A 115,343-nucleotide genomic window follows, 5' to 3' on the forward strand; every position below is an offset into this window, starting at 1 on the left:
GACCTTGCCCCGCCGCGACACCTGCCGACGCCCCCGTCGGGATGGCGGCAGCCCCTTGTCCTTTCGCCGCCGGCCTTGACGGGTTTTTCACCCCGTGCGGTACGGGTTGCGCATGGGGTGCCGCCGCCGGACGCGCCAGCCCCTTGGGCACCACGGCGTGCGCGGTGTGCGCCCCTGCGGGACGCGCAGACGCCCCCGCCATCGGCGTGGAGGCCGCACGCAGCCCGCCGTTACCGCTTACCGCCGGCGTCTTCCCCGCGCCCTGCTTTGCCGATGCTGCCGTGCCGTTCGTCGCTTTGCGCGTCATGGCAGCGGGCGGCGCCCCGGCGGGGCTCGCGCGCGATGCCTTGTCGAGCACCGGCGCCTTACGCTGCCGGCGGGTCATCACTTCGGCCAGAGGGAGAGGAAAACGCTTCGGCGGTGTCGTCATCGTTGGGCCACCCCTGCGCTGGCCAGCCAATCGTGCACGACGCCAAGTCGTGCGGTATGCGTGAGATCCAGTTGCAAGGGGGTGACCGAGACGTAATCGTGCGCCACGGCGTGGAAATCGGTGCCTTCGCTGCTATCGCGAGCGTCGCCGGCCGGGCCGATCCAGTAAATCGGTTCGCCGCGCGGACTCTCCTGACGGATGACCGGCTGCGATTGATGTCGTTTCCCGAGGCGCGTCGCAAGCGCACCTTTAAGGCGCTCGTACGGCAAATTGGGAATATTGACGTTCAGCAAGAACGGCGCGCCCAGCGGACGCTCCATATAGCGTTCCACCACCTCGCGTGCTACACGGGCCGCACTGTCGAGATGATCCCACCCTTTGTTGACCTGGGAGAACGCGAACGAAGGAATCCCGAAAAGAAATCCCTCGGTGGCGGCGGCCACAGTGCCGGAATAGAGCGTGTCTTCGCCCATGTTCTGGCCGTTATTGATGCCGGAGACCACAATATCGGGGCGCTGATCGAGCAGCCCGGTCAACGCCACGTGGACACAATCGGTCGGTGTGCCGTTGATGAAGGTAAAGTCGTTCGCCGCTTTGAAGACGGAAAGCGGTCGTTGCAGGGTCAGGGAGTTGGACGCACCGCTACAGTTCTGTTCGGGCGCCACCACGGTAATGTCGCCAAGCGGTGCCAACGCCTCGTAGAGCGCGGCCAGACCTGGCGCCTGATACCCATCGTCGTTGCTGAGCAGGATTCGCATGCGGCAATTGTAACCGAGGAAAGGTGCTCGGATATGACGCCATCGCGGCAACTTTGGCGTTCGTCCCTGCCCGATGCGTGATCGCGTTACGCCCCCCGACGAGACGCCCTCGAGACCGCAACGCGAAGGACGGAACGGCGTCGCATCGACGCCGGATTCCGTCACATCCCGTTACATTTTTTCGGTTTCCCCGGCCTGCGGCTGCCAGACGAGCAAACGCCGCTCCACCACACCCACGAGCCCGTCCAGCACCAGCGCGAATGCCGTGAGAATGAGTACCCCGGCGATCACCGCGTTGATGTCGAACGTGCCTTCCGCTTGCAAAATGAGATAACCCACGCCGCGCGACGACCCCAGGTACTCGCCGACCACCGCCCCGACGAACGCCAGACCCACCGAGTTATGCAGACTCGAGAACACCCAGCTCGTCGCGCTGGGCAGATACACACGGCGCAGCAACTGGCGCTGGTTCGCTCCGAGCATGCGTGCGTTGGCCAGCACCACCGGGCTGACTTCCTTCACGCCTTGATACACGTTGAAGAAGACGATGAAGAACACCAGCGTCACCCCGAGCGCGACCTTCGACCAGATGCCGAGTCCGAACCACACGCCGAAGATCGGCGCGAGAATCACGCGCGGCATCGAGTTGGCCGCCTTGATGTAGGGGTCAAGCAGCGCACCGGCACTTGGCGACAGCGCCAGCCACAACCCCACCGCCAGACCGAACACGGTACCGATGGCGAACGCCAGCACCGTTTCGAGCAACGTCACCCCCAGGTGCAGATAAATCTCACCGCTGGCAAACCACTGCCAGATCTGGAGCAGGACCTTTTGCGGCTCGCCGAAAAAGAAAGCCGCCTTGTCGGGGCTGTCGAAGTAAAACGCCGGCAGCAGCGTCGGACTCGTGAGGACGTACCAGACGAGAAAAGCCGCGACCAGCAGCAGCCATTGCCACAACCGCAAGTGCCGCATGAACGAACGATTACGCATAACGAACGAATTCCGGGAATATCAGACGAACGACCGGCCGAGTCGTCAGACCAGCCAATCGAACAGGCCAAAGCCGTCCGGCAAATCGAACCAGTCAATCCAGTCGAGCCAACCCGGCCAGTTCAGCCAGCTCTGCGAGACCATGAGAAAACCAGCGATTTGCCACATGACGATTCAGACCGCCTTTAACTGTTGTGCGTAGCCCTTGAGGACTTCCTCGCGCAGAACGTCCCATATCTGGGCGTGCAACTCGGTGAAGCGGGGGTGATTCCGAATTTCCGCCACATCGCGCGGACGCGGCAGATCGATCCGGAATTCGCCGATCGGGTGCGTACCCGGTCCTGCCGCGAGCACCACCACGCGGTCGGACAAGGCAATGGCCTCGTCCAGATCGTGCGTGATGAAAAGCACGGCACGACGCTTGGCCGCCCACAACTCCAGCAACTCGTTCTCCATCAACTGACGCGTCTGAATGTCGAGCGCCGAAAATGGCTCGTCCATCAAGATAATGTCCGGGTCCAGAATCAACGTCTGCGCCATGGCCACACGCTTGCGCATGCCCCCGGAGAGCTGATGCGGGTAGCGGTCGCCGAAGCCCCCCAACCCGACACGCTTGAGCCACTCGTGCCCGCGCGCCTTCGCCTCTTGCGCCTCGACGCCGCGAAACTCCAGTCCGGCGGTGACATTGTCGATGGCGTTACGCCAGGGCATCAGCGCTTCGGCCTGGAACATATAGCCTGCGCGGGCGTTGATTCCCTTGAGCGGTTCGCCGAACACCTTGATCGAGCCGGACGATGGCGCAAGCAACCCGGCGGCAACGTTGAGCAGCGTCGACTTGCCGCACCCCGTGGGCCCCACGACCGAGACGAATTCGCCCGGGGCGATGTCGAGCGACGTGTCGGCCACGGCGGTATAGCGCTTGGCGCGGTCGTCGCGAGCGACGAACGTACACGTAATATTGTCGAAACTCAGAGCCGGCGCAGTCATCATTTGTACTTGGCGTCGGCCTTCTTGGTGAATTCGTTCGTGAACGTCTTGGACAGATCGATCGGCTTGCCCTTGACCGTCTCGTCGAACGCCTGCAACGTGCGCAACGCCGTTGCCGGCCCGTCCGCCGGAATCAGACCGTCCGGTGAAATGGCCTCCTTCACGCGGCCCCAAGCATCGAGATACAACGCACGATCGCCGAGCAAGAATGCGTCGGGCACCGTCTTGATGAGTTCCGCCTGCCCTGCCGTCTGGAGCCAGCGCAGTGCGCGCACCATCGCGTTGGTGAGTGCCTGTGTCGTGTTCGGATTCTTCTGAATGAACGATTCGTTCGTGTAAAGGCAACCGGCCGGCATGTTGCCGCCGAACACCGACACCGTTTCCTTGAGCGTACGCGTGTCCGAGATCACGCGGATCTCCTTGTCGCGCTCGAGCATGGTGATCACCGGATCAAGATTGACGATGGCGTCGATATTGCCCGAGCGGATCGCGGCCAGCGCGCCCGACGATGCGCCCACGCCGACGAAGGCGACCTCATTGGGCTTGATACCGCCCTTGGCCAGCACGAAGTTGGCCATGATATTGGTCGACGACCCAGGCGCCGTCACACCGATCTTCTTGCCGCGCAGATCGGCAATCGACTTGTAATTCGGCATCGTTTTGTTCGACACGCCAAAGACGATCTGCGGCGCACGCCCCTGCAACACGAAGGCGCGGATGAACTGATGCTTCGCCTGCAACAAAATCGTGTGTTCGTAAGCCCCCGAGACCACATCGGCGCTACCGCCGACGAGCGCTTGCAGGGCCTTCGAACCGCCTGCGAAATCCGAAATCTCGACGTCGAGCCCTTCATCCTTGAAATAGTTCAGACGTTCGGCAATCGTGAGAGGCAGGTAATAGAAGAGGTTCTTCCCGCCGACCGCGATGGCGACCTTGGTCTTCTCCAGCTTGCTTTGCGCGAAGCCAGGACGAATGCCTGCGCCGATCAGGCCGGTGGCGGCCAGTGCCGTGACGAACTGACGTCTTTGCATGGTGTTGTTGTCTCCGTGGTTGCAGCGTTCTTGCTTTACTTGTTCGACGTGCCGTATTGACGAGCCGCGACGGGCGCCGCGCTTCGTGGTGCCGCGCGTAGTCGCGTCTCAGATGACGCCGTTCTCGCGCAATGCCTTGATTTGCCCGGCATCATAACCCAGTTGCCCAAGCACCTCGTCCGTGTGCGCGCCCAGTTCGGGCCCGAGCCACTGGGTCTGTCCCGGGGTTTCCGAGAGCTTCGGCGAGATGTTCGGCAGATCGATCGGAGTGCCGTCCGGGAACGTATGACGCTGGATCATCTGGCGCGCCATGAATTGCGGATCCTTGAACATATCGGCCACGGTGTAGATCCGGCTTGCCGGCACATCCGCGCCTTGCAGGACGGCCAATGCTTCGTCGATGGCGCGTGCCTGTGTCCATTCGCCAATGGCCTCGTCGATCTCCTGCGTGCGAGGCACTCGCCCGTCGTTGTGCGCCAACCCCGGATCCTCGGCCAGGTCGGCGCGACCGATGGCATGCATCAACCGTTTGAAAATCGGATCGCTGTTGCCGCCGACGACGATCATGCCGTCCGCGCACGGGTACGTGTTCGACGGCACGATGCCGGGCAGCGACGCCCCCGTGCGCTCGCGCACCATGCCAGCAACGCTGTACTCCGGCACCACGCTTTCCATCAGATTGAACACCGCCTCATACAACGCGACGTCGACCACCTGCCCTCGCCCGCCGCTCACGTTGCGGTGGTGCAGCGCCATCATCGCACCGATCACGCCGTGCAACGCCGCGATGGAGTCGCCGATGGAAATACCGATACGCGGCGGTGGCAATTCCGGATATCCGGTGATGTGGCGCAGCCCGCCCATCGATTCGGCGATCGCACCAAACCCGGGGCGGTCGCGATAGGGGCCGGTCTGACCGTAGCCGGAAAGGCGCACCATCACCAATCCGGGATTGTCGGCGCAAAGCTGTTCGTAGCCCAGACCGAAACGTTCGAGCAAGCCGGGACGGAAATTCTCGACGACGATGTCGGCCTGCGCGGCGAGCTTGCGCAAGATCTCCTGGCCTTCGGGCGACTTCAGGTTGATCGTGACCGACTTCTTGTTACGCGCCTGCACGGCCCACCAAAGGGACGTACCGCCGGCGTCCGGATGCAGCTTGCGCCACTTGCGCAGCGGATCGCCATGCTGCGGGTCTTCGATCTTGATGACCTCGGCGCCGAACTCACCGAGCATTCGCGCCGCAAACGGGCCGGCGATGAGCGTGCCGAGTTCCAGCACCTTGACGCCGGCCAGCGCCCCGAAGCCCGGCACGCCCGCCGCCGCCGGCGCACGACGCTCGGCATCGGAAAACTGGGAAGGGGATGCGGCAGATGCCGGGGACGCCGAGGCAGAACCCTGCGGCGACGTAGATTCGAACGGCGTGGACGACTTGGACAACGCTTGGACTCCTCAGCCTCGCCGACACGCATCGCGGCCGGCCTTCCAGACGCTACCCGACGGCGGCGTCCGTGCAAATTGATGGCAAATGAAGTTCGTATAGTAATTCGACAGTCCGCGATCGGCCAACCAACTCAGGGCAAATCCGGAATGTTCCGAGCCGGTTTGTCATCCGGTCCGATACCGGCGTACCGAGGTACCGACGTATCGGCGTACCGGCGTGCAACGCGGGCTCACCTCGACGCCTCAGGATCGCGTCGCCCGTCCCCACACGAAACATCCGGGACGGGCCCGGGGCGACCTTGAGACGGGATGCGACCGGCGGGTCATGTCTCGAACAGGTGCCGTGCCCCGCGCTGCGCTGCAATATAGATCGCCTCCCCCCGATTACGCGCGCCGAGTCGCCGATAGAGCGCGGATACGTGCGTCTTGGCCGTACCTTCGGAAATCACGAGCTGCTGGCAGATCGTCTTGATGGAAAGCCCGCGCGAGAGCAGCGCAAGAATTTCGTACTGCCGTTGAGAGATACCGAGCAGCGCCGACTCCGCGAGTTGCGCCGCCTTGTCGCCCCCGAGGGGAAATACCGGCAGACGAGACAGCGGCAGCGCCTCGCCCAGCGCTTCCTGACGCCAGAGCACCAGCAGCGCGCAGAGCGCCTCCTCCGGCACGAACCGCCCCCCCGAGAACGCCAGATCGAAAACGGCGCGAATGCGGGCGACGGAACTCGGCCACGGCAGGCAGGCGGCCACCCCGGCCTGTAACCAGCGAATGATCTCATCGGGAAAACCCGCATCACCGACGACGATCACAGGCACGGGAGGCACACACTCGGCCGCGATCGCGCAAAGCGAATCGACGGCGGGCGTGCGGGCGGCGGACGCTTCGAGCACCAACGCGCGACGCGAGGGCAACTCACGCAGCCAGACCCAGTCCTGCGTCGCCACATTCTCGACTTGCCGCAAGACCGGCGGTGTCGCGTTCGCTTCGGTTTGCAACGCGACTTGCAAGCCGCTCAGCCAGGCGGCAGCCTCACCTACGACCAGCACACGCATGATTTCCCCTGTTTTTCCGGTCGACACCCCCGCGCCGCCGCCCCGTTTTTGTTCTGCGCGCCACGCCTTCGGCTTCTGATGATTTTTACCGGTGAGCCCCGTGTTCGAGGTATGGCGTCACCGGGACGAAAAACCGAAGAAACCCTCCAGTCTTCGCCATGATTCACGCGTAAGGCGTCGCCTTGCTTTCAAGGCAGTTTATGCGCGAAGCCCGCACCACGGCGAGTCCGTCCATCACGGACGCCTGTGCCTGTTGCCGGTGCGCGACAAACCGCAATCTGCGTAAATTATTTACTCAATTTTCGAAAATTCCGCTATCACTTTTTTCCCTTCCCTTTCTCAAATCGCGCAATAGAATATAGAGAATCTCGAAGGACAGTCAGCGCAGGCCGGGGGGCACGCCATGTTCAAGATCACCGTCAGCACGACGCGCAGCGCATTGTTTTGTCTTACCGCCGCGTGCCTCGCGAATGCCGCACACGCCGATGTCGGCAGCGCTGGCGGCATTGGTGGCGCCACTGGTGGCATCAGCGGCGCCGGGGTTCCGACCGCCGTAAGCGATGCATTGCTTGCCAGCACTCACGCCGCCAATTTGCAGCGCAGCATCGTGACCCGTATAGGCGGCACCGGACCTGCCGCCATTGCACCGGTCCACGCCACCGCGATCACCACGGCAAACAATGTTCGTTTGTGGGACGAAGTGATTCCGCCAGCACCGTCCCCCAAGCCGACGCAAGCCTCGCTCGCGCCATCCCAGACGTCTGCGGCATCCGCCCCGTCGCGCACGACGGTCTCGGTCTCGTCGGCGGCGCCCATGCCGCAAGCACCTCAGACCTCATCGACGATGGTCGCGACGAACCTCAGCGGCAACGTCGGCGCCACCCTCACCCGTCTGGCGGGCCACGCCCGCTGATCGACTCCGCCGGCCGCACCGACGGACACGTCCGAACGCGCTGCGCGCGCCGACACCCCGCACTGATTTCCACGCTGACACGCTGACGCGCGTCACCGGCTCGCGGCGACGCGCCCGCGCGTTTGCACGAGCCAACCCCTCGAATCGCCGCGGCGCCGGTCGCTATCGCGCTGGACTCCCGGACGATCGGACGATCGGAACCGGCGCAAAACCCGATCAGAACGTATACGGGAAGCGCACACCGATCACGTAGTTCGGCGCATCCGGCGACATACCGGCGTTGACGTAACCGTTCACGGTCCAGTGCTTGTTGATCGCGTAGTTGATACCGAAGTTGAGCGACGCGGCATTGGTCGTGCTGCCCGCCACCGTCGTCCAGCCTGCGCCCGGCGCTGCCGTCTTCGTGGCCCGTGAAATCGCCGTCGAGTACGAGATCGACAACGCCGTCTTGTCGTTGAGCGCCAACGCCATCCCTGCGCCGACCTGCACGATATCGCCCAGCTTGACCTTTGCCGGGGACGTTGTGCCTTCGATGGTCGAGATGTCGTCGAACGAGCGCGCCACGTTGTACGTATAGGCCACGTTAGCGAACAGCACGATCGGGTCATAGGTCCGCAGGAAAGACAGCCCCGCCGTGATCGCCCAGATGCCGTTACCCGTGGGCAGGCGCGACGGTGTGGTCAGGTTGTTGTTGCTCGGGTCGGGCGTGCCGAGCTTGATGCCGAACGGCGACGTGCCGGTCGGCGCCGTCACCCGCAACGACGCCACGATATCGGGCCAGTTCGCATTTTCCTTGACGAGCTGATAGTAAATCGACGCATTCACGTCGCCGATGTTCGCCGAGTTCTTGCTGATATCGCTGATCGACGATGCGGCGCCGCCGACGCCACCGGAGATGAAGTCCGAGTTGCGATACAGGTACGGCACGTCGAACGACACGCTCAACCGGTCGGTAATCCCGTAACGCGTGTTGACGTCGAACGTCCACACATTGGCTTTGGTCTGGCCGAGGTTCAACTGCCCGAGGAAGATGGCGTCGAGCGCGAGAAAGCCGCTCAACACCAACTGACGCCGGTCGTAGTAGCTGTAGCTGATCCCCGCGTCGATGGTGAGCTTGCGATCGAACAGCGGCGCGTGCTGCGCCTGCACCACGGCCTCTTCGGCCGGTGTGCGTTGCGACTCGGTCTCGCTCTTTTGCATCTGCTGCGTCTCGCCGATCGGCGTGGCCGATGTCGGCCCCGCGACACCGGCGGCGCCACCGCCGGGCGTGCCCGCGGAGCCGGCGGCCGAGCCGTCACCGGGCGAGACTTGCGCGATCTGCGCGGTATCCCATGCGGTCAGACCGCGTCCGCGTTGCGCCATCTCGATGTCCGTGAGGCGCTGTTTGAGAGAAGAAATTTCCCGCTGCTGCCGGTCAACCATGTCCATCAACATCTGGATACGGTTGTCCGGCGATGGGTTCGTATGCTCCTGAGCCTGGGCCGATAGCGTGAAAAGCAGTACCCCCAACGGAATAGCGGCAACGGGAAAAAAGCGGTGAGTGTTCATGATCCCCCCCGGGTAAGAATGCGGACGGGCGTCCGCGCGCAATCCAACAAACACGTAGTGCCGACAACGGTTGTCCTTGCTGCTCGACTGCGGGGTGACGCGTGCGAAGCCCGGACCGGGCGCTGCCGACATCACCTTCTTTTACGCCGCGAGTGCTCTGCGGCGACGCCCCACTTCTTGTTGTTATGACGTCCTGCCGGACGTGGCTGCCGAAGTCGGACCGTTCATGTGCGACGGCCCGACACCGTCACTTCACTGCCCTTGCACTGCCCTTGGCACTGCATTCCCTGCTTTCCCTGCGATCGCTGCTGCCACCGAGGCCACGGCAACCACCGTCGTGACCTCATGTGTCCCTGGCTTCAATGCCGCACGGCCATCATGTTGGCCATGGCGTTTTGCACCCCAAGCTGCCGCAACCCGGCCGACGTGAGTGCGTTCGTCTGCAAGTTCAGTTGCAACGTATTCATGACCTGTTGCGCGTTACCCGCGACCTGAACCACCTGCATGATCTGGTTCATGGCGCCGCCCGCACCGCCGGCGATGCTCTGCCCGAGGTTGCCGTTGGGGGTGTTGAGCGTGAGCTGCATACCTGCCGACGAGATCGCCACGCTGGCGCTCAGATTGCCCAACGTGGTTTTCGAACTGCTGGAGCTGCTACCGCTCACCGGCACCAGTAGCGCGAGCGAGACGCCCGGCCCGTACTGGATGATGGCTTTGTTCATGGCGTTGTTCGCGTCGCCCGCGACCTGCGAGATTTGCGCGACGCCGTTCATCAGGACGCTTGCGCCGCCACTGACCGTTTGCGTCGTCGGCGCGGTGGCGCTCACCACCCCGGGCAGGATCGCTGTCGCACTGCCGGTCTGCACCTGGCCGTTGCTCACGCCGAGCACGCCGGTGGCCAACAGGCTCGCCCCGGTCGGCATCTGCCACTGTGATTGCATAACGAGCTGGAAGCCCGTGATCATGTTCTGTTGTGCATATTTGCCGGTCGCGTGGGAGAGGACTTCATCGCTCACGGGCGTCCAGCTCTCGGGCACCACACTCGACGCAAATGCCGGCATGGCGCTTGCGAACAGTGGGATGGCCAGCATCGGGACATATCGATTCATGATGGTCTGGTCTCAAAACAGATCCGCCCGGATGATGCCGAAGTCCAACATCGGGGTCGGTGACGTCCCGGTCGTCAGCGCGCTGTCGCGCAGCTTGGCTGCCAGGGATTCGTTGCCTTTGAGCAGCGGTGAATCCTCCAGAAACGGCTTGCCGATGACCGCCAGCACCAAGCCGTTCCACTGCTTGGCAAAATCGGCCTGCTCGATAATGCGATTGCCCAGCGCCGGGTCGGACACGAAGACCCGACCGTCCTTCGCGGCCTTCACGACCACGAAGTGCTGATAACCATTGACGTCGATAAGTGCGATGACCGGAATCTTGAGGTCGTAGAGCGCACTGACGTCGACTTTGAAACCTCGCCCCTCGAGCCCAAGCGTCTCCACGAATTTCTTCATGTCGAGCATCGAGAAGCCGTTCTTGATGACCGTTTCCGGATTGGAGAAAGCCATCATTCGCTGGATCATTTCGGTCTCGGGAATGTTGATCCCGTAGCCATATCGCAGCAGCGTCGAGAGCGCTGCGGATCCACAACTGAAGTCGTATTCCTGCTGGACCAGATTCACGTAGTGCATCGACTTGAACGAGCGCATCTTCTTGACCGCCGGTACGCCGGTCGAAGACTCCAGGCTCACTGATGCATACTGCGCGTGCCCGGCCACGCTTGCGCACGCCAGAGCGCAAACCGTAGCGATCCTGACGACGGCACGACGCGTATCGCTCATGGCACACCTCATGAAAAAACCGGTCCGGGAAACCCCGGACCGGTCAGGTACATCACTTGATTGCCGAGATGGCGAGGCTGTTGGCCTGAACGTTGCCGATACCCGCAGCCACGTTCACACCCACGTTGCCGCTGGCCCCGAGCAACGCGTTGTTGCCGAGCGAAGCGTTGGCGACGAAGTCACCCGAGGCGTGCATGCTTGCGATCTGGTCGGTTTGTGCCGTCGAGTTGGCAGCACCGCCCTTGTGCCAGCCCTTCCCGCCTTGCGAGACTGCGGCGGAGAGGTTGTTGGCCTGCACGTTGCCGATACCCGAAGCCACGTTCACACCGACGTTGCCGGTGGCGCCGGCCAGCGCACCGTCACCCACGCTGGCGTTGACCATGAACTTCGAGATGCTGGCCGAGCCGCGCGATGCCTGGTTGGAGAACACCTGAGCCGACGCATACACCGGCTGAGCGTTGAGCGAAGCGATCGCGACGTTGTTGGCCTGAGCGTTGTCGGCACCTGCCGCCACGTTCACACCGACGTTGCCGTTGGCGTTAGACAACGCGCCGTTGCCGAGCGTCGCGCCCATCGTCTGGTATTGCGCCGTGTTGAAGTGATACGTGATCGCACCCTTCGTCCAGACAGTCGACTTCGTGTAGGTGTTGGAGAAGCCCCACAGTGCACCGGCCGCAATCGAATCGCTCTCGACCGAGTAGTTGCCGTGGTTGAGCGTCGCATGGAACGCGGCGTCGAAGCTCTTCTGCGTGTTCAGGAAGCCGGCTGCAAGGAACCCGGCGGCCTGTTGCGACTGTTGCCCGTAGGCATAGCCACCCCATGCCGAAGCCTGACCTGCGCCGAAGTTGCCGAAGAGGTAGCCGCCATACACCGCCAGACCGCCCGGCAGCGGGATCACGCCGCCACCGATGATGCCTCCGCCACCCGCGACGTTCGAGTACTGATACCCGCCGCCGGCGATGAAGCCACCCGAGCCGGAGCTCGATTGCGCCGCCACGTAGCCTGCACCCGCCTGGAACGACTTGCTGGTGTTGAGGTGGCCGTTGGCCGTGGCATTCACCCATGACGTGGATTCGTCATAGTGCGTGGTCGTCTTGCCGGCGAGCAGGTAAGCGCTACCCTGATCCGACACCGTCGTGGTCTTCGAATTGACGCCATACGTCACATGACCGGTGACATAGGAGCCGAGCAGCGGCCCCGTCAGCTTCACGTGATGCACGTCGACCTTCTGGTTGTTCTGCACGACGGCGTTGCCGGTGTTGTCCACCGTGACGCAGCCGCGAATGCCGATCAGACCGAAAATGCCGACCAGGTTCAGAACGTTGGTCTCGTTGCCGATGAACGAGAAGCTGTATTGCTGGTGGTGGGGCGACGCCATGGCGGTACCCGTTGCTACCAGCAGTGCAGCCGCTGCAATTGCTTTCGTTTTCATGACCATCTCCTTGACGAGAGAATTACCCAGTTAAAAAGATGTGCCCGCCGGGGGACGGAGCACAAAAACATTTGCGGTTACATTGCCTATCCCAGCCGACTGGTTCACCTGCAACACTCCACTGGCTCCACGGAAAGCGTCGTTGGAAATCGACGCCGAGCGGAACTGATCGTTGAGGTTGTGATGGCCAGCCGGGCCACCCTTGGAGATCGCAGCGGATAGTGCCGTATCCGATACGCTCGCCACTCCAGACGCATCGCCGGTCACAATGACGGTCGCGTTGCGTTGAAGATTGCCGGCACCGCTCGCCTGGTTGACTTGCGTCAGCCCCGAGGTGCCTGAAAATGCGTTGCCCTGAATTGCGGCGCTCGCAGCGCCTGTCGTCGTCGTGACGAGCGCCTGTTGGTTCGTGCTCGACATGCCAGCCGTCACACTGCCGCCGTTGGCGACGACCGCGCTGTTGGCCTGTGCGTTGTTGACCCCGGCCGCCTGGTTCACCCCCAGCGCACCGGTCACGCCCACGGCCACACCGTTTTCGATGGTGGCGTGCGTGCCGGCGAGTTCGCCGTTCACGAACCACACGTCCTGCGCCAGCGACGTTCCGGCAACTACGGTCAATGCCGCGGCCAGCGCGATAGCACGCGTTGCGTTGCGATGTGCGCTCATTTGGCCGCTCCTGCTGCGCCTAACGTCGTGAGCGGCGCCAGGGCCGAACCGATGACCGACGGGACCAGCGTGCCGATGCTGGCGATACCGCCGCCGCCCGCGCCTGCGCCTAAGCCACCGCCGACACCGTTCGTGGTGTTCAGGCCGTTGCCGCCGCGCGCATTGCCGACGAGCACGCCCATCACCGGGCTGATGCCCGACTGCACGGAACTCGTCACGAGGCCGGCATTGGCGCGCCCGGTGAGTTCGTCGTCCGTCACCTGACTGACCGCCCCCATCGCCGTGTTGAACGGTCCCGTCGGAAAGGCAGGGACGGCAATGCCGATCGGGTTCTGTTCGCGGGGCAGGCCGCGATAAGCGATCTGCGGGCCGATGTTGCGCTCGATCACCAGGTCGCCCGGCGTCGCCGGTTCGGCCTTCGCCTGGCCGGGGATCATGGCCGGGGTCAGCGCCACGAGCATCGTGGCGAGGACCGCGGGCGAGAGAGAGAATTGGGTCATGTCGATCACCGCGTGGTGTAGGTCACACGCGTCACCTGGACGTTGCCCACGCCATTCGACAGTTGTTGCGGGCGCGGCGTCGGGGTGATGCCGCCCGGCAGTTCGTCCCACAACGTCACGCCGTTGGCGAGCGCCATGCCAGGCGACTTGACCATCGCGGCGCCTTGAAGATTGCGACCGCGCTGGCTTCCCAGTTGTTCGTCGTCGATACGGGCGGCGGCAAGCGGCATTCCCGAGGCGCCGAGGGTCTGGCTGTCGCCGTTATCCGCGACGGCAGGGCTTGGCTCGATCTCCGGCGATACGATGGCGACATCGGCGTCGACGCGCTGTGCCGAAGGCAGCGTCAGCGTCGTGAACGACGCCGGCACCATCGAACCGGTGAGCATGGCGACTTGCATGAAGGCGGCACGCGAGATGTCCTGCGCCTGTGCCGGTGCGGCACACAATCCGAGCGTCACGGCGATGGCGGCACTCAGTGCACTTGCGCCGTGTCGTACGCGGGACTGCATTTCGGTGGTGAGAATTCGCATCGCTTTGTCCTCCTTGCCCGGACCAATAAAGCGACTTCCGTGCCACCCGGCTTAAGTGGTTGAAAACATTGACGTTAACTATTCAGCCCGGGAGGCGGGAACAGGCGGGGCATCGAAAACGTTTCAGCATTGATACGTGAGCCCGGTCGGCGCGCGCTTGTCACATCAGCGATGCAATCCGAAAACATTCCGAACTGCGAACGATATCGGCGCGAGTCGCGACGCCAGCCGCAAACGCCCTGTGAGCAAGGCGCTCGCGTGACAGATTGACGGCGTATCGGCGGCGACGGAAGAAAACGATACGTGCGCGTCACATGCCGACGAACGCGTCGCCAGGGCGCGGCGCGCCCCGGATGTTTCATCTTTGATGTGCGTGCGGGACAACCCTCGCCCCCCGTTTCTTCCCGAACCCGTTCGGAACGTTTCGGAACGTTTCGAAACGTTTGGCGACGCTTAGAAAACCGAGGCAACGCAGTGCGTACGAAACGACACGTCGACGTTTGCGGCGAAAAATGCCGGACTCGCCCGTCGTTATTGGCGATGGCAGCAGTCGCGAAATGCGAGGGCAGGCGAAAAACAGATCGGGGGGAATGCCATTGCTTCCGATGGACGACGCAGGCAGCTCGACCCGCAAATATTCAGGATCCCAAAAAGAAACGACCGCCCTGCTCATCGCAGGACGGTCGCCCTCTCTTCGCCAGAAGATATCAGGCCGGCACGCCCGATTCGTCACCGCGCAACCCGTACCGGCACATGAGGCGGTACAGCGTGATGCGCGAGATTCCCAACTCTGCGGCCACGTCCGTCAGACGGTGACAGTGGCGCAGCAACGCTTGCTCGATGGCCGTTCGTTCGGCCTCCGCGCGAATTTCCTCAAGCGTGCGCACCAGCGTCGGCACCCACGGCAGGAGGTCGAGATCCTTGGCCGAGATCATGCGGCTGTCGGCCATCACAATGGCGCGACGCACGCGGTTGATCAACTCGCGCACATTACCCGGCCAGTGATATTCGTACATCGCCTGAACCGCGCACTGTGTGAAGCCACGGATCTTGCGATGGTTATCGCCCTTGAAACGTTGCAGCACGTGATGCGCGAGGATCTCGATGTCCTGACCCCGCGCGCGCAGCGGCGGTTCGTCCACGCGCAACACGCACAGCCGATGGAACAGATCCATGCGGAAACGCCCTTCTTTCACGGCGGTTTCCAGATCGACGTGCGTCGCCGAAATGATGCGCACGTTGACCGGAATCACTTCGTGGCCGCCGAGCCGCTCGATCGCGCCCTGTTGCAGGAAGCGCAACAGGCTCGCCTGACTCTCGATCGGCAGATCGCCGATTTCGTCGAGAAACAACGTGCCGCCGTTGGCTGATTCGACGCGCCCGACCTTGCGGGCGTTCGCGCCCGTAAATGCGCCACGCTCGTAGCCAAATAGTTCGGACTGCATCAGATGTGGCGGAATCGCGCCGCAGTTGATCGCAACGAACGGCCCCTTGGCACGCAACGAGCGCTCGTGAATCGCCACGGCGCTCAGTTCCTTGCCAGTGCCCGACTCGCCCGAGATGAACACCGGCGCGTCGGTGTTGGCCACTTTGCGGATGGTGCGAAACAGTTGCTGCATCGCTTCGCACGTGCCGACCATCTCCTGATCGCCGCCCACTTGCGGCGTGATGATCGGCACTTCCGACAGCGACGCCATGCCCCATGCGTGCCCGATCGAGTGTGCGAGCTGATCGTTCGTGCAGGGGATATTGACGTAGTCGAAACAATAATCGCGAATGAGCCGGCGAATCGACGTCGTGGTGAGTTGTTCCGGATTTGTCGCGGCGACCCAGCCGACCGTTGCCGGCTGCATGCACGACTCGAATGCGCCCATCTCGCGGTCGCTGTAACCGCTCGCCAGGTCAATGAGTGCTGCGCTGGTAATCCCCGGATTGATAATGCGACTGACGTCGCTGGCGCTCTTGGCCGGCACAACTTGCCAGCCTTGCTCTCCCAGGAACGACAGCAAACCGTCGTTGTGCTTTCGGGAGGCGTAAATCAGGGTGCGCCCGGTATCGTTAGCCATACCTTAACTCCCTGCCTAAGCAGTGCCTGCACGCAAGTTATTAGGTCGAAGACCGGGATCTGCGCGACAGGTATACGGCCCCACGCCGCCCGGGAGTTATCTTGTTCCCCGTGTCGTTGGGTCCCCAAGTCGGCAGGTTCAGTCTAGAAGACAGGGATATGCGCAGATATAGCGAATAACAGCTAATCCGATTGGATGAGAGTACGAGTACCTACGCGCAAAGGCCCGTCGCGTCACGGTCGCGTCATGCTCAGAGCGTATGTCTGTCGAGTACGGCGCGGGCGATGGTGCCGGCATCGACATACTCCAGTTCGCCCCCGACCGGCACGCCTCGCGCGAGTCGGCTCACGTGCAAACCACGCGCTTTGAGCGTCTGTCCGATGTAATGCGCAGTGGCTTCGCCTTCGTTGGTGAAATTGGTGGCGAGCACTACTTCCTTGACCACACCGTCGGTTGCGCGACGAATCAGTTGCTCGAAATGGATCTCGCCCGGCCCCACGCCGTCCAGTGGCGAGAGGTGGCCCATGAGCACGAAATACAGCCCCTTGAAGGTCATCGTCTGTTCGAGCATGTTCTGATCGGCGGGCGTCTCCACCACGCACAGCAGGCTCGTGTCGCGCTCGGGATCGAGGCACGTCTCGCAGATTTCGACTTCGGTAAACGTATTGCAGCGCGCGCAATGGCGAATCTGCTCTGAGGCATGCACCAGCGCCTCGCCCAGCCGCACCGCGCCTTTGCGGTCGCGTTGCAGCAGATGATAAGCGATGCGTTGCGCGGACTTCGGTCCGACGCCCGGCAAGGCGCGCAGGGCGTCGACGAGTTCCTGCAAGCTGGAGAGCTGGGGCTGGGGCATGCGTCGTCTTTCTATCGAAGCTGGCGAAAAACGCTCAGAACGGCATCTTGAAGCCCGGGGGCAGCGGCAGACCGGCGGTCAGGCCGCCCATCTTTTCCTGCGCGGTGGCTTCCGCCTTGCGCACGGCATCGTTGAAGGCCGCCGCCACGAGGTCTTCGAGCATGTCCTTGTCGTCGGCCAGCAGGCTCGGATCGATGGTCACGCGACGCACATCGTTCTTGCAGGTCATCACGACCTTCACCAGGCCGGCGCCCGACTGACCCTCGACTTCGATCTGAGCCAGCTGCTCCTGCGCCTTCTTCATGTTTTCCTGCATTTGCTGGGCCTGTTTCATCAGACCTGCGATGTTTCCTTTGAGCATGTTGACTCCTGATTAAATCGTGTGGGTGCTGTGTGGGGTGCTGGCCGCGCAGCGTGTCGACGCATTCGCGATACACGACGCACGCGCCGAACTCATGTTTAGGTGCCGGACTCGAAAACCCGGGACCTTTTACGAAAGCGGACTTGCTTATTGTACCGGGCGAATGCTTCCCGGAAGGATCTGCGCGTCGAATTCGTCGATCAATTCGCGCATGAGCGGATCGTCGGCGATCGCCTGTTCGGCCGCACGCTGACGCGCCGCCGCCGCCTCGGCGGCCAGCGATGCGGCCGTCGTGCCAACCTGCCCTAGCTCGACGTGCAGCTGCACGTCCGCGCCGAAGTGCTCGGCGAGCGTCTGACGCAATTTATCCGCCGTCGCGGCGTCGGCCAGTTGGCGAAGCGACACGCGCAGATGCAGAGCGCGACCGGCGACTTCCGTCAGTTCGCTCTGGAACGCCAGTTGCTGCGCGAGACCGCGCGCCGGCAGCGTGGCGGCCAAGGCGGGCCATTCGCCGGTGAAGACCGGCGCGACGCCGTCGGCCTCGCGATAGACGCAGGCGCGCGGCGGTTCGACCTGCGCGGGAGCGGCAGCAGACGCCGCAGCCCCGGCAGGCTCGGGTTCGGGATCGGCGCCGGCCGGCGCTTCGTCCGACGCGCGCGGCGTACCGCCGCGACTGGGACTGGCGCTGCCCGCGCGACCGGACGTTCCACCGGCCGCGCCTTTGCGCCCCGCGTTGAGGGCGGCGAGCGCCGCCCGCGCAGGCGACATCGGTGCCCCGTCTGCCGGGGTGGCACTGCTGCGTGCAGCCGGTGCGCGACGCGCCTCGGGCTGTGCTGCGGCTGCCGGCGACGGTGATGCAGATGCGCGAGGCGCCGGCTCGGCCATCGGCGCGCGCGTCGCAGCGGTAGCCGCAGGAGCGGCCGGACGTGCGGCTTGCGGCGTGGGCGATTCGGCAAGCGTGCCGCCGGCGAGCAACGGCGTGAACGCCGCCATGCGCAACAGCGCCATCGAGAAGCCGGTGTACTCGTCGGGAGCAAGACCGAGTTCGCCGCGCGCACGCGTGGCGATCTGGTAATAGAGCTGAACGGCCTCCGGCGACAGCGCTTCGGCGAGTCGTCTCACGTCGGCCGCTTCCGGCCAATCGTCCGACACGGCCTGCGGCGCGTACTGCGCCAGCGCGATCTTGTGCAGCAAGCTGCCCAAATCCTGCAAACCCGCCGCAAACGAGAAGCTGCGCTCGGCCATTTCGTCGGCAATCGCGAGCAAATCGGTGCGCGACTCGTCCTTCAGCGCATCGAGAAGACGCACCAGCACACTCTGATCGATCGCGCCGAGCATGCCGCGCACGGCCGTTTCGGTAAGCGGGCCGGCGGCGTAAGCGATGGCCTGATCGGTGAGCGACAGCGCGTCGCGCATACTCCCACCCGCCGCCTTGGCGAGCAGACGCAACGCCTGCGGCTCGTTCTCGATGCCTTCTTCACCGAGAATGTTCGTGAGGTGCGACACGATGTGCCCGGCCGGCATCTGCTTCAGATTGAATTGCAGGCAGCGCGAGAGCACGGTGACCGGGATCTTCTGAGGATCGGTCGTCGCGAGAATGAATTTGACGTGCGCCGGCGGTTCTTCCAGCGTTTTGAGCATCGCATTGAACGCGTGCCCCGTGAGCATATGCACTTCGTCAATCATGTAGACCTTGAAGCGCGCGTCCGCCGGTGCATAGACCGCCTTTTCGAGCAGCGACGTCATTTCGTCGACGCCGCGATTCGAGGCGGCGTCCATTTCGACGTAGTCGACGAAGCGCCCTTCGTCGATGGCTTTACAGGCCTTGCAAACGCCGCAGGGCTCGGCGGTAATCCCCGTCTCGCAATTGAGCGCCTTGGCCAGAATACGCGAAAGCGTGGTCTTGCCGACGCCGCGCGTACCGGTAAACAGATAGGCGTGATGCAAGCGCTGTTGCTCGAGCGCGTGCGTCAACGCACGCACGACATGCTCCTGGCCCACCAGGGTCGAGAAGCCTTTGGGGCGCCATTTGCGCGCGAGTACTTGATAGGTCATGCCAAATTGTAACAGTTCGGCGTTGCGCTTCCGCACCGATGTCGACGCCCGATCGAACGTCGATCAGGCGGGTTTTCCATGCCGGAATCGGCAGGCTATCGGTGCGATAGAGAAAAATGTTGCGCGATTCTACCAAGCCCGCCTGCCCCACGCGAGGCGCGGATCACGTTCTCGCACTCGTCGCGAAACCGCATGCGCGCAAGACGACGAGGGCATCCCGCCCGTCGACAATGGGAATGATCACTTCACGTTTCAAACAATGGAAATATTTGCGCAGAACGCGCGAGGAACATCGGTAGCACAAGGCATTAGGTGACGAGCCTGACCCTCGGCACTGGTAGAAAACGGCTGTGGCTGCTTCGTTCCCGACCTGACCAGATTGGCCGCGCCACCATGCGAGGAGGCCCGTCAGAGAAAGATTCTACCAGAGTCGACGCGTCAACAGAAGCCCAATGCACGAGATTATGCGACTTGACGCGCCGGCGGGCGCTTCGCCGCCGATGAGGCACGCGCGCGCAAGCCTTGGCAATTTCCGCTAAGATGTTCGCAAACTGCATTGGCGAGCCCTATTGAAGCCCGCGATTGCAGCCTCCATATGGAGAATGCACGCCTGGAATTGCCGGGTGACATCTCCAGCGTCGGTGAAAACGAACGGCGCATGACGCCACTTCATCGGACGTTTCCGAATAGTTATACGAGGCAACAATACTCATGAGCGAATCTATCAAGTACATCTCCGACGCCAGCTTCGAAGCGGACGTTCTGCAATCCGACAAGCCGGTGCTGCTCGACTTCTGGGCGGAATGGTGCGGCCCCTGCAAGATGATCGCCCCGATTCTGGACGAAGTATCGAAGGAATACGGCGACAAGGTGCAGATCGCCAAGATCAACGTGGACGAAAACCAGCAAGTGCCGGCCAAGTTCGGTATTCGCGGCATTCCGACCCTGATTCTGTTCAAGAACGGCGCAGTCGCCGCACAGAAGGTCGGCGCCCTGTCGAAATCGCAACTGACTTCGTTCCTCGACGGCAATCTGTAATCGCTCGTCGACGGCCAGTGCCGGGGCCTTTGTCGCCGCAGTGCGACACCCCGGCGCCTGGCAGGCGGCGCAATGCTTGCGCATGACGCTGCTTGCTATATAATCCGCCCAAAAGCACCCCAAAGTTCTTCGAGCGTTCGCTCACTTTTCCCTGATCCTTCACTTGTCGTCCAGTGGACGGCACCTCCGTATGCATTTATCCGAACTAAAGTCCCAGCACGTCTCCGAGCTGCTAGAAATGGCGAACGGTCTCGAAATCGAGAACGCCAACCGCCTACGCAAGCAGGAGCTGATGTTCGCCATTCTGAAGAAGCGCGCAAAGTCCGGCGAAACCATCTTTGGCGACGGTACGCTCGAAGTGCTGCCGGATGGCTTCGGTTTCCTGCGCTCGCCTGAGACGTCGTATCTGGCCAGCACGGACGATATTTACATCAGCCCGTCGCAGATCCGCCGTTTCAACCTGCATACCGGCGACACGATCGAAGGGGAAGTGCGTACGCCGAAGGACGGCGAGCGCTATTTCGCGCTGGTGAAGGTCGACAAAGTCAACGGCCACCCGCCCGAGGCCTCGAAACATAAGATCATGTTCGAGAACCTCACGCCGCTGCACCCGAACAAGCCGCTGCTGCTTGAGCGCGACATTCGCGGCGAAGAGAACGTGACGGGCCGCATCATCGACATGATTGCCCCCATCGGCAAAGGCCAGCGCGGTCTGCTGGTCGCCTCGCCGAAGTCCGGCAAGACGGTGATGCTGCAACACATCGCGCATGCCATCACGGCCAACCATCCGGAAGCCAAACTCTTCGTGCTGCTCATCGACGAGCGTCCGGAAGAAGTGACGGAAATGCAGCGCTCGGTGCGCGGCGAAGTGATCGCATCGACGTTCGACGAACCGGCCACGCGTCACGTCCAGGTCGCGGAAATGGTCATCGAGAAGGCCAAGCGCCTGATCGAAATGAAAGAAGACGTGGTGATTCTGCTCGACTCGATCACGCGTCTGGCCCGCGCCTACAACACCGTGATCCCGGCATCGGGCAAGGTGCTCACCGGCGGTGTGGACGCCAACGCCCTGCAACGCCCGAAGCGCTTCTTCGGCGCGGCGCGTAACGTCGAAGAAGGCGGCTCGCTCACGATCATCGCCACGGCGCTGATCGAAACCGGCAGCCGCATGGACGACGTGATCTACGAAGAGTTCAAGGGCACCGGCAACATGGAAGTGCACCTCGAGCGTCGTCTCGCAGAAAAGCGCGTTTATCCGTCGATCAACCTGAACAAGTCGGGTACGCGTCGCGAAGAATTGCTCATCAAGCCGGAAATCCTTCAGAAGATCTGGGTGCTGCGCAAGCTCATCTACGATATGGACGAGGCCGAAGCCATGGAATTCCTGCTTGGCAAGATCAAGCAGACGAAGAACAACGCCGAGTTCTTCGACCTGATGCGCCGCGGCGGCTGATACCGGCCACCCCGCGCGTCGAGAGAGAAAGCCGCGACAGCCCGTCGCGGCTTTTTCATTGCGCGTCGTCAGACGCCGCCGCCCTGCCCTCGCCATCCTCACCTGCCAGACCGTATCGCGCATCGCCCCGCGACGATGCTGGCTGTCACGATGCCTGTTATATGATGGGATGCTACTGTGCGTGAGCCGCCGGTACGCCGTCCCCCCAAGCTGTTCCCGAAGGAGAAATTGCAATGTCCGAGAAAGACGAATTGATGGCGGAAGCCTTCGCCCACCTGGAAGCCGGCGATCCCGAAACGGCCCTGGAGATCGGCAAACGGCTCGAGTCGATGCAGTACTCGGGCGCCTATGAAGTGCAGGCGATGGCCTATGCCGACATGGACGACATGGAGCAGGCCGTCGCCGTACTCGAAGCCGGTGTAGCGCACGCACCGGGCGTCTGGCTGCTCTGGCAATTGCTTGGCAACTATCGTTCGGATCTGGGGCGCTTCGACGCCGCCATCGAAGCCTACGAAGCCGCCGGCCGTTGTGCGCCGGACGAGGACCTCGTGATCGTCGACTTCAACCACGCCAACGCCCTCGCGCGTCAGGGCGATTTCGCCGCCGCACAAACGCGCCTCGATCGCACGCTGGAAAGCCCGCACCTTGCGCAGGCCGGCCGTGCCTTCATCGAGAACGCCATTGCACTGCGCATGCACCTGTACGTCGCCCAGGGTGAGCCGAAGGCCGCCATCGCCACGTACGAGGCGCTGGCCAAACAGGAACACGACGAGGAAGGCAGCAACGTGTCGATGGCCGACGTGCTCGCCGAACTCTCACACGCGCACAAGCAATCGGGCGACCACGACAAGGCCATGGCGACGGCGCTCGAAGCGGTTCAGCTATACAAGTGGAGCGATGCCGCGCTCTGGGCGCTGCGCGCCGCGCGCGACGAGCAATCGGAAACGGCCCACGCCATGCATCTCATCGTGGAAGGGCAATGGTATGAACCGCTGGAAGACGAGGACCCGGATGGCCCTGCCCCGGAATTCGTGACCACGTACGACGTGGTGGCCGAAGACGAGGCCGAAGCCCTGCGCCTGATCGCCGAATGCGAACCGCCGCAGGTACGCGAATCGCTGCGCATCGCCGAGACGCATCCGATCGACAACGACGAGGCGTCCGCCACGGCGTACAAGGGCGTCTACGCCACCGGCGACTACCACATGTACCAACCGGGCGAAGACGACGCGTTGCCGGAAGACTGAACGCGCCTCGCGGCCGGGCCACGCGTCTCACGCGTCACCGGCCGGAGGCGGTAAGCGCCCAAGGGCGCCGGAACACTTCCGGCGCCCTTGGCGCTTTCAGCAGGCATCGAAGCGATCGCGGGCGTCGCCCGCGATACGCCATCGGCTTATTTGTAGCCGGCGCGATCGAGAATACGTTGCGCTTCCGGCAAGTGCTTCGCGATCGTGCCGATCGACACATCTTCCGCCTTGAACTCGCCGAGCGTCGCGAGCGCCGGGTTGTCGACCTTGGTCGTCGGCACTGCCGGCCATTCGTTGTTGCCATTGGCGAAATACTGCTGCGCCTCGTCGCTCGCGAGATATTCGAGGAACTTGACGGCATTGGCGTGATTCGGTGCGTGCTTGGCAATACCGGCGCCCGCAACGTTCACGTGTGTGCCCTTGCCCGCCTGATCCGGCCAGATGAAGCCGACCTTGGACATCAGTGCCTTGTCTTCGGCCTTCTCCGAACGCGCCATACGCACGTAGTAATACGAGTTCGCCAGCGCCACGCCGCACTCGCCCGTTGCCACGGCCTTGATCTGATCGGTGTCGCCCCCGCGCGGCGCGCGCGCGAAGTTTGCGACCATCCCTTCGGCCCATTTCTGCGTGGCCTGCGCACCTTCACGAGCCACCAGCGCACCGACCAGCGAGAGCATGTACGGATGCGAGCCGGAACGCGTGCAAACCTGCCCCTTGTGCGACGGATCGGCGAGCGACGCGTACGTCTGCACCGTCTTCGGGTCGACCTTGTCCTTGTTGTAGACGATCACGCGAGCACGCGTGGAGAAGCCGTACCAGTCGGTGCCGCCCTTCGTGTTCGCGGCGTGCAGCTTGGCTGGAATGCGCGCATCGAGCGTAGCCGATTGGGTCGGCTGGAACAGACCGGCTTCGTCGGCCTTGGCCAGACGCGCCGCGTCGACCATGAGGATGACGTCCGCCGGGCTCTTCGCCCCTTCGCTCTTGAGTCGCTCCAGCAGCGCGGCGTCGTCGGCTTCGATGCGATTGATCTTGATGCCGGTCTGCTTGGTGAACGTGCCGTAAAGCTGCTCGTCGGTCTGGTAGTGACGTGCCGAGTACAAATTCAGCACACCGTTGTCTGCCTGTGCGGCGAACGCCGCCGCCATCGTGGCACCCAGCACCGTCAGTCGCGCCAGCTTACCGATCGTCTTCGCCTTCATAGGCCGTTCCCCTTCGAGTCATGGTTTCACAGAGAGGAACAGCATAATGAAAAATCCAAATCGACGCAAATGATTCCCATTCGCATTGATTCACATATTCACCATCGAGGGCGGGGAGCGCCGAGACACCGGAGGCCGTGGATGAAGCGGATGACGTTTGAGACGCGGCACGTGGCCGCACGAGTGGGACGCCTCGCAGCATTGAGGCGCGGCCAATGACGGAATCGCATTACCCAGTGCGCTGACCAGGGGCGCCCAGCGTGGGTTGCGGCAGATGAGACGGGGTGTTGCGCGAAAGGTTCCATGTCAGGCGAGTGCACACCGATGACACCCTCGAAAAATGAACTGATCCGTGCCTTCCCGGCTCCAAACGCCGTAAAATTGCGCGTCGACGCGCGTCGGCGTCCGATCCCAGCGATTCGCGGCGCCGCGAGCGTTTGTCCCGCCTTCCCGGAGTTTCCCCTTGTTGTCGTTGATTCAAATCCTGCGTCGCGCCGTCTCTTCGACGACCGCCGACGCACCCGCCGTGTTCGGCGCCCCGCCTGTCGCCCCGCTCGTTACCCCCATGCGCCGCACACTCACGCCTTCGCTCGCATCGCCCCGCACGACGATCGCTGCCCTCGCGATGGCCGCCGTGCTGGCCGGCTGCGCAAGCGCCCCGCCGATGAGTTCGCAGAGCGGCACGCCGACCACCGCCCAACCGCCCGTAGCGCAAACGCCCACCGGCCCCGCCGCGTCGGCCACCCCCGTCACGCCGCCCAGGGTCATTCGCCCGCTCAAAATCGGGCTCGCCCTCGGTGGCGGCGCCGCCCGCGGCTTCGCGCATGTGGGTGTGATCAAGGCGCTCGAAGCACGTGGTATACACGCGGACATTGTGGTGGGCACCAGCGCGGGCAGCGTCGTGGGCGCGATGTACGCCTCGGGTCTGGACGGCTTCCAACTGAACCGCCTGGCGTCGACGATGGACGAGGCGTCCATCAGCGACTGGACGATGCCGTTCCGCTCGCGTGGCATGCTACGCGGCGAGGCGCTCCAGTCGTACGTCAACAAGGTGCTCAAGGACCGCACGATCGAGCAGATGCCGCGCCAGTTGGGCATCGTTGCCACCGATCTGCAAAGCGGGGCGCCGATTCTGTTCCGTCGCGGCAATACCGGGCAGGCCGTGCGCGCGTCGAGCAGCGTGCCGGGCGTGTTCGAGCCCGTGCACATCGGCAATCGCGATTACGTCGATGGCGGCCTTGTCGCCCCGGTGCCCGCCGAATACGCAAGGCAGATGGGTGCAGACTTCGTGATCGCGGTCGACATCTCCGCCAATCCGACGGTGCAAGCCACGCAAGGTCAGTTCGACATCCTCATGCAGACGTTCACGATCATGGGGCAGTCGATCAAGCAGTACGAGTTGGAGAAGAACGCCGACATCGTCATTCGCCCGTCGCTGGCAAAAATGGGGGCGTCGGACTTCCAGGGCCGTAACCGCGCGATTCTGGCGGGCGAGGAAGCCGTGGCCAAAATGTGGCCGGAGATTCAGCGAAAGCTCGCGGAAGCGCAATCGGAAGCGGCACGGGGTGTACCGCAGGCCGCCCGGTAACGTCTCGCAACGGACCGACCGGCCGCACCGCACGGCGCACCGCCCCATGACGAACAGGCCAGCGCGCTGCTGGGCACATCGCCGGTAGCCAGCGCAGCCGCTATCGACGATCACCGGCGGCCATGCTCTCACGGCCTGCGTCGCATCCATAAAAAAATGCCGCCCATGGGGCGGCATTTTTATTGGCACGGAAGCCCGCAAACGTAGCGCGCTTCGGCGACTTACATCGGATGATCGTTCTTGAAGAGTTGCTCGACGCGCGTGAGTTCCGCGCTGGCCTTGAGGGTCTCGACACGGCGCGCGCCGTTGTAGCGCGCCGACCAGTACGACTCGCGCAGGTCTTCCACGCGAATCTTGCCGCCGGTGGCTGGCGCATGCACGAACTTGTCGCCGCCAATATAGATACCGACGTGCGAGAAGCTACGGCGCATGGTGTTGAAGAACACCAGATCGCCCGGCTTCAGATCGGTCTTGGCGATGCGCTCCCCCACCTGGCTCATTTCTTCCGAGCGGCGCGGGAGCATGAAATTGAGCGTGTCCTGGAACACATAGCGCACGAAACCGCTGCAATCCAGACCGCTGTCGGGCGTATTACCGCCGTACTTGTAACGAACGCCGATGTAATTCAGCGCGCCAAGCACGACGTCCGACGCCTTGTCCGTCACATTCGAGAGCAGCTTCTGCGCACGTTGCACGCGCGACTCTTCGACGACCGGCTGGGCGGCGTCGGCGCTCACCGATGCGGTGTTGGCGGTGTTCTGGGAAGCGTTGCCGGCCTGAATGGCCGCGGCGGCGGCGCGCGCGGCGGCGCGCGCGGCGGCGGTCGGGCCGTTGTTGTAGTCGTCAGCCTTCGCCGTCAACGAGGCGGTAACGAGGCCAGCGGCAGTGAACGCGAGAAGGAGAGTCTTGCGGGTGCGCGGAGGTTTCGTCTGCATTGGTCGCCGGGTTGGTTGAGTCGGATGGCCGATGAGTAGCTCGTCAGGTGCAACAGGATGCTGCCGTGTTGAATCCTTCGAGTCACGCCCGGCAGACCCACCGCCGAACTTGATATCTGAACCGACTTCGGAGCATGTCCGTCGCCTGATCGTTAACTCGTTGAATAATCAACTTAATTGGTACGCGATAGTAATGTGAACGTCACATGATGTCAAAAGGTAATAGAAAAAAACAATCAGTACAATCGGAAAATTTTCATTAACAATCAAGCCTTTGCGATTTAGACGAGGTTCCGCGACGTTATGTGACGTTTCACTGGGATGTCACGGACCTACAGCATGGCGGCCGCGATCAGTTCGCGGGTGTAATCGTTTTGCGGATCAAAAAATACCGATTCCGTATCGCCCTGCTCCACCAGATGACCGTCCTTGAACACGAGAACCCGGTGCGCCATGGCGCGCATGACGGCCAGGTCGTGGCTGATAAAGAGGTAACTCAGGTTGTACTTGATCTGCAATTGGGCCAGCAGATGGAGCACCTGCTGCTGGATCGACACGTCAAGCGCACTGGTGGGCTCATCGAGCACGAGGATCTGCGGATCGACGACCAGTGCGCGCGCAATCGCAATCCGTTGCCGCTGACCGCCGGAGAACTCGTGGGGATAGCGCGACATGGCGCGCGCGTCGATCCCGACCTCGCGCAGCACCTCGGCCACGCGTTTGCGCCGGTCGTCCTCGCTCAGTTGCGGACGATGCAGCGCCAGCCCCTCGCCCACGATCTCCTCGATGGTCATACGGGGCGACAGCGAGCCGAACGGGTCCTGAAACACGATCTGCATGCGTGAGCGCAATGTGCGCTGTGCCGCACCGCGATACGACGTGAGCGGCTCGCCCTGAAACTCGATCTGCCCGGCGCTGGCGCGCTGCAGGCCGAGCATGGCCATCGCGAGCGTTGTCTTGCCGGACCCCGATTCGCCCACGACCCCAAGCGTCTCGCCCTGGCGCAGCGACAGGTCGACCGGATGCACCGCCCGAAACCGCCCGCGCCGGAACCAGCCGCGAATCCCGGGCTGCGCGGTCGCATAGTCCACCGTCACGCCACGCCCTTCGAGCAACACCGGCGCAATCGGCAGCACCGGATGAATCTCGCGCTGCGGCCGGCTGTCGATCAGCTTGCGCGTGTACGGATGCTGCGGATTCGTGAACAGCGTCTCCGTCTCTGCGCACTCCACGAGCACGCCTTTCTCCATCACCGCCACGCGTTGCGCAAACCGTCGCACGAGGTTCAGGTCGTGGGTGATGAGCAGCACCGCCATGCCGCGTTTTTCCGCCGCGTCGCGCTGCAACTCCAGCAGCAGTTCGATAATCTGTGCGCGAATGGTGACATCGAGCGCAGTCGTCGGCTCGTCCGCCAGCAACAGCTTGGGGCGGCAGGCGAGCGCCATGGCGATCATGGCGCGTTGACGCTGGCCGCCCGACAACTCGTGCGGGAAGTGCGACACGCGACGCTCCGGCTCGGGAATGCCGGTGCGTCGCAGCAATTCGACGGCCCGCGCCTTCGCGTCTTTTTTAGACAGCCCTTCGTGCAGCGCCAGCGCTTCGGCAATCTGCTCGCCGATCGGATACAGCGGATTGAGCGCCGTCATCGGCTCCTGAAAGATCATGGCGATGTCGTTACCGCGCAGCCCACGCATCTCGCGCTCGCTGACCGCCGCCAGATCCGTGCCGTCGAGCATGATCCGACCGTGAATCTCCGCGTCCTGCAACAAGCGCAGGATCGCGAGCGCCGTCACGCTCTTGCCCGACCCGGACTCGCCAACCAGCGCGACCCGCTCGCCGCGCTCGATGGCGAGGCTGACGTTTTTTACCGCTTCGGTGTCGCCGAAGCGCACCGAAAGATTCTCGATACTGAGCAACAGGGATGCCGGCGCGCTCACATCGCCCCCCCGGCCGCAGCCTGCTTATCCGCGACACGCGTATCGAGCGCATTGCGCAAGGCGTCTCCCATAAAGGTCAGCAACAACAGCGTGACGACGAGCACGACGAAGGTGGCGAGCGAAATCCACCACGCATCGAGGTTCGCCTTGCCCTGATTGAGGAGTTCGCCGAGACTCGGCGTGGGCGGCGGCACACCGAGCCCGAGAAAGTCCAGACTCGTGAGCGCCAGAATCGCGCCGCTCATGCGAAACGGCAGGAAGGTGATGACCGGCGTCATGCTGTTGGGCAGCACATGCCGACGAATGATCTGCCAGTTCGACAGGCCCATCGCGCGCGCCGCGCGCACGTAATCCAATTGACGATTGCGCAAAAACTCGGCGCGCACGTAGTCGGACAACCCGATCCAGCCGAACAGCGAGAGCAGCACGAAGAGCAGCCACAGATGCGGCTCGAAGATCGACGCAAAGATAATCAGCAGATACAGCTCCGGCAACGATCCCCAGATTTCGATGAGACGTTGCAGCGTCAGATCGATACGCCCGCCGTAGAAGCCCTGCACCGCCCCCGCGAGCACGCCGAGCAGCGTGCCGGAGACCGTAAGCGCCAGCGCGAAGATCACCGACAGGCGGAAGCCGTAGAGCAATCGCGCGAAGACGTCCCGGCCGCGATCATCCGTTCCCAGCCAGTTTTCCGATGAGGGCTGCGCCGGATTCGGCACCTTCGCGAAGTAGTTGATGGTGGCGTAGCTGTAGCGCACCGGCGGATAGATCGCGAAATTATCGCCCCCACGGATGCGATCTTCGATGAACGGGTCCAGATAGTCGGTCGGCGTCGGGAAGTCGCCGCCGAAGGTCGATTCCGGATAGGTCTTCACGAGCGGGAAATACCATTGCCCCTCGTAGCGCACCACCCACGGCTTGTCGTTCGCGATGACTTCGGCAAAGAGGCTGATCGCGAACAACACCACGAACGCGATCAGGCTCCAGTAACCCAGCCGGTGGCTGCGAAAGCGCCGCCAGACGCGCCAGCGCGGCGAGCGCGCGGGCGACGCGAACCGCAAGGACGAGGAGGCCGACGAGGAGGCCGACGAGGATGAAGACGAGGACGGGCGTGGCGATGGCGTGGCGGATCGGGTCACGTCAGTGCTCCACTCGATCGAATTGAATACGCGGGTCGACCAGTACGTAGCAAAGGTCGGAGATGAGTTTGGTCACGAGTCCGATGAGCGTGAACAGATACAGCGAACCGAGCACGACCGGATAGTCGCGACGCTGCACCGATTCGTACGACAGGCGCCCCAGACCATCGAGCGAGAACAGCGTCTCGATCAGCAGACTGCCCGCGAAGAACGCGCCGATGAACGCCGCCGGAAAGCCGGTGATGAGCGGGATCAGCGCATTGCGGAACACGTGCTTGAACAGCACCTTGCGCTCGGAAAGTCCCTTCGCGCGGGCCGTGAGCACGTACTGGCGACGGATCTCGTCGAGAAACGCGTTCTTCGTCAGCATGGTGATGACGGCGAAACTACCGACCACCGACGCCGTCACCGGCAATGTGATGTGCCACAGATAGTCGGTAATCTTGGCCGGCCACGACAATTCGCTCCAGTTATCCGACACGAGTTCGCGCAGCGGGAACAACTGCCAGAACGTACCGCCGCCGAACAGAACCAGCAGCAGCACGCCGAGCACGAAGCCCGGGATGGCATAGCCTACGAGCACCACCAGACTGGTGAGCGTATCGAAGCGCGAGCCGTTGCGCACCGCCTTGGCGATGCCCAACGGCACCGATATCAGATACGTGAGGAAGAACGTCCACAGCCCCAGCGAAATCGACACCGGCAGCTTCGAAACAATCAGCGACCACACGCTTTGATGATGGAAATAGCTTTGCCCGAGGTCGAAGCGCACAAAGCGCTTGAGCATCAGCCAGTAACGCTCCATCGGTGTCTTGTCGAAGCCGTAGAGCGCCTTGATCTGGGCGAGTTGCTGGGCGTCGATGCCGCGACGTCCGCGGTAGTCGCTCCCGCCCCCGCCACCGCTGGCCTCACCGCCGCCGCCGCGCCCCTTGAGTTCGAGCATCACTTGCTCGACCGGACCGCCGGGCACGAACTGGATGACCGCGAAGGTCAGCGTGATCACGCCGAGCAGTGTCGGGATCATGATCAGCAACCGTTTGAGAATGTAGGACCACATGATTAACGATCGACTCCAGTCGGGGCGGCCACGGCGCTCTGCGCATCGTTCGCGCGACCCGAGCGCGAATCCCACCACATCGAGACCAGCCAGCCTTCCGCAGTGAAGTACAGCGGCAACTTTTCGGGGTAACGCAGATTCCGCTTGTACGCCATGCGATGCGTCGACGAGAACCAGTGCGGCACGATGTAGTAGCCATTCATGAGCACACGATCGAGCGCACGGGCGGCGGCCACGAGATCCTCGTAGGTTTGCGCGCGCACCAGTTTCCCGAGGAGCGCGTCGACCGCCGGATCCTTCAGGCCGATTACGTTGTCCGAGCCGTCGACGTTCGCCGACTGGCTGCCGAAACGGTCGAGTAGTTCGGTGCCGGGAATCTGCGAGTCGGGATAGCGCAGCGAAATCATGTCGAAATCGAACGTCTCGAGACGCTTCTGATATAGCGCGAAATCGCTCGTACGTAAATTGAGCGTGATGCCGAGCTTGGCGAGATTTCGCGCGTAGGCCGACGCCACCGGCCCCATCGCCCCGCCGTCGTCGAGGAACTCGAAGACGAACGGCTCACCTTTCGCATTACGCAGTGCGCCGTCGCGATACGTCCACCCGGCCTGCGCGAGCAACTCGCGGGCCTCACGCAGGTTATCGCGCAGGCTGGCGGGCGGCGTCGTGGTCGGCTGCACCACCATCGGTCCGAACACGGCCGGGTCGAGCTTCTTGCGCAGCGGTTCGAGCAGCTTGAGTTCCGCTTCGCCCGGCATGCCGCGCGCGGCCAGATCACTGTTGGTGAAGTAGCTGTAGATGCGCTGGTACTGGTTGTAGAACAGTTGGCGATTGAGCCACTGGTAGTCGAGCGCCAGGTCCAACGCCTTGCGCACGCGCACATCGCGGAACAGATCGCGACGCGTATTCAGAATAAAGCCCTGCATGCCGGCTGCGTTGTGATGCGCTAACTCGCGCTTGACCAGCTCGCCGTCCTTGAAGCGTTTGCCGACATAGCTGCGCACCCAACTGCGGGCGCGGTATTCGGTAATGGCGTCGAACTCGCCCGCCTTGAAGCCTTCGAGCCGCACGATGTCGTCGGAATACAGCTTGTAGACGATGCGCTCGAAATTGTACGTGCCGCGTCGCACCGGCAGGTCGCTGCCCCAGTACTTCGGGTCGCGCCGGAACGTGATGCGCCGCCCGCCGTCGTACGACTCGATCTGGTAGGGGCCGCTCGCCACAGGTGTCTCGAACGTCAGCGCATCGAACGCTTTACGCTTGCCGTCCGCCCCCACGCCCCACTTGGGCGAAAACACGGGCACCGAGGCCACGAGCAGCGGCAGGTCGGGGCTCACGCGCCGAAAATCGAAACGCACATGCGACCTATCGAGCACCGTCACCCCCTTCACGTCGGCCAGCATCACCTTGTAGCCAGGCGACGACTGCGGGCTCATGAGCGTATCGAACGAGTATTTGACATCCTGCGCCGTGACCGGATCGCCATTATTGAAGCGCGCCGCCGGATTGATGTGGAACGTGACCGAAGCCCCGTCGGGGGCGACATCGATGTCGTCGGCCAGCAGCCCGTAGACGGTCGCCGGCTCGTCGGCGCTACCGATGCCGAGGCTCTCGAACATGAGCCCGGACACCCCCGGTGCAGACGTGCCTCTGAGCGTGAACGGATTGAACTTATCGAAGCTGGTGCGGCGATCGGGGTTCGCGAGCGTCAGCGTGCCGCCGCGAGGCGCGTCGGGATTGACGTAATCGAAGTGCTTGAACCCCTGCGGATACTTCGGCTCGCCGTATTGGGCGATGGCGTATTTGGCCTGCGCCGTCGGCGTCGCGAGCCATCCGCCGGCCAGCAGCGTGGCGATGGGGAGCGCACCGGCCATCGTCAGCACTCGCGAGATGCGGCGAAAGCCCAGGCGCACAACACGTACGACTCGTACGGATAACACGGCAAGATCGGCGCGCGGCGTCGGGATGGCCAACGACGTCAGCGAGGTCACGAAACTGCGGAGCGAGCCCCGTGCCGTGTGTGGATGCCGTGATGTGCGCGCGTTCATGCGTCTCCTGTGTTGGTCGGCGAGCGCCAGCCTGCTCGGGGTCCGGACGCATCCAGCCCCACCCCTTCGATCCGTGCGAAACATCTTGTAACCCGTCTCTCACGCACATTTTCCGCATGAGACTTGGCGGCGCGGCCGGACCGCGCGACAATTGTACCCAAAAGCCCGGCGTTCACCGCACTGAAAGACACATCCGCGCCGGCCCGGTTCCCCCATTCCCGCCCTGGAGGCCGACGTTGCGTGCTACACGATCGCCCGTGCAGAACCCTAACCGTACCCTGCCCCGCTGGCTCGCCAAGTTTTTCTTTCAGTGTGTGGAAGCGGCGCAACGCAGCATTGCCCGTCATTCACTCGTAGGCGACAAGCCGATCTTCGACAACGCTCAGTTCCCCTGGGTCGAAGCCATCGAGGCACAGGCGCCGGCCATTGCCAGGGAACTCGAAGCGGTCCTTGCGAACCCCGGCCGCCTCCCGGCGTTCCACGAGATCTCGCCCGACGTCGCCACCATCACACAGGACCATCAGTGGCAGACTTTCGTCTTCCTCGGCTATGGCATGCGCGCGCAACGCAATCTCGCCCGCTGTCCGGCAACCGCCAAGGCACTGGACGACATCCCCGGACTGCGCACGGCGTTTTTCTCGATTCTCTCTCCCGGCAAAAAGATTCCGCTGCATCGCGGCCCCTACAACGGTGTGCTGCGCCTGCATCTCGCGCTGAAGGTGCCGCGCGAGCGCGAGAAGTGCTGGATCGAGATCGACGGCCAGCGGTACGTCTGGCAGGCCAATCGCGCGGTGATCTTCGACGACGCCTACGAACATCAGGTGCACAACGATACGGACGAGACCCGCGTGGTGCTGTTCGTCGATTTCGAACGTCCGTGCAAGGCGCCTGTCTCCTGGCTCAACAAGTTGCTGCTCGCATTTGCGCCGCTCACGCCCGAATTGCAGCAGGCCAAGGCGAATCACGAGAAGTGGGAGCGCGATTACTATGCGACGCCCGCGGCTGCGACCTCGACGACGTCCGCCATGCCGGCCGCGCCGAGCCATGCGGCGGCCCCCAACAGCCCGACGCTCGCACGCGCCGAACCCGTCACCGACGAGCGCGCGCACGGCTGACCCCTCGCGCATGAAGGGTCGAACGATCGACCTAAGACCGTCGCCCGGGCTGCGCCATCGCATCCTGCGCGGGCGGCGGCACGAAGTTCGCCGCGAGTACCGCAACCAGCGCTGCGGCGAGCATCGCCCCGATACCGAGTGCGGCGTCGCCGAAGTGCAGATACGCGAACTTCATCGCTTCGATCACGGCCACGGCAACCACGATGGTGATCATGCTCAGCATGCCCGCCACGGTCGCCCGATTGGGGCTGTCGACGGCAAAGAGCGACTGACGATACACCACGCCGTAGCTCATTCCCATGCCGAACGCGTGCAGTGTTGTGCCGACGAGCAGCGCCGGGTAGCCGGGCGCGAAAATCGCCGTACCGACGAGCGACACCGCCGCACCGACGAGCATGGCGGCCACGCCCGTCGCTAACAGCCGGCCGTTCGACCAGCGCCCGACCTGACGCGCCAGCAGCACGTTGCCGAGAATCAACGCCGCGAATACCGGCACTTGCAGCATGGCGTACTGCATCTGCGACAGGCCGGCGCGCTCGATCAGGAACACCGGGCCGAGCGCGATCCAGGTGAGCAGCGGCGTCACGGCCAGCCCGGTGAGCACTGCCCCGCGCCAGAAGCGTGCGCTCGAGAGCGGCAGTTTGTAGCCCTGCCAGAGTTGCCTTGCGTTCAATGCGTGCCGGTCATGTCGTGAAAGCTCGGGCATCGTGCGATACAGCCCGACGAACGAGAACACGGCGACGATGGCGATGAGCCAGAAGATGCTGCGCCACGGCCAGAACGACACCACGGCCGCGCCCGCGAGCGGCCCGAACAGCGGTGAGAGCAGCGAAACGTTCGCCATGAGCGCCATGACACGCACGGCAGTCTTCTCTTCGAACGCTTCATGGACCGTCGGATAGCCGACCGTCAGCACGAAACAGCAGCCCATGCCTTGCAGGAAACGCAAGAGAATGAATTGCGGCATCGACTGCACGTAGTGCACCGCCAGACAGGCGGCGATGAACATGGCGAGGCCCGAGAGCAGGACGCGGCGGCGACCGAGGCGGTCGGCGAGTGGACCGAGCAGCCATTGCAGGCTGGCGTTGCCGAGCATGGCGGCGGTGAGCGCCAGCGTGGTTGCCTCGGCGGTCGCGCCGAATTCGCGCGTGACCAGCGGCATGCCGGGCATGATCATGTCGTTCGAGATGTAGACCGCGAACTCGAAGAGCACCAGAGAGAAGGGAAACCAGAATCTTGAAACAGGCGTTGCTGAGTGAGACACCTCGTAAAGGCTCCTTTGTACCACCGGCGCTCGTGACACCGGCTCACATGAATTTGAAACGTCGAAAAGACAACACCCCCGGCGCCTGCGAGGCGCCGGGGGTGTCTGTTGCTTCGACCGTGCCGCTTCGTGAACTACATGCGGCGCTCGATGCTTCAGACTTCCAACAGATCGACCTCGAAGACCAGGGTGGCGTTCGGCGGAATCACACCGCCTGCACCGCGTGCCCCATAGCCCAGTTCGGCCGGAATAATGAGTTTGCGCTTGCCGCCGACCTTCATGCCCTGAACGCCTTCATCCCAGCCGCGAATGACCATGCCGCCGCCGAGAACGAAGTCGAACGGTTGATTGCGATCCTTGCTGGAATCGAATTTCGTGCCGTCGGTAAGCCAGCCAGTGTAGTGAACGGAGACACTCTTGCCCGCGACAGCGACTGAGCCATCGCCCACGTGCAGGTCTTCGTATTGCAGGCCGGAATCGGTAGTGATAGTCGACATGGTTGTCCTCGCTCGAAATTCGACGGAAAGATGACGGGGGTGCTACTTTACCTCATTCACGTTCGACTGCGCAGCGATGCCGCAAAAGAACAGGCGAGTAGCAGAAAAAGAAAAGCCCCGCGAGTCCTCGAACTCGCGGGGCTTTGTCACCGCTTTTGGCGGAGACGGAGGGATTCGAACCCTCGATCCAGGTTTTGGCCCAGATGCTCCCTTAGCAGGGGAGTGCCTTCGACCTCTCGGCCACGTCTCCCAAACTTGCGTTGCACCAGGGAGGTGATGCAACGAAGCCGTGATACTACCTACTGTTCTCGATGCCGTCAAACATTATCCGCATCGAAACCCAACTTTTTTTGCGTACGTGTCATGCGCCCGACACGTTCAGAGGAAATTTCCCGCATCTGCGCACGCATTTTCCGCTACGCGCCGCATGCATGCCACTCGCATGCGGCCCGTTTCCGGCAGTGAATAACGACCGCCGATTCAACGACGCTCGAACCGGTTCGACGGCTTACGCCTGGTCGAGTTCGAATGCCTTGTGCAGCGCGCGCACCGCGAGTTCCATGTACTTTTCGTCGATCAGCACGGAGATCTTGATTTCGGACGTGGAGATCAGCTGGATGTTGATCCCCTCTTCCGACAGCGTGCGGAACGCCTTGCTGGCGATACCGACGTGCGAGCGCATGCCCACACCGACGATCGAGACCTTCGAGACCTTCGGGTCGCCCAGCACTTCGGCCGCGCCGATATGGCCCTGCACGTCGTTTTGCAGCAGCGTCATGGCGCGCTGGTAATCGCCGCGCGGCACGGTGAACGTGAAGTCCGTCTTCCCATCGACGCTCAGGTTCTGGATGATCATGTCGACATCGATGTTCGCGTCGGCGATGGGACCGAGGATCTGGTAAGCGATGCCCGGACGGTCCGGCACGCCGCGCACGGTGATCTTGGCCTCGTCGCGTTGGAACGCGATACCCGAGATGATGGCCTTTTCCATTTGTTCGTCTTCCTCAAAAGTAATCAGCGTGCCCGAGCGCGCTTCTTCGTCGAGCGCGATCATCGGGTCGGTCAGGCTCGACAGCACGCGAGTCTTGACCTGGTACTTGCCGGCGAATTCCACCGAACGGATTTGCAGCACCTTGGAGCCGAGGCTGGCCATTTCCAGCATCTCTTCGAAGGTGACCTTATCGAGACGGCGCGCTTCGTCGACCACACGCGGGTCGGTCGTATACACGCCATCGACGTCGGTGTAGATCAAGCATTCGTCGGCCTTGAGCGCCGCGGCGACAGCGACCGCCGACGTGTCCGAACCGCCGCGACCGAGCGTGGTCACGTTGCCGTTCGGATCGATGCCCTGAAAACCGGTGATGACGACCACGCGGCCGGCGTCGAGATCGGCCATCACGCGCTTGTCGTCGATTTCGGAAATGCGGGCTTTGGTGAAAGCGCTGTCGGTCTTGATCGGTACTTGCCAGCCGGCGTAGCTCACGGCGTCGACGCCTGCCTCTTTGAGGGCAATCGCCAGCAGGCCGACGCTCACTTGCTCGCCCGTGGCGGCAATGGCGTCGAGTTCGCGCGGATCCGGATTGGCCGAAATCTCTTTGGCCAGGCCCAGCAGACGATTGGTCTCGCCGGACATCGCCGACGGCACCACCACCATCTTGTGACCGGCCTTATGCCACTTGGCCACGCGCTTGGCGACATTCTTGATGCGCTCCACCGAGCCCATCGACGTGCCGCCGTATTTGTGTACGATCAGAGCCATAACATTGCTAACACATTGATTTAAAACCGTTTATGAATCCTGCGCGGATACCCTGGACCAGGTATCGGTGACATTTCGATTCGCGAACTTTTGATTATCGCACGAATGTATCGCGACGGCTTCGGTTTGACGCACAACGCGCTGTTCCGCCCCGCCCAGGCCGCACGTCGCAGCAGATTATGCCGTGCGCTCCGGATTTATTTCGCAGCCATGCTGCGTGGAAATCCGTCACCGCGCATGGGCGTGGAGGAGCCGCAGCGGGCGTGTGGGATGGAACGGGGGCGTGCGAAGCGGCTCCGATGAGCGGGCATGCGGGGAGGTCTGCGGCAGCGGATCCTCGGAGGCAAGGCCCCACTGCGATGCATTGCGCGGGCCAAGGCTCACTCAGACGTGATCAGGTGCGATCAGGCGTGATCATGCGTCGTCACGCCACGTCATGCGCCAACGCGCACCACCTTGAACGCGCTGAGCCCCACCGTCCACGCCTAAACGCGGGACGAAGACGATTTCCGCGTCTTGCCAGACAATGGGCACGTTGCGCAGCCATGCCGCCACACCGCGACTCTGATACCAATGTTTCAGCGATCGGGAATGCCCTCCGGCTCGCGCCCGCCATCGCTCGCCGCCCGCCCTCGCCTTTGCGATCAGCGGCTTCGCGCGCAATACGCGCTCATCCACACTCCCGTCGGTTGGCTCGCCCTCGACGACCGGCGTGAAAACGACACATCCCTTCCATTGCGGCAAGAGCCACTCGCGCTGGCCCGACCATCGCAATACGGCGTCGTCGGCAATGTCGTGCGGATCGGCGATGTCGTACACCGCCGTCCACTGCAATTCGTCGCGATACAAACGCAGGACTGCGGGGCCGTGCGGCAACTCGACCGACGCCTCAGGCTGCGCATCGCGAATCTGCCGGACCCACTCGTCGAGCCGCGCCTCCGGCGGCATCATCAAGCCGCGACGCGACGCCCAGTACCGCAGCAGATTCGCCAGACGTGGCGCGTCCAATGCCTGCACCCGGCTGCGCTGCAATCGCTCATCGCCATCGGCGTCACCGGTTCCCGCGACCCGCGCCATGTCGAAGTCGAGCTGCGCGAGTTGGTCGAGCAACGCCTGCGCCTGTGCTGCGTGCCGCGCAAACCTCGCCAACGTCTCCCGATACGCCGGCACGTGCGAGGCTATCGCCGGCATCACATCGTGACGCAACGCATTGCGCAAATAATGCCGATCTTCGTTCGACGGGTCCTCGACCCATTTCAGCGAACGCGCCTCGGCATACGCGCGCATCGTGTCGCGCGAGACATCGAGTAAAGGGCGCAGCAACCGCACACGATGCGTCTGCCGACCGCTTCCGGGGGGTTCACCCGCGACCGCCATCGCCGCTACGCCGGGCAGCCCTGCCCCTCGCAACATCTGCAACAGCACCGTTTCCGCCTGATCGTTCGCATGATGCGCGCTGAGCAACCAGTCGACGCCATGCGTTCGGCAACTCGACGCCAGCGCCGCATACCGCGCCGCCCGCGCCGCCCCTTCGATCCCTTGTCGGGCGTCGCGCGACACGCTCACGCGCTGTGCTTCGAAGACGAACCCGCGCAAACGCGCTTCACGCTCGCACACGACAAGCCACTCGTCAGCGTGCGCGCAGAGTCCGTGATGGATGTGGATGGCCAGCGGCGGCGTGACGACGCCGATCGCCTCATCGGACTCGCTGGACTCGCTGGACTCGCGGCGCGTCTGCACCCAATGCGCGAGCGCATCGAGCAGCACCATGGAGTCGAGCCCACCGCTCAGGGCGAGCGCGAGGCGAGGCGCAGGGGATGAAGGAGAAGCTCGCTGCGGCAGGACATGGGCCGTCAACGCGAGATGCAGCGCGACGTCCACATGGGCAACTGCCGCGTCGCATCGGGCAGAGGCGAACGCGGCAGCAGAGACATCGACAGGCGACATCGGACTCGACGTCATCGCCACGACGGGAGACGACGCATCGGCAGACGCGTTACTTCGCGCCGGCTTCCTTGAACTTGCCATAGCTCATCAGGCGCTCGAAGCGACGCTCCAGCAGTTCCTTGTGGCTCATGCCCTGGAACTGACGCAGCGAGTCGGCCAGCGCGCGCTTGAGCATGCCCGCCATGCCCAGCGGGTCGCGCTGCGCACCGCCCAGCGGCTCGTTGACGATCTTGTCGATCAGGCCCAGCGCCTTCAGACGGTGTGCCGTGAGGCCCAGCGCTTCGGCCGCCTCGGGCGCCTTGGCAGCGCTCTTCCACAGAATTGACGCGCAACCCTCCGGCGAGATCACCGAGTACGTCGAGAACTGCAACATCATGACCGTATCGGCAACCGCCACGGCCAGTGCGCCCCCCGAACCACCCTCACCGATGATGGTGGTGATGATCGGCGTCTTCAACTCGGCCATCACATACAGGTTGTGCCCGATGGCTTCGGATTGACCACGCTCTTCGGCATCGATCCCGGGGTAGGCGCCCGGCGTGTCGACGAACGTGAAGATCGGCAAGCCGAACTTCTCGGCCATCTTCATCAGGCGCATGGCCTTGCGATAGCCCTCGGGACGCGGCATACCGAAGTTGCGCATCGCGCGCTCCTTCGTGTCGCGACCCTTCTGGTGCCCGATGACCATACAGGCCTGACCGTTGAAGCGCGCCATGCCCCCCACGATAGCGTGATCGTCCGCGAAGGTGCGATCGCCATGAAGCTCGTGGAAGTCGGTAAAGATGTCGCGCACATAGTCGAGCGTGTAAGGACGCTGCGGGTGACGCGAGATTTGCGAAACCTGCCACGGGGACAGGTTCGTGTAGATGTCCTTGGTGAGCTGCTGACTCTTCTTGGAGAGGCGCTCGATCTCTTCGGAAATGTCGACGGCGGAATCGTCCTGTACGAAGCGCAACTCTTCAATCTTCGCTTCGAGTTCGGCGATCGGCTGTTCAAAATCCAAAAAGGTGTTCTTCATCAGGTTTCCCCGGAAATGCGGCAGCGTATTGTACCGCCGGTAACGTCTACCCGGTCGAGATAGGCAACTTTCATTACCTCTCGATTCGCAATAGCCCGTCAAAAATGACTGGACGAGACGGGATGGAGGCGGATTATACGTCCTCGGCCCTAAAGAAACCGTAAAACGACCAATAAGTGGTCGAACGGCGATCGGCCGGACGTCGAATACCGACCGGCATCCGGTCAATATTCGACCGGCACCGGTTCAAGGCTACGCCACATGTACCACGTGGCGACGGAGCGCCACGGCTCCCAGTTGGCGGCCACCTCTCGCGCTTCGCTGCGCGTGACGGGTTCCCCGCTGAAGTAGTTGACGCTGATCGCATTGATCAGGCCGACGTCGTCCAGCGGCAGAACATCCGGCCGTAACAGGTTGAACATGAGGAACATTTCGGCGGTCCACCGGCCGATGCCGCGAATGCCGGTCAGCTCGGCGATGACGGCCTCGTCGTCCATGCTCGCCCACGCATCGACGTGCAGCGCCCCCGACTTGAAATGCGTCGCCAGATCGAGGATGTACTCGGCCTTGCGGCGCGACAACCCGCATCCGGCGAGCGCATCGTGCCCCGCCTTGATGAACTGAGACGGCGAAAGCTTCGGGCAGATCGCGAAGACGCGATCCCACACGGCCTGCGCCGCCTTGACGGAAATCTGCTGGCCGACGATGGAGCGCGCGAGGGTGACGAACGGCTCGCCACGCCCGGTCAGATGTGCCGGACCGAATTGGGGAATCAGCTTTTTGAGAATACGGTCGCGCTTCATCAGATCGGCACAGGCCTGATCCCAGAAGTCGGGGCGCGAGGCGCCCGGCGCCACCGGCAACGGCACCACGCCGGTCACCGCCTGCTCGACGACGTCCTGCTCGATGCGCTCGATCTCGGGGGTGACGATGCGCGTCTCGCCGTCGCGCTTGGCGATCACGCGACGCGTGCTCGCCACCGAGGCAGCCGGCGATCCGGCCGTCGTCCCGCTCGTCTTGCGAGAGCCCTTCGCGACCGTCTTCGATGCCGCTTTTTTTGCGACTTTCGACACCGGCTTTTCAGTCTTTTCCGTGGCCTTCCGGCTCGCCGCCTTGCGGGCAGCGCCGGTCCCGGACGTCTTCGCCGGTGCCTTTGTGGGCGTCTTCGCCGGGGTCTTGCCGACGGGTTTCGTCGTGGTCGCGGTCGTGACCACCTTGCGCGGCGCGCGGCGCAAGCCGTCGCCCGATGTCGCTACGGATCTGGCCGCCTTCGTTGCGCCGGCCGCACCGGCCGCACCTCTTGCCGCACGCTTGGCCGTCGTGGTCTTGGTCGCAACCTTCGCGGCTACGGATTTACGAGTCACCATGAGTTTCGCCTCGATGCGTCGCGCTCAGGCACGACGCCATTCGGTGGCGCCTCCGGGACGGTCTTCCAGCACGATGCCCTCGGCCAGCAACTCGGCGCGAATGCGGTCGGCCTCGGCGAAATTCCGATCTCGCTTGGCCTGCGCACGCGCCTCGATACGCGCCTCGACCGACGCGCGCAGCGCATCGGCATCGCCCTGCGCCTGGCCGCCCATCGCGCCTTGCAGGAACGATTGCGGATCGCGCCCCAGCAACCCGAGCGTGCCGGCCAATCCCAGCAACTGGCGCACCAGCACGGGGTCGCGTTGCTTGTTGATTTCGCCGGCGAGTTCGAACAGCACGGAAATAGCGACCGGCGTATTGAAATCGTCGTTCATGGCGGCGGCGAAACGCTGCGCGAACGACTCGTTCCAGTCGAGCGGCGCGCCGTCGCCCGCCGCGTCCTTGAGCGCCGTATAGAGACGCGTCAGACCGCCACGGGCGTCGTCCAGATGGGCGTCGCTGTAGTTGAGCGGGCTGCGGTACTGCGCGCGCAGGATGAAAAAGCGCACGACTTCCGCGTCGAACTTCGCCAGCACTTCACGGATGGTGAAGAAGTTGCCGAGCGACTTGGACATTTTTTCGTTGTCCACGCGCACGAAGCCGTTGTGCATCCAGTAATTCACGAACGTCTCGCCCGTAGCGCCTTCGCTCTGCGCGATTTCGTTCTCATGGTGCGGGAATTGAAGATCCGCCCCGCCGCCGTGAATGTCGAAATGATTGCCGAGCAACTGGCAGCTCATGGCCGAGCACTCGATGTGCCAGCCCGGACGCCCAGCACCCCACGGCGACGCCCACTTCGATTCGTCCGGCTCGGTGTCCTTCGCACGTTTCCACAGCACGAAGTCGAGCGGATCCTGCTTGGCCGTGTTGGCCGCGACACGCTCGCCTGCGCGCAGATCCTCGATGGACTTGCCCGAGAGCTGGCCGTAGCTCGCGAACTTGCGCACGGCATAGTTCACGTCGCCGTCTTCGGCCTGATAGGCGTAGCCGTTGCGTTGCAACGTGCCGATCATGTCCACCATCTGCGGAATGAAATCGGTCGCGCGCGGCTCGTGATCCGGACGCTGAACGCCGAGCGCATCGGCGTCTTCATGCATCGCGGCAATAAAACGTGTCGTGAGCTCGCGCATCGTCTCGCCGTTCTCGACGGCGCGCTTGATGATCTTGTCGTCGATATCGGTGATGTTTCGCACATACGTCACGCGATAGCCGAGCGTGCGCAACCAGCGCTGCACCATGTCGAACACCACCATCACGCGCGCATGACCGATGTGACAGTAGTCGTACACCGTCATCCCGCAGACATACATGCGGACTTCGCCAGCGACGAGGGGGACGAACGACTGTTTATCTCGCGCGAGCGAGTTGTAGACACGGAGTGAATCCATAGATATGCGCTTGACCGGGCGGCAACAGCGCCGGACGCTGCGACGATATCCTCAGGTGAGACGAGAGCGATATCGCGAGGCGGGCTGCGCGCCGTGCGGTAGAAAAAACGAACCTGCGAACCGCCTCCACCGCCACATCGAGAAATGGCGCGGGCCGGGCGCAGGTGTTTTGTTAGAATGCGGCCGAGTATAGCATCTCTTGCGCACCTCTCAGGTATCCCAAGCACCCACTATGACGCAACGAAGCCGGTCACTTTTGCACTCGTCCACGCGCATGCCCGCGCGCCTTGTCATCGGCATCCGTCCGGTCGCCGCTGCCATTCGCAGCGCCCGCGCGCTGCGGCTCGCAGGCGCCACCCTCGGTCTCGCCGGCGCGCTGTTCGCGCTGCCCGCCGGCGCGCAGGCCATCACCGATCCGCCGCCGCCCGCCCCGCTGCAAACGCCGCAACAAGCCAGCGAGTCGGCCATCAACAAGCTGGTCGACGCGGGCAATTTCAACGCTGCCCTGACGAAGATCGACGAGCATCTGAAGCAATATCCGCGCGACGCACAGGTGCGCTTCACGCGCGGCCGCGTGCTGATGGAATTGGGACGCAATGCGCAAGCGATCGACGCCTTCACGGCGCTCACGCAAGACTTCCCTGAACTGCCCGAGCCGTTCAACAACCTCGCGGCGCTCTATGCGCAGGCCGGTGAGTACGACAAGGCGCGCGCCGCCCTCGAGAACGCGATTCGCAACAACCCCAACTTTGCCGTCGCCTATGCGAACCTCGGCGACATCTATGCCAAGCTCGCGCAACAGGCCTATCAGAAATCTCTGAAGCTCGCACCGACGGCGCGTGTGTCGAATCGCGAAAAGGTGCTGTCGAACATGCTCTCGCCGCAACGCGCCGCACCTGTCGGTCAGACGCCCTCCCCTGAAAAGGCGAGCGACGACGCCGCACTGAAAAACGTCGGCAAGTCGGGCAACTAAGCGCGCCGCTTCGAATCGAAGCGACTCTCGCGATTCCCTTTACGTTTGATTCACGTTCGATTTTCGTCATGGAGACACGCATGTCCTTTCCGAATCGTCTGCGTCGCGCGTTGCTCGGCGGCGTCGGCAGCGTCGTTGCCGCCGCCGCGCTGAGCGGCGCGAGCCTGCCCGCCCTTGCCCAGAGCGCCCAACCGCAAGTGCAGTTCAAGACGTCGCTCGGCAACTTCGTGGTCGAAGTCAACCCGAAGGCCGCCCCCAAGACGGTCGAAAACTTTCTGCAATACGTCAACGACGGTTTCTACAACGGCACGATCTTCCATCGCGTGATCAACGGCTTCATGATTCAGGGCGGCGGCTTCACGCCCAACATGGATCAGAAGCCCACGCGCGCCGCGATTCCGAGCGAGTCGAAAAACGGCCTGAAGAACACGATCGGCACCATCGCCATGGCCCGCACGTCGGACCCGAACTCGGCGACCGCGCAATTCTTCATCAATGTGAAGGATAATGCGTCATTGGATTACCCCAACCCGGACGGCTTCGGCTATACGGTATTCGGCAAAGTGGTGTCCGGCATGGACACCGTCGAGAAGATCAAGGGTGTGGCCACGACCCGCAAGGGCATGTATTCCGATGTGCCTGCCACGACGGTCGTGATCGAATCGGCCAGCGTCGTCAAGCGCTGAAAATCCTCCGGCCCGCCAGGACCATTTCATCAGAAGGAAAGCATCATGGTTGAACTGCACACCAATCACGGCGTCATTCGTATCGAACTCGACGAAGCCAAGGCCCCCAAGACGGTCGCGAACTTCCTGAACTATGTGAAGAACGGTTTTTATGACGGCACGGTGTTCCACCGCGTCATCAACGGCTTCATGGTTCAGGGCGGCGGTTTCGAAGCCGGCATGAAGCAAAAGCCGACCGAAACGCCGATCGAGAACGAAGCCAACAACGGCCTGAAGAACGACAAGTACACGCTGGCGATGGCGCGCACCAACGATCCGCATTCGGCCACGGCGCAGTTCTTCATCAATGTGAACGACAACGACTTCCTGAACCACAGCGCACCGACGCCGCAAGGCTGGGGTTACGCCGTGTTCGGCAAGGTCGTTGAAGGCCAGGAAGTGGTCGACGCGATCAAGGGCGTGAAGACGGGCTCGAAGGGCTTCCATCAGGACGTGCCGGTCGACGACGTCGTCATCGAGAAGGCCGTGATCGTCGCGTAAGCGCGCATCCCGCGAACTGCGACACTCGATGCCAGTATCGACTGCGCGGTGCCCGCAATGCCCCGTGACACCACGGGGCGACGGGCCCGCGCTTTTCATTTCCGATCTTCACCTCTCGCCGGCCCTGCCGCGCACGGTGCAAGTCTTCGAAGACTTCCTGCGCGGTCCCGCGCGAGAAGCGTCCATTCTTTTCATCCTCGGCGATCTGTTCGAATACTGGATCGGCGACGACATGCTCGATGCCGACCGGGGTCACGATCCTCATGCCGCGGCCCCTGCCGAACCGCTCGGCGTCTTCGCACGCCGCATGACGGCCGCGATGGCGGCGCTGTCGGCCAGCGGTGTACCTATCGCCGTCATGCGCGGCAACCGCGACTTTCTGCTCGGCAAGCGCTTCGCACGTGCCGCAGGCGCGGTCATGCTCGACGATCCCTGCGTTTTCCGGTTTCTCGGCCAGGCGCTGGTGCTCAGTCACGGCGACCAGTTGTGCACTGACGACGTGGGCTATCAGCGCTTTCGCCGTATCGCCCACTCACCGCTGGGCAAGGCCATTTTCCTGACGTTGCCGCTGCGCTTGCGCATGGGCATTGCGGACCGCATCCGCCGACGCAGCGCCGCCAAAGGCGCGCATCGCATGGCGTATGCCGATGCCAACGCGAACGCCATCAAGGCGCTGCTCGACGCCGCCGGCGAGCGCACGCTCGTGCACGGCCACACGCATCGACCGGCCCGACATGCCGACGGCCGCCGCGTGCGCTGGGTGCTGCCCGACTGGGAGTTCGACATCGATCCGCCGCGCGGTGGTTACCTGCAATGGGACGCCCACGGACTGCGGGCCATCGATCTCGCGCTGTCCACATCGGCGGAACCGCACCAGACGTCCTAGCGGCACGCCAGGCCCGCTTGTCAGCGGGCCGTCGTTACCTTGGCGCATCCGGCACACGCGTCGGGACGCGTCACATATCCTGAATTTCCTTGCCGAGCTTGCGCAGTTCGGCGGTATCGATCTTGCTCGCCCCGAGCGCTTCGAGATGCGCGCCGAGTTGATTGAGCGCAGCCACCATCACGTCGATCTTGTGCGACTGATCGGTCGCGTTCTCGATGAGGCCGTGAATCGCGAGCGAGACGGGATCGTCCGCGTTGGGCGTAATGCCGTAGGCGGAGAACTCCGTCTTGCGCACATTGCCGCCCGATGTCACGCCCGCCCCCTCGCGCGGCGTGTCGGGACGAACGATACGTGCCGGATTCCCCACCGCCGTGCCACCCGCAGGCACCGCCTTCACCACGACCGCGTTCGACCCGATTTTCGCCCCCTCGCCGACCGTAAAACCGCCAAGCACTTTCGCGCCGGCGCCGACGATTACGCCGGCCTCCAGCGTCGGATGCCGCTTGGCCCCGCGCGTGAGCGACGTACCCCCGAGCGTCACTCCCTGGTAGATCGTGCAGTCGTCGCCAATGACCGCCGTCTCGCCGATCACGACACCCATGCCGTGATCGATGAAGACACGGCGTCCGAGCGTCGCGCCCGGATGAATCTCGATGCCGGTGAGAAAGCGCGCGTACTGCGAAACGTAGCGTCCCAGCCACTTGAAGCCGGCCGTCCAGCAGCGATTCGCCACACGGTGCAGCATCACGGCATGCAGACCGGGATAGCAGGTGAAGACTTCCCAGTTGCTGCGGGCGGCGGGATCCTTTTGCCGGATGGCGGCGATATCTTCGCGAAGACGGGTAAACATAAGCCTGGTGACGGTCCTGTCGTACGTCGTCCGGCCGTCTCGGGGCGGATCGACGCCTGTTGGCATGGGCACGCATACGCAGCGCGGGCCGGCGATCGCCGGCGGTCGGTGCAGAAAGGTGCGGGGAAGGGCAAAAGCGTAACGCGCAGGCGAAGCACAGCGGCGCGTCACACGGGTCAGCGCAGGGCTAACAACAGTGGACGTGATAAGGCAGAGAAGCGGCGCAACGCTGGCGCAAACGGTTCATATCCGCAAGAGACGTATAAGCTTGTGACTGAGGATTGTATGGGATTTTTCCTCGGCCTGCTCTGCCGCTCTGCCGCTCTGCCACTCCACGATTGCGTTGCCGTCATCAACGACGCCCCTTGCGCTCCAGAATGTGCTTTGCGATGCCCCGCAGGATATTGACCTCTTCACGCTCCAGGTGGCTCTTCGCAAAGAGACGACGCAGACGCGCCATGAGCTTCTTCGGATTGTCCGGATCGAGGAAATCGAGATCGACGAGCGCGCGCTCCAGATGCGTGAGCATGCCTTCGACGTCGTCGCGCGTCGCGAGCGTGTCGGAGGTCGCGACAGCAGGCGACGGCGCCACCGGGACTGCAACGCCCTGCCCGTCGCCACGCGCGTGCGCAAGACATGCCATGCGCATCTCCCACGCGATCAGTTGCACCGCCTGCGAGAGATTGAGCGAGCTGTAGAGGGGATTGGCCGGGATATGCACGAGCGCGTTGCAACGCGCTACGTCGGGGTTCGACAGACCGGTCCGCTCGCTGCCGAAGACGAACGCCACCGACTCGCCCTGCCCGGCGTGCTGCACGGCAAGAGCCGCGCTCTCGCGCGGTTCGGCGTTGGGCGGGCCATATTCGCGCGAGCGGGCGGAGAGCGCCACCGCCCAACTCACGCCGTGCAACGCCGCATCGAGATCCGGCACGACAAGCGCGTTCGCGAGAACATCGTCGGCGCCGCTCGCAAGCGCCACCGCGTCCGGGTCGTGCAGTACATCGGCGCCCGCACGTGGCGCTGCGAGCACCAGACGCCCGAACCCCATCGTCTTGATCGCCCGCGCCGCCGAACCGACGTTGCCGGGATGGCTCGTCTCGTTGAGCACGAAACGCACTTGATCGAACACAGGCGACGAAGAGACGGCAACAGACTGGGACATGAGACGGCGATGACGGAAACGAGGTGTGAAAGGAGAGGACGGCCGGGGGGACGGCCGGAGGTCACGAAAAACGACCGCGAGCGCGCCACGCCGGAGGCTTCCGGCGCCGCGCAATGCCGCTATTTTGCCTGAATCGAGGGGGCAAGGGGGCTTCACGGGGACTTCACGGGCGCTTCAGGAGGTGTTCCGCGCGCATCGGCGGGAGCACGGAGGGACGCCGTGAGGCGAGCGATCTCGACCACGCTGCGCGGCAGGCACCCGGCGTATCGATGCCCCCTGCGCCGTGAAAGACCTGCGCCGTGAGAGACATAAAAAGGGTCAGAAATCACAGTTTCCGGAGCGCGACGCACGCGTTTTTGCTAAAATACGCGTTTTCGCCCCCGCAAACGAGCCGCCATTTTGTGCGCGGCGCTTGCCGGGCATCGCTCTTGCTCAATTCGTTCGCTTTGTCCGCCACGCCTGACGGCCGGCCCAATGGGGGCCGTACGTACCGTCAGCGATGGCCTTAACAGGAATCTGTCATGCAGCATCCCATGCTCAATATCGCGGTGAAAGCCGCGCGCCGCGCCGGCACCATCATCAGCCGGGCCTCCCTCGACATCGATACCGTCAAGGTCAGCAAGAAGCAACACAACGACTTCGTGACGGAAGTGGACAAAGCGGCTGAGCAAGCGATCATCAACGTCCTCCTGGAAGCCTACCCCGACCACGCCATCCTCGCCGAAGAATCGGGCGAGGAGCACGGCAACGCCGACTCGGAATACCAGTGGATCATCGATCCGCTGGACGGCACCACCAACTTCATTCACGGCCTGCCCTACTACTGCACGTCGATCGCACTCGCCCACAAGGGCATCGTGTCGCAGGCCGTCGTCTACGATCCGACCCGCAACGAACTCTTCACCGCCTCGCGTGGCCGCGGCGCATTCCTCGACGGCAAGCGCATTCGCGTCTCGCGTCGCGACCGTCTGGCCGACGGCCTGATCGGCACGGGCTTCCCGTTCCGCGACATGCAAGGCGTGGAAAACTATCTGAAAATGTTCGGCACGATGACGGAACACTGCGCCGGCATTCGTCGCCCGGGCGCCGCTGCCCTGGACCTGGCCAACGTTGCCGCCGGCCGCATGGACGGCTTCTTCGAGCAAGGCCTGAACCCGTGGGACATGGCCGCAGGCAGCCTGCTCATCACCGAAGCCGGCGGGCTGGTCGGGAACTACACGGGCGAATCGAACTTCCTGTTCGAAGGCGAAATTCTCGCCGCCAATCCGAAGATTTACGCGCAAATGGTCAAGTTGCTTGACGGGTACTCGCTCACGAAGCGACCGGCAACGTCGTCGAAGACCGGCACGACGCTCTCGCTCAGCGCGGAAAGCAACTCGCAGGCGTAAGCCCGAGACGGGCACGTATCTGCGGCCTGCCTCGTAAAAAAACCCCGGCGATGCACACGCATCCCGGGTTTTTTGCGTCCGGCGCCACCGTTGGCGGCGCCGAAGCGTCTCCCGCAAACATCGCGGTCGACGCAGACGGGCCCGCCGATCAGGCGCCCAGACGCGCCAGCACCGTATCGCGGCCGAGCAGTTCGAGCACGGCATCGATGGCCGGCGTATGCGTCGTGCCGACCACGAGCAAACGCACCGGCATGGCGAGCTGCGGCATCTTCATGCCGTGCTGCGCGAGCGTCGCCTTGAACGCCGGCGAAATGGCTTCCTTCTTCCACTCGGGCAGCGCGGCCAGCGCGGTCGCAAGGTCCTTTACCGCAGCACGCGCGGCTTCGGTCAGATGCTGCGCCACATCTTCTGCCGACGGCGCCGGCTGACGGTAAAACATCTCGGCGCTCGCCGCGATGTCCTTGATCGTGTTCGCGCGATCCTTGAACAGACCGACGACACCCGCGAGCGACGGACCACCGTCGATCGACACACCGGCCTTTTGCAGGAACGGCTCGGTGAGCCCGGCCAGACGCACGTTGTCGGCCTGCTTCAGATACTGATTGTTCAGCCACAGCAGCTTTTCCGGATTGTGCTGCGCCGGCGACTTGCCCAGATGCTCCAGATCGAACCACGCGACGAACTGCTCGCGCGAGAACACTTCCGCGTCGCCGTGCGCCCAGCCCAGACGCGCCAGATAGTTCACCACCGCTTCGGGCAGATAGCCCTCTTCGCGGTACTGCACCACGCTCATGGCGCCGTTACGCTTGGACATCTTCTCGCCCTGATCGTTGAGGACCGTGGGCAAGTGGGCGTACACCGGCGGCTGCTTGCCGAGCGCTTCGAAGATGTTGATCTGACGCGGCGTGTTGTTGACGTGGTCGTCGCCACGAATCACGTGCGTGATGTCCATGTCGATGTCGTCGACGACCACGCAGAAGTTGTACGTCGGGGTCCCGTCCGGACGCGCGATCACCAGATCGTCGAGTTCCTCATTGGAAATCTCGATGCGGCCCTTCACGGCGTCTTCCCAGATCACGCTGCCGGTGAGCGGGTTCTTGAAGCGCAACACCGGCTGCACGCCGGCCGGCGGCTCGGGCAGCACCTTACCCGGCTCCGGACGCCAGCGTCCGTCGTAACGCGGCTTCTCGCCCCGTTCACGTTGTTGCTCACGCAATTCGTCGAGCGCTTCCACGCTCATGTAGCACGGATAGACGTGGCCGCCCGCCTTCAGTTGCTCCAGCACTTCGCGATAGCGATCCATGCGCTGCATCTGATAGAACGGACCTTCGTCATAGTCGAGGCCGAGCCATTCCATGCCTTCGAGAATGACCTGCACGGCTTCCTGCGACGAACGCTCGAGATCGGTGTCCTCGATGCGAAGGACGAACGCGCCGTTGTTGTGACGCGCAAAGGCCCACGGATAGAGAGCGGAACGGATATTGCCCAGATGGATGAAACCGGTCGGGCTAGGCGCAAAGCGGGTGCGGACAGTGGTCATGGTTTGGCTTCGGTGCATCGCGTCGGCGACAAACAAAAACGCCCGCAGCGGAGGGTCTCGCGCAGGCGGGTCGCCAACATTCGGAAGCCGTCATTATATCAGCCGAGTGCGTGCATTCGCGGCACTGTCCTAGCCGGGACTCGGAATTTCCTGCCACCGGCATCGGACATCGCCCTTGTGTGCGTCGGATGCCGGCGTCGCGACACCAAAGACGGCATGCCGACGCCGAGTCCGAAAGACGATTTCAGAGCTTGGCCAGCGACACTTCGGTGGCTTTGACGAGCGCCACGACTTCGGAGCCGACGTCGAGGCGCAGTTCGTCGATCGAGCGCGTGGTGATGACCGACGTCACGATGCCGCTCGGCGTCTCGACGTCGACTTCGGACAGCACCGGGCCGCGCAGAATTTCACGAATACGGCCCTTGAACTGGTTACGGACGTTGATGGCGGTGATACCCATGGTGAACTCCTGTGTTCGGAAAAGTTTAAAAAACGGTGATGCGGCTCAAATGGCCCAGCGCACGGTCGCCGCCGGCCACAGCGGCTCGGCGGTGGCCACGTGAGACGGCGGCGCCACGTCGGTTTGCAGCACACGGGCGAGCACCTGCGCTTCGAGTCCCGCGAATTCGACGCTGCCTCGCGCTCGCGGACGCGCCAGCGACACCGGCTGGTCGAGGCCGAGGCGTCCTTGCTCGATGAGCACCACACGATCGGCGAGCGCCACCGCTTCCTGAACGTCGTGCGTGACGAGCAGCGCAGTGAAACCGTGCGCGCGCCAGAGTCGTTCGATCAGGGCATGCATTTCGATGCGGGTGAGCGCGTCGAGCGCCCCGAGCGGTTCGTCGAGCAGCAGCAGATCCGGCTGGTGCACCAGCGCTCGCGCCAACGCCACGCGCTGGCGCTGGCCGCCCGACAGGCGGCTCGGCCAATCGTTGGCGCGCTCGGCGAGGCCGACCTCGCGCAGCACTTCCAACGCCTTCGCATGCGACGACTTCGGCAGGCCGATAGCCACGTTCTCCAGCACGGTGCGCCATGGCAGCAGACGCGCATCCTGAAACATGATGCGGGTCGTCGTCTGGGGAGCCCCCTTACCCGACACGCCGCCCAGCGCATGGCCATCGAGCGTGATGCGCCCGGCGTCCGGCGTCTCCAGCCCGGCGATCAGGCGCAGCAGCGTCGACTTGCCGCAACCGCTGCGTCCCACGATGGCGGCGAATCCGCCACGCGGAATCGTCAGCGAAAAATCCGATAGCACCGAGCGCTCGCCGTAACGCTTGCCGACGGCTTCGATACGCAGGCCGTCAGCGGCTGTCGACGTGCTCGCGTCACTCGCCGGACGCACCACTTTAAGATTCGTCCCTGCGGTGGTACGCGATACGCCCGCGTTGACGTTGACGCCGGCATTGCCCCCGATCGGCAGTTGCGTGCCGAACGGATCGGCTTGCGGATCGAGTGCCAACTTGCCGGCATTGGCCGTCGCGCGCTGCTCGGCGGTCCATTCGGCTTCGATATCGGCGCCCGCGACCGGGGCCAGTTGTTGTGCGCTCATGCAGCGGCTCCTCGTTGAAAGGCCGGATGCCAGCGCAACCAGCGAAATTCCAGTTCCTTGGCCAGCACGTCGGCCAGCTTGCCCAGCAACGCGTACAGCAGGATCCCCACGAGCACGATATCGGTTTGCAGGAACTCGCGAGCGTTCATCGTCAGATAGCCGATCCCCGATTGCGCCGAAATGGTTTCCGCCACGATCAGCGTCACCCACATCAGCCCCAGCGAAAACCGCACGCCGACCAGAATCGACGGCAATGCGCCCGGCAGAATCACGTCGCGATAGAGCGCCCAGCCACGCAGGCCGTAGCTGCGCGCCATTTCGACCAGCGCCGGATCGACGGCGCGAATCCCGGCGTACGTGTTGAGGTACATCGGGAAGAACACACCGATCGACACGAGGAACAGCTTGGCTTTCTCGTCGATGCCGAACCACAGGATCACCAGCGGAATCAGCGCCAGATGCGGGATGTTGCGCAGCATCTGGAACGACGAATCGAGCGCGGTTTCCGCCACGCGCGACAAACCGGTGAGCATGCCGAGCAGCAGGCCGAGGCCGCCGCCGATCACGAAGCCGATGACGGCGCGTCCGGTCGACACACCGATGTCGCGCCAGATCTGGCCGGTGATCGCGAGTTGCCATGCCGCCTCGACGACGGCGGACGGCGCCGGCAAGACGCGCGTCGAGAGCCAGCCTTCTTCGGCGGCCAGTTGCCAGAGAGCGACCAGCACGACGGGCACGGCCCACGGCGCGAGACGGCGAGCGACGGTGCGCCAGTAGCGCGGCAGCGGGCCACGCTGGCGGGCAGCTGCCGCGTCGCCGACGCCGGTGGCAGCGTCGCTCGGGATCGATGTCGTAGTTTGGGTCATGCGAATTTCCCCCGGGGCGCTACGGCCCCGTGTGCGTTCCGTTCAAAGTGAAGTCATGTGTTGAAGTCATGCGTGGCGAGGCTGGCGGTCCGGGGCGGCAGTCGCCGCCGCGCCCGCTCAGCTTTGCGATGCCTGCGGCACGATGTTGTTCGCCATGACCTCACCCACCGGGCCCGACAGCGCAACGTTGCCGAGCTTCTCGCGCACCCGCTCGGGCAGATGCGGGAATACCAGTTCGGCGAAGCGATAGGCCTCTTCGAGGTGCGGATAGCCCGACAGGATGAAGGTGTCGATGCCCAGATCCGCATACTCGCGCAGGCGCGCGGCCACCGTCGGGCCGTCGCCCACGAGCGCCGTCCCCGCCCCGCCGCGCACCAGCCCTACGCCGGCCCACAGGTTCGGCGCGATCACGAGCTTGTCGCGACGTCCGCCATGCAGCGCCGCCATGCGCCGCTGCCCTTCCGAATCCATCTTGGCGTACTGCGCCTGCACCCGCGCGATGGTCTCGTCGTCGAGCTTGCTGATGAGCGAATCGGCAGCGCGCCATGCCTCGTCTTCCGTCTCCCGAACGATCACGTGCAGGCGCAGCCCGAAGCGCAAGGTCCGGCCGAGTTTGGCGGCGCGCGCACGCACGTCCGCAATCTTCTCGGCCACATCGGCAAGCGGCTCGCCCCACGTCAGGTAGACATCGAGCTGCTCGGCGGCGATCTGACGCGCGGCTTCCGACGACCCGCCGAAATACAGCGGCGGATACGGCGTTTGCACGGGGGGGTACAACAGCTTCGCCCCCTTCGCCCGCAAATGTTCGCCCTCGAAATCGACGCTCTCCCCGCGATGCGATGTCTCCAGAATCCCACGCCAGATGCGCAGGAATTCGTCGGTGACGGCATAGCGCTCGGCATGATCGGCAAAAAAACCGTCGCCTTCGAGTTCGCCGGCGTCACCGCCCGTCACGACGTTGATCAACAGCCTGCCGCCCGACAGACGGTCGAATGTCGAAGCCATGCGCGCCGTCAGCGCGGGCGATGCGATGCCCGGCCGAATGGCGACGAGAAATTTCAGATGGCGCGTCGCGCCGATCAGGCTCGACGCCGTTACCCAGGCGTCTTCGCACGAGCGCCCTGTCGGCAGCAGCACCCCTTCGTAACCGAGCGAATCGACCGCGCTGGCGACCTGACGTGCGTAATCGAAATCGAACAGACGCCCGCCGTCGGAAGTGCCGAGATAACGGGTATCGCCGTGCGTCGGAATGAACCAGAAGACTTGCATACGGACTCCGACGATCAGGCTGCGAGCGTGGGGCGTGCTGCGCCTTGGGCCGAACGGGCAGAGCGCGCCGATCGGATATCTCCGGCGGCGTTGGCGGGCCACTGGCGAATCACTTCGCGCTCGTGCAGCCATTGCGAGAGTTGATCGACGCTCGCCCCGAGTCGCTCGGCGATCGCGGCGTCGAGCGTGGCGTCCTCTTCCTTCGGCACCTGCTGATCGACGGCGAACACCCCGCGCAGAATATGTTGAGCCCCCAGCGCGGAAAGCACCGGCTTGAGCGCGTAATCGAGCGCCAGCAAGTGCGCCGGGCTTCCCCCGGTGGCGAACGGCGCGACGAGCTTGTCGGCCAGACCATCTTGCGGCAATACGTCGAGAAACGCCTTGAGCAGACCGCTATAGGCCGCCTTGTACACCGGCGTGGCGACGACCACGGCCTGTGCACCGGCGACCTGCGCGAGGGCATACCGCAGGTCGTCGTGCGACGTGTCGGCGGCCAGTAGCGCGGCCGGCGACAGCGCGCGAATATCGATGCGGCGAACCTCGATACCGGCCTCGGCCAGTTCGGATTCGACGAAACGCAGCAACCGGGCGCTGCGCGAGGCAGCCGACGGGCTACCGGAGATCGTGACGGCGTATGTCATACTTCCCTGCCAAAGACGGGCCACCGGCCCTGAGATATCGAAGCGCACCGCATGGGCGCCGGGCCTGCCCCCCCGCGTGTGCGATGTCGGCCGGGATGCGCCGGCCACTGGAGAATCAGTGTAGCGACCCGTCCTGCGCGGCCGAACCAATCAATCCGGGATAGCTTTGCGCGTTTTTTCATAACCTTAAGTCATGCACCTTTGCGGCCTTATTCCCCAGAACGGTGATAAGGGTTCGCCATCCTGAGTTTTCGCACCCTCATGTCCGCCTCCGCTCCGATGCTCGAACTGCGCGAGTACCGTCCGACCGACAGCACCGACACGCACGACTTCCATCAGGTCGTGATCGGGCTGTCGGGCCGCATGTCGCTCTCGCTCGACGGGGATGCCGCGACATTCGGACGCGTCGGCGCGCGCAACGGCGCGGTCATTCCCGCAGGCGTGCGTCACGACTACCGCGGCGACGGGCCGAACCGGCAGGTCGTGCTTGATGTGCCCTCGCACATCGCCCGGCAGACCGGCACGGCGCGCGCGTTTGCCCACGCCGCCTTCTTTGCGCTCGATGCGACGTTGCTGACGCTGGCCAACCGGGTGAACGCGAGCGTGGACGCAGGACGTCCGCTCGATGCCGGCGATCCGGTCGTGCGCGAATGGCTAGAAGCGCTCACGGCGCGGCTGGGGCCGGCACGGCACGGGTCGCGCACGGTCAGGCTGGATCTGGCGCAGGTCGACGCGAGGCTGCAAGCGGATCTGGCGGCCCCGGTGGATACGGCGACGCTCGCACAAGAAGCCGGCATGAGCGTTCGCCACTTTCACGATTGTTTCGTGGCGATGACCGGCGAGACGCCTCATCGGCACCTCGTGCGCCTGCGGCTCGCACGCGCCGCCTCGCTGCTGCTGACACACGACGCGCCGCTCGCCGACATCGCCCTCGATGTGGGCTTCAACGATCAGAGCGCCCTCACCCACGCCTTCCGCCAGCACTACGGCCTCACGCCGGCCGCGTGGCGTCGCGCGCGTGTCGCCCACGACGCACGAGATGGCTGAGGTGGCCCGGGTGGGCGAGACCGGCGAGCGCGAGGCGGCCGCGCGAGCGCCGTCTGCCGAATTTCACAAGCCCGCCCTGGCGGCGCCGGGTTACGCTCGCCGCTGAGTCATTGATCGACAAAGCAAGGGGGCAGAAAATGACGGATTCCACCAACAAGGCAGACGCAGCGAACACCATCGAATGGCAGGACTTCGAGAAGATCGAGTTGCGTGTGGGCACCGTCGTGGCGGCCCGCGTCAACGAGAAAGCGAAGAAGCCCGCTTATGTGCTGGAAGTGGATCTGGGCGAATTGGGAGTGAAAACGTCGAGCGCCCAAGTCACGGTGCATTACACGCCGGAGGGCCTCGTCGGCCGGCAGGTGCTGTGTGTGTGCAACTTCGCCCCGAAACGCATCGCCGGCGTCGTGTCGGAAGTGCTGGTGACCGGGTTCGCCGATGCGGCCGGGGCCATCGTTCTGGCGGGCGTGGATCGTGCCGTGCCCAACGGGGCGCGTCTGCATTGATGCACGGCACGATGGATTCCTGAGCAACCACCCAAAACAGAACGGTATTCGTCCCAAAAATCGAGGGTTCGCGACACCAATTTCCCAATATCTGGTCGAATCGCAGCCATCGGGCAACGGTCTATCACCGTCGCCCGATGGCGAAAATCGACAGGCACGTTGCAACGTGCCAGCAGCATCGGGGGATCTCCACTTTGAAATCACTTCTTTACCGCCTGAGCCTCGGGCTGGGCGGGCTGGCGGCGTTCTGGGCGCTCGGTATGCTCAGCGCGAGCGAGTACGGCAAAAGCGCCGCGATCATGGCGACCGCGCTGCCGGGCCTTGCGGGGCTCTGCCTGGTGCTCAAGGCGCGCCCCGGGTGGTTGAGCGCGACGACGCTGGGCGTGATTGCCATCTTCTTCCTCGACGCCGCGACCAAAGGGTTCCTGCGCGATTACTTCGGTCTGCGTCCGAATCATCTGCTGGTGTTGCAGGCAGTGTTCAACACGAATCCTTCGGAAGCCGGGGAATTCTTCCGTCACAACTGGCGCGACGTCTCCGAGGCCAGCGCCGCCTTCGCCATGCTGATGACGGCAGTCGCCGTAATGGAGCGGCGGCTGTCGCGCGCGGAGGCATCGCAGCCCGCCGTATCGTTGCGACGCAGCAGCAAGCTCGCCGTCGCCACCCTCTTCACGGGTTTTCTCGCGCTGCATCTGAATCCGACGATGGCCAAGGAGAACCCGCTGCTCTATTGGCCGATTCGCTACCTCGACTACAAGGGCCAGCTCGCGCACGCCAACGAGTTGCAACGCGAACTCGAGCGCAACATGGCCAGACCGGCCGAGTGGCGGGTGCGGTATCACGGACCGGCACGCAAGACCGTCGTGTGGGTCATCGGCGAGAGCCTGAACCGCAACAACATGTCGATCTACGGCTACCCGCGCAATACCACGCCGATGCTCGGCTCGTTGCGCGACGAGCTGACCGTCTTCCGGGATGTCGTGTCGTCGGAGCCGGCGACGATGGCGTCGCTGATGAAGATGCTCACGCCCGCGAATCTCGACGACCCCGAGGCGTGGACACACAAGCCGGACGTCGTGATGCTCGCCAAGGCCGCCGGGTATCGCACCTACTGGATCTCGAATCAGGTGCCCAACGATGGCTGGCTGGGACTGGTCGCCAACCGGGCCGACGAGCGCGTGTTCATCAACAAGGGAGCCGGGCGCGGCGAGAACAACGTCGACGGCAACCTGCTACCGCATGTGGAAACGGCATTGGCGGACGACGCGCCACGCAAGCTCATCGTCGTGCATCTGCTGGGAGCGCATCCGACCTACGACATGCGCTATCCGGACGACTTCGCCCGCTTCGACAATACCGACGATCTGGTAATGACGAACCTCGAAGCACAGGGGCGCTCGCTCTGGGTGCGTCATGCGCGCAACGATTACGACAATGCCATCGCGTACAACGACTACGTCGTCTCCCATCTGATTCGCAAGACGATGACACTGTCCGCGCCGTTCGACGCGAGCCTGCTGTTCAGTTCGGATCACGCGCAGGAGGTCGGTCACACGCGCAATCACGCGGGGCAATCGGTGGCCGACGCTTCCGGCTACGAGATCCCGATGCTGGTGTGGCAACGCGACGCGCCCCCGGCCCAGACGCGCGCCGCGTTGGAGGCCCGCCCATATCAGACTGACCGCCTCGAACACACGATGCTCGGATTGCTCGACATCGAGACGCCGTATTACGACGCCTCTCACGACTTGCTAAGCGATACGTTCGCGCCGATACCGCGTCGCATCAACGGCCGCGCTTACGTGCCGTCGGCGGCGGCAGCCGTATCGCTGGACGCGGGTTGACGCCACATCGGCGGACTGACCGCCGTCACCCGCGCGGTACGATCTCGCTCAGCGCATTCGTCAAGGCCATGCATTCGTCTTCCGTGCCCACGGTAATGCGCAGGAACTGGGCGATGCGTGCATGCTTGAAGTGACGCACGATGATCGAACGTTCGCGCAGTGCGGCGGCCAGTTGCGCCGCGTCGTGCGACGGGTGACGCACGAACACGAAGTTCGCCTTCGACGGCAACACCTCGAAACCGAGTGCCGTCAGGCGCGTCGCCAGGGCCTCGCGGCTCTGGATCACGGCCTGGCGCGTCTGGTCGAAGTACGCTTCGTCCTCGATGGCCGCCACGCCCGCGGCTTGCGCCAGACGGTCGAGCGGATACGAGTTGAAGCTGTTCTTCACCCGCTCCAGCGCCTCGATCAGATCCTTGTGACCGATGGCGAAACCCAGCCGCAAACCGGCGAGCGAGCGCGACTTCGAGAGCGTCTGCACCACCAGCAAGTTCGGATACGTCGCGATCAGTCCGGCAGCGGTCTCACCGCCGAAGTCGATGTACGCCTCGTCGATCACCACCACCGAGTCAGGATTGCCGGCGAGCAGACGCTCGATCTCGCCAGACGCCAGCACGCGCCCCGTCGGTGCATTCGGATTCGGGAAAATAATGCCGCCATTCGGCTTGAGGTAATCGTCGACGTCGATCTCGAACGTGTCCGTGAGCGGCACGGTCTCGAACGCCACGCCATATAGCCCGCAGTACACGGGGTAGAAGCTGTACGTGATGTCCGGATACAGAATCGGTTTGTCGTGCTTCAGCAGGCCCTGAAACACGTTCGCGAGCACTTCATCGGAACCGTTGCCCACGTGGACGTTCGCGATATCGAGGCCGAAGCGTGTCGCAATCGCCTGCTTGAAACAACGTGCGTCCGGATCGGGATATCGCTTGAGCGCGTCGGCGTCGACACCGAGCGCTTCGCGAATGGCCGCGAGCACGCGCGACGAAGGACCGTACGGATTTTCGTTGGTGTTGAGCTTGATGAGCCGCTGCATCTGCGGTTGCTCACCGGGGACATAAGGCGTCAGATCCGCGACGCCTGCACTCCAGAATTGACTCATGATCGACGCTTGTCCTTGCCGCTCAGCTGATGAAACCACGCGCCAGATCGGCCTGAATGTCGGCCGGCGACTCCAGACCGACCGCCAGACGGATCAACCCTTCGGTGATGCCCGCCGCAGCGCGCGCTTCCGGCGTGATACGACCATGCGTGGTGCTCGCCGGGTGGGTAATGGTCGTGCGCGTGTCACCGAGATTACCGGTGATCGAGCACACACGCGTGTTGTCGATCACGCGCCAGGCGTTCTCGCGCTGCTCGGCGGGCGTCGCCCCCTTGAGTTCGAACGCGACGATGGCCCCCCCCGACTTCTGCTGACGCTTCGCCAGTTCGTACTGCGGGTGCGACGGCAGGCCCGGGTAGAACACGCGGCCGACCTGCGGCTGCTGCTCCAGCCATTTCGCCAGTTCGAGGGCATTGGCCGATTGCTTCTCGACGCGCAGCGACAACGTCTCCAGCCCCTTGAGCAACACCCAGGCGTTGAACGCCGAGAGCGTCGGACCGGCGCTGCGCACGAACGTGAAGATCTTGCCCATGATGAAGTCCTTCTTGCCGACGATAGCGCCGCCGAGCACACGGCCCTGACCGTCGAGGTACTTCGTCGCCGAGTGCACCACCACGTCTGCACCGTATTCGATGGGACGCTGCAACACCGGCGTACAGAAACAGTTGTCGACGACGAACAGCGCGCCCGCTTCCTTCGCGATCTTGCCGATCGCTTCGATGTCGGCAATGTCGGTGAGCGGATTGGACGGCGTTTCCAGGAAGAACATCTTCGTGTTCGGACGGATCGCGGCGCGCCACGCATCGAGGTCGGTCGGATCGACGAAGGTCGTCTCGACACCGAACCGGCTGAAGATCGTCGAGAAGACGTTCAGCGTCGAGCCGAAAATGCTTTGCGAGCTCACCAGATGGTCGCCGGCCGAGAGCGCCGCCATCACGACCGACACGATGGCGCTCATGCCGGATGCCGTGGCCATGCAGGCCTCGCCGCCTTCGAGCGCCGCCAGCCGGTCCTGGAACATCGATACGGTCGGATTGGTGAAGCGCGAGTACGTAAAGCCCTCTTCCGAATGCGCAAAGCGCTCGGCGGCCTCGGCTGCGCTCTTGAAAACGAAGCTCGAAGTCAGGTACAGCGCCTCGGAATGTTCACCAAACTCGGAGCGCTGCGTGCCCGCGCGCACCGCCAGGGTATCGAAGTCGAAGGAATCCATCGTGTGTCTCGTCATTGGGTCGGCGCGCTCGCCGGCCAAAAAAAGAAAAGCCCGTTTCGCTTGTCAGCAAAACGGGCTCGAAATCCATCTGTCTAGGCCTCGCTTTAGCTGTTTCGGGGATGTTCCCCCACGTCCGCAAGCTGAAATCAAATCGACGTGATGTGCAGTGTAGCACGTTGCGGGCGAGGAAGGAAAAACTCCGCCGCCCCAACCGGTTGCCCCGATCTCTCGGGGCGTCCGGCCGTACTGCCGAGCCGGCGTGGCTCAGAGGCCCAGTTGTGCGCCGCGCGGTTCGTTTTCATCGCCTTCGCTGGCTTCCACCACCGGCGCCTTGGGCGCCTTGCGCTGCTGCTCCAGACGATTCAGGTACTCGGGCGTGACGTCACCGGTGATGTAATTGCCGTCGAAACACGACGCATCGAAGTCGGAGAGCGCCGGATTGATGTCGCGCACGGCGGCCTTCATGTCTTCGACGTCCTGATAGATCAGCTCGTCGGCGCCGATGATGCGGGCGACGTCTTCGTCGCTGCGGTCATGTGCGACCAGTTCGCTGCGCGTCGGCATGTCGATGCCGTACACGTTCGGGAACTTCACGGGCGGCGCCGCCGACGCGAAGATCACCTTGCGGGCCCCCGCGTCGCGCGCCATCTGCACGATTTCCTGACTGGTCGTGCCGCGCACGATCGAGTCGTCGACGATCAGCACGTTCTTGTCCTTGAACTCCACGCGCATGGCGTTGAGCTTCTGGCGCACCGACTTCTTGCGCATCGCCTGACCGGGCATGATGAAGGTACGACCGACGTAGCGGTTTTTGAAGAAGCCTTCGCGATAGTTCAGCCCCAGACGCTTGGCGACCTGCATGGCGGCCGGACGGCTGGAGTCCGGAATCGGCATGACCACATCGATGTCCTTGTAGTCGATCTCGCGGCGGATCTTCTCGGCGAGGTAGTCGCCCATGCGCAGACGCGCGTCGTAGACCGGCACGCCGTCGAGCACCGAGTCCGGGCGCGCCAGATACACGAGTTCGAAAATGCACGGGTGCATCGATGCCGAGGCCGAGCACTGCTTCGACGTCAGTTCGCCGTCGTTGCTGATGAAGATCGCTTCTCCCGGCTTGACGTCGCGCTCGAACGCGAAGCCCATGCCTTCGAGCGCCACCGATTCCGAGGCCACCATCCACTCCGTGCCGTTCGGGCCGTCGAAGCGGCCGATGCACAGCGGACGGATGCCGTTCGGGTCACGGAAGGCCAGCAGACCGAAGCCGGAGACGATGGAGACGATGGCGTAGGAACCGCGCAGACGACCGTGCACCTTGCTCACCGCCTGGAACAGCGACTCGACGGACAGCCCGTCGCGCGAGCTTTCCTGCAACTCGTGCGCCAGCACGTTGAGCAGGACTTCGGAGTCGGAAGTCGTGTTGATGTGGCGGCGGTCGACGCGGAACATCTCGTCCTTGAGCTGTTCCCAGTTCGTCAGGTTGCCGTTGTGGGCGAGCACGATGCCGTACGGCGCGTTCACATAGAACGGCTGGGCTTGTGCCGCGCTCGACGAGCCCGCCGTCGGGTAGCGCACCTGACCGATACCGACCGTGCCCGGCAAGTCGCGCATGTTACGCGTGCGGAACACGTCGCGCACCATGCCGTTGCCCTTGTGCATGTAGAAGGACTGGCCATCCGTCGTCGCGATACCCGCGGCGTCCTGGCCGCGGTGCTGCAACAGCAGCAAGCTATCGTAAATGAACTGGTTGACCGGGGATTTGGAGACTACACCGACAATGCCACACATGGCATGAATCCTTCAAAAAACATCGAAATCTGCGTCAAACGGACAGTATTATCCGTCATTCGGAAACCTTGTGCAGGCCGGTCGACGGCGTGGGCGATCCACCCGGGATGCCCGAGCCGCCCGATCCACCGCTACGCATACCCCAGCCCTGCGGCTGCGCGCCCGCGCGCTCATCCGCACCGTCGGCGCTCAGCCTTGCACCGGACAGCGCCGTCCCGCTGGTGTCGCGAAGCGCGCCACCCATGAGGTTCGACAAGCGGGTCGATACGGCTTTCGTCGCCCCCTGCTTCACTTCGTTCGTCACTTCGCTGGCAACGCCGTCGACGACACCGCTCAGCGAACCGCTCTGGCCACCCGCAGGACGCGGCACGCCGTCACCCGACCGGCTGCTGCCCTGACCACCACGGTAAGGTTCCAACTGTGGCAAGGGCATCGTCGTGCCCATCGGATTGACGTTCGGCACGGCGGTCTCGGGCTTGCGCAGGTAATGCTGCACGGCCTCGGGCAGATAAGGCATGAGCCGGTCCAGCCCGGCTTCCACCCACGGACGCGTCAACGATTGTTGCCAGACCGGCTGTTGCGGCAACGCCGTTAACTTGGCGGCGACCACCAACAACATCAAGAGCAGAATGCCGCGAACGATACCGAACAACATTCCGAGTCCGCGATCGGCCGGACGCAAGCCGATCAGATCGGTCATGCGCCCCACCAGCGCACTCACGATACCGGCGCCGAACACCACTGCGACGAGCACCACCAGGAACCCTAGCGCGCCCTGCGTCAGCTCGCCGCCGGGAAGGTCGGCGGGCAGCCAGTGCGCCACGGTCGGGCCGAAGGCGCGGGCCACAAAGAACGCCACGACCCAGCCCACCAGATTGAACAGCTCGCGCACCAGTCCGCGCAGCATGCCCAGCAACATCGAACCGAGCAGAATGGCGATGGCCGCGTAATCCACCACGGTCAACAGACCGCTATGCACCGTATCGCTCAACTCAGCCCGCCTCGGCGACCTGCGCCGTCAGCCCGGCGTCGCGGATCTTCTTGCCGGCCGCTTCGGCGGCCGTACGATCCGGGAACGGGCCTGCCCGCAAGAGATACAGTTCACGCCCGTCGACCGTGCTCTTCACCATGTAGCTCGGCACATTCACCAGCTTGAGCTTGACGAGCCATGCCTGCGCGCGGTCCTGCGTCGAGAACGCGCCGATGCGAACCAGATACTTGCCGTTCGATGCCGGCTTTTGCGCGTTGTCGTGATTATCCGCCGGCTTGGCGGCGGGCTTTGACGTCGTATTGTTCTGCGCGAACTGCGCGATCGGATCCGCCACGTTGTTGTTCGGCGGCTGCGGTTTGGCCTGTGCCCTGGCCGTGTCGTGCGACTCCGGCTTGGTGGCCGGCTTCACTTCGGCGTGCGTCTCCGACTTCTTCACCTCGGGCTTGGCTTCCGGCTTGTGCTCGGGCTTCGCCTGCGCGATTTGCGGCTCGGGCACCGCACTCGGTGCGGGGGCCGGCGCCACATTGGCGGCTGGCGGCACGGCCGTCGGTGCCGGCGCGGGTTTGGCCGACTGCGCAAGCGTGCTGCTGTCGACGGCTTCCTCGCCCTTGTCGAGCGAGGCATCGGACGGCGGCGCGGTCGCGACCGGCGGTTTCACGCGTACCGGCGGCGAGTTGGCGTCTTTCCCGGGAATCTGGATCGCAATGTCGTCGGCCGTCGGCTTCGGTTCCGGCGCGAGCACCATCGGCAAAATGATGACAGCGGCGAGCACCAGCGCAAGCGCACCGACCAGACGGCGGCGCGCGCGTTGCTTTTCGGGCAGCAGCGGGTCGAGTTGCTCGTGCTCGCTGTACTCGCCCCCTCCTCCCGCCGTACGGGTGCCGGTTCGGCCGCTCCTGCGGCTACCGCGCTTTGGGGGAACGGCTTCGGCGTCTTTCTTGCGGAAGGAAAACAATCCCATAGGCCCTTGGCTCAGGTCGAAACTTGCGTCGTTGGACTGATCATCGCGCATCTTGTGCGTGCTGCGCATGACATTTCTCGTAAGCAAATGTCACGGCATACGCAATTACCTACTTCAGTGGCGTTGCAATTTGCGGTGCGACATCACGCCTGCGACCGTAAAGAACGATCCAAAAACCACGATTCTATCATTCTCGCCGCACTGCTCGAGCGCGGCGGCATAGGCTTTCTCAGGGGATTCGAAGGTTTCGATCGAATGATCGGCATCTTCGACGAACCCGACGGCGCGCAACTTCTCTTCGAGACCCGCCGCGCTCGCGGCACGCTCGGTCGGCAGCGCACACAAACGCCAGTGGTCGACCTTGTCGACGAGATGCCGCAGCACGCCTTCGATGTCCTTGTCGGCCATCGCGCCAAACACGGCGTACGTGTACGGAAAGAAGCCCATTCCGTCGAGGTTGTGACCGAGCGCTGCGGCAGCGTGCGGGTTGTGCGCCACGTCGAGCACGACGGCCGGACGCCCCGGCAGCACCTGAAAACGCCCCGGCAACTCGACCGAGGCGAGCCCCAGACGAATGTCCTGCGCCGACACCGGCAACACGTCGCGCATCGATTCGAGCGCGGCGAGCGCCGCCGACGCGTTGAGCAACTGGTTCGCGCCGCGCAACGCAGGATAGGCCAGCGCCGGGCGACGCATATGGCGGCCGCCATAGCTCCACTGCTGCTTGTCGCCCTGATAGTTGAAGTCGCGCCCGAACAGCCACAGATCGGCGCCGATACGTTCGGCTTCCGAGATCAGCGTGGCCGGCGGCATCGGGTCGCCACAGACCGCCGGCTTGCCCGCGCGGAAAATGCCGGCCTTCTCGGTCGCGATCGCCTCGCGCGTGTCGCCGAGATACTGTTGGTGATCGAGGTCGATGCTCGTGATGACGGCGCAATCCGGGTCGACGATATTCACGGCGTCCAGACGTCCGCCCAACCCGACCTCCAGAATCACGGCATCGAGCCCCGTCGTGGCGAACATGTGCATGATCGCGAGCGTGGTGAATTCGAAGTACGTGAGCGAGACCGGTTCGTCGAAGCTCGTGCGCGCCGCTTCGACGGCTTCGAAGTGCGGCAGCAGCGTAGCATCGTCGACGATCTCGCCGTTGATGCGGGCGCGCTCGTTGAACGAAATCAGATGCGGGGACGTATGGCAGCCCACCCGATAGCCGGCGGACAACAAAATCGCCTCGATGATGGCGCAGGTCGAGCCCTTGCCGTTCGTGCCGCCAACGGTGAAGACGGGACACGGAAATGTCAGGCCGAGCGCGTCTTTCACGCGGCCAATGCGCGTGAGTCCCATATCGATACCCACGGGGTGAGCGGTTTCCAGATGGGCGAGCCAGGCTTCGAGAGTGGAGTATGTCGGCATGGTGTACGTGCAGAAAAACAAAAACGCGGACGTCACTAACGTCCGCGCTTCTTATCTTGCTTCTGTCCTGCGAAATGGTGCATTCGGGCGCCGCTGATGCAGCGCTGCGTGGCGTTGCGCCATTCTACGCCGTTGCGCCGCCCTTTGGGGCACTGCAACGGTGCGTGGAACGCGTCGCGCACACGGCAAATGGCTGGCGTCCAATGGACTGCAACGCGTGTGATCCGCCCGACTTACGCGACGGCGTCCGCCGGCTGGCACTGCATCAATGCAATCAGACGGGCGATTTCTTCGCGCAGCTTGCGACGGTCGACAATCATGTCGATCGCGCCCTTCTGCAACAGGAACTCCGAGCGCTGGAAGCCTTCCGGCAACTTTTCGCGCACGGTCTGCTCGATCACGCGCGGGCCGGCGAAGCCGATCAACGCTTTCGGTTCCGCGATCACCACGTCGCCGAGGAACGCGAAGCTGGCCGACACCCCGCCCATCGTCGGATCGGTCAGCACGGAGATGAACGGCAGCTTGGCATTGGCCAGCTTGGTCAGCATGGCCGTAGTCTTCGCCATCTGCATGAGCGAGAGCAGGCTTTCCTGCATGCGCGCGCCGCCCGAGGCCGTCACGCAGATGAACGGTACGCCCTGCTCCAGCGCATTCTGCGCGCCGCGCACGAAACGCTCGCCGACCACCGAGCCCATTGAGCCGCCCATGAACGAGAACTCGAAGCACGCGACCACGACCGGCAGCGTGTGGATTGCGCCGCCCATGACCACCATCGCGTCGGTTTCGCCGGTGTCGTCCATCGCTTCCTTGATGCGATCCGGGTACTTGCGGCTGTCCTTGAACTTCAGCGCGTCGACCGGAACGATTTCCTGACCGAGTTCATAGCGCCCTTCCGAATCGAGCAGCGAGTCCAGACGTGCGCGCGCACCGATGCGCATGTGATGGTCGCACTTCGGGCAGACGTGCAGATTCGCCTCCACGTCGGCGCGATACAACACCGCTTCACACGACGGGCACTTGATCCACAGCCCTTCCGGGATGCTCTTGTTGCGCTGCGTCGGATCGGTTTGCTTGATCTTGGGGGGCAGCAGCTTGTCGAGCCAGCTCATAGTTACTCCTTGCGAAACGCCCGCTACATCACGGCAGCGGGCGCTTTCGGGGGTTCACGGCGATCGCGTAATACGATCGTTTCAATTCAGCGTTTTACCGGACATATCGCCATCATCGATATCGCCCTCGATATCTCCGTCAATATCGCAGACGACAGCCACATCGCGCCAGCGCCGTCCGGCAAATTCTGCCGCGAATTTACGCTGATTTGGCGCCCGAGTCGAGCGCCTGACGAATGCCGCCGATAAATTCAGCCAGCGATTTTACCGCGTTCTGGCCCTCCAGATCACGCGGCGTGTTTTCCAACAACTGGACGATGGCGCTGCCGATCACCACGGCATCGGCGACGTTCGCCACCGCGCGGGCCGTTTCGGCGTCGCGAATGCCGAAGCCCACGCCCACCGGCAGGTCCGCCGCAGCCTTGATCAGCGGAATCTTGGCGGCCACGCTGGCCGTGTCGAGGCTGGCCGCCCCCGTCACGCCTTTCAGGGAGACGTAATACAGATAGCCGCTCGCCTGCCGCGCCACGGCGGCAATCCGGGCGTCGGTCGAGGTCGGCGCGAGCAGGAAGATCGGATCGATGGCATGCGCGCGCACGGCCCCGGCAAAGGCTTCAGCCTCTTCGGGCGGATAGTCGACGACCAGCACGCCGTCCACGCCGGCCTTGGCGGCACGCTCGGCGAAAGCGTCGAGACCCATCGCCTCGATCGGATTGGCGTACCCCATGAGCACGACCGGGGTGCGGTCGTTGGTCTGACGGAACGCGGCCACGTAGCCGAGCACCTCGGCGAGGCTCACGCCGCGGGCAAGCGCGCGCTCGGAGGCGCGTTGAATGACGGGGCCGTCGGCCATCGGGTCGGAGAACGGTACGCCGAGTTCGATGACGTCGGCGCCGTTGTCGGCCAGCGCGTGCATCAGCCGGACCGTCCAGCCCGGTTCGGGATCGCCTGCGGTGATAAACGGAATGAGGCCTTTTTTACCCTGCGTTTGCAAGGCTTGGAACGTCGCTTGAATGCGGGACATGATCGGAAAGTCTCTGAAGTCGTTGGTTGGCGAGCGCGTGGTAATGCGCGTTCAGCTCATAGCCGACGAAACGCCGGCCGTGCAGTGCGCAGGCCACGGCGGTCGTGCCGCTGCCCATGAAGGGGTCGAGCACGAGACCGCCGGGCGGGCAACTGGCCAGCACCATGCGCTCGATGATATGCAGCGGTTTCTGCGTCGGATGATCGACGCGTTCCGGGTCTTGCCGGTGCAATCTCGAAATCGACCACAGATCCTTGGGGTTGTACCCCAGCTCCAGCCATTTGCTGCCCTCGAAGATACGGCGCGAGCGCGCCTTCTTCGTCGCGGCGTCGTAGGGCACGCGCACGGCGTCGAGGTCGAAGTAATAGTCCTTCGAGACCGCGAAAAAGCCGATATTGTCGTGCACGGACGAGAACCGCCGCGTACTGCCGCCCATGCTGGGCACGCGGCGATCCCAGATGATCTCGTTGATCATCAGCATGCGCTGCTTCAGAAAGACGAACAGTTCCGGGGCGTACTGCCACGTGCAGAACAGGTAGAGCGAGCCGCGCGGCGAAAGCTTCGGAATCGCCGCTTCGAGCCAGCCGTACGTCCAACTGAGAAAATCCTCGCCGGAGCGCTTGTCGGAGTCGTTGCCGTAGTCCTTGCCGAGCCCGTAAGGCGGGTCGGCAAGGATCAGGTCGACGCTGCCGTCTTCCAGTTCGTGCAGGTGTTGCAGGAAGTCCGCATGACGCAACACGATGTCGCCCGGCGCCCACTGCGCGCGCAACTCGCCGGCCGCTTCCAGGGCCTCGAGACGTGCGGCGGCGGCTTCGGTGGCATCCACGGGACGCTCGGTCCCGAGGACGTCATTGCGCGCCTTGCGATCAGTCAGATCGGTCATGCTGGTTCTGTTGTCCTTCACCGGGTCGGTGCTTGGTCGGGTGCTTTGGATCGGTGGCCGTCGAGCCGCCCTGCCGCTCGGCTTATGCGCCCGCAGAGGCCGGTTTGGCCAGCGCCATCACGGTGTGCATGTCCTTGTCGCCGCGCCCCGAAAGATTGACCAGCACGATCTGGTCCTTCGGCAGCGTCGGCGCCAGCTTGCACGCATAAGCGAGCGCATGGCTCGACTCCAGCGCCGGGATAATGCCCTCGATCCGGCAGCAGTCGTGAAAAGCGCGCAGCGCCTCCGTGTCCGTCACGCCCACATACTCGGCGCGCTTGATGTCGTGCAACCATGCATGCTCGGGGCCGACGCCCGGGTAGTCCAGCCCCGCCGAGATCGAATGCGTCTCGGTGACTTGTCCATTGGCGTCTTGCAACAGATACGTGCGGTTGCCGTGCAGCACACCGGGCGTGCCCCCAAGGATCGACGCCGCATGGCGGCCGGTCTCGATGCCGTCGCCCGCCGCTTCCACGCCGACGAGTTTCACGTCGGGCACGTCGATGTAGGGGTAGAAAATGCCCATCGCATTCGACCCGCCGCCCACGCAGGCCAGCACGTAGTCCGGCTGACGGCCGGCGAGTTCCGGCATCTGTACCTTGCACTCTTCGCCGATCACGCTCTGGAAGTCGCGCACGAGCATCGGGTACGGGTGCGGGCCGGCCACGGTGCCGATGATGTAGAACGTGCTCTCGACGTTCGTCACCCAGTCGCGCATCGCTTCGTTGAGCGCGTCCTTGAGCGTCTTGGAGCCGGACTCCACCGGCACGACGGTCGCGCCGAGCAGTTGCATGCGGTACACGTTGGCGGCCTGACGCTTGACGTCTTCCGAGCCCATGTACACCACGCACTCCATGCCGAAGCGCGCGGCGATCGTGGCGGTGGCCACACCGTGCTGACCGGCGCCGGTCTCGGCAATCACACGGCGCTTGCCCATGCGACGCGCGAGCAGCGCCTGCCCGATCACATTGTTCACCTTGTGCGCACCGGTGTGGTTCAGGTCTTCGCGCTTGAGGTACACCTGCGCGCCGCCCAGTTCCTGGCTCCAGCGCTTGGCGTGATAGATCGGCGACGGACGGCCGACGTAGTGTTTCAGTTCGTAATGAAATTCTTCGAGGAAGGCCGGATCCTGCTGATACTTGGCATAAGCCTCGCGCAGTTCGTCGAGCGCGTGAATCAGCGTCTCGGCCACAAAGACACCGCCGTACTGGCCGAAATGGCCGCGGGCGTCAGGCAAATCGTACATGGTCGTCACTCTTCGCGTTGCCGGGTGTGCGGCCCTTGCGGCCGCCCCGGCGGGTTGCATTAGCGTTGGGCGTCGGCAGCGAGCACCGCTTGCACGAACGCCGTCATGCGGGCGTGATCCTTCACGCCCCGCGACGCCTCCACACCGCTCGATACGTCAACGGCATAAGGCGTCACCCGACGGATGGCATCAGCAACGTTGTGTGCGCTCAAGCCACCACTCAAAACGGCCCGACGCGCGATGTCTTTTGGAATAAGTGACCAATCGAAAACCTTTCCTCCACCGCCGTAACCCTCGACCAGAGCATCGAGCAAGATGCCTTGCGCGGCGGTGTATGCATTAGCGAATTGTAGCAAATCGCCGCTGTCTTTCGTCTCCGGGCCGATACGCATAGCGCGCATATACGGACGGTTCCCTGCTGCCGCCGACAACGCGGCGCACTGAGCCGGAGTTTCATCCCCGTGGAATTGCAGCGTGGTGAGCGGTACGGCGTCCACGGTTCGCGCGACTTCCTCGGCGCTGGCGTTGACGAACAGGCCGACGACGCTGACGTAAGGCGGCACCCGACGCGCCAGGTCGGCCGCGCGCGCCGGATCCACATAGCGTGGGCTCGGCGGGTAAAAGACGAGACCGATGGCGTCGACCCCCAGCGCCACCGCATGATCGATGTCGGCAGCCTGCGACAGGCCGCAAATCTTGATACGCGTACGAGTTTTCATGAACTTGCCCAAGGCATCGGGAACGGCCACGCAGCCCAGTTGGGCTCCGGCACCCTGAATGGCTCAGGATACCCTACGCGAGCGAGATAGAGGCCGTCCGGCATGAACGTCGGGGCCGCCTGACGACGGTCGCCGCTCGCGAGCACATGCGCCATCCAGCTCGCCGGCTGTCGGCCCCGGCCGATCGAGACCAGACATCCCATGATGTTGCGCACCATATGATGCAGAAAAGCGCTCGCGCGAAACCGAAAGAGGAAGAAGTCGCCCTGTTGCTCGATGTCGATGGCGTAGAGGTGCTTCACCGGCGTCCTGGCCTGACACTCGGACGAACGAAACGCCGAAAAATCGTGCTCGCCCACGAGCACCCGGCTCGCGGCGCGCATGGCCGCCAGATCGAGCGGCGTGTGCAGCCATCCGGTGCGGCCATGCAGCAACGGCGAGCGCACCGGATTGGCGTACAGCACATAAAAATACGTGCGCTCGAAGGCGGCGAAACGGGCGTGAAAGTCGTCCGGCATCGCCTGCGCCCATTGCACGGCGACCGTTTTGGGCAGGAATGCGTTGACGCCGCGCACCCACGAGAACATTGCACGGTCCAGATCGGTGTCGAAATGCACCACCTGACCGATGCCGTGCACGCCGGTGTCGGTGCGGCCGGCGACCGTGGTGGGCAGCGCAACGCCGCCGAATTCGCGTAATGCGGCTTCGAGCGCCTGCTGCACGGTGTTGCCGTGCGGCTGCGATTGCCAGCCGGAGAACGCCGTGCCGTCGTAGTGGATGCCCAGTGCGATTCGCATATGAAAAAGAAAAATGGGCGCTCAACCAACGAGCGCCCCAAACTACGGTCAATCAGTCTTGTACGGGCCGACGCGGGAACCGGTCAACCCGACGCGATTCGAGTCACAGTGCACACAGTACACACAGCGCACGGATGTCTGCATCGACGTGGGGGCCGTCCGTGCTGCATCGTGCTGCATCGTACGGTAATGCCGCGCCATCGGCGCCGGCATCCCCCTCGTTACTTGCCAAGCTCGGCCAGGCGCGCCCGCGCAACCGATTGCTGAGTCGCGTCGCCACCGGCGATCACCTCTTCGAGCAACTCGCGTGCGCCGTCGTCGTCACCGATGGTCTGGTATGCGGTGGCGAGTTCAAGCTTGGTGTGGAACTCGTCCGGCACGCCCGGTTCGGCGGCGCGCGGCACGATAGATGAGACAGGCTCGACTGGGGCAATCGACTTGATCGGCTCGACCGCTTCAACCGTTTCGACCGTCTCGACCGTCTTGCCCGTTTCGACCGTCTCGCCATTCTGCACCGGCGAGGCGACTTCCGGCACTGCGGCGGCAACGGGTGCGGCAACCTGCGGTTCTTGCGGTGCAGCGGGGGCTTGCGCGTAAGGCGTCTGCGGGGCGGGCGCTGCCAGCGTTTCGTGTTCGATCAGCGCTTCCTCGCCGACAACGGCGGGCAGTGTCGGCACCGTGACGGCGGCCGCGGCATCGTCGCCCTTCAGATCCAGGCTGAAGTCCGACAGATCGAACGACAACGGACGCAGCGACGGCGCCTCATGCGCCGCGTCGGAATAGCTGCGCGGTGCTTCGACAGCACTCGCTGACTGCTGCATCGCGGCGTCGAAATCGGCGTCGCTCAGTTCGCCGTCGAGGTCGTCGGCCGGATCAGGCGGATCTGCCTGATCTGACATATCGCCGGAAGCCGCGCCGCGCATCGCGTCGAGACGCGGATCGCCCGGCGGCGCCATCGTGAACTGCACCGACCCGATGCCCTTGCTCAACGAGGGCAAGGCGTCGCTCGAAATCGTGCCGACATTGGCCGGCTGCCCCGGGATTCCCAGATCGAGATCGCCCAACATGCCTGCCACGCCGCCTTCGGGCACCGCCTGCGTCGCCGCAGCCACACCGCCAATGGCTGCCGCCGCGCCAAGCGCTTCGAGCGACGACATCGTGGCGTCTGCCGGATCGTCGTGCGCGACCGGTGTCTTGCCCGCCTCCTCGGCGAACGCGGCCTCCCAATCGATTTCCGCCTCGCCGGCGGGTTCGGCTGACACGTCCGGCGTCGGCGCGGCGGCGGTCATCAGCGGCTCGGCGGGGGTGCCAAGCGCCGGCTCAACGGCCTGCAAAGCGGGCTGAGAAGCCTCCGCGCCTGCGGATTGCGCTGTCGCCGCCAGTTCGTCGGTGACGGCGTCCTGCGCCGCATCCCAGGCGTCCAGTTCATTCGGCACGTTCGGTACGTTCGGCGCATCGGCGTCGACACCGGCAACGGCGATCGGATCCGGCGCGATCGCCTCGGCGTCGGCAACGTCGTCTGCCGGCGCCGACCATGACGCCTCGGCCTCCGGATGCAGGTGCTCGTCGGCTTCCGCCTGATTGGCCGCATACAAGGCCGCAGCCCCCGCAGCGCCAGCGGCAACCACACCTGCGGCGGCCACGCCGGACGGTGCCGGTTCCGCAGCAGGTGCCGCGCCATGCGGCGCGTCCGGATCGCCGCGACCGTCGCTACCGCCAGGACCATCGGTGCCATCGCGGCCATCGCGGCCATCGTCATAAGGCCCCGGCTGGCCGACAGGCGGCTCGGCACGGCGGCGACGCATCAGCCACCACAAGCCGAGCAGCACCACCAGCGCACCAGCGCCCGGCAGCACGTACGGATGCTGTGCGAGCGCACGCCAGTTCATCGCGGGATTGGAAGTCGGCCTGGCGTCGGCTGTCGGCGCACTGGCCGCAGCGGCCGCCGACGCGGCGGCGACGTCGCTCGCGACAGCCGCCGTCGCCGCGGAGGCATCCGCATCGGACGACATCGCCGACGCCGCCGACGCCGCATCGCCTGCCGCAGCACCGGACGCCGCAGCGCCAACGCCGCTTGCTGCGCCTTCTGCCGACTTGGCATCCGCCGTGGCCGGCTTGTTCGTCGCGGCGGCTGCCGGGGCAGTCGTCGCCTTGCTGTCGGCGGGTTTCGCCGTCTTCTCTTGCGCAGTCGCCCCGGAAGCGGTGGCGGCCTGCTGCTCCAGATTAGCGACGGCTTGATTCTTCATCGCCAACAGCTTCTGGAGATCTGCTACGTTCTTCTGCAACTCATTCACCCTGCCCTGGGCCTCGGTCTGCGCCTTGCCCTGGGCGATTTGCTCTTCTTCGCTGCCGCCGGACCGACCGGCGGTACCGCCAGCGCCCCCCTTGCCGGGTCGCGACAGCTTCAATTCATCGCGCGTGGCGGGCGCAGCGGCTTCCGGCGCCTTGCCTGCTTCGATCGCGCCCTGTGCACTTCGGCCACCGGCCGGTGCGGCCTGCTGCGCCGTCGATTCGGCCAGCCGCGCGCGATACGCGTCAAACTGTTCCCGCGCCGCCGACACGAACTTGCGTGCCTGCGCGGGAGGAATACTCTGCACTTGCGCATCGGCCGGACGCGTCAGCGTCGCGCCCTGACGCAGCCGGTTGGGATCGTTGCCAATGAACGCCGAACGGTTCGCCTCGAACAGCGCCGTCATCATCTGCGCCAGCGTCGTACCGCCTTCCCCGCCCGTGTACTCGCGTGCGATGGACGACAACGAGTCGCCACGTCCCACCTTGCGCGACACGTCGCCAGACACCGCAGCCACGCCGGCAGACGCACTGCCCGACTGCGCAGGCGCGGGAACGGCGGCCGAGGATGCGGCCGAATTGGAGGGAGCGACACCGGACGAAGCGACGGCGGCGGCGGGCACCACGGCCTGCGGCTGCGTCGCGCTGGCTTCGGGAATTGCCGAGAGCGTTACAGCGTTGGACTGACGGCCGGTCCGCCATTCGAGCACCAGCAGCAAGTCGAGGAACGACGTGCTGACCGGCTCTGCCGAATCGACGTGCACGAGATACGTGCCGCTGTAGCCCGCATCGCGCCCGCCCGTCGGCGTCACCGACACGGAGAGCTTGTCGAGCGTGGGATCGTAGCGCAGACCGGCTTGCCGGAATGCGTCACGCGGCGCGAGCTTGACCGACAACCCATCGGCTTCGGCCTGCGACACGTTGCCCAGCACGATCACGGCACGCAACGGCTGGCCCGGTCCCGAGCGCACCTGCTGCGGACCGAACTCGGCGGCCCCGGCATTCAGAAGCCCGAGGCTCCACAAGACAGCCGCCGCAGCACTCAAGCGAAACGAATTGCGGGACGAATTTGCGCGTTTACCGATCGAGTATTTCCGCACTGTGTCTTGTCTAGCCTGTCAGTCGTTTGTCACTGGCGCCCCAAGCAAATTGGGAGGCCTCCCAAAGCGCGGACGGCGGCCTCGCGGGCCGCCGTTCTTCACGCCTTACCGATACGCTGCAACGCTCAAGCGTCGAGCAGGATCCGCAGCATGCGACGCAGCGGTTCCGCCGCGCCCCACAACAGTTGATCGCCCACCGTAAATGCCGACAGGTATTCCGGTCCCATCGACATCTTGCGCAAGCGGCCCACCGGAATCGTCATCGTGCCGGTCACGGCCGCAGGCGTCAAATCGGTCATCGACGCTTCGCGCGTGTTCGGCACCACCTTCACCCAGTCGTTCGCCTGGCCGATGATGTCGGTCAGTTCGTCTAACGGCACATCTTTCGTAAGCTTGATGGTCAGCGCCTGGCTATGGCAGCGCATCGCGCCGATACGGACGCACAGTCCGTCGACCGGAATCGCACGCGTGCCCGGGAAGCCGTCGCCGAGCCCCAGAATCTTGTTGGTCTCGGCGCCGCCCTTCCACTCTTCCTTCGACTGACCGTTGCCCAGATCCTTGTCGATCCAGGGGATCAGGTTACCGCCCAGCGGCACGCCGAACTGCTTCGTTTCGTCGGCCGTCAGCGCATGCTGCCTGGCGAGCACCTTGCGGTCGATCTCGAGAATCGCCGAGTGCGGATCGTCGAGCAACGCCTTGACTTCCGCGTTGATCGTGCCGAATTGCGTGAGCAACTCGCGCATGTGCTGCGCGCCGCCACCCGAGGCCGCCTGATACGTCATCGACGTCAGCCAGTCGACCAGACCGTGCTGGAACAGACCGCCGAGGCCCATCAGCATGCAGCTCACCGTACAGTTGCCGCCGACGAAATTCCGGGTGCCCTTGGTAAGCGCATTCTTGATGACGTCGAGGTTGACCGGGTCCAGAACGATGATCGCGTCATCCTTCATGCGCAGCGTCGATGCCGCGTCGATCCAGTAACCGTTCCAACCCGCCGCACGCAGCTTCGGGAAGATTTCCGTTGTGTAGTCACCGCCCTGGCAGGTAATGATGATGTCGCATTTTTTCAGTGCATCGACATCATTGGCGTCTTTCAGCGAAGTCTCGTTCTTCGCCATCGACGGGGCTTTGCCGCCCGCGTTGCTGGTGCTGAAAAACACCGGCTCGATCAAAGCAAAGTCGTTCTCCTGCTGCATACGCTGCATCAGGACCGAACCGACCATGCCCCGCCAACCTACCAGACCTACGGTTTTCATTTATCCACTCTCTTATCGTTGCAATTGCGCCGGGGAGCGTCTCACGACGCCCCGTCGACGTTATAGCGCGGCCACCACTGCCGCACCCATTTCGCGCGTACCGACCTTGGTCGCGCCTTCCTGCCAGATGTCGGGCGTGCGCAAGCCCTGCGCCAGCACCTTCTTCACTGCGTTCTCCACGCGGTCGGCCTGTTCGGCGCGGCCCAGCGTGTAACGCAGCATCATGGCAGCCGACAGGATCGTCGCCAACGGATTGGCCACGCCCTTACCGGCGATATCGGGCGCCGAGCCGTGCGACGGCTCGTACAGCCCCTTGTTGTTGGCATCGAGCGACGCCGACGGCAACATGCCGATCGAGCCCGTGAGCATCGCGGCCTCGTCCGACAGGATATCGCCGAACATGTTACCCGTCACCACCACGTCGAAGTTCTTGGGCGCCTTGACCAGTTGCATCGCGGCGTTGTCGACGTACATGTGCGACAGCTCGACCTCCGGGTACTGCTTCGCGACTTCGATCATCGTGTCGCGCCACAGTTGCGAAGTCTCCAGCACATTGGCCTTGTCGACCGAGCAAAGACGCTTGTCGCGCTTGGCCGCAGCCTGGAACGCCACGTGCGCGATACGCTCCACTTCGGGCACGCTATAGCGCATGGTATCAAAACCTTCGCGTGCGCCTTCGAAAGCCCCATCCGGCGATTGACGGAAGCCCTTCGGCTGACCGAAGTAAATGTCCCCGTTCAACTCGCGAATGATCAGGATATCAAGTCCTGCAACGATCTCCGGCTTCAGGCTCGATGCGTCGGCCAGTTCCTTGTACAGAATGGCCGGACGGAAATTGGCGAACAACTGGAGATGCTTGCGCAGCCCCAGAATCGCCTGCTCGGGGCGCAGCGCGCGCTCGAGCGAATCGTACTTCCAGTCGCCCACGGCGCCGAACAGAATGGCATCGGCTTCCTTGGCCAGCTTGAGGGTGGCGTCCGGCAGCGGATGCCCCGACGCTTCGTAACCCGCACCGCCGACCGGCGCCTCTTCCAGCTCGAACTTCTCGCCAAGTGCGTTGAGCACATTGACGGCTTCCGTCACGATTTCCGGACCAATGCCGTCACCCGGCAACACAGCGATTTTCATGCAATCTCCTTGGATGTGCCCGAGGTGCGATCTGTGCCCCCGGCGCACTCAATGCATAGGACTCAGCCCGGCAGGCGCGTGGCGAGCCACGGCTGCGTGGTCAGCCGCTCGGCCTCGTAGGCGCGAATCTTGTCCGCGTGGCGCAACGTCAGGCCGATGTCGTCGAACCCGTTCGTCAGGCAGTACTTGCGGAACGGGGCGATGTCGAACTCGTAAGCACGGCCGTCGGACGTGATCACCGCCTGCTTTTCCAGATCGATGGTCAGTTGATAACCGTTGAACGCAAACGTTTCGTTGAACAGATGATCGACCTGCATCTCGGACAGCGCGATCGGCAGCAGCCCGTTCTTGTAGCAGTTATTGAAGAAAATGTCGGCGAAGCTCGGCGCAATCACGGCACGGAAGCCGTATTGCTGCAACGCCCAGGGCGCATGTTCACGCGAGCTGCCGCAACCGAAATTCTTGCGGGCGAGCAGCACGGTCGCCCCCTGATAACGGGGCTGATTCAGCACGAAGTTCGGGTTGAGCGGACGCGTGCTGCAATCCTGCCCGGGCTGGCCCACGTCGAGATAACGCCACTCGTCGAACAGGTTCGGACCGAAGCCCGTACGCTTGATCGACTTCAGGAATTGCTTGGGGATGATCGCGTCGGTATCGACATTTTCGCGATCCAGCGGTGCCACCAACCCCGTATGGACGGTAAATTTTTCCATCACGAACCACCTGATCAAAACAGTTCGGTTGCGGCCAGCCACTTCGGGACTCGGCCATCGAAACCGGAAATCTCAAAGGTGCGCGCGCGGGGCGTCTGCCCGCGCAACGCGCACCGTCGCATCACTTCTTCGCGGCGTTCTCGAGTGCCGAGCCAGCGGCTTGCGTATCCTTGCCGAGGCCCGCCATCGTGTTGCAACCCGCCACGCCCAACAGCAGCACCGCACCGATCAGCATCCACAGTTTCTTCATGGTCTTGTCCCTGTCAAAGAAATTGTCAAACAACGGATAAATCGATGCGCGCGCGTCAGACGAGACGTCGCACGTCCACGAAATGACCTTCAATGGCGGCAGCCGCCGCCATCGCCGGGCTCACCAGGTGGGTACGCCCGCCGGCGCCCTGACGGCCTTCGAAGTTGCGGTTCGAGGTCGACGCACAACGCTCGCCCGACTCCAGACGGTCCGCGTTCATCGCGAGGCACATCGAGCACCCCGGCTCGCGCCATTCGAAGCCTGCGGCCTTGAAGACCTGATCGAGCCCTTCGTGCTCGGCCTGCTGCTTTACCAGCCCGGAGCCCGGCACGACCATCGCCAGACGCACGTTCGACGCAACACGCCGACCCAGCTTCTTCACGACGTAAGCCGCCGCACGAATGTCCTCGATGCGCGAGTTGGTGCACGAACCGATGAACACCTTGTCGACGTTGATGCTCGACATCGGCGTATCCGGCGTAAGCGCCATGTACTCCAGCGCGCGCTCCATGGCGCTGCGCTTGACCGGATCCTTCTCCTTCTCGGGATCCGGCACGCGATCTTCGATGCTCACGACCATTTCCGGCGACGTGCCCCAGCTCACTTGCGGTCGCAACGTGTTCGCGTCGATTTCGACCACGTGGTCGAATGCCGCACCGGCATCGGTATGGAATGTGCGCCAGTAGGCTTCGGCCTGCTCGAATTCGACACCGCTCGGCGCGAACGGACGCCCCTTCACGTAGTTGATCGTCATATCGTCGACGGCCACCAGCCCTGCGCGGGCACCGGCCTCGATGGCCATGTTGCACACGGTCATGCGGCCTTCCATCGTCAGCGAGCGAATGGCCGAGCCGGCGAATTCGATCGTATAGCCCGTGCCGCCGGCCGTGCCGATCTTGCCGATGACGGCCAGCACGATGTCTTTCGCGGAACAGCCGCGCGGCAACGTGCCTTCGACCTTCACGAGCATGTTCTTGCTCTTTTTCATGAGCAAGGTCTGCGTGGCGAGCGTGTGCTCGACTTCCGACGTGCCGATCCCGAACGCCAGCGCGCCGAAAGCGCCATGGGTCGACGTATGCGAATCACCGCACACCACCGTCATGCCCGGCAGCGTGGCGCCCTGCTCCGGGCCGATCACGTGCACGATGCCCTGACGGACGTCGTTCATCTTGAATTGGGTGATGCCGAAGCTGTCGCAGTTCGCGTCGAGCGTATCGACTTGCAGACGCGACACCGGGTCGGCAATACCTTGTGTACGGTCCGTGGTCGGCACGTTATGGTCCGACACGGCGAGATTGGCGGACAGGCGCCAGACCGGACGCTGCGCGAGTTTTAGACCCTCAAACGCCTGCGGACTGGTCACCTCGTGCAACAGGTGACGGTCGATGTAAAGCACGGTCGTGCCATCGTCCTCGGTATGCACGACGTGTGCATCCCACAACTTGTCATACAGCGTCTTGGCCATGATAAAAACGCGGGGCGGAATGTCGTTCTGAGAACGGAAACTCCCGTTCTGTGAACTTTTGATTATGCCATAGCGCTTTCGCGCCGGCGGAATACGAAATCCCCGGCAAACCGGGCGGTAAACGCACGATTAACCGGGGATTTGTGCGAATCACGGCAGTGTATGCCGTGGCTTCGAATATAGCGCAACGAGGGCTCGTTGCGGGCCGCACCGCCTTGCCGTTTCGGCAAGGTGACGGTGCCGGCACGGCAAGCAGGGGCCGCGCCGGACGCCTCGACGCCGCTTAGCGCTGGTCGATCGGCGCGACTTCGCGCGGCGTGTGGCCAATGAACAGCTGACGCGGACGGCCGATCTTCTGATCCGGCTCGCCGATCATCTCGTTCCACTGCGCGATCCAGCCCACGGTACGGGCCAGCGCGAAGATGCAGGTGAACATGGAGGTCGGGATGCCCAGTGCGCGCTGCACGATGCCCGAGTAGAAGTCGACGTTCGGGTACAGCTTGCGCGACACGAAGTATTCGTCTTCCAGAGCAATCTTCTCGAGTTGCATGGCCAGCTTGAACAGCGGGTCGTCGTGCAGGCCCAGTTCGTTGAGCACTTCGTAGCACGTCTCGCGCATGAGCTTGGCGCGCGGATCGTAGTTCTTGTACACGCGATGACCGAAGCCCATGAGCTTCACGCCCGAGTTCTTGTCCTTCACCTGCTTGATGAATTCGGGAATCTTGTCCGGCGAACCGATCTGCTCGAGCATGTTCAGCGCGGCTTCGTTCGCACCACCGTGCGCCGGGCCCCACAGACAGGCGATACCGGCAGCGATACAGGCGAACGGGTTCGCGCCCGACGAGCCGGCCAGACGGACGGTCGACGTCGAAGCGTTCTGCTCGTGATCGGCGTGCAGGATCAGGATACGGTCGAGCGCGCGCACCAGCACGTCGTTGACCTTGTACTCTTCGCACGGGTTGGCGAACATCATGCGCATGAAGTTCGCGCTGTACGACAGGTCATTGCTCGGGTACACGAACGGCTGACCGATGCTGTACTTGTACGCCATGGCGACGAGCGTCGGCAGCTTGGCGATCAGACGAATCGCCGACACTTCGCGATGATTCGGGTTATTGATGTCCAGCGAGTCGTGGTAGAACGCCGACAGGGCACCGACCGAACCGGTCAGCACGGCCATCGGGTGGGCGTCGCGACGGAAGCCACGGAAGAAGAAGTTCATCTGCTCGTGAACCATCGTGTGACGGGTCACGGTCTCGACGAATTCCTTCTTTTGCTGCACATTCGGCAGCTCGCCCTTGAGCAGCAGGTACGAGGTTTCGAGGAAGTCGCAGTGGGTGGCCAACTGCTCGATCGGGTAGCCGCGGTACAGCAGCTCGCCCTTGTCGCCATCGATGTAGGTGATGGCCGAATTGCACGATGCCGTCGACATAAAGCCGGGGTCATACGTGAATTTGCCGGTCTGGCCGTACAGCTTGCGGATGTCAATCACATCCGGGCCCATCGTACCCTGATAAATCGGCAGCTCTACGCTGGGCGAATCGTCAGAGAAAGATAGGGTGGCTTTAACATCAGACGGAGTCATATCGCTTCCTCAAAAAAATTCCAAAACCCCTACACGGCACGCAGAAGCGCCAGCAGGCGCCGCACGTCCGGCCCGTCCAGATCCGCCTCGGGCTCTTTACGCGCTAGCAGCAGATCCATCAAATCGTTGTCGCTCAAATCGAGCAGCTTCGTGAGGGCGCCTACATCCTCGTCGGTCATCGAAGCTTCGTACTTGGCGAAGAATCGTTCGAGAATGAGGTCGTTTTCCAGCAAACCGCGACGTGCCCGCCAGCGCAGGCGGGCACGTTTTACCGGATCGGACTGGTGAGTGGTATCCGGCATGATCGAGAATCAGACGGCGCGACGCACCATCAGCTCCTTGATCTTGCCGATAGCCTTCGTCGGGTTCAGCCCCTTCGGGCACACATCCACGCAGTTCATGATCGTGTGGCAGCGGAACAGGCGATACGGGTCTTCCAGATTGTCCAGACGCTCGTTGGTCGCCGTGTCGCGGCTATCCGCGATGAAGCGATACGCCTGAAGCAGACCGGCCGGGCCCACGAACTTGTCCGGGTTCCACCAGAAGCTCGGGCACGACGTCGAGCACGATGCACACAGAATACACTCGTACAGACCATCGAGCTCATCACGCTGTTCGGGCGATTGCAGACGCTCCTTCTCCGGTGCCGGCTCGGGGTTGATCAGGTACGGCTTGATCGAGTGGTACTGGTTGAAGAAGTGCGTCATGTCGACGATCAGATCGCGAATGACGGGCAGTCCCGGCAGCGGCTTGAGCACGATCTTGTTCGGCAGATCGTTCATGTTGGTCAGGCAAGCCAGACCGTTCTTGCCGTTGATGTTCATCGCGTCCGAACCGCACACGCCTTCGCGGCACGAGCGGCGGAAAGCGATGCCTTCGTCGATCTTCTTGAGCTTGACCAGCGCGTCGAGGAGCATGCGCTCATGACCGTCGAGTTCGACCTCGTAGGTCTGCATGTACGGTGCAGCGTCCTTGTCCGGATCGTAGCGGTAGACTTCAAAAATGCGTTTCATGATCTTGCGAATCCCTTAGAACGTCCGCGCCTTGGGCGGAACCGAGTCGACGGTCAGCGGCTTCATCTGCACCGGCTTGTATTCCAGACGGTTGCCTTCGCTGAAGAACAGCGAATGGCGCATCCAGTTGGCGTCGTCGCGCTCCGGATAATCGCTGTGAGCGTGCGCGCCGCGGCTTTCCTTGCGGGCTTCGGCTGCGATCATGGTGGCCTTGGCCACTTCGATCAGGTTGTCGACTTCCAGCGCTTCCATGCGCGCCGTGTTGAATACCTTCGACTTGTCCTTCAGGTGGACGTGCGACACACGCTCGGCCACTTGCTTGATCTCGTCCACGCCTTCCTTGAGCAGGTCCGAGGTACGGAACACGCCAGCGTGCTTCTGCATCGTCGCGCGGATGTCGTTGGCGATGTCCTGGGCGTACTCGCCCGAGCTCGAACCTTCCAGACGACCCAGACGCGCCAGTGCGTTCTCGCCGGCATCGGCGGGCAGCGGCTTGTGTTCGCCGTGGTTCTTGACGAAGTCGACGATGTGATTACCGGCCGCACGGCCAAACACCACCAGGTCGAGCAGCGAGTTCGTGCCCAGACGGTTCGCACCGTGGACCGACACGCACGAGCACTCGCCCACGGCGTAGAAGCCGTTGACGGGCACCGACGAGCCGTCCTTCTGCACGACGACCTGACCGTTGTAGTTCGTCGGAATACCGCCCATCTGGTAGTGGATGGTCGGCACGACCGGGATCGGTTCCTTGATCGCGTCGACGTTGGCGAACTTCAAGGCGATTTCGCGAATCGACGGCAGACGCTTCATGATCGTCTCGGCGCCGATGTGCGAGAGGTCGAGCAGCACGTAGTCGCCGTTCGGGCCGCAACCGCGACCTTCCTTGATTTCCTGGTCCATCGAGCGCGACACGAAGTCACGCGGCGCCAGATCCTTGAGCGTCGGGGCATAGCGCTCCATGAAGCGCTCGCCGTTCGAGTTACGCAGAATACCGCCTTCGCCGCGCACACCTTCGGTGATCAGCACGCCCGCGCCGGCCACGCCGGTCGGGTGGAATTGCCAGAATTCCATGTCTTCGAGCGGAATGCCTGCGCGCGCAGCCATGCCCAGACCGTCACCGGTGTTGATGAACGCATTGGTCGACGCAGCGTAGACACGGCCGGCACCGCCGGTTGCGAACAGCGTGCACTTGCCTTCGAGCAGGTAGACTTCGCCAGTTTCGAGTTCCAGCGCCGACACGCCGAGGACATCGCCCGCTTCGTTGCGGATCAGGTCGAGCGCCATCCACTCCACGAAGAAGTGCGTCTTGGCAGCGACGTTCTGCTGGTACAGCGTGTGCAGCAGCGCGTGACCGGTACGGTCGGCAGCCGCGCAAGCGCGCTGAACGGGCTTCTCGCCGTAGTTGGCCGTGTGACCGCCGAACGGGCGCTGGTAAATCGTGCCGTCCGGGTTACGGTCGAACGGCATGCCGAAGTGCTCCAGCTCGTACACGGCGTTCGGCGCCTGACGGCACATGAACTCGATCGCATCCTGGTCGCCGAGCCAGTCGGAGCCCTTGATGGTGTCGTAGAAGTGGTAATGCCAGTTGTCCTCGCTCATGTTGCCGAGCGAAGCGCCAATGCCGCCTTGAGCGGCCACGGTATGCGAACGGGTGGGGAACACCTTGGACAGCACCGCCACCGACAGACCGGCCTTGGCCAGTTGCAGCGACGCGCGCATGCCCGAACCACCTGCGCCCACGATGACAACGTCAAAGCGGCGGCGCGGCAGCGAATTTTTAATTGCAGCCATTCTTTACACTCTCCACAGAATCTGCGCGGCATAGCCGGCACAAGCCAGCAGCCAGACGATCGTCAGCGCGTACAGCGCCAACCGGACACCGACGGGCTTGACGTAGTCCATCCAGATGTCGCGTACACCGACCCACGCGTGATAGAACAGCGCGAGCAGCGTGACGAACGTGGCCAGCTTCATCCACTGATGCGAGAAGATGCCAGCCCAGCCTTCATAGGAGAAATCCTTGGCGGTGAAGAACCACACCAGCAGGATCACGGTGTACACGGCCATGATGACCGCGGTCATGCGTTGCGCAATCCAGTCGCGCAGGCCGTAGTGGGCGCCGACGACGAGACGCTTGGAACCGATATTGTTCTGTGTCATCTTAGAACGCTCCGAACAGCTTGAGGGCGACGGCCAGCGTCAGCACCAGCGACACGGCCAGTACGACCACCGCCGAATTCTTGCCGCCTTCCTTGCTCACTGCGTCGTGATTGAAGTCCATGCGCAGGTGGCGCACGCCGGCACAGAAGTGGTGCAAAAAGCCCCACGACAACGCCAGGATGACGAGCTTGACAAACCAGTTGGAGGCGACGCTTCGCAGAGTGTCGAAGGTCAGTTCCGACGTGAGGCTCTGTTCGAACAAGTAAAGCGCGAACGGCAACAGAAGGAACAAGATGACACCGCTAATACGGTGCAGAATCGAAACGATACCAGCCGGCGGGAGACGGTAAGAGACAATCTGTCCGATACCGATATTCCTGTAGACTGGCCGCTCTTTTTTTACCACTTCAGCCATGCTAGACCCCATGTAGTTACATCAGCCCCGGATTTTAGCGCCGATTCTAGTGCGTTGCACCATACCGGTTCCAATGCTCCGGAAATTCCTGCCAACGGCGCACGACACGCCGTCCCCAAGCCTCGACTCCCAGGTACTTGCCAGCCACGACACCGGCGCATTCCCGGGAATGTCTCCCTACCCTCTCAATCTTTGTTCAATCGGATTCATCGACCGGATCAACGCGATGCGTCAACTCAGTTCGTTCTGATAATGATGTTCCGTGGTGACATACCAGCCCCGGCGGACTTCCACCGGCTTGTCGCCGTAAGTGAAGGACACACGCTCCACACTCAGCAACGGGAACCCCTTCGGCACCTTGAGCAGATCCGCTGTCATGTCGTCTGCGGCCACGGCGCGGACTTTTTCCACGGCGCGAATCATGCGCGTTCCGAATTCGTCTTCGAACAGGCCGTACATCGGCCCCTTGTATTCGTTGAGTTTTTCCGCCGTCAGCCCGCGAAAGAGCGAGCCCGGCAGCCAGATTTCGTCCAGCACCGTGGGACGATCCGAGAAATCCATCATGCGGCGAATCAGAATCACGCCATCGCCCGCACGCAACTCCAGTTGACGCGCAATCTCCGCCGGTGCACGCATACGGCGGCACTCGATCAGGCGGCTGGGCGGGTGATGGGGTTCGCCCGAATCGGGCGCGAGACGCAGGAACCGGAACTGCACCCGGTCCTCATGATGGGTCGCAACGAACGTGCCGCGCCCCTGACGGCGCACGAGCAGATTCTCGGCAGCCAGTTCGTCGATGGCCTTGCGCACGGTCCCCTGACTCACCTTGTAGCGTGAGGCCAGGTCGACTTCGCTGGGAATGATTTCGCCGGGCTTCCATTCGCCGGCTTGCAGGCTCTGGGTGATGAGCCCCTTGATCTGCTGATAAAGCGGACTGAACGTCGGCGACGCCCCGGCGACCGCGCCCCCCTGCACGGCCTGAGCGGCTGGCGTGCCCGGCAAGGCGTCGCGCGCGCTGTCCGATCGCTGCGGGGCATCGACAGGCGGCGTAGTGTTGGATGTGTCGCGAACGTTCGCATTCATGGCGGCGATTTGACCACAAATCAAGACCTTCGTCCATCGAATAACAGCAATAATCCTATGTCTTATATAAGACATAAGATAGAGTTGACATTCGGTGTGGCGACTCCTACACTGGCGCGGGCTAACAGGGGCCTGCGGCCGCAGCACGGCTATCTTATAAGATAAAAGATAAGAAAGCCCGGCGCTTCGCACAGATCGACCGCAGCACGCCCCGCGCAGCCCGCAAGCTTCCGTAGGTCAAGGAATTTTAGAAGCCTCATGTGACGCGGCGCTGTCAGCCTGGCGAAAAAGTTGCCACCCGGACGGCGAGCCCATTGTGAGCTTCGCAGGAATTTGTACACGTCTGGAGAGATTCTCATGGCAAAACCCGCAATGCGTGTCGCCGTCACCGGCGCCGCTGGCCAAATCGGCTACTCCCTGCTGTTCCGCATCGCCAATGGCGACATGCTCGGCAAGGACCAGCCCGTCATCCTGCAACTGCTCGACCTCCCGCAAGCTCAAGCCGCCGTCAAGGGCGTCGTGATGGAGCTCGAAGACTGCGCGTTCCCGCTGCTGGCCGGCGTGGTCGTGACCGACGACCCGAAGGTCGCCTTCAAAGATGCCGACGTCGCCCTGCTGGTTGGCGCCCGTCCCCGTTCGAAGGGCATGGAGCGCAAGGACCTGCTCGAAGCCAACGGCGCCATCTTCACGGTGCAGGGCAAGGCCCTGGACGAAGTCGCCAGCCGCAACGTGAAGGTGCTGGTCGTCGGCAACCCGGCGAACACCAATGCCTACATCGCCATGAAGTCGGCACCGAACCTGCCGAAGGAAAACTTCACCGCGATGCTGCGTCTGGACCACAATCGCGCCCTGTCGCAAATCGCCGCCAAGACCGGCAAGCCGGTCGCCAGCATCGAAAAGCTGGCCGTGTGGGGCAACCACTCGCCGACGATGTACGCCGACTACCGCTTCGCCACGATCGACGGTCAGAGCGTCAAGGCCCTGATCAACGACGACGTGTGGAACAACGACGTGTTCCTGCCGACCGTCGGCAAGCGCGGCGCCGCCATCATCGAAGCGCGTGGCCTGTCGTCGGCCGCGTCGGCGGCCAACGCCGCCATCGACCACATCCATGACTGGGTGCTCGGCTCGAACGGCAAGTGGGTCACGATGGGTATCCCGTCGGACGGCTCGTACGGCATTCCGGAAGACGTGATCTACGGCGTGCCGGTGATCTGCGAAAACGGTAAGTACAAGCGCGTGGAAGGCCTCGAGATCGACGCCTACTCGCGTGAAAAGATGAACATTACGCTGAACGAGCTCGAAGAAGAGCGCGCCGGCGTGGCGCATCTGCTGGGCTGATCTTTCACGATCGCCCCAGGGGACTCGGCCCGTTGCGACGCCAAAAGCGTCGCGACGGGCCGATAATGCGCCGGCGGCTACCCCCAGTGCCGGCGCAACTCCCCGAACCCTGCAACACCCAACGTTCCTTGAATTCAGAGTGACGACGTAGCGCCAGTCGAACAGCGACGAACGGACGAATACCGCCGTTGCCGCAGACGGTTCCCGCCGCGCCCTCACGCCTCATCGAGCGATTACTTGGCCAAGCGAATGCAGCGTCTGATTGCCGCAAGCAACGCAACGCTCCGGACGACCGGCGTCGTCATAATGTCCGCGACGAGCGTATTGCCGTGGGCCCCGCCCGCCGCATCGCGTTTCGTTTTGCGCTCGTTTTGTGCTCGTTTCGCCAAGCATTCCGCCCCCACGACTTCCCCCTTTTTTGCGCGGCCTGTCTCGGTTACGCGATACGAGGGAAGCCCCGCCGAGCCCGGCGAGACCCCGAATTCCGCAACGCAACACGATCCGTCGCGACGCCGGTTTACGCCGCCGTCGCGCGTGGCGCTTGCGTGAAAGGAATTGAAAAAATTTGTGTGGTGACGTCGAACGACGCAGAGTTCGTACGATAATCTGCGCTTTTGTGAACGTCGGAATTTTCCCTCTGGAGACTCACCATGAAGAAGCTTTGCCTGACTGCGCTGGTTGCCCTGTGCTCTGTTGCCGTCTTGCCGACCGCGTTTGCCGCTGAACCGGCGAACAAGACCACGGCCAAGAAGGCTGCGCCGAAGAAGAAGGCGCCGGCCAAGAAGAAGGCCGCAGCGGCAGCGGCTCCCGCACAACCGGACGAAGGCTCGGAACTCTGGAGTTGCAAGGAAAACAATAAGTTGTTCATCAAGGGCGACATGAAGCGCGACCAGATCCTGACGATGTTCTGGGAAGGCCGTAATTACAAGCTGCCGCGTCAGCAGACGACGACCGGCGCCGACCGTTTCTACGATGCGGCAAGCGGCATGGATCTGGTCGTGATCCCGGCCAAGGCGATGCTCTTCACGCACCGCGACGGTGGCAGCCGTCTGGCTGACGAGTGCATGACGCAGGCCATGGCGGAGCAGAACAAGGCGGCCCCGACCCAGTCGAACGAGTTGTTGAGGATCACGAACTGATTTTTCGCTCAGTGGACGCCGAGTGCGTCATGCGCCAGCCGCTTTCCTGCTGTAGATTTTGCAAGATTCGCGGTCGTCGGTATGTTGATACGCCGAACGTTCGGCGTCCGGGTATCGCAGCGAGCACTCACGCAGGTGCTCGCGCCATACCGCCCCCGTGAATCGCATTAAGCCGTACCTAATCGCTCCACCCTGCTACACCGCATCAACACGCTTTGTTTTTCTGTATCACTCAAGGAAAGATCATGGCCCACAACCTCCACAAAACGCTCAAAGAGTTCAAGCTCGGCGGTAACAAGAAAGGCAAGTTCTACTCGCTGCCCCAACTGGGCAAAGCCCTGGGTGTGGACGTCGACCGCCTGCCGGTGTCGATCCGTCTCGTGCTCGAGTCCGTGCTGCGCAATTGCGACGGCAAGAAAGTGACCGAGGAACACGTCGCCCAGTTGGCCAACTGGAAGCCGAACGCCGAGCGCACCGACGAGATCCCGTTCGTCGTCGCCCGCGTCGTGCTGCAGGACTTCACGGGCGTGCCGCTGCTCGCCGACCTGGCCGCCATGCGCAACGTCGCAGAGCGTCAGGGCGCGAACCCGAAGCGCATCGAACCGCTCGTGCCCGTGGATCTCGTGGTCGACCACTCGGTCACGATCGATCACTTCCGCGAGAAGAAGGCGCTCGATCTGAACATGAAGCTGGAATTTCAGCGCAACAACGAGCGCTACCAGTTCATGAAGTGGGGGATGCAGGCATTCGACACGTTCGGTGTCGTGCAGCCGGGCTACGGCATCGTTCACCAGGTCAACCTCGAATACCTGGCTCGCGGCGTGCACAAGAAAGACGACGTGTACTACCCGGACACCCTGGTGGGCACGGACAGCCACACGACCATGATCAATGGTATCGGCGTGGTGGGCTGGGGCGTGGGCGGCATCGAAGCCGAAGCCGGCATGCTGGGTCAACCGGTGTACTTCCTCACGCCCGATGTCGTCGGCGTGGAACTGACGGGCCGTCTGCGCGAAGGCGTGACCGCCACCGATCTGGTGCTGACGATCACGGAAATGCTGCGCCGCGAGAAGGTCGTCGGCAAGTTCGTCGAGTTCTTCGGCGAAGGCACGTCGAGCCTCGCGCTGCCGGACCGTGCCACCATCGCCAACATGGCCCCGGAATACGGCGCCACGATGGGCTTTTTCCCGGTCGACGAAAAGACCATCGATTACTTCGAGGGCACCGGCCGCACCAAGGACGAAATCAAAGCGTTCGAGTCGTATTTCAAGGCGCAGAACCTGTTCGGCGTGCCGAAGACGGACAGCATCGATTACACGAAGACGCTCAAGCTGGATCTGGGCACCGTGGCACCGTCGCTGGCCGGTCCGAAGCGTCCGCAGGACCGCATCGAAATCGGCAACGTGAAGGCCACGTTCCAGGACCTGTTCACCAAGCCGGTCGCAGAAAACGGCTTCAACCTCACCAAAGAACAGCTCGAAACCACGTACAAGACGGCAGGCGGCATCGACGTGCGCAACGGCGACGTGCTGATCGCGGCCATTACGTCTTGCACGAACACGTCGAACCCGAGCGTGCTGCTTGCCGCCGGTCTGCTCGCGAAGAAGGCCGTGGAAGCCGGTCTGACGGTCGCGCCGCACATCAAGACATCGCTCGCCCCGGGAAGCCGCGTGGTGACCGAATATCTGGAAGCCGCTGGCCTGCTGCCGTACCTCGAGAAACTCGGCTTCGGCGTGACGGCCTACGGCTGCACGACGTGTATCGGTAACGCCGGCGATCTGACGGCCGAACTGAACGAGACGATCACGAAGAACGACATGGTGGCTGCCGCCGTGCTCTCGGGCAACCGCAACTTCGAAGCGCGGATTCACCCGAACATTCGCGCCAACTTCCTGGCCTCGCCCCCGCTGGTCGTGGCTTACGCCATCGCCGGCAACGTGACGCGCGACCTGATGACCGAGCCGGTCGGCAAGGGCAAGGGCGGCCGCGAAATCTTCCTCGGCGATATCTGGCCAACCAGCGAAGAGATCCACAAGCTGATGAAGTTCGCCATGAACGCCAAGGTGTTCAAGGCCAACTACGACTCGGTCAAGGAACCGAGCCCGCTGTGGGCGAAGGTCAAAGGCTCGAAGGGTCAGGTCTACGATTGGCCGACGTCGACGTACATCGCCGAGCCGCCGTTCTTCGACGGTTTCGCGATGGCACCGAACGCCGACATCAAGCCGATTCAGGGCGCACGTGCACTGGGCGTGTTCGGTGACTCGGTCACGACCGACCACATCAGCCCGGCAGGCTCGATCAAGGAGACGTCGCCCGCCGGCAAGTGGCTGCTCGAAAACGGCGTACTCAAGGCCGATTTCAACAGCTACGGCTCGCGTCGCGGCAACCACGAAGTGATGATGCGCGGCACGTTCGCAAACGTGCGCATCAAGAACCTCATGATCCCGGCGAAGGCCGACGGCTCGCGTGTGGAAGGCGGCCTGACGATTCACCAGCCGAGCGGCGAACAACTGTCGATTTACGACGCCGCCATGAAGTATGTCGGCGAAGGTACCCCGACGGTGGTGTTCGGCGGCGAAGAGTACGGCACGGGTTCGTCGCGCGACTGGGCGGCCAAGGGCACGCAGTTGCTGGGCGTGAAGGCGGTCATCACCCGTTCGTTCGAACGCATCCACCGCTCGAACCTCGTCGGCATGGGCGTGCTGCCCCTGCAATTCAAGGGCTCGGACAGCGTGGAATCGCTCGGCATCACGGGCGAAGAAACGTACGACATCGAAGGTCTGACGGCCGACATCAAGCCGCAACAGGATGTCACGCTGGTGATCCATCGCAAGAACGGCGAAACGCAGAAAGTGCAGGTCCTGCTGCGTATCGATACGCCGATCGAAGTGGATTACTACAAGCACGGCGGGATTCTGCCGTTCGTGCTGCGCCAACTGCTCGCCGCTGCCTGAGTCCGGCAGACGACGTCACGCGGTCGTTGTGCCGCCGGTTGATGGATTTCGTCCTCCGGCGGCACGCGAAACCCGGCCTTGGTGCCGGGTTTTGTTTTTGTGGCGCGGCGTGATCCCACGCGCCATCACGCCCTTGTCGTGTCCGAAAATGGCTAGCCGGACGTCCGTCACGCGCGTAGAGTGGCGTCCATGTTCCCCTGCACGGCCCACCTGCCCATGACGCTCGATCCGGAAGTCTGCTACAAAGCCGTCTCGGCCCGCGACCGACGCTTCGACGGCTGGTTCTTCGTCGGCGTCTCGTCGACCGGCATCTATTGCCGCCCTGTCTGCAACGTTCGCACGCCGCGCTTCGAGAACTGCTCGTTCTACGGCAGCGCCGCCGCCGCAGAAAAGGCCGGCTACCGACCCTGCCTGAAATGCCGCCCCGAACTCGCCCCCGGCGGCGCGCGCTTCGACGCCTCCCGAGAACTCGCCGACGCCGCGGCCGCCATGATCGACGAAGGGTTCCTGAACCACGCCGCCCTGCCCGATCTCGCCGCCCGCATCGGCATCACCGAGCGACACCTGCGACGCATCTTTGCCGAGGAATTCGGCGTCTCTCCCGTCGAATACGCGCAAACGCAACGTCTGCTGCTTGCAAAACGCCTGCTGACCGATACGGCCCTGCCCGTGACGGAAGTCGCGCTTGCATCGGGGTTCGGCAGCGTCCGGCGCTTTAACGGCCTGTTCAAGTCGCGTTACGGCTTCGCGCCGGGACGGCTGCGCCCGGGCGCGCACAACGCCCGCATCGCCGCGCTGCCCGACGGCGACCTGGTGTTCCAGCTCGCCTACCGTCCGCCCTTCGCATGGCACGCCTTGCTCGATTTCCTTGGCGAGCGCGCCATCGAGGGCGTCGAGCGACGTGAGGGCGATGTCTACACCCGCACACTGAGCATCGAGCGGCAAGACGGCCAGATCATCGTCGGCTGGTGCCGCGTCACGCCGATGCCCGATCGCCACGCCCTGCAAGTCACGCTGCCCCCTGCGCTCGCGGGCAGCGTACCGCAGGTGCTGGGCAAGCTGCGTCATCTGTTCGATCTGGGCGCCCGTCCCGACGTCATCGACGCCCACCTCGGCTCCCTCGCTCACGCCACCCCCGGCTTGCGCGTGCCCGGCGCCGTCGACGGCTTCGAGATCGCCGTGCGCGCCATCGTCGGCCAGCAAATCACCGTCAAGGGCGCACGACGCCTGCTCGGACGACTCGCGCAGCGCTTCGGCACGGCACTTCCCTGCCCCGTACACGGGCTCACACACACGTTCCCAAGCGCTGCCCAAATGCTCGCCGTACCGGTCGACGCGCTCGGTGAAGCCGGTATCATTCGAAGCCGTATCGCCGCCATTCACGGTGTTGCGCAAGCCGTCGTCGAGGCCCGGCTGCGGCTCGATCCGCTCGCGCCGATGGAGGCGACGATGGCGTCGCTGCTCGCCATCCGGGGCATCGGGCCGTGGACGGCGCAATACATCGCCATGCGCGCGCTCGGATCGCCCGACGCGATGCCCGTGGACGATCTGGTGCTGCGCCAGGCGCTCGGCGTTTCCGACGGGCGCGCAGTGACGGCACGCGCCGCCCGGTGGGCGCCATGGCGGGCGTACGCCGCGCTCCATATCTGGCGCGCGGCGGCACAAGGCCCGGCAGGCCGGCAGGTCGAGACTTTGCAGGAGGTGTTTTCATGACCCGTATCACGCCCGTCACCCGCTACGAGACGTTTTACGAGAGTCCGCTGGGCCAGATGTTGCTCGTCGCCGACGGCGACGCGCTGACCGGCGTCTATTTCTCGCAACAGAAGTATTTCCCCCAAGACGGGGACGTGCGCCGCGACGGCGAGGGCGTCGCCGTGCTGACGGCCGCCAAACAGCAGCTCGACGAGTATTTCCACGAGGGACGCCGTCTGTTCGAACTGGCGCTTGCCCCGGACGGCACGCCTTTCCAGAAACGCGTCTGGGACGCGCTTTGCCGCATCCCTTTCGGCGAGACACGCAGCTACGGCGACCTCGCCCACGCGCTGGGCGACGCCAACAAGTCGCGTGCCGTCGGCGCCGCCAACGGGCGGAATCCGATAACGATCATCGTGCCGTGTCACCGCGTCATCGGCGCCGACGGCACGCTCACGGGCTACGCCAGCGGCGTGCAACGCAAGCTCGCCCTGCTCTCGCTCGAAGGCGCGGCGCGCTCTGCCGTCGAAGGCGCAAGTGCCGCGACGACGCGCCATACGCGGCTCTGCGCCCCGGCGAATCTGGCTTTCGACTTCTGATCCGCCCCCCTTCGCCGGGTCCCGCAGGGCTTGCCTGACGGCAATCGGCGGGACCGGCCGGCGACAGGCGTGGACGCGATTGGTGAGGGCGTCCCATCTATCGCGTCCACGCATGCCGTACAATCGTGAGTTCATGTGTTTCTGCTTTGCACGACTATGCGCTCACGCACCGCCAAACGACTGACCCCCGACGCCGAAAAGCTGGTCGGCCACGCGCTCGCGCTGGCCGCCTCCGGTAGCCGCATTGAAGACCGCTTCTGGGAAGCCCAGCTCGACACGTTGCTCACGCGCGTGCTGCGCACGGGCAACCAACCGGCCATCGACACCGCCCTCGACCATCTGCAGGCCAACCACAGCGAAGCCTATGGTGCGCTTGCCGATCTGATCGAGTCGCAAAGCGAATCCGCCGAGCCCGAGGCGGACGATCAGGTCTGGGACGGCCTGCTCGTCGCCATCCCCATTCTCGCGTGGACGCGTTACGCGATTCCCTCGGGTCCGGTGAAATCCGACGCCCTGATGCCCGTTCGCGCGCATCTGCACGCCCACGTGCTGGCCGAGTCGGCCCGCGTGGCGATTTCGCCCTACCTCTACAGCATCGACCAGCTCCCGCGCACGCACTGCGAATCGTGGAAGGTCACGCAGCAACTCGTGCAGGCCGCCGTCAGCAACGCCGACGTGAAGCAGCCCGGCAGCGACCTGCCGGAAACCGCACCGATCCTCGCCGATCCGCGTTTCCTGCTCGCCGCCGTGACCGTGCCCAAGGGCGCCCCGATGTTCCGCTGGCAGGAAGACGGCGCACGCCACGCAGAACGCGGTCAATGCCAGGAGGCATGGTCCGCGCAAGGTGGCCCGAATCTGAATGCGCTGCTGCCCGGCTGCGAGATCGAATGCCTGCTGCCCGACGCCTACTACGCGAGTTGCCGCGAAGCCGACGAACGCATTCGTCCGCACACGATTCGCACGGCATTGCGTTATCTGGAAGACGTGCTCACGCTCACGCCCACGGAACTGCGCGCCGTCGTCGCCGGCTTCGGTGAGCAGAATATCGACGAGTACCGCATCGGCTTCACGCAGCGCGGCAGCAATGACGTGATCTACGGTGTCGTGTGGCCGCTGTACGGCCGCGAGAACGGCGAAGTCGAGGGCGGCGCGCTCGACGAAGTCACCGATTTGCTCAAGGCGTGCGGCGTGACCGACATTCGCAAACATCCGGGACGCTTCGACCCCGAGTATTGCGACGATTGCGGTGTACCGCTCTATCCGGACCCGGTGGGCGAAGTCGTTCACGCGGAAATGCCGGAAGACGCCGAGCCGAACCGTCCGCACTTCCACTGATCGCACCGATCGCCGCGTCGGCACCGCAAGGCGCACCCTCGGCCTTGGGCGCACGCCGCCCGGCCGATCGTGCGGGGAGATACCGGATTTGCACGGCCTGCCGCGCGAGCATCGAGGGCTTCATCGGGGCGGCAGCGTGACCACGCACCGATGCAGCCCGTGCCCCGACGCCAGATACTTGCGCTCGAAGGGCGTCATGGGTTCTGCAACGGGTTCGACACCCGCCGGCGCCGCCCACACCTCGACGTGGGGTTGCACGCCGCTCAGCCACGTGACCGCCAGCGCGAATTCGTCGATATAGACACCCCAATTGCTGCGGCACTCCAGCACGCCCCCCAGCGCGACGACCGTTGGGAACACCGCATGCGCATGCCAGCGACGCGCCAGCTGGCCGATCTTCGGCCACGGATTCGGGTAAAGGATGTAATGGCGCACAGGACGAATACCGGCGTCGTAAAGCTGCCGCCAGAAGTCGACGAGATCGGCGCGCACCCATACGAAATTCTCGGGCCATACGTCGCCCCACCAATCTTTGCCACGTACGATACGGCTCTCCGACTGATCGATGCCGATCACGAAATGATCGGGGAACTGTGTGGCGAGACGCAGTGTGCTCTCCCCGACGCCGCACCCCGCATCGATGATCAGCGGCGCGCCGCCGGCATCGCGCCACGCTGCGATGGCAGCGTCGAACGCTGCGGCGCTATAAGCGGCGAGCGGCTTGCGGAAGGTGGCGTCGCGATGACGTGCGACGCGCTCTGCGAGTTTATCGTGCGGGCCGGTTTGGGCACTGGCCACCGTGCGTGAATTTGCAAACATACCGAAGCGTAACAACAAGAGACGATCTGACGCGATGCGCAAATGTGCATCGCATGAACCGCGTGAAATAGCGCGAATTACGCCGTTATTCGAACGATTGCGTGATCGCCTCGGATGACACAATGCGCGCCCTGTCACCGCATGACGCACGCTTTGCCCATGAATCGCGAGCGTCGATCGCGCAACGTTTGCGCGATCGATACCGTCTCGAGCGGGGCGCGAATCGCGGTGAAACACCGCGCAGACAGGGCCGCATTGTAGCGCGCTGTAACTTTCATGAAGCACGCTGTTACGTCTGCGGGCTTACCCGGCGGGCGTGAGCGGCATTTTTTCGGTTAAGATGGATGCCGCTTCGCCGCTGTCTTTCGAAATGCGGTCAAGCTTCTTCGCGAGCGGTGTATGCGAGCGATTCGTGAATCGAGTCGTCGCATGCCCGCATTGCTCTGCAATGCTCAGGGCCGGTTCATGCGAACAGCCTGAACGGTCTGTCAGACCCCGAGATTACGTCAAGCAATGTCGAATCGATTTTTTCAACGCGCCGCAGGCGTCGTGATGCGAGCCGTGCGCCAGGTCGCCGGCATCGCCGCGGTCGCCGCGCCGCTCTGCCTGTCGGCCTTCACGGCTCCGGCACAGGCTTTCACGCTCGAACAGCATCGTGCACTCGTCGAGCAATTCATCAACACGCGTCATGCGGATCCGCTGGTGGCCGATTGCGCTGCGCACGCAAGCTTCGTCGTCGCCACACTGCCCGGTTATGAAAGCGTCGAGTACGCAGAGACGGCGCTCGATCCCGAGCACGCGAAGGTTTCGCCGTGGAATGGTCCGTTCGACGATCGCAAGCAACGTGTCGACGTCACGCAGATGGTCGAACTCGACGGCGTCGGCAAGCGCACGTCGGGCCAGACGGACAACATCCATATTCGCTGCGGTTACGCCGATGGCCGAATGATGGGCTTCGACTATACGTCGCCGCTCTCGCAGGTCGAGCAGCCCGTGAAGCGCGCCACGCGTGGCAACACGCGCGGCAAGGCATCTCACGCGACGGCGAAGTCAGGCAAGCGCGGCACGACGGCCAAATCGTCGGGCAGCAAGTCGTCTGCGAAGTCCTCGCCCTCGAAGTCGAGCACCGCGAAGAAGAGCACGACGAAAAAGAAGAACTGATCTCCGAACGGTCGTCTGCCTTTGGTCGGCACAGAGCATGATGCGTTGTGCGTTGTGCGTTGTGCGTTGTGCGTCCGTGCGTGCGCGGTTGCGCAGGCAGGCGCCGTCACGCGCGATGCCTGCATTACGGCATCGACCGGATGCGCGACCGGCGTCCGGCGACGCTCAAGCCTGGTCGGCCTGCACCTGCGCCCAGATGGCGGCGAGCATCGACGCGCCCAGCGCAGCGCTTCGTGCGCCACTCCATCCGACTTGCGGATCGGGGCGGTTCGCGTTGTCCTTGAACGGCATTTCGAGCGTGAGCGAGAGGCATCCGAAGCGATGCGCGATCCACTTCGAGGCGAGCTTGAGCGACTCCGGGCCATGCTTGCCCGGCGGATAGCCGAACTTGTCCTGAAAGTCGAGGCTCGCCGCTTTCAGGCGGCCACCGAAAGCCTTCTCGCGCGCGAGCACCGTGTCGGAGCCCCACTCGACACCGTCGTTGCCTGCGAGGAAGACGTAGGGCAGCGCCTCGTCGCCGTGGATGTCGAAGAACATGTCGCAGCCGGTCGCCTCGATGGCGGCCCGCACGTGGTAGACCTCGGGGCTGCGCACCGGATCGGGCTCGGCCCATTCGCGATTGAGGTTCGCCCCCGTCGCATTGGTGCGCAGGTTGCCGCGCGACGCCCCATCGGGGTTCATGTTCGGCACGACATAGAACACTGCGTCGTCGAGCAGAGCCGGCGCAAGCGGATCGCCCGCCCAGTCGCCCGCACCGAGCAGACGACGCAGCATGCCTTCGACGAACCACTCGGCCATCGTCTCCCCCGGGTGCTGACGCGCGATCACCCAGATGCGACGCTTGCCGGCACGCGGCTCGCCCACGGTAAGCAGCGTCATGTCGCGACCGTCGACGGTCTGCCCCAGCGAGCGCGAACTCACCAGCGGCGAATTCTGTGCCGTGCCGAGCAACGCCAGATGACGGTCCTCGCTATACGGCTCGAAGTATGCGAGGTACACGCTGTCGTGCGCGGGAGTGAAGGCCACCGTCATGATCTGTCCGTCGTACGACGTCGGCACGCGAAACCACGTCACGCGATCGTAGGACGCCACAGCACGGTAGTTCTCCCAGCCTCGCGGATACGAGGTCTGACCGGCGTTGTCGAACACGATGCGGCACGGCTCGCCGCGCACACCCTGCACGCGGAAATGGAACCACTGGGCGAACTCGGCGGCGCCGTCCTGCGCGATGCGAACGTGAATGTCGTCGGCGCGCTCGGCGCTCACGACCTGAATGGCGCCGCTGTCGAACTGGCTACTGATGTGAACGGTCATGACGGGTCTCGCTGGCGAAAAGGAACCGCCCCGGGACGTTGCGCCGGGGCTATGGATTGGCTGGCGTCAGGCCACGCGTCGACGGAAGACCCACAGCGAATCGTTGGAGACACTGTCGTCGAACGCATACCCTTCGGTATCGAACGCCTTGAGTTGCTGCACGTCCGTCACGCCGCGCTCGATGGCGTAGCGCGCCATCAGGCCGCGCGCACGTTTGGCGTAAAAGCTGATGATCTTGTACTTGCCGCTCTTCCAGTCCTCGAACACCGGCGTGATCACGGGCGCTTCGACCAGACGGCGTTTGACGACCTTGAAGTACTCCTCCGACGCCAGATTCACGAGCACGCGACGCGCATCGGCATGCTCGGCGAGCGACGCATTGATCGTTTGCGTCACGCGCTCGCCCCAGAAGGCGTAAAGATCGCGACCGCGCTTGTTCGCGAAACGCGTACCCATCTCGAGACGATACGGCTGAAGCAGATCGAGCGGGCGCAGCACGCCGTAAAGCCCCGACAGAATGCGCAGATGCTTTTGCGCGAAATCGAGTTGCCTGGCGTTGAGCGTGCGGGCGGAGAGGCCCTCATAGACGTCGCCGTTAAAAGCGAGAACGGCTTGCTTGGCGTTGGTCGTGTCGAAGCGCGGCGACCATTCGGCGTAGCGCGTGGCGTTGAGTGCGGCGAGCTGGTCGGAGATGCTCATGAGCGAGCCGACCTGCGCAGGGCTCAGTTCGCGCAGGCCCTCGATCAGTTCGGCAGCGTCGTCCACGAACTGGGGCACGGTGTGCGTGCTCACGTGAGGCGGCGTTTCGTAGTCGAGCGATTTGGCCGGCGAGAGAACAATTATCATATCGGGTGCAGCGTTCCTGCTTGAACAAGAAACTATCGAGAAACCGTCATTCTATCCAATGCTTCAAAACGCTGTCGCCACGCCCGCCGAACGGGCCTTCGCAGAACATCTCGACACCCTCGCCACGCCGCCGCGCGTGGTGCTCGACACCAACGTCTGGATCGACCTGCTGGTGTTCGACGACCCGGTGGCGCGCCCGGTGCGCGATGCCCTCGTCGAGCGTCGTCTCACCGCTTTGATGGCCCCGCGCTGCCGCGACGAACTGGCCGTCGTACTGACCTACCCGCAGTTCGCATCGCGTGACATCGACCGCGATGCCGCGCTGGCGTGGGTCGACACGCACACGCACCGCATCGTCGTCCCGGAAAACGCCGCACCGCCCGCGCAACTGCCGCTGTGTCGCGACCGCGACGACCAGAAGTTTCTCGAAGCCGCACGCGACGGCCACGCGCACTGGCTCGTCAGCAAAGACAAAGCGGTACTCAAGCTGCGTAGCCGCGTGGCGCGCCAGTTCGGCTTCCGGATCGTGACGGCGAGCGCTTTCACGTCGCTGCTCGTCGTTGCCGGACGCTAGCGAGTGTCGGCGAGTGTCGGCGGGTGACGGCGAGTGTCTGCGGGTGGCGGCGGGTGACGGCGAGTGTCTGCGGGTGGCGGCGGGTGGCGGCGGTGCCTGAGGCAACGGCGCGAGAGGGTATGCGGCGTCGTGGACGAGGCAATGGGCACGGCGGTGAGCGGGATACGTCCGAAAGCGAAATAAGAAAATGCCGACGGACATGCGCGCCGACGTCCGAAATCGCAGAGGCGGCGGCGATGGGCGGCCCGCAACGGCGGCTCGACGGCGTTAGAATGGCGACCTGATCACTGCATCGTCCACCCCAAAAATGAACGCGCCTCACACTGGATCCACCACGCCTGCGCTGGTTGCCCCGCCGCTCGCGTCGCGTCTGCCGAACGTCGGCACCACCATTTTTACCGTGATGTCGGCCCTGGCGGCCGAGAAGCAGGCGGTGAATCTGGGTCAGGGATTCCCCGATTTCCCGTGCGATCCGAAGATCGTCGACGCGGTCGCGCGTGCCATGCGCGAAGACCACAACCAGTATCCGCCGATGGCCGGTGTGCCGGCCTTGCGTCAGGTCATTGCGGACAAGATCGGCAAACTCTACGGCCAACAGTACGACTGGAACACGGAAATCACGGTGACGGCCGGGGCCACGCAGGCATTGCTGACCGCCATTCTCGCGAGCGTGCATCCGGGCGACGAAGTGATCGTGTTCGAGCCGACCTACGACAGCTACGTCCCATCGATCGAACTGGCCGGCGGCAAGCCGGTCTTCATCACGCTCGAAGCCCCGGCATTCCGTATTCCGTTCGATAAGCTGGCGGCGGCCATCACACCGCGCACGCGCCTGATCCTCTTCAACACACCGCACAATCCCAGCGGCACCGTGTGGCATGAACAGGACCTCGCGAAGCTGGCGGAGATCGTGGCGGGCACGGACATTCTGCTGATCTCGGACGAGGTCTACGAACACATGGTGTATGACGGCAAGCGTCACGAGAGCGTGGCGCGGCACCCGGAACTCGCGCGCCGCAGTTTCATCGTGTCGAGCTTCGGCAAGACCTATCACGTGACGGGCTGGAAGGTCGGCTTCGTCGCGGCGCCTGCGGCGCTGTCCGCCGAGTTCCGCAAAGTGCATCAGTTCAACGTGTTCACGGTGAACACGCCGATGCAGGTCGGTCTGGCCGATTACATGCGCGACCCGACACCGTATCTGGGGCTCTCGGGCTTTTACCAGAAGAAGCGCGACCTGTTCCGCGAAGGGCTGGCAGGCACCCGCTTCAAGTTGCTGCCATGTGAAGGGACCTACTTCCAGTGCGTGGATTACAGCGCGATCAGCGACATGAGCGAGGCCGACTTCGCACTTTGGCTCACGGGCGAGATCGGCGTCGCGGCGATTCCGGTCTCGGCGTTCTACCACGAGCCGCACGAGTCGGGCGTGGTGCGGTTTTGCTTCGCCAAGCAGGACGACACCCTGCGCGAAGCGCTGGCGCGGCTCGCGAAGGTCTGACCGGGGTTCGCGTGACAGACGCAGCCGCCACCTGCGCCTGGCCGCCGGACGATTCCTCCGACGTGAGTCGATGCCGATATGCCCGAATCGATATCGCGCGACTCAACCCGCCTTCTTCGCCTGCTGCGCTTGCTGGTAAGCCTTTTGTTCGGCGCGCATGCGCCGGAACGACTCACGCTCCGACAGCATCTTGCCGTAGGCCTTCCAGTCGATGCCCTCAGCGTTCAGGAAATCTTCACCGTACACCGCTTGCGTGGCCATGCCGAGGATCGGCAGATGAATGCCCGCGGCGATATCGACCATCGTGAAGGTTTCCCCGGCCACGAATGGCGCGAACCTCGCAATTCGCTTGAACGCCACAATGTTCCGGCGCAGCAACTTCTCGGTGCGGTTGCGTGTGCCCTCGGACACCGTGCCACCGAAGAACGCCTGCGCGTAGATTTCGCGCACCACCAACTCCAGATGCAACTCCACGACCGTGAGCAGTTCGCGCTCTTTGGCGTGCCGCCACGGATCGGCCGAGAACAGCGCCGGCGTCGGATGCGTTGTCTCGAGGAAATCGCAGATCACCTGCGATTCGGCCAGAAAACCGCTTTCCGTTTGCAGATACGGCACCTTGCCCAGCGGTGAGCATTGCAGCAACGGTTCATCCTGACAGGGAAGGGATTCGGACGCTTCGAAGGGCAACCCCTTCTCGTACAACACCACCTTCACTTTGTTGTAATAGTTGCTGACCGGAAAGCCGTACAGCTTCAACATGATGTCCCCCATGTAAGTGAGCCGGCGCTTGCCGTCCAGTCGGTGACCAACTGACCTGCGCCGGGGGTACCGAAAGTGTACCGTCACTGCACAACGGTTCGTGAGCGGAATTCAACCGTCGGCGTCCCGAATTCCGCTGGCCGGGCAAGTGAGCGCAACGATATCGGCCATCGACGTCGACCGCTCAGCGGAACAATCGCTGGCAACGACGCACAGATCGGCGACAATAGCCGCAACGCGGTTTGGGCATCGGTTTGCATCGCGTCACGACTCGGCAGGAAATTCATTTCCCGACCGACCGGTCGGACGATAGAATGACGATTCAAGTATGCGCCGCCGGCCCGACGCTTCGGGCCTCGTGCTGCGATGCGCCCCTTGCGAAGCCTCGCGCACCGTCAAAAACGATACCGATCGACGACCATCGACACCCATTTCGAGACACTCCGAATGACTGCATCCCCCTCCTCAGCAGCCCCCGCCCCTGCGGCACCGAACGCGTCCGGCCTCGCCATCGAAGTCCTGGGTATCGTCGGCGCGGGCGCCATGGGCCGTGGCATCACCCAGATCGCCGCACAGGCCGGTCTGCACGTGAAGCTGTACGACACCAATGCCAAGGCCGTACAAGCGGCGCTGGAGGCCCTGCGCGACACGTTGGACAAGCTCGCGGCAAAGGGCAAGATCGACGCATCGAGTGTCGAGGCGACGATGGGCCGTTTGCAGGCCTGCCATGCGCTGGAGGATCTGGCGGACTGTCAGTTGGTCGTGGAAGCCATCGTCGAAAAACTCGACATCAAGCGCGACCTGTTCCGCGCGCTCGAGGGCATCGTCGCCGCCGACGCGATTCTGGCGTCGAACACGTCGTCGCTGTCGATCACGGCCATTGCCGCCGCGTGCGAGCGTCCCGAACGCGTGGCCGGCTATCACTTCTTCAATCCGGTGCCGCTCATGAAGGTGGTCGAAGTCATCGACGGCCTGCGCACCGACCGGGAAGTCGGCGACGCCCTGCTCGCGCTCGGCGAGCGCATGGGCCACACGGCCGTGCGCTGCAAGGACATGCCCGGCTTCATCGTGAACCACGCGGGGCGCGGCATGAACACCGAGGGGCTTCGCGTGGCGAGCGAAGGCATTGCGAGCTTCGCCGACATCGACCGCATCCTGCGCGAGCAGGCGGGCTTTCGTCTGGGCACCTTCGAACTGCTCGATCTCACTGCGCTCGACGTCTCGCATCCGGTGATGGAGTCGATCTATCACCAGTTCTACGAAGAAGCGCGCTTCCGTCCGTCACCGATCACCGCCGTGCGCTTTGCCGGCGGGTTGCTGGGCCGCAAGGTCGGTGAGGGCTTCTATCGTTATGTCGACGGCAAGCAGCAAGTGCCGCCCGAAGCGCCGGCGCCGGACACCCTGCCGGCAAGCGTCTGGGTGAGCCGTGCCGACACCCGCGGTTTTGCCGCCGTGGTCGAACGGCTCGGTGCGACGGGCGTGCCCCTCGAAAGCGGCGACAAACCGTCCGAGACGGCGCTCATCGTCGTCACGCCGCTCGGTCTGGACGCGACGACCTGTGCCGTCGAGCAGGGCCTCGACGCCACGCGCACCGTCGCCGTCGATACGCTGTTGCCGCTCGCCGGCGCGAAGCGCCACACGCTCATGACCACACCGGTCACAACGACGAACGCCCGCAACGCCGCCCACGCGTTGTTCGCCCATGACGGCACGCCGGTGACGGTGATCCGCGACTCGGCCGGCTTCGTCGCACAACGCGTGATCGCCACGATCGTGAACATCGGCGCCGATATCGCGCAGCAGCGCATCGCCACGCCGGGCGACATCGACCGCGCGGTCACGCTCGGCCTCGGCTACCCCAAGGGTCCGCTCGCACTGGGCGACGCCGTCGGCGCGCGTCAACTGCTCACGGTGCTGCGCAACCTGCAATCGTTCTACGGCGACCCGCGTTACCGCCCCTCGCCGTGGCTCACGCGCCGCGCGCAGCTCGGCGTGTCGTTGCTTACCGAAGAATCGTGATCCGGAGATCCGCCCATGGCCGCTGAACTGCTCGCCGAACGCGTCGACCACACCCTGGTATTGACGATATCCAATCCCGGCGCCCGCAACGCCCTGCATCCGGACATGTATGCCGCCGGTGTCGAAGCGCTGGCGACCGCCGAGCGCGATGCGTCGATACGCGCCGTGGTGCTCACCGGCGCCGACAACTTTTTCTGCGCCGGCGGCAACCTGAACCGTCTGCTGGAGAACCGTCGGAAGGATCCGTCCGTGCAGGCGGCCAGCATCGATGCGCTGGCCGAATGGATCGAAGCGCTGCGCGCCTGCCCGAAGCCGATCATTGCCGCCGTCGAGGGCGCGGCGGCCGGGGCCGGCTTTTCGCTGGCGCTGGCGTGCGACCTGCTCGTGGCGGCCGACAACGCGAAGTTCGTGATGGCGTATGTCAAGGTCGGCCTGACGCCAGACGGCGGCGGCTCGTGGTTCCTGTCGCAGGCGTTGCCCCGCCCGCTCGCCACGGAAATCCTGCTCGAGGGCAAGCCGGTAGCGGCCGCACGTCTGGCCACGGCCGGACTCGTCAATCGCGTGGTCGCGCCGGGACAGGCGCGCGCCGAAGCCTTGAACTGGGCGACGGATCTCGCGCAGCTTTCGCCGAATGCGGTGGGTCGCATCAAGTCGCTCATCGAGAGCGGCGCGAGCGAGACGCTGACGTCGCAACTCGGCGCGGAGCGCGACAGCTTCGTCGCTTCGCTCCATCATTCGGACGGGCTGGAAGGAATCAGCGCCTTCCTCGAAAAACGTCCGGCAAAATACACCTGATCGCGTGACAGCCGCACGGCGCACCTGATGCGCCGGCGTGCGTCGCCAGTCAAGGCCCTGCCCGCCGCACTCGAACCGACTGCGGCAATCGATCGGGAGATTTCCGTATGAGTTCGTTCGGCCACCTCGCCAACCTAGGTTCCACGTCCGGCCCGTTGACGTTCACGCCGCCGGGGCGTCGCCGCCTCTATCTGATGCGCCACGGGGACGTCACCTATTTCGACGACAGCGGTACACCGATCGATGCCGACGCCGTCTCGCTCAACGAACTCGGCCGCGCGCAAGCCAGCGCCGCCGGCCGCGCCTTCGCGGCGGAAAAGCTCCACTTCGACCGCGTGATCGTGAGCGGCTTGCCGCGCACGCGTGAGACGGCCGAGCGCGTGCTGGCGGAGACAGGGCAACAGATCGACATCGAGACGTGGACGTGCTGGCAGGAGATTCGTGCGGGCAGTGTGTCGGACCTGCCGCCAGCTGAGATGGCGCAGGCGTTCCTCGGCGCGTTCGATGGGCTGGTGCCGGAAGCGACCCGCTTTCTGAACGGCGAATCGGTGAGCGAACTGCTCGACCGTGTCGTCCCACCGCTGGCGGAGCTGCGCGCCGACAAGTCGTGGGACACGGTATTGCTGGTGTTGCATGGCGGCGTGAATCGCGCGATTCTCTCGCATGCCCTGCATCCGCGCGGCCGCCTTTTTCTCGGTCAGCTCGCGCAGGCCCCCGCGTGCATCAATGCGCTCGACGTGGGAGAAAAGCCGGAAGACTGGGTGGTGCGCCTCATGAACTTCGCACCGCCGCAGCCGCTGCACGTCAACAATCGGCTCACAGTCATGGAGAAGATTTTCGCGTCGTTCCTGCGTTCGCGGCAACCGCGCTGAATACCCCATCGGCGGCGCGAAGGCTACGTCGACCACGGTATCGAAAGCCGTATCGAAAGCCGTATCGACAGCGGTATCGACCTCGTGAAACCGAATGGAAGTCGCATCGACGACACGCTTTCGGTCCGGGCACCGTGCGCCAGGGCCGAAAGCGCAGCCTTCAGCGGCCACCACTTGTCACCATCGCTCACCATCGGCCACCATCGGCCACTGCGGGCCCCATAGCAAAACCACGAATTCGTCTCGATCAACGCAGCACCGGAAATGCAGGAGACAGCATGGCCGAGGAGCTTGTACAGGACTTTTCCGCATTTGCAGGCGAACGCGCCTTAGGCGATCGCATCCCCTTCGACGCCAACGCCCTGGCGCGCTGGCTCACCCTGCATGTCGACGGCTTCTCCGGGCCGCTCGCCATCACACAGTTCAATGGTGGCCAATCCAATCCGACCTACCGTCTGACGACACCTGCCGCCGCTTATGTGTTGCGCACCAAACCCGCGCCCGCGGCAAAGCTGCTCCCGTCCGCGCACGCCATCGAACGCGAGTACCGCGTGATGGACGCCCTGGCAAACACCGACGTGCCCGTTGCCCGCATGCGGGGGCTGTGCGAAGACGAAAGCGTGATCGGTCTCGCGTTCTACGTCATGGATTTCGTGGAGGGCCGCGTGCTGTGGGATCCTTCGCTGCCGGGCATGACGCCGGTGGCGCGCGGCGAGATTTATGACGAAATGAATCGCGTCATCGCGGCGCTGCATCGCGTCGACCATCGCGCCGTCGGCCTCGAATCGTACGGCAAACCGGGCGACTACATGGCCCGGCAGATTGCGCGATGGAGCCGGCAGTACCGCGCCTCGCAGACCACCCCCATCGAGGCGATGGACCGCCTCATCGACTGGTTGCCTGCGCGTCTGCCCACCGTCGTCGCCGACGCCCCCGAGCGCACGACGCTCGTCCACGGCGACTTCCGCCTCGACAACCTCATCTTCCATCCGAGCGAGCCGCGCGTGCTCGCCGTGCTCGACTGGGAGTTGTCGACACTGGGCGACCCGCTCGCCGACTTCAGCTATCACTGCATGGCGTGGCACGTCAGCCCCGGTGTATTCCGGGGCATTGCGGGGCTCGACTGGACATCGCTCGGCATTCCCGGCGAAGACGCCTATATCCGCCGATACAGCGAGCGCACCGGCATCGTCCCGCCTGCGCAGTGGCACTTCTACCTCGCGTACAACATGTTCCGCATCGCGGCGATCCTGCAAGGGATCATGAAACGCGTGGGCGACGGCACGGCGTCCAGTGCCCAGGCGCTGGACGCGGGACGACGCGCGCGCCCGATGGCCGAACTGGCGTGGGAGTACGCTCAGCGCGCCGAAGGGAAGTAAATCGCTGGGACGCGCAAACCGAATGGGCGGCATGAGTCATATTCGCCACATTCGCCACATTCGCAGCATCCCCCCGTCACGCATTTCGCCCCACAGGCACCCGGCAGTCAAGGAACGGAGACCTCATGGATTTCAGTTACAGCCCGAAAGTCGAAGCGTTGCGTGCGCGTCTGTCCGCATTCTTCGACGAGCACATCTTCCCGAACGAGCAACGCTATCTCGAAGAGATCGACATCGCCCGGCGCAACGGCAACGCCTGGCAGCCTTCGCCGGTCATCGAGCGTCTCAAGCCGCTGGCGCAACAAGCCGGGCTGTGGAACCTGTTCCTGCCGGATTCCGCACGCGGCGCAGGGCTGACCAACGTCGAATACGCCCCCTTGTGCGAAATCATGGGACAGGTGCCGTGGGCGCCGGAGGTCTTCAATTGCAACGCGCCCGACACCGGCAACATGGAAACGCTCGAGCGCTACGCCACCGACGCCCAAAAAGCGCAATGGCTCGAACCGCTGCTGCGCGGCGACATCCGGTCCGCCTTCCTGATGACGGAGCCGGACGTCGCGTCGAGCGACGCCACCAGCGTGCAATGCCGCATCCGACGAGAGGGCAACGACTACGTGGTCGATGGCCGCAAGTGGTGGTCGACGGGCGCGGGCGACCCGCGCTGTGCGCTCTATATCGTCATGGGCAAGACGGATCCGGACGCGCCGAAGCACGCGCAGCAGTCGATGATCCTGATTCCGGCGGATGCGAAAGGCGTCTCGCGGGTGCGCCCGCTTACGGTCTTCGGCTACGACGACGCGCCGCACGGACATATGGAGATCGTGCTCGACGAAGTGCGTGTGCCCGTCGGCAACATGCTGCTGGGCGAAGGGCGCGGCTTCGAGATCGCGCAGGGACGCCTCGGCCCCGGCCGCATCCACCATTGCATGCGGCTCATCGGACTGGCCGAACGCGCCCTCTCGCTGATGTGCCGTCGCACGCTCTCGCGCGAGGCTTTCGGCAAACCGATTGCGGCGCAGGGCGTCACGCGTGAGCGAATCGGTGAAGCGCGGTGCCTGATCGAGCAGGCGCGCCTGCTCACGCTCAAGGCCGCTTACATGATGGATACGGTCGGCAACAAGGCGGCACGCGCCGAGATTGCGATGATCAAGGTCGTCGCCCCGAACATGGCGTGTCAGGTGATCGACTGGGCGATTCAGGCGCATGGCGCAGCGGGGCTATCCGGGGACTTTCCGCTGGCCTACGCATACGCCAGCGCCCGTACGCTGCGCTTTGCCGACGGGCCGGACGAAGTGCATCGCAACGCCATCGCAAAGTTGGAGTTGGCGCAGTACGCCGCGAACACCGCCGAGAGTCATTGACCCGCGATGAGGCCGAGCGCGGCTTCGTCGGCCCCTTTCATCGGCCCCTTTCATCGGTCTCTTTCATCGGACCCTTGCATCGGCCCCTTGCATCGGCGCCGCGTCAAACCAGCGGAAAAGCCCCACCGGGCGGGGGCTGGCGGTATCGATCGCGCCCGGCTCGCGACTTGCGTCCGCCCAGACCCCATGCCCGGCAGAGAAAAACGTTCTGTGGTGTAATCTGCGAGCCGTTTTCTCCGGCGACGTGAGCGATTCGCACCCCCGGCGTGCTTCGTAGGCGTCATCATGTCGGGCGCCCTGCGGGATCGTGGCGGCGTCGGACATGGAATGACGTCGACCGGCGCTTCCGAACGATGAGCATCGTTCCCTGCCGTTCGCTGGCGTCCCCTAACGTTCCAACAAGGAGCCGCAATTGATTCAGGTCTACTCCTGGGCTACGCCCAATGGCCACAAGGTCCACATCATGCTCGAAGAGTGCGGGCTGGCCTACCACGCCCACGCCGTCGACATCGGTGCGGGCGACCAGTTCAAGGACGAATTTCTCGCGATCTCGCCGAACAACAAGATCCCGGCCATCGTCGACGAGGACGGCCCGGACGGCAAACCGATTTCCCTGTTCGAGTCGGGGGCGATCCTGCTGTATCTCGCCGGCAAGACCGGCCGCTTCCTGCCGGAAGACGTGCGCGGCAAGTACGAGACGCTCGAATGGCTGATGTTCCAGATGGGCGGTGTGGGCCCGATGCTCGGTCAGGCGCATCACTTCCGCATCTACGCCCCCGAGAAGATCGATTACGCGATCAAGCGCTACACCAACGAGGCACGGCGCCTGTACGGCGTGCTCGACAAGCGACTGGCTGACCACCCTTACGTCGCCGGCGACATGTACACCGTGGCGGATATCGCGATCTGGCCTTGGCTGCGCTCGTGGAAGAATCAGGGCGTGGAACTGTCGGACTTCCCGAACGTGCAGCAGTGGTTCGAAGCCATCGAGGCCCGTCCGGCGGTGCAACGCGGCATCAAGGTGCTCGCCGACGCCCGAAAGCCGATGCAGGACGACAAGGCACGCGAAATCCTGTTCGGCGCCACGCAGTACGCGCGCCGCTAAGGCAGGCGACAGGCCGTCCGTCCCTGTGGCGGCAATTCCTGAGCTGTGTGCCGCATGCCCTGCCGGACGGCCGTGAAGGCTACCGGCCACCCGCCGCCGTTCGGCAGGGCGTGGCGCAAAGTGGTTTACACTTCGAAACAAAGTGCGGTATCGCCGGATCGCGGGCGGTGCTAATCTAAACGCATTCTTCGACACGGCGCACGGGCCGTCGTCACCTTGCAGTTCGCAGTCCCTCGCCGCTGGCTTTTGGAAGATCCGGGAGATCCACATATGTCAGGCAAGTTCGAACTCAAGCGCAGCCCCAACGGTGAATTCCACTTTCACCTGCTGGCCGACAGCGGGCAGACCATCCTCTCCTCCGAGACATACAAGGCGCGCGCGTCTGCGCAGAACGGCATCGAGTCCGTTCGCAAGAATTCGGTCGAGGATCACCGGTTCGAGCGCAAGACGTCCACCTCCGGACGCCCCTACTTCGTGCTCAAGGCACGCAACGGAGAGATCATCGGCCAGAGCCAGATGTTCTCCACCGCCGAGCAAATGGAAGACGGGATCAAGCAGGTCAAGCGAGATGCGCCGGCGGCGTCGGTCAGCGATCTGTCGCATTGAGTACGGCATTGCACGGTCAAAGGCGGCGGCCCGCAAACCGGCCGTTCGCGCTCGCGCTATCGGGTACGCGGACAGGCCCGGGCCATTGCCCGGCCGCCTATCCTGGTGACATGTCATCGACGACTAACGCACGGGCGCTGGCTCACGAATCCATTGCATACGGGCTCCCGTGTCGTGCCTGCAACTGTGCGTGTTGACACGATAAGGATCGTCGCTTGGCGATGCGCAGAAGCCCAGCAACGTCTCCAGACGGCTTGATGTCGCGTTGTACGAGAACGCATGCGTCGGAAGGTAGGTCGTCGAAAACTCGAGCACATCGTCGGATAGCGAAGTATTGAGGTACTTGCGCTTCGTTGGGGTTGCGACGGAGTCCGCGGAAATTATCTCCCCGAAATAATCGTTGAGTTCATAGAATGCGAGCGGGACCGGCGCGGTGCAGGCCACCGGGTACGGCCTGAATTCGTCGCTCCTCAGGCACAAGCCACTTGCCTGGTTCCGATAGTGATACGGACCGTTCGGCAATAGATTCCGGACAAGCACACACGAGACCGCATTCGGCAACGGCGTCCCGGTACTCTTGTATCCATCGGCAATAAATGCCCGCTTGCCTGAGCCATCGTTCAATATCTGACCCACCGGCACACCGACGGACGCCGCAACGGACGTCGGTGCGATATTGCCTACTGGCCCATGCCCCGGACCGAATGAAACGATGTACTTGGCGTAGGATTCACTGCCATTGCAGTTCGGCGCCGCTTCCATTTCGATCCACATGCCTTCGTGCGCACCCACAATTTCGAACGTGTTGTAGATGTTGTCTTCGCACCCATACGGGTCCTCGTGAAAGTTGACGTATGTGCCGTCGAGCACCGAGAACGAGCACTGCTTGCCATCGCTGATGCGACGCATGACGACAATCGGCAGCGGATGATTGCTCGTGTTCGCCTGCTCCTGCATACGCGCTTTCACCTTGGCCGCCACCGCTTCCGGCGACGGTTGGGCGATGGCCGGGCCGACCGGAAGGATCGAGGCCGCTGGCTGCGTATCGGAAGGCGCCGATTGTGCGACCGCATGACCGGCTGTCGCCGCCAGCCCTGTGCAGACCAGCATCGTGATGCCAAGCCATCTGACGACGCGACTCACAACGCGGCGGAAAACGTAAGAACACGTGACGAGCGCTTTCGAATCTCGCCGGGATGCGCGAGCGCACGACGCCGGCGCACCACCAGCGAGCGCGGCCACGGGAACGCACGCTATCGCGCACGGGCGAACCTCCGCCTCTTGTCTGTGTAATCTCATCGCATCATCTCCGACTTGGGAAAACGGCTGCTGACGTGCCTCACTCCTGCCGCGACACATCTGTCACCGATTGATCACCTCGAACGACGCACGTCGGGCTTGTTGCTGCACACCATCATGAAACGCCACCACATACTGAATGATCAGACGCGAGCCATGCCTGAGCGGCATCAGCCACGACGCCGGTACTTTGGCGCGCACGCCGTGTATCGCCTCGTCTGCCGAAATCGCATGCGCGGTCTTCAGGTAATGCTCATAAGGTTGTCCGGGGGCGTCCGAACGCTCCCCCATGCACCATAGCCATAACTTTTGGCGCTCGAACGCCAGATACCAGGCGTCGAGTTCGACGGTAAGGCCATCGGGCAGCTTGTCCGGCTCGATGCGATCGCCGCCACCGAGTTCGGGCAACTGCGGGGCGCGCATATCGTCCAGATCGAACATCGAGATGGGCAAGTCGAGCGGTTTGGATACCGTCGCATTGCCCTGCCGATCCACCACGTAATCCACAGTGATATTCGTGCCGATACTGGCCGCAATCAGGAACGGCGCGATATCGAACATCAGGAACTGCGGCACGTGCTGCGGCACGCTCTGCCACGGCGTTTCGATACTGCCCTCGTCGCTCGCACCGACCCAGCGCACCTGAACCCGCTGCCCTGCCTGCATGCCTGAGTAAGCGACGTTGACCACCGCGCCACTTAACCCATGAATGGGATTCAATACGCCTTGCGCTGTGTCCCTGACGCTCGGCGGCACCAGATCGAGCGCCGGGAATAGCGACACAAGAATGAGCTTCGCTCCCGAGACCCCCACGACGTCCCCATTGACACGCTCCACCCGGTAAGTGAAGTCGTACCTTCCTTCGGCGAGTTTGCGTAACTCGGCGCCCGGATAGCAGATCGCGATCGGCTTGCCCTTGTCGTCGTCGCTCAGCTCACGTGTCATCGACGCAATCTCCTGGCCATCGATCATGCAAAAGAGGATATCGCCCGGATTCGACGTCGGCGGGAACATGGCGATGGTGGCGGGCAGCGTATCGTGATGCGCGGCCAGATACGCAGCACTCACACCGTCGGCATCGACCTCCGGGTCGACCCGCAACGCGATGAACGGGATTTTTTCCATGTCTATCACTCCCGCAACCGTGAGTTACCATCCGCCATATTTGTAGGCATACATCTCGTAGTAATTGAGTCCGCCCATGCTGATGCCGCGCAGCTCATCGGCGGAGAACCACACTGCGGGCTGAACGGGCTGCGGTAAGCCGCCGCCCGTCATCGGGACCGGCGACGCGTACATGTTGGCTTGTCCGGCGGCGGCAATGGCCGGCTCCGAGAGTTCGGCCGCTATCTGCGACCGGGATACCGATGCGGTCGCCGACGCTTCCTGTGTCGGCAGGCTGGCCGGTGCGCTGGCTCTGCGCGCCGTGCTCGCCGGCGTCGACGGACGCCCGAACGATCGCGCGCCGCCACTGCTTCGCAGACTGCTCACGCTCGAACTGCGCGCGACAGGCATGGCGATCGGCTGACTCCTTTGCGCCGACGCAGCCTTGAACGCCTCTTTCGCGGTCATCCGCTTGGTGGCGAGGTTCGTGTATGTCGTCTTGAGTCCTGGCACCGACGCAACAAACGCGGCAACGGTCAGCGCAGACCCCACAAGACCCAACACGACTGCCAGCCCGGACGTGTCTCCCGTTGCACGCAAGATGCCGCTCGACATGGTCGCCAGTGAGCCTGCCGTGCCCAGCGCAAATTTCATCGTCGAGAAAATCGAGGCCGTCACCTTGACACCATTCATGGTAGCGAGCAGTTTGGCGCTGCCTGCCGCCGCAAGCCCGACTTTCGCGCCGATTGCCTTTGCAGAAATCGTCGCAGCCGTCGCAATGGCGGTCAGTCCGCCCGCCGTGACAACCGCAGCGGCAATCGCCACCACGGCGACGGCTACCGCGGCCACGATGAGCAACCACTTCGGCACGTGCCCGCTCGGATCGATCGTATTCACCGGGTCGAGCCTCGCATAGCCGTTGTACCCTCCGCCATCGAACGGCACGAAACTATCCGGCACCATGAAGCGCGCGAGCACTGGCGAGTACATTCGCGAATTGCCCAGCCAGACCCACTGCGTCGCCGTGTCGACCATCTCGCCGTCCTGCCCTGGCACACCGTCGAGCGCTGTATCGGGCAACCGGTATCCGGACGGCGAATACAAGATTTCCCGACGCTGCCCCTGCGCATCGAGCACGTGAGCGACGCTCGATTTCCGGTCGGTGGCGTAGACGTGAAGCGTTCCCGCTTCGTCGATGTCGCCCAGGCCGCCCGGCAGATACGTCTTCGAAAAGGTGCCTCGGATTTCCGTCACCAGACGATGCTCGCGGAACATGCGCTTGCGCACAGGTTGCGACGGCATCGACACATGTGTCTGCTCATCCATGCCGTTGTAGCGGTACGCCGCCTGCTCCACACCGTCGCGTGAGACGGCGACGATCTGATCAAAGGCGTTGTACGTGACACTGTGCCCGCCCTCCACCTCGATCATGCGTCCGGCGTCGTCGTACCGGAAGGTCTGCGTTCCGTTCGCGTCGCCATAATCCGACCTCACCAGCGAGGTCAGCCGGGTCGGATCGACCGGGTTATCGTAGTGATACGTCGCGACCCCGGGCGGCTTGTCCGGGCCCTGATGCCAGGTCGTCACTTTCGTGACATTGTCGAGTTCGTCGTACTCCCATTGCTGCACCTGAATCTGCTGGTCCGGTGCGTGGGGATCGTGCGGTGCGAGCGTGCCGATGGCGTAGTAGAGGTTCGGACGCGAGCGCGTGTCATAGGAGAAGGTCTCGCTAAGCTCGACACTGTCCCCCAGCTTGCGTTCTCGGGTAACGATGCGGTCCAGCCCGTCGTATGTCTGCGAAATGGAGAAGACGGGATGGGA

102 protein-coding genes, 1 tRNA gene and 1 other RNA gene (2 of these 104 cut by a window edge) are annotated in these 115,343 nt (G+C 63.8%); 30 read left to right on the forward strand and 74 right to left on the reverse strand.

What is annotated here, in order from left to right; genetic code table 11:
* The 8 genes from PAN31108_RS07575 to PAN31108_RS07605 form a co-directional block, all read right to left on the reverse strand.
* Positions 1–430: the start of a protein-L-isoaspartate(D-aspartate) O-methyltransferase gene (locus PAN31108_RS07575; RefSeq protein ID WP_150668279.1), read on the reverse strand. The gene continues 734 nt to the left of window position 1, outside the view; the window shows 430 of its 1,164 coding nt (coding positions 1–430); its start codon is at positions 428–430; its stop codon lies off the left edge, out of view.
* Positions 427–1,188 carry a 5'/3'-nucleotidase SurE gene (gene surE, locus PAN31108_RS07580; protein ID WP_150668280.1) on the reverse strand — a complete coding sequence of 254 codons (762 nt, stop codon included), beginning with the start codon at positions 1,186–1,188 and terminating at the stop codon, positions 427–429. The genes PAN31108_RS07575 and surE overlap by 4 nt, the downstream gene beginning before the upstream one ends.
* A gap of 171 nt (positions 1,189–1,359) precedes the next feature.
* A complete protein-coding gene (locus PAN31108_RS07585) occupies positions 1,360–2,178 on the reverse strand; it encodes an ABC transporter permease (RefSeq protein ID WP_150668281.1) in 819 nt (272 codons plus the stop codon).
* 45 nt (positions 2,179–2,223) lie between these two features.
* Entirely contained in the window at positions 2,224–2,346 is a 123-nt protein-coding gene (locus tag PAN31108_RS26985) for a hypothetical protein (RefSeq protein WP_281350046.1), read from the reverse strand.
* A 6-nt stretch (positions 2,347–2,352) separates the two neighbouring features.
* Positions 2,353–3,165: an ABC transporter ATP-binding protein gene (locus tag PAN31108_RS07590; RefSeq protein WP_150668500.1), complete on the reverse strand. Its 813-nt coding sequence runs from the start codon at positions 3,163–3,165 to the stop codon at positions 2,353–2,355.
* Positions 3,165–4,196, reverse strand: coding sequence for an ABC transporter substrate-binding protein (locus PAN31108_RS07595; RefSeq protein WP_150668282.1), 1,032 nt, complete (start codon positions 4,194–4,196; stop codon positions 3,165–3,167). Before PAN31108_RS07595 ends, PAN31108_RS07590 begins: the two co-directional genes overlap by 1 nt.
* Positions 4,197–4,304: 108 nt before the next feature.
* A complete protein-coding gene (locus PAN31108_RS07600; protein ID WP_150668501.1) occupies positions 4,305–5,507 on the reverse strand; it encodes a CaiB/BaiF CoA transferase family protein in 1,203 nt (400 codons plus the stop codon).
* Between the two features lie 452 nt (positions 5,508–5,959).
* Entirely contained in the window at positions 5,960–6,685 is a 726-nt protein-coding gene (locus PAN31108_RS07605) for a helix-turn-helix transcriptional regulator (RefSeq protein ID WP_150668283.1), read from the reverse strand.
* Positions 6,686–7,088: 403 nt separating this feature from the next.
* Here PAN31108_RS07605 and PAN31108_RS07610 point away from each other — a divergent pair, with 403 nt between their 5' ends.
* On the forward strand, positions 7,089–7,598 hold the full coding sequence (locus PAN31108_RS07610) for a hypothetical protein (RefSeq protein WP_150668284.1): 510 nt from the start codon (positions 7,089–7,091) through the stop codon (positions 7,596–7,598).
* A 216-nt stretch (positions 7,599–7,814) separates the two neighbouring features.
* Here the strand turns inward: PAN31108_RS07610 and PAN31108_RS07615 are convergent, their stop codons facing one another.
* The 12 genes from PAN31108_RS07615 to ffs all read right to left on the reverse strand — a co-directional run bounded on the left by PAN31108_RS07615 (position 7,815) and on the right by ffs (position 19,851).
* On the reverse strand, positions 7,815–9,146 hold the full coding sequence (locus PAN31108_RS07615) for a hypothetical protein (protein WP_174994893.1): 1,332 nt from the start codon (positions 9,144–9,146) through the stop codon (positions 7,815–7,817).
* Positions 9,147–9,505: 359 nt separating this feature from the next.
* The gene (locus PAN31108_RS07620) at positions 9,506–10,255 is read right to left on the reverse strand and encodes a peptidase C39 (RefSeq protein ID WP_150668286.1); all 750 of its coding nucleotides are present in this window, start codon (positions 10,253–10,255) and stop codon (positions 9,506–9,508) included.
* Between the two features lie 12 nt (positions 10,256–10,267).
* A complete protein-coding gene (locus tag PAN31108_RS07625; RefSeq protein ID WP_246183832.1) occupies positions 10,268–10,978 on the reverse strand; it encodes a C39 family peptidase in 711 nt (236 codons plus the stop codon).
* Positions 10,979–11,030: 52 nt separating this feature from the next.
* Complete coding sequence (locus tag PAN31108_RS07630) at positions 11,031–12,410, reverse strand: FapB/FapC family functional amyloid domain-containing protein (protein WP_150668287.1); 1,380 nt, start codon at positions 12,408–12,410, stop codon at positions 11,031–11,033.
* A 30-nt stretch (positions 12,411–12,440) separates the two neighbouring features.
* Positions 12,441–13,076: a FapB/FapC family functional amyloid domain-containing protein gene (locus tag PAN31108_RS07635; RefSeq protein WP_150668288.1), complete on the reverse strand. Its 636-nt coding sequence runs from the start codon at positions 13,074–13,076 to the stop codon at positions 12,441–12,443.
* A complete protein-coding gene (locus PAN31108_RS07640; RefSeq protein ID WP_150668289.1) occupies positions 13,073–13,576 on the reverse strand; it encodes a FapA family amyloid fibril periplasmic chaperone in 504 nt (167 codons plus the stop codon). The genes PAN31108_RS07635 and PAN31108_RS07640 overlap by 4 nt, the downstream gene beginning before the upstream one ends.
* Before the next feature lie 5 nt (positions 13,577–13,581).
* The gene (locus PAN31108_RS07645) at positions 13,582–14,106 is read right to left on the reverse strand and encodes a hypothetical protein (RefSeq protein WP_150668290.1); all 525 of its coding nucleotides are present in this window, start codon (positions 14,104–14,106) and stop codon (positions 13,582–13,584) included.
* A 707-nt stretch (positions 14,107–14,813) separates the two neighbouring features.
* Complete coding sequence (locus tag PAN31108_RS07650; protein WP_150668291.1) at positions 14,814–16,172, reverse strand: sigma-54 dependent transcriptional regulator; 1,359 nt, start codon at positions 16,170–16,172, stop codon at positions 14,814–14,816.
* 250 nt (positions 16,173–16,422) lie between these two features.
* On the reverse strand, positions 16,423–17,025 hold the full coding sequence (gene recR / locus PAN31108_RS07655; RefSeq protein ID WP_150668292.1) for a recombination mediator RecR: 603 nt from the start codon (positions 17,023–17,025) through the stop codon (positions 16,423–16,425).
* A 34-nt stretch (positions 17,026–17,059) separates the two neighbouring features.
* Positions 17,060–17,386 carry a YbaB/EbfC family nucleoid-associated protein gene (locus PAN31108_RS07660; RefSeq protein WP_010807314.1) on the reverse strand — a complete coding sequence of 109 codons (327 nt, stop codon included), beginning with the start codon at positions 17,384–17,386 and terminating at the stop codon, positions 17,060–17,062.
* A 147-nt stretch (positions 17,387–17,533) separates the two neighbouring features.
* The gene (gene dnaX / locus PAN31108_RS07665; RefSeq protein WP_150668293.1) at positions 17,534–19,441 is read right to left on the reverse strand and encodes a DNA polymerase III subunit gamma/tau; all 1,908 of its coding nucleotides are present in this window, start codon (positions 19,439–19,441) and stop codon (positions 17,534–17,536) included.
* Positions 19,442–19,752: 311 nt separating this feature from the next.
* Positions 19,753–19,851: signal recognition particle sRNA small type (gene ffs / locus PAN31108_RS07670), an RNA gene on the reverse strand.
* Positions 19,852–20,152: 301 nt separating this feature from the next.
* On the opposite strand from ffs, the gene trxA reads away from it, so the two are divergent.
* The 3 genes from trxA to PAN31108_RS07685 all read left to right on the forward strand — a co-directional run bounded on the left by trxA (position 20,153) and on the right by PAN31108_RS07685 (position 23,179).
* Positions 20,153–20,479 carry a thioredoxin TrxA gene (gene trxA / locus PAN31108_RS07675; protein WP_150668294.1) on the forward strand — a complete coding sequence of 109 codons (327 nt, stop codon included), beginning with the start codon at positions 20,153–20,155 and terminating at the stop codon, positions 20,477–20,479.
* A gap of 190 nt (positions 20,480–20,669) precedes the next feature.
* Positions 20,670–21,932, forward strand: a complete 1,263-nt coding sequence (rho, locus tag PAN31108_RS07680) for a transcription termination factor Rho (protein WP_039399112.1) — start codon at positions 20,670–20,672, stop codon at positions 21,930–21,932.
* A 233-nt stretch (positions 21,933–22,165) separates the two neighbouring features.
* On the forward strand, positions 22,166–23,179 hold the full coding sequence (locus tag PAN31108_RS07685; RefSeq protein ID WP_150668295.1) for a tetratricopeptide repeat protein: 1,014 nt from the start codon (positions 22,166–22,168) through the stop codon (positions 23,177–23,179).
* A gap of 146 nt (positions 23,180–23,325) precedes the next feature.
* Here PAN31108_RS07685 and PAN31108_RS07690 read toward each other — a convergent pair whose 3' ends face one another.
* Positions 23,326–24,378 (reverse strand): extracellular solute-binding protein, encoded by a 1,053-nt coding sequence (locus PAN31108_RS07690; RefSeq protein ID WP_150668296.1) that lies wholly within the window; start codon positions 24,376–24,378, stop codon positions 23,326–23,328.
* Positions 24,379–24,943: 565 nt separating this feature from the next.
* On the opposite strand from PAN31108_RS07690, the gene PAN31108_RS07695 reads away from it, so the two are divergent.
* Positions 24,944–25,966 carry a patatin-like phospholipase family protein gene (locus PAN31108_RS07695; RefSeq protein WP_370819597.1) on the forward strand — a complete coding sequence of 341 codons (1,023 nt, stop codon included), beginning with the start codon at positions 24,944–24,946 and terminating at the stop codon, positions 25,964–25,966.
* A gap of 221 nt (positions 25,967–26,187) precedes the next feature.
* Here the strand turns inward: PAN31108_RS07695 and PAN31108_RS07700 are convergent, their stop codons facing one another.
* From PAN31108_RS07700 to PAN31108_RS07720, 5 genes are all read right to left on the reverse strand, one after another.
* A complete protein-coding gene (locus PAN31108_RS07700; protein ID WP_150668297.1) occupies positions 26,188–26,901 on the reverse strand; it encodes a C40 family peptidase in 714 nt (237 codons plus the stop codon).
* Positions 26,902–27,233: 332 nt separating this feature from the next.
* Complete coding sequence (locus PAN31108_RS07705) at positions 27,234–28,838, reverse strand: ABC transporter ATP-binding protein (RefSeq protein WP_150668298.1); 1,605 nt, start codon at positions 28,836–28,838, stop codon at positions 27,234–27,236.
* Positions 28,835–29,899, reverse strand: a complete 1,065-nt coding sequence (locus PAN31108_RS07710) for an ABC transporter permease (protein ID WP_150668299.1) — start codon at positions 29,897–29,899, stop codon at positions 28,835–28,837. Before PAN31108_RS07710 ends, PAN31108_RS07705 begins: the two co-directional genes overlap by 4 nt.
* A 79-nt stretch (positions 29,900–29,978) precedes the next feature.
* Positions 29,979–31,034, reverse strand: coding sequence for a microcin C ABC transporter permease YejB (locus PAN31108_RS07715; protein ID WP_150668300.1), 1,056 nt, complete (start codon positions 31,032–31,034; stop codon positions 29,979–29,981).
* A gap of 2 nt (positions 31,035–31,036) precedes the next feature.
* On the reverse strand, positions 31,037–32,908 hold the full coding sequence (locus tag PAN31108_RS07720) for an extracellular solute-binding protein (RefSeq protein WP_150668504.1): 1,872 nt from the start codon (positions 32,906–32,908) through the stop codon (positions 31,037–31,039).
* A gap of 431 nt (positions 32,909–33,339) precedes the next feature.
* On the opposite strand from PAN31108_RS07720, the gene PAN31108_RS07725 reads away from it, so the two are divergent.
* The gene (locus tag PAN31108_RS07725) at positions 33,340–34,197 is read left to right on the forward strand and encodes an aspartyl/asparaginyl beta-hydroxylase domain-containing protein (protein WP_246183833.1); all 858 of its coding nucleotides are present in this window, start codon (positions 33,340–33,342) and stop codon (positions 34,195–34,197) included.
* A gap of 31 nt (positions 34,198–34,228) precedes the next feature.
* Here the strand turns inward: PAN31108_RS07725 and PAN31108_RS07730 are convergent, their stop codons facing one another.
* The 8 genes from PAN31108_RS07730 to cysS all read right to left on the reverse strand — a co-directional run bounded on the left by PAN31108_RS07730 (position 34,229) and on the right by cysS (position 43,477).
* The gene (locus PAN31108_RS07730) at positions 34,229–35,461 is read right to left on the reverse strand and encodes an MFS transporter (protein ID WP_150668301.1); all 1,233 of its coding nucleotides are present in this window, start codon (positions 35,459–35,461) and stop codon (positions 34,229–34,231) included.
* Positions 35,462–35,616: 155 nt separating this feature from the next.
* Entirely contained in the window at positions 35,617–35,958 is a 342-nt protein-coding gene (locus tag PAN31108_RS07735) for an FKBP-type peptidyl-prolyl cis-trans isomerase (protein ID WP_150668302.1), read from the reverse strand.
* A gap of 156 nt (positions 35,959–36,114) precedes the next feature.
* Positions 36,115–36,208 (reverse strand) — tRNA-Ser (locus tag PAN31108_RS07740).
* Between the two features lie 258 nt (positions 36,209–36,466).
* On the reverse strand, positions 36,467–37,717 hold the full coding sequence (locus PAN31108_RS07745) for an aspartate kinase (protein ID WP_150668303.1): 1,251 nt from the start codon (positions 37,715–37,717) through the stop codon (positions 36,467–36,469).
* Positions 37,718–38,131: 414 nt separating this feature from the next.
* Positions 38,132–39,745 carry a tRNA lysidine(34) synthetase TilS gene (gene tilS / locus PAN31108_RS07750; RefSeq protein ID WP_150668304.1) on the reverse strand — a complete coding sequence of 538 codons (1,614 nt, stop codon included), beginning with the start codon at positions 39,743–39,745 and terminating at the stop codon, positions 38,132–38,134.
* A complete protein-coding gene (locus PAN31108_RS07755; RefSeq protein WP_150668305.1) occupies positions 39,714–40,682 on the reverse strand; it encodes an acetyl-CoA carboxylase carboxyltransferase subunit alpha in 969 nt (322 codons plus the stop codon). Before PAN31108_RS07755 ends, tilS begins: the two co-directional genes overlap by 32 nt.
* Before the next feature lie 224 nt (positions 40,683–40,906).
* Positions 40,907–42,049 (reverse strand): DNA-3-methyladenine glycosylase family protein, encoded by a 1,143-nt coding sequence (locus PAN31108_RS07760; RefSeq protein WP_150668306.1) that lies wholly within the window; start codon positions 42,047–42,049, stop codon positions 40,907–40,909.
* A gap of 24 nt (positions 42,050–42,073) precedes the next feature.
* On the reverse strand, positions 42,074–43,477 hold the full coding sequence (gene cysS / locus PAN31108_RS07765) for a cysteine--tRNA ligase (RefSeq protein WP_150668307.1): 1,404 nt from the start codon (positions 43,475–43,477) through the stop codon (positions 42,074–42,076).
* A gap of 274 nt (positions 43,478–43,751) precedes the next feature.
* On the opposite strand from cysS, the gene PAN31108_RS07770 reads away from it, so the two are divergent.
* The 4 genes from PAN31108_RS07770 to PAN31108_RS07785 all read left to right on the forward strand — a co-directional run bounded on the left by PAN31108_RS07770 (position 43,752) and on the right by PAN31108_RS07785 (position 46,562).
* Positions 43,752–44,450, forward strand: a complete 699-nt coding sequence (locus PAN31108_RS07770) for a tetratricopeptide repeat protein (protein ID WP_150668308.1) — start codon at positions 43,752–43,754, stop codon at positions 44,448–44,450.
* 98 nt (positions 44,451–44,548) lie between these two features.
* Positions 44,549–45,136, forward strand: coding sequence for a peptidylprolyl isomerase (locus PAN31108_RS07775; protein ID WP_370819598.1), 588 nt, complete (start codon positions 44,549–44,551; stop codon positions 45,134–45,136).
* Between the two features lie 45 nt (positions 45,137–45,181).
* Positions 45,182–45,676: a peptidylprolyl isomerase gene (locus PAN31108_RS07780; protein ID WP_150668310.1), complete on the forward strand. Its 495-nt coding sequence runs from the start codon at positions 45,182–45,184 to the stop codon at positions 45,674–45,676.
* Between the two features lie 28 nt (positions 45,677–45,704).
* Positions 45,705–46,562 (forward strand): UDP-2,3-diacylglucosamine diphosphatase, encoded by an 858-nt coding sequence (locus PAN31108_RS07785; protein WP_246183834.1) that lies wholly within the window; start codon positions 45,705–45,707, stop codon positions 46,560–46,562.
* 70 nt (positions 46,563–46,632) lie between these two features.
* On the opposite strand, the gene cysE is transcribed toward PAN31108_RS07785, so the two are convergent.
* Together cysE and PAN31108_RS07795 are read right to left on the reverse strand one after the other, a co-directional pair.
* Positions 46,633–47,412 (reverse strand): serine O-acetyltransferase, encoded by a 780-nt coding sequence (gene cysE, locus PAN31108_RS07790; RefSeq protein ID WP_150668311.1) that lies wholly within the window; start codon positions 47,410–47,412, stop codon positions 46,633–46,635.
* 352 nt (positions 47,413–47,764) lie between these two features.
* Complete coding sequence (locus PAN31108_RS07795; protein ID WP_150668312.1) at positions 47,765–48,574, reverse strand: RNA methyltransferase; 810 nt, start codon at positions 48,572–48,574, stop codon at positions 47,765–47,767.
* A 521-nt stretch (positions 48,575–49,095) separates the two neighbouring features.
* Between PAN31108_RS07795 and PAN31108_RS07800 the strand changes: the two genes are divergently transcribed.
* On the forward strand, positions 49,096–49,962 hold the full coding sequence (locus PAN31108_RS07800; RefSeq protein ID WP_150668313.1) for an inositol monophosphatase family protein: 867 nt from the start codon (positions 49,096–49,098) through the stop codon (positions 49,960–49,962).
* 148 nt (positions 49,963–50,110) lie between these two features.
* On the opposite strand, the gene gltX is transcribed toward PAN31108_RS07800, so the two are convergent.
* The 6 genes from gltX to ssuE all read right to left on the reverse strand — a co-directional run bounded on the left by gltX (position 50,111) and on the right by ssuE (position 55,827).
* Entirely contained in the window at positions 50,111–51,502 is a 1,392-nt protein-coding gene (gene gltX, locus PAN31108_RS07805) for a glutamate--tRNA ligase (protein ID WP_150668314.1), read from the reverse strand.
* Between the two features lie 244 nt (positions 51,503–51,746).
* Positions 51,747–51,962 carry a TOBE domain-containing protein gene (locus PAN31108_RS07810; RefSeq protein ID WP_010807342.1) on the reverse strand — a complete coding sequence of 72 codons (216 nt, stop codon included), beginning with the start codon at positions 51,960–51,962 and terminating at the stop codon, positions 51,747–51,749.
* 45 nt (positions 51,963–52,007) lie between these two features.
* Positions 52,008–53,051 carry an ATP-binding cassette domain-containing protein gene (locus tag PAN31108_RS07815; protein WP_150668315.1) on the reverse strand — a complete coding sequence of 348 codons (1,044 nt, stop codon included), beginning with the start codon at positions 53,049–53,051 and terminating at the stop codon, positions 52,008–52,010.
* Complete coding sequence (gene ssuC / locus PAN31108_RS07820; RefSeq protein WP_150668316.1) at positions 53,048–53,917, reverse strand: aliphatic sulfonate ABC transporter permease SsuC; 870 nt, start codon at positions 53,915–53,917, stop codon at positions 53,048–53,050. Before ssuC ends, PAN31108_RS07815 begins: the two co-directional genes overlap by 4 nt.
* Positions 53,918–54,034: 117 nt before the next feature.
* On the reverse strand, positions 54,035–55,186 hold the full coding sequence (ssuD, locus tag PAN31108_RS07825) for an FMNH2-dependent alkanesulfonate monooxygenase (RefSeq protein WP_150668317.1): 1,152 nt from the start codon (positions 55,184–55,186) through the stop codon (positions 54,035–54,037).
* Between the two features lie 14 nt (positions 55,187–55,200).
* A complete protein-coding gene (ssuE, locus tag PAN31108_RS07830) occupies positions 55,201–55,827 on the reverse strand; it encodes an NADPH-dependent FMN reductase (RefSeq protein WP_150668318.1) in 627 nt (208 codons plus the stop codon).
* A 261-nt stretch (positions 55,828–56,088) separates the two neighbouring features.
* Between ssuE and PAN31108_RS07835 the strand changes: the two genes are divergently transcribed.
* From PAN31108_RS07835 to PAN31108_RS07845, 3 genes are all read left to right on the forward strand, one after another.
* Positions 56,089–56,874, forward strand: a complete 786-nt coding sequence (locus tag PAN31108_RS07835; RefSeq protein ID WP_150668319.1) for an AraC family transcriptional regulator — start codon at positions 56,089–56,091, stop codon at positions 56,872–56,874.
* A 137-nt stretch (positions 56,875–57,011) separates the two neighbouring features.
* Positions 57,012–57,377, forward strand: a complete 366-nt coding sequence (locus PAN31108_RS07840; protein ID WP_150668320.1) for a tRNA-binding protein — start codon at positions 57,012–57,014, stop codon at positions 57,375–57,377.
* A gap of 194 nt (positions 57,378–57,571) precedes the next feature.
* Positions 57,572–59,221 (forward strand): phosphoethanolamine transferase, encoded by a 1,650-nt coding sequence (locus PAN31108_RS07845; RefSeq protein WP_150668321.1) that lies wholly within the window; start codon positions 57,572–57,574, stop codon positions 59,219–59,221.
* Between the two features lie 25 nt (positions 59,222–59,246).
* Here the strand turns inward: PAN31108_RS07845 and hisC are convergent, their stop codons facing one another.
* The 25 genes from hisC to PAN31108_RS07970 form a co-directional block, all read right to left on the reverse strand.
* Positions 59,247–60,320, reverse strand: a complete 1,074-nt coding sequence (hisC, locus tag PAN31108_RS07850) for a histidinol-phosphate transaminase (protein WP_150668322.1) — start codon at positions 60,318–60,320, stop codon at positions 59,247–59,249.
* Between the two features lie 22 nt (positions 60,321–60,342).
* The gene (locus PAN31108_RS07855; protein ID WP_150668323.1) at positions 60,343–61,530 is read right to left on the reverse strand and encodes an O-succinylhomoserine sulfhydrylase; all 1,188 of its coding nucleotides are present in this window, start codon (positions 61,528–61,530) and stop codon (positions 60,343–60,345) included.
* A gap of 264 nt (positions 61,531–61,794) precedes the next feature.
* Entirely contained in the window at positions 61,795–63,315 is a 1,521-nt protein-coding gene (gene purF / locus PAN31108_RS07860; protein WP_150668324.1) for an amidophosphoribosyltransferase, read from the reverse strand.
* Positions 63,316–63,370: 55 nt separating this feature from the next.
* Positions 63,371–64,306: a CvpA family protein gene (locus tag PAN31108_RS07865; protein ID WP_150668325.1), complete on the reverse strand. Its 936-nt coding sequence runs from the start codon at positions 64,304–64,306 to the stop codon at positions 63,371–63,373.
* 1 nt (position 64,307) lies between these two features.
* Positions 64,308–65,336 (reverse strand): SPOR domain-containing protein, encoded by a 1,029-nt coding sequence (locus PAN31108_RS07870; protein WP_150668326.1) that lies wholly within the window; start codon positions 65,334–65,336, stop codon positions 64,308–64,310.
* 45 nt (positions 65,337–65,381) lie between these two features.
* The gene (gene folC, locus PAN31108_RS07875; RefSeq protein ID WP_150668327.1) at positions 65,382–66,680 is read right to left on the reverse strand and encodes a bifunctional tetrahydrofolate synthase/dihydrofolate synthase; all 1,299 of its coding nucleotides are present in this window, start codon (positions 66,678–66,680) and stop codon (positions 65,382–65,384) included.
* A gap of 233 nt (positions 66,681–66,913) precedes the next feature.
* Complete coding sequence (gene accD / locus PAN31108_RS07880) at positions 66,914–67,789, reverse strand: acetyl-CoA carboxylase, carboxyltransferase subunit beta (RefSeq protein ID WP_069345089.1); 876 nt, start codon at positions 67,787–67,789, stop codon at positions 66,914–66,916.
* A gap of 199 nt (positions 67,790–67,988) precedes the next feature.
* The gene (trpA, locus tag PAN31108_RS07885; RefSeq protein ID WP_150668328.1) at positions 67,989–68,813 is read right to left on the reverse strand and encodes a tryptophan synthase subunit alpha; all 825 of its coding nucleotides are present in this window, start codon (positions 68,811–68,813) and stop codon (positions 67,989–67,991) included.
* Positions 68,767–69,696 carry a DNA-methyltransferase gene (locus PAN31108_RS07890; protein WP_246183836.1) on the reverse strand — a complete coding sequence of 310 codons (930 nt, stop codon included), beginning with the start codon at positions 69,694–69,696 and terminating at the stop codon, positions 68,767–68,769. Before PAN31108_RS07890 ends, trpA begins: the two co-directional genes overlap by 47 nt.
* A gap of 82 nt (positions 69,697–69,778) precedes the next feature.
* Entirely contained in the window at positions 69,779–70,981 is a 1,203-nt protein-coding gene (gene trpB / locus PAN31108_RS07895; RefSeq protein ID WP_150668329.1) for a tryptophan synthase subunit beta, read from the reverse strand.
* A 59-nt stretch (positions 70,982–71,040) separates the two neighbouring features.
* The gene (locus tag PAN31108_RS07900) at positions 71,041–71,700 is read right to left on the reverse strand and encodes a phosphoribosylanthranilate isomerase (protein ID WP_150668330.1); all 660 of its coding nucleotides are present in this window, start codon (positions 71,698–71,700) and stop codon (positions 71,041–71,043) included.
* Positions 71,697–72,497 (reverse strand): tRNA pseudouridine(38-40) synthase TruA, encoded by an 801-nt coding sequence (gene truA, locus PAN31108_RS07905; RefSeq protein ID WP_150668331.1) that lies wholly within the window; start codon positions 72,495–72,497, stop codon positions 71,697–71,699. The genes PAN31108_RS07900 and truA overlap by 4 nt, the downstream gene beginning before the upstream one ends.
* Before the next feature lie 221 nt (positions 72,498–72,718).
* Positions 72,719–75,811: a motility hub landmark protein FimV gene (locus PAN31108_RS07910; protein ID WP_174994894.1), complete on the reverse strand. Its 3,093-nt coding sequence runs from the start codon at positions 75,809–75,811 to the stop codon at positions 72,719–72,721.
* A 200-nt stretch (positions 75,812–76,011) separates the two neighbouring features.
* Entirely contained in the window at positions 76,012–77,142 is a 1,131-nt protein-coding gene (asd, locus tag PAN31108_RS07915; RefSeq protein ID WP_150668333.1) for an aspartate-semialdehyde dehydrogenase, read from the reverse strand.
* Positions 77,143–77,202: 60 nt separating this feature from the next.
* Positions 77,203–78,270 (reverse strand): 3-isopropylmalate dehydrogenase, encoded by a 1,068-nt coding sequence (leuB, locus tag PAN31108_RS07920; RefSeq protein ID WP_150668334.1) that lies wholly within the window; start codon positions 78,268–78,270, stop codon positions 77,203–77,205.
* 62 nt (positions 78,271–78,332) lie between these two features.
* Entirely contained in the window at positions 78,333–78,983 is a 651-nt protein-coding gene (leuD, locus tag PAN31108_RS07925) for a 3-isopropylmalate dehydratase small subunit (protein WP_150668335.1), read from the reverse strand.
* 121 nt (positions 78,984–79,104) lie between these two features.
* Entirely contained in the window at positions 79,105–79,233 is a 129-nt protein-coding gene (locus PAN31108_RS07930; RefSeq protein ID WP_023596599.1) for an entericidin A/B family lipoprotein, read from the reverse strand.
* Between the two features lie 55 nt (positions 79,234–79,288).
* Entirely contained in the window at positions 79,289–80,698 is a 1,410-nt protein-coding gene (leuC, locus tag PAN31108_RS07935) for a 3-isopropylmalate dehydratase large subunit (protein WP_150668336.1), read from the reverse strand.
* Positions 80,699–80,981: 283 nt separating this feature from the next.
* Entirely contained in the window at positions 80,982–82,283 is a 1,302-nt protein-coding gene (gene gltA, locus PAN31108_RS07940; RefSeq protein ID WP_150668337.1) for a citrate synthase, read from the reverse strand.
* 29 nt (positions 82,284–82,312) lie between these two features.
* Positions 82,313–82,585: an FAD assembly factor SdhE gene (locus PAN31108_RS07945; protein WP_150668338.1), complete on the reverse strand. Its 273-nt coding sequence runs from the start codon at positions 82,583–82,585 to the stop codon at positions 82,313–82,315.
* 9 nt (positions 82,586–82,594) lie between these two features.
* The gene (locus tag PAN31108_RS07950; RefSeq protein ID WP_044455326.1) at positions 82,595–83,299 is read right to left on the reverse strand and encodes a succinate dehydrogenase iron-sulfur subunit; all 705 of its coding nucleotides are present in this window, start codon (positions 83,297–83,299) and stop codon (positions 82,595–82,597) included.
* Positions 83,300–83,311: 12 nt separating this feature from the next.
* Positions 83,312–85,087 (reverse strand): succinate dehydrogenase flavoprotein subunit, encoded by a 1,776-nt coding sequence (gene sdhA, locus PAN31108_RS07955; protein ID WP_150668339.1) that lies wholly within the window; start codon positions 85,085–85,087, stop codon positions 83,312–83,314.
* Positions 85,088–85,090: 3 nt separating this feature from the next.
* A complete protein-coding gene (sdhD, locus tag PAN31108_RS07960; RefSeq protein ID WP_150668340.1) occupies positions 85,091–85,456 on the reverse strand; it encodes a succinate dehydrogenase, hydrophobic membrane anchor protein in 366 nt (121 codons plus the stop codon).
* 1 nt (position 85,457) lies between these two features.
* Positions 85,458–85,871, reverse strand: a complete 414-nt coding sequence (sdhC, locus tag PAN31108_RS07965; RefSeq protein ID WP_069345078.1) for a succinate dehydrogenase, cytochrome b556 subunit — start codon at positions 85,869–85,871, stop codon at positions 85,458–85,460.
* Between the two features lie 231 nt (positions 85,872–86,102).
* Positions 86,103–86,954, reverse strand: coding sequence for a GntR family transcriptional regulator (locus tag PAN31108_RS07970; RefSeq protein WP_150668341.1), 852 nt, complete (start codon positions 86,952–86,954; stop codon positions 86,103–86,105).
* Positions 86,955–87,311: 357 nt separating this feature from the next.
* Between PAN31108_RS07970 and PAN31108_RS07975 the strand changes: the two genes are divergently transcribed.
* The 6 genes from PAN31108_RS07975 to PAN31108_RS08000 all read left to right on the forward strand — a co-directional run bounded on the left by PAN31108_RS07975 (position 87,312) and on the right by PAN31108_RS08000 (position 96,014).
* On the forward strand, positions 87,312–88,295 hold the full coding sequence (locus PAN31108_RS07975) for a malate dehydrogenase (protein WP_150668342.1): 984 nt from the start codon (positions 87,312–87,314) through the stop codon (positions 88,293–88,295).
* 650 nt (positions 88,296–88,945) lie between these two features.
* Positions 88,946–89,434 (forward strand): hypothetical protein, encoded by a 489-nt coding sequence (locus PAN31108_RS07980; RefSeq protein ID WP_150668343.1) that lies wholly within the window; start codon positions 88,946–88,948, stop codon positions 89,432–89,434.
* 245 nt (positions 89,435–89,679) lie between these two features.
* Positions 89,680–92,388, forward strand: a complete 2,709-nt coding sequence (gene acnA, locus PAN31108_RS07985) for an aconitate hydratase AcnA (protein WP_150668344.1) — start codon at positions 89,680–89,682, stop codon at positions 92,386–92,388.
* 216 nt (positions 92,389–92,604) lie between these two features.
* Positions 92,605–94,101 carry a DNA-3-methyladenine glycosylase 2 family protein gene (locus PAN31108_RS07990; protein WP_150668508.1) on the forward strand — a complete coding sequence of 499 codons (1,497 nt, stop codon included), beginning with the start codon at positions 92,605–92,607 and terminating at the stop codon, positions 94,099–94,101.
* Entirely contained in the window at positions 94,098–94,679 is a 582-nt protein-coding gene (locus PAN31108_RS07995) for a methylated-DNA--[protein]-cysteine S-methyltransferase (RefSeq protein ID WP_150668345.1), read from the forward strand. Before PAN31108_RS07990 ends, PAN31108_RS07995 begins: the two co-directional genes overlap by 4 nt.
* A gap of 156 nt (positions 94,680–94,835) precedes the next feature.
* Entirely contained in the window at positions 94,836–96,014 is a 1,179-nt protein-coding gene (locus tag PAN31108_RS08000; protein ID WP_150668346.1) for a DUF2863 family protein, read from the forward strand.
* Positions 96,015–96,134: 120 nt separating this feature from the next.
* Here PAN31108_RS08000 and trmB read toward each other — a convergent pair whose 3' ends face one another.
* Positions 96,135–96,833: a tRNA (guanine(46)-N(7))-methyltransferase TrmB gene (trmB, locus tag PAN31108_RS08005; protein WP_150668347.1), complete on the reverse strand. Its 699-nt coding sequence runs from the start codon at positions 96,831–96,833 to the stop codon at positions 96,135–96,137.
* A 513-nt stretch (positions 96,834–97,346) separates the two neighbouring features.
* On the opposite strand from trmB, the gene PAN31108_RS08010 reads away from it, so the two are divergent.
* Positions 97,347–97,994 carry a BspC domain-containing protein gene (locus PAN31108_RS08010; protein WP_150668348.1) on the forward strand — a complete coding sequence of 216 codons (648 nt, stop codon included), beginning with the start codon at positions 97,347–97,349 and terminating at the stop codon, positions 97,992–97,994.
* 165 nt (positions 97,995–98,159) lie between these two features.
* On the opposite strand, the gene PAN31108_RS08015 is transcribed toward PAN31108_RS08010, so the two are convergent.
* Positions 98,160–99,308 (reverse strand): M14 family metallopeptidase, encoded by a 1,149-nt coding sequence (locus PAN31108_RS08015; protein WP_150668349.1) that lies wholly within the window; start codon positions 99,306–99,308, stop codon positions 98,160–98,162.
* A 66-nt stretch (positions 99,309–99,374) separates the two neighbouring features.
* On the reverse strand, positions 99,375–100,154 hold the full coding sequence (yaaA, locus tag PAN31108_RS08020; RefSeq protein WP_150668350.1) for a peroxide stress protein YaaA: 780 nt from the start codon (positions 100,152–100,154) through the stop codon (positions 99,375–99,377).
* Positions 100,155–100,212: 58 nt separating this feature from the next.
* Between yaaA and PAN31108_RS08025 the strand changes: the two genes are divergently transcribed.
* On the forward strand, positions 100,213–100,728 hold the full coding sequence (locus tag PAN31108_RS08025; RefSeq protein WP_150668351.1) for a putative toxin-antitoxin system toxin component, PIN family: 516 nt from the start codon (positions 100,213–100,215) through the stop codon (positions 100,726–100,728).
* Positions 100,729–101,035: 307 nt separating this feature from the next.
* Positions 101,036–102,223, forward strand: coding sequence for a pyridoxal phosphate-dependent aminotransferase (locus tag PAN31108_RS08030; protein WP_150668352.1), 1,188 nt, complete (start codon positions 101,036–101,038; stop codon positions 102,221–102,223).
* A 102-nt stretch (positions 102,224–102,325) separates the two neighbouring features.
* Here the strand turns inward: PAN31108_RS08030 and PAN31108_RS08035 are convergent, their stop codons facing one another.
* Positions 102,326–102,982, reverse strand: a complete 657-nt coding sequence (locus PAN31108_RS08035; protein WP_150668353.1) for a glutathione S-transferase family protein — start codon at positions 102,980–102,982, stop codon at positions 102,326–102,328.
* Positions 102,983–103,525: 543 nt separating this feature from the next.
* Here PAN31108_RS08035 and PAN31108_RS08040 point away from each other — a divergent pair.
* The 7 genes from PAN31108_RS08040 to PAN31108_RS08070 all read left to right on the forward strand — a co-directional run bounded on the left by PAN31108_RS08040 (position 103,526) and on the right by PAN31108_RS08070 (position 111,119).
* Positions 103,526–105,001: a 3-hydroxyacyl-CoA dehydrogenase gene (locus PAN31108_RS08040; RefSeq protein WP_370819600.1), complete on the forward strand. Its 1,476-nt coding sequence runs from the start codon at positions 103,526–103,528 to the stop codon at positions 104,999–105,001.
* Between the two features lie 15 nt (positions 105,002–105,016).
* Positions 105,017–105,796 carry an oxepin-CoA hydrolase, alternative type gene (locus tag PAN31108_RS08045; protein WP_150668354.1) on the forward strand — a complete coding sequence of 260 codons (780 nt, stop codon included), beginning with the start codon at positions 105,017–105,019 and terminating at the stop codon, positions 105,794–105,796.
* Positions 105,797–105,951: 155 nt separating this feature from the next.
* Positions 105,952–106,668, forward strand: coding sequence for a histidine phosphatase family protein (locus PAN31108_RS08050; RefSeq protein ID WP_174994905.1), 717 nt, complete (start codon positions 105,952–105,954; stop codon positions 106,666–106,668).
* A 278-nt stretch (positions 106,669–106,946) separates the two neighbouring features.
* A complete protein-coding gene (locus PAN31108_RS08055; RefSeq protein ID WP_150668356.1) occupies positions 106,947–108,047 on the forward strand; it encodes a phosphotransferase in 1,101 nt (366 codons plus the stop codon).
* Between the two features lie 125 nt (positions 108,048–108,172).
* The gene (locus tag PAN31108_RS08060; protein ID WP_150668357.1) at positions 108,173–109,408 is read left to right on the forward strand and encodes an acyl-CoA dehydrogenase family protein; all 1,236 of its coding nucleotides are present in this window, start codon (positions 108,173–108,175) and stop codon (positions 109,406–109,408) included.
* A gap of 412 nt (positions 109,409–109,820) precedes the next feature.
* Complete coding sequence (locus PAN31108_RS08065) at positions 109,821–110,513, forward strand: glutathione binding-like protein (RefSeq protein ID WP_150668358.1); 693 nt, start codon at positions 109,821–109,823, stop codon at positions 110,511–110,513.
* 270 nt (positions 110,514–110,783) lie between these two features.
* Positions 110,784–111,119, forward strand: a complete 336-nt coding sequence (locus tag PAN31108_RS08070) for a YegP family protein (RefSeq protein ID WP_150668359.1) — start codon at positions 110,784–110,786, stop codon at positions 111,117–111,119.
* Between the two features lie 123 nt (positions 111,120–111,242).
* Here PAN31108_RS08070 and PAN31108_RS08075 read toward each other — a convergent pair whose 3' ends face one another.
* The 3 genes from PAN31108_RS08075 to PAN31108_RS08085 all read right to left on the reverse strand — a co-directional run.
* Positions 111,243–112,229, reverse strand: a complete 987-nt coding sequence (locus tag PAN31108_RS08075) for a hypothetical protein (protein WP_150668360.1) — start codon at positions 112,227–112,229, stop codon at positions 111,243–111,245.
* A 252-nt stretch (positions 112,230–112,481) separates the two neighbouring features.
* Complete coding sequence (locus PAN31108_RS08080) at positions 112,482–113,543, reverse strand: hypothetical protein (RefSeq protein WP_150668361.1); 1,062 nt, start codon at positions 113,541–113,543, stop codon at positions 112,482–112,484.
* A 24-nt stretch (positions 113,544–113,567) separates the two neighbouring features.
* Positions 113,568–115,343, reverse strand: partial view of an RHS repeat domain-containing protein gene (locus PAN31108_RS08085; protein WP_174994895.1) — the 3' portion only. 957 nt of this gene lie beyond the right edge of the window; only the last 1,776 of its 2,733 coding nucleotides appear in the window; its start codon lies beyond the right edge, outside the window — the gene reads right to left on this strand; it ends in the stop codon at positions 113,568–113,570.

This window comes from Pandoraea anhela (genome assembly GCF_902459655.1).
GTDB lineage: Bacteria > Pseudomonadota > Gammaproteobacteria > Burkholderiales > Burkholderiaceae > Pandoraea > Pandoraea anhela.

Excerpts from the sequence above, each read along its gene's own strand:
- surE (WP_150668280.1), bottom strand. The coding sequence starts at position 1,188 with ATGCGAATCCTGCTCAGCAACGACGATGGGTATCAGGCGCCAGGTCTG.
- PAN31108_RS07585 (WP_150668281.1), bottom strand. The coding sequence starts at position 2,178 with ATGCGTAATCGTTCGTTCATGCGGCACTTGCGGTTGTGGCAATGGCTG.
- PAN31108_RS26985 (WP_281350046.1), bottom strand. The coding sequence starts at position 2,346 with ATGTGGCAAATCGCTGGTTTTCTCATGGTCTCGCAGAGCTGGCTGAAC.
- PAN31108_RS07590 (WP_150668500.1), bottom strand. The coding sequence starts at position 3,165 with ATGACTGCGCCGGCTCTGAGTTTCGACAATATTACGTGTACGTTCGTC.
- PAN31108_RS07595 (WP_150668282.1), bottom strand. The coding sequence starts at position 4,196 with ATGCAAAGACGTCAGTTCGTCACGGCACTGGCCGCCACCGGCCTGATC.
- PAN31108_RS07605 (WP_150668283.1), bottom strand. The coding sequence starts at position 6,685 with ATGCGTGTGCTGGTCGTAGGTGAGGCTGCCGCCTGGCTGAGCGGCTTG.
- PAN31108_RS07610 (WP_150668284.1), top strand. The coding sequence starts at position 7,089 with ATGTTCAAGATCACCGTCAGCACGACGCGCAGCGCATTGTTTTGTCTT.
- PAN31108_RS07615 (WP_174994893.1), bottom strand. The coding sequence starts at position 9,146 with ATGAACACTCACCGCTTTTTTCCCGTTGCCGCTATTCCGTTGGGGGTA.
- PAN31108_RS07620 (WP_150668286.1), bottom strand. The coding sequence starts at position 10,255 with ATGAATCGATATGTCCCGATGCTGGCCATCCCACTGTTCGCAAGCGCC.
- PAN31108_RS07625 (WP_246183832.1), bottom strand. The coding sequence starts at position 10,978 with ATGAGCGATACGCGTCGTGCCGTCGTCAGGATCGCTACGGTTTGCGCT.
- PAN31108_RS07630 (WP_150668287.1), bottom strand. The coding sequence starts at position 12,410 with ATGAAAACGAAAGCAATTGCAGCGGCTGCACTGCTGGTAGCAACGGGT.
- PAN31108_RS07635 (WP_150668288.1), bottom strand. The coding sequence starts at position 13,076 with ATGAGCGCACATCGCAACGCAACGCGTGCTATCGCGCTGGCCGCGGCA.
- PAN31108_RS07640 (WP_150668289.1), bottom strand. The coding sequence starts at position 13,576 with ATGACCCAATTCTCTCTCTCGCCCGCGGTCCTCGCCACGATGCTCGTG.
- PAN31108_RS07645 (WP_150668290.1), bottom strand. The coding sequence starts at position 14,106 with ATGCGAATTCTCACCACCGAAATGCAGTCCCGCGTACGACACGGCGCA.
- PAN31108_RS07650 (WP_150668291.1), bottom strand. The coding sequence starts at position 16,172 with ATGGCTAACGATACCGGGCGCACCCTGATTTACGCCTCCCGAAAGCAC.
- recR (WP_150668292.1), bottom strand. The coding sequence starts at position 17,025 with ATGCCCCAGCCCCAGCTCTCCAGCTTGCAGGAACTCGTCGACGCCCTG.
- PAN31108_RS07660 (WP_010807314.1), bottom strand. The coding sequence starts at position 17,386 with ATGCTCAAAGGAAACATCGCAGGTCTGATGAAACAGGCCCAGCAAATG.
- dnaX (WP_150668293.1), bottom strand. The coding sequence starts at position 19,441 with ATGACCTATCAAGTACTCGCGCGCAAATGGCGCCCCAAAGGCTTCTCG.
- trxA (WP_150668294.1), top strand. The coding sequence starts at position 20,153 with ATGAGCGAATCTATCAAGTACATCTCCGACGCCAGCTTCGAAGCGGAC.
- rho (WP_039399112.1), top strand. The coding sequence starts at position 20,670 with ATGCATTTATCCGAACTAAAGTCCCAGCACGTCTCCGAGCTGCTAGAA.
- PAN31108_RS07685 (WP_150668295.1), top strand. The coding sequence starts at position 22,166 with ATGTCCGAGAAAGACGAATTGATGGCGGAAGCCTTCGCCCACCTGGAA.
- PAN31108_RS07690 (WP_150668296.1), bottom strand. The coding sequence starts at position 24,378 with ATGAAGGCGAAGACGATCGGTAAGCTGGCGCGACTGACGGTGCTGGGT.
- PAN31108_RS07695 (WP_370819597.1), top strand. The coding sequence starts at position 24,944 with ATGCGCCGCACACTCACGCCTTCGCTCGCATCGCCCCGCACGACGATC.
- PAN31108_RS07700 (WP_150668297.1), bottom strand. The coding sequence starts at position 26,901 with ATGCAGACGAAACCTCCGCGCACCCGCAAGACTCTCCTTCTCGCGTTC.
- PAN31108_RS07715 (WP_150668300.1), bottom strand. The coding sequence starts at position 31,034 with ATGTGGTCCTACATTCTCAAACGGTTGCTGATCATGATCCCGACACTG.
- PAN31108_RS07720 (WP_150668504.1), bottom strand. The coding sequence starts at position 32,908 with ATGGCCGGTGCGCTCCCCATCGCCACGCTGCTGGCCGGCGGATGGCTC.
- PAN31108_RS07735 (WP_150668302.1), bottom strand. The coding sequence starts at position 35,958 with ATGTCGACTATCACTACCGATTCCGGCCTGCAATACGAAGACCTGCAC.
- PAN31108_RS07745 (WP_150668303.1), bottom strand. The coding sequence starts at position 37,717 with ATGGCTCTGATCGTACACAAATACGGCGGCACGTCGATGGGCTCGGTG.
- tilS (WP_150668304.1), bottom strand. The coding sequence starts at position 39,745 with ATGGCAAGTTCAAGGAAGCCGGCGCGAAGTAACGCGTCTGCCGATGCG.
- PAN31108_RS07755 (WP_150668305.1), bottom strand. The coding sequence starts at position 40,682 with ATGAAGAACACCTTTTTGGATTTTGAACAGCCGATCGCCGAACTCGAA.
- PAN31108_RS07760 (WP_150668306.1), bottom strand. The coding sequence starts at position 42,049 with ATGGTGACTCGTAAATCCGTAGCCGCGAAGGTTGCGACCAAGACCACG.
- cysS (WP_150668307.1), bottom strand. The coding sequence starts at position 43,477 with ATGGATTCACTCCGTGTCTACAACTCGCTCGCGCGAGATAAACAGTCG.
- PAN31108_RS07770 (WP_150668308.1), top strand. The coding sequence starts at position 43,752 with ATGCCCGCGCGCCTTGTCATCGGCATCCGTCCGGTCGCCGCTGCCATT.
- PAN31108_RS07780 (WP_150668310.1), top strand. The coding sequence starts at position 45,182 with ATGGTTGAACTGCACACCAATCACGGCGTCATTCGTATCGAACTCGAC.
- PAN31108_RS07785 (WP_246183834.1), top strand. The coding sequence starts at position 45,705 with ATGCCAGTATCGACTGCGCGGTGCCCGCAATGCCCCGTGACACCACGG.
- cysE (WP_150668311.1), bottom strand. The coding sequence starts at position 47,412 with ATGTTTACCCGTCTTCGCGAAGATATCGCCGCCATCCGGCAAAAGGAT.
- PAN31108_RS07795 (WP_150668312.1), bottom strand. The coding sequence starts at position 48,574 with ATGTCCCAGTCTGTTGCCGTCTCTTCGTCGCCTGTGTTCGATCAAGTG.
- PAN31108_RS07800 (WP_150668313.1), top strand. The coding sequence starts at position 49,096 with ATGCAGCATCCCATGCTCAATATCGCGGTGAAAGCCGCGCGCCGCGCC.
- gltX (WP_150668314.1), bottom strand. The coding sequence starts at position 51,502 with ATGACCACTGTCCGCACCCGCTTTGCGCCTAGCCCGACCGGTTTCATC.
- PAN31108_RS07810 (WP_010807342.1), bottom strand. The coding sequence starts at position 51,962 with ATGGGTATCACCGCCATCAACGTCCGTAACCAGTTCAAGGGCCGTATT.
- PAN31108_RS07815 (WP_150668315.1), bottom strand. The coding sequence starts at position 53,051 with ATGAGCGCACAACAACTGGCCCCGGTCGCGGGCGCCGATATCGAAGCC.
- ssuC (WP_150668316.1), bottom strand. The coding sequence starts at position 53,917 with ATGACCCAAACTACGACATCGATCCCGAGCGACGCTGCCACCGGCGTC.
- ssuD (WP_150668317.1), bottom strand. The coding sequence starts at position 55,186 with ATGCAAGTCTTCTGGTTCATTCCGACGCACGGCGATACCCGTTATCTC.
- ssuE (WP_150668318.1), bottom strand. The coding sequence starts at position 55,827 with ATGACATACGCCGTCACGATCTCCGGTAGCCCGTCGGCTGCCTCGCGC.
- PAN31108_RS07835 (WP_150668319.1), top strand. The coding sequence starts at position 56,089 with ATGTCCGCCTCCGCTCCGATGCTCGAACTGCGCGAGTACCGTCCGACC.
- PAN31108_RS07840 (WP_150668320.1), top strand. The coding sequence starts at position 57,012 with ATGACGGATTCCACCAACAAGGCAGACGCAGCGAACACCATCGAATGG.
- hisC (WP_150668322.1), bottom strand. The coding sequence starts at position 60,320 with ATGAGTCAATTCTGGAGTGCAGGCGTCGCGGATCTGACGCCTTATGTC.
- PAN31108_RS07855 (WP_150668323.1), bottom strand. The coding sequence starts at position 61,530 with ATGGATTCCTTCGACTTCGATACCCTGGCGGTGCGCGCGGGCACGCAG.
- purF (WP_150668324.1), bottom strand. The coding sequence starts at position 63,315 with ATGTGTGGCATTGTCGGTGTAGTCTCCAAATCCCCGGTCAACCAGTTC.
- PAN31108_RS07870 (WP_150668326.1), bottom strand. The coding sequence starts at position 65,336 with ATGCGCAGCACGCACAAGATGCGCGATGATCAGTCCAACGACGCAAGT.
- folC (WP_150668327.1), bottom strand. The coding sequence starts at position 66,680 with ATGCCGACATACTCCACTCTCGAAGCCTGGCTCGCCCATCTGGAAACC.
- accD (WP_069345089.1), bottom strand. The coding sequence starts at position 67,789 with ATGAGCTGGCTCGACAAGCTGCTGCCCCCCAAGATCAAGCAAACCGAT.
- trpA (WP_150668328.1), bottom strand. The coding sequence starts at position 68,813 with ATGTCCCGCATTCAAGCGACGTTCCAAGCCTTGCAAACGCAGGGTAAA.
- PAN31108_RS07890 (WP_246183836.1), bottom strand. The coding sequence starts at position 69,696 with ATGACCGATCTGACTGATCGCAAGGCGCGCAATGACGTCCTCGGGACC.
- trpB (WP_150668329.1), bottom strand. The coding sequence starts at position 70,981 with ATGTACGATTTGCCTGACGCCCGCGGCCATTTCGGCCAGTACGGCGGT.
- PAN31108_RS07900 (WP_150668330.1), bottom strand. The coding sequence starts at position 71,700 with ATGAAAACTCGTACGCGTATCAAGATTTGCGGCCTGTCGCAGGCTGCC.
- truA (WP_150668331.1), bottom strand. The coding sequence starts at position 72,497 with ATGCGAATCGCACTGGGCATCCACTACGACGGCACGGCGTTCTCCGGC.
- asd (WP_150668333.1), bottom strand. The coding sequence starts at position 77,142 with ATGAAAACCGTAGGTCTGGTAGGTTGGCGGGGCATGGTCGGTTCGGTC.
- leuB (WP_150668334.1), bottom strand. The coding sequence starts at position 78,270 with ATGAAAATCGCTGTGTTGCCGGGTGACGGCATTGGTCCGGAAATCGTG.
- leuD (WP_150668335.1), bottom strand. The coding sequence starts at position 78,983 with ATGGAAAAATTTACCGTCCATACGGGGTTGGTGGCACCGCTGGATCGC.
- PAN31108_RS07930 (WP_023596599.1), bottom strand. The coding sequence starts at position 79,233 with ATGAAGAAACTGTGGATGCTGATCGGTGCGGTGCTGCTGTTGGGCGTG.
- leuC (WP_150668336.1), bottom strand. The coding sequence starts at position 80,698 with ATGGCCAAGACGCTGTATGACAAGTTGTGGGATGCACACGTCGTGCAT.
- gltA (WP_150668337.1), bottom strand. The coding sequence starts at position 82,283 with ATGACTCCGTCTGATGTTAAAGCCACCCTATCTTTCTCTGACGATTCG.
- PAN31108_RS07945 (WP_150668338.1), bottom strand. The coding sequence starts at position 82,585 with ATGCCGGATACCACTCACCAGTCCGATCCGGTAAAACGTGCCCGCCTG.
- sdhA (WP_150668339.1), bottom strand. The coding sequence starts at position 85,087 with ATGGCTGCAATTAAAAATTCGCTGCCGCGCCGCCGCTTTGACGTTGTC.
- sdhD (WP_150668340.1), bottom strand. The coding sequence starts at position 85,456 with ATGACACAGAACAATATCGGTTCCAAGCGTCTCGTCGTCGGCGCCCAC.
- sdhC (WP_069345078.1), bottom strand. The coding sequence starts at position 85,871 with ATGGCTGAAGTGGTAAAAAAAGAGCGGCCAGTCTACAGGAATATCGGT.
- PAN31108_RS07970 (WP_150668341.1), bottom strand. The coding sequence starts at position 86,954 with ATGAATGCGAACGTTCGCGACACATCCAACACTACGCCGCCTGTCGAT.
- PAN31108_RS07975 (WP_150668342.1), top strand. The coding sequence starts at position 87,312 with ATGGCAAAACCCGCAATGCGTGTCGCCGTCACCGGCGCCGCTGGCCAA.
- PAN31108_RS07980 (WP_150668343.1), top strand. The coding sequence starts at position 88,946 with ATGAAGAAGCTTTGCCTGACTGCGCTGGTTGCCCTGTGCTCTGTTGCC.
- acnA (WP_150668344.1), top strand. The coding sequence starts at position 89,680 with ATGGCCCACAACCTCCACAAAACGCTCAAAGAGTTCAAGCTCGGCGGT.
- PAN31108_RS07990 (WP_150668508.1), top strand. The coding sequence starts at position 92,605 with ATGACGCTCGATCCGGAAGTCTGCTACAAAGCCGTCTCGGCCCGCGAC.
- PAN31108_RS07995 (WP_150668345.1), top strand. The coding sequence starts at position 94,098 with ATGACCCGTATCACGCCCGTCACCCGCTACGAGACGTTTTACGAGAGT.
- PAN31108_RS08000 (WP_150668346.1), top strand. The coding sequence starts at position 94,836 with ATGCGCTCACGCACCGCCAAACGACTGACCCCCGACGCCGAAAAGCTG.
- trmB (WP_150668347.1), bottom strand. The coding sequence starts at position 96,833 with ATGTTTGCAAATTCACGCACGGTGGCCAGTGCCCAAACCGGCCCGCAC.
- PAN31108_RS08010 (WP_150668348.1), top strand. The coding sequence starts at position 97,347 with ATGTCGAATCGATTTTTTCAACGCGCCGCAGGCGTCGTGATGCGAGCC.
- PAN31108_RS08015 (WP_150668349.1), bottom strand. The coding sequence starts at position 99,308 with ATGACCGTTCACATCAGTAGCCAGTTCGACAGCGGCGCCATTCAGGTC.
- yaaA (WP_150668350.1), bottom strand. The coding sequence starts at position 100,154 with ATGATAATTGTTCTCTCGCCGGCCAAATCGCTCGACTACGAAACGCCG.
- PAN31108_RS08025 (WP_150668351.1), top strand. The coding sequence starts at position 100,213 with ATGCTTCAAAACGCTGTCGCCACGCCCGCCGAACGGGCCTTCGCAGAA.
- PAN31108_RS08030 (WP_150668352.1), top strand. The coding sequence starts at position 101,036 with ATGAACGCGCCTCACACTGGATCCACCACGCCTGCGCTGGTTGCCCCG.
- PAN31108_RS08035 (WP_150668353.1), bottom strand. The coding sequence starts at position 102,982 with ATGTTGAAGCTGTACGGCTTTCCGGTCAGCAACTATTACAACAAAGTG.
- PAN31108_RS08040 (WP_370819600.1), top strand. The coding sequence starts at position 103,526 with ATGGGCCGTGGCATCACCCAGATCGCCGCACAGGCCGGTCTGCACGTG.
- PAN31108_RS08045 (WP_150668354.1), top strand. The coding sequence starts at position 105,017 with ATGGCCGCTGAACTGCTCGCCGAACGCGTCGACCACACCCTGGTATTG.
- PAN31108_RS08055 (WP_150668356.1), top strand. The coding sequence starts at position 106,947 with ATGGCCGAGGAGCTTGTACAGGACTTTTCCGCATTTGCAGGCGAACGC.
- PAN31108_RS08060 (WP_150668357.1), top strand. The coding sequence starts at position 108,173 with ATGGATTTCAGTTACAGCCCGAAAGTCGAAGCGTTGCGTGCGCGTCTG.
- PAN31108_RS08070 (WP_150668359.1), top strand. The coding sequence starts at position 110,784 with ATGTCAGGCAAGTTCGAACTCAAGCGCAGCCCCAACGGTGAATTCCAC.
- PAN31108_RS08075 (WP_150668360.1), bottom strand. The coding sequence starts at position 112,229 with ATGCTGGTCTGCACAGGGCTGGCGGCGACAGCCGGTCATGCGGTCGCA.
- PAN31108_RS08080 (WP_150668361.1), bottom strand. The coding sequence starts at position 113,543 with ATGGAAAAAATCCCGTTCATCGCGTTGCGGGTCGACCCGGAGGTCGAT.